This is a genomic window from Croceicoccus sp. Ery5, from assembly GCF_020985325.1.
Taxonomy (GTDB): domain Bacteria; phylum Pseudomonadota; class Alphaproteobacteria; order Sphingomonadales; family Sphingomonadaceae; genus Croceicoccus.
This window is the reverse complement of the sequence record NZ_CP087587.1, coordinates 3,103,304-3,217,520: the sequence shown is the minus strand read 5'-3', so window position 1 is coordinate 3,217,520 and position 114,217 is coordinate 3,103,304. Positions and strand designations below refer to the sequence as shown.

The window sequence follows — 114,217 nt, the reverse complement described above, 5'->3', positions numbered from 1 at the left end:
GGGTCCGCGCCGTGAGCGTCTTCCCCAGGCGCTCACGGCGAAAGAATGCAGCCGCCCGGCGCTCGCGCTCCTATCGAGCATATTCCTGCTGGTCGTCAGTTCAGGTTGCTCGCCCGATTCTGATGCTGAAAAGGCCGGCGGCGCGTCGCACTTGGTCGGCACGCACATCTTTACGTGCGAGGATGGGAAGAAAGTAAGCGTTGAGTTTGTCGGGGACGGCCTGACGATCAATCTCGCGACGTTGCCGGACGGCGAAGCCGAACGTCTGACTTCCCCGGCAGCCGGAGTCACGTATTTCAGTGACTATGTGAACCTCGCGGTTTCGGGTGATGCGATCGCGATCCTGCGCGCCGACGTCCCATCGCAAGTCTGCCGCCGGGATAACCGGAAGCGGGCCGGCCAACCGCCTCCCTAGCGGCCCGCCGCCGCACTTTCTGGCGCTGGCGCTACAACCCCCGAATTCATCAGAGGAAATTCCATGTCGCAAAAGCTTCAGCTCGATATACCGCTCATCCTTCCCGAGATCCCGGACGTTAACGACGCCTGTGTCGAGCGGCTGACAGCCAACCTTGCGGCGCGACCGGGAATAGAGAAAGCGCATATCGTGCCGGCCGAAGGAGACAAGCCGGCTCTACTGTGCATTCACTATGATCGCGAGACCCTTTCTCTGGGCCGCATCCGCGACATTGCCCAAGCGGCCGGCGCGGCCATCTCCGAGCGATATGGCCATGTGCTGTGGCCGGTTAAAGGGATCACTCACCAGCGAAAGGCGCGAACTGTAAGCACGCGGTTGCGAACCCTGCGGGGTGTAATCGAAGCCGATGCCAATGCCGCCGGCATGGTGCGCGTGGAATTTGATCGGGAACAGATTTCGGAACGGCAAATCTTCCGCGTGCTCGCACGGATGGGGGTCAGTCAGACAAGACGGACGCTGGTATATTCTCCCGAGGATGCGCGTTCAGGGGACGACCTTAGCACCGATGACGCAAAGGGCGCGCGCACGAAGACCGACGGTCACGACCATGATCATGGCGCTTTCCTTGGCCCCAACGCTGAACTCATTTTCGCGCTCGCCTGCGGCGCCTTGCTCGGCATTGGTTTCGCCATCGAAAAGTTCGTCTTGGCAGCACCGGGCTGGCTTCCGACTGCGCTCTATATCATCGCCTACTTCTTCGGTGGCTTCTTCACCCTGCGCGAGGCGATCGACAATCTCAGGCTACACAATTTCGAAATCGATACCCTGATGCTGGTCGCCGCCGCGGGAGCGGCTGCGGTGGGTGCCTTTGCCGAAGGGGCATTGCTGCTGTTCCTGTTCAGCCTTGGCCATGCGCTGGAGCATTACGCGATGGGGCGGGCCAAGCGCGCGATCGAGGCTCTGGCCGAGCTGGCACCGCAAACAGCACTGCTCCGGCTGGAAAGCGGCGGCAGCGAAGAGATCGCCGTTGAAAAGCTGGTGCCGGGCGATGTCATCGTCGTCAGGCCCGATGCCCGCATCCCGGCCGACGGCTTCATCGTCAAGGGCACGACCAGCATCAATCAGGCACCCGTGACCGGCGAAAGCATGCCGGTGGACAAACATGCCGTGCCGGACGAGACGCTTGCCCGGTCCAATCCGCAGCAGATCGACGCGGCCAGCAGGACATTCGCCGGGACCATCAACGGCAGCGGCCTGATTGAGGTCGAGGTCACGCGCCTTTCGAGCGAAAGCACGCTCGCAAAGGTCGTGGAGATGGTCAGCGAGGCCGAGACTCAGAAGTCGCCGACCCAACGCTTTACCGACCGCTTTGAGCGATTATTCGTACCGATCGTCCTGTTGCTCGCGTTCGTGATGCTTTTCGCATGGATCGTGGTGGACGAGCCGTTCAGTGCCAGTTTCTACCGGGCCATGGCCGTTCTGGTCGCGGCAAGCCCTTGCGCGCTGGCTATCGCCACGCCGAGCGCGGTCTTGTCCGGCGTGGCCCGAGCCGCACGAGGCGGGGTTCTCGTGAAGGGCGGCGCACCGTTGGAACTGCTGGGCTCGCTGAAAGCAGTGGCCTTCGACAAGACCGGTACGCTCACCCGCGGCGAACCTCAGATTCAGCGCATCGTTCCGGCGAAAGGTGTGACGGAAGCAGAACTGATGGCCGTGGCCGTCGCAGTGGAGAGCTTGTCGGACCATCCGCTTGCGAAAGCCATCGCCCGTGATGGTCGGAACTATGTGGGCGAATACCCGATTCCCAAGGCTAACGATCTCAAGAGCATGACCGGCATGGGAGTTCGCGCGGCGGTGGCCGGGCAGATGGTCCTGATCGGCAAGCCCGAAATGTTCGGTGCCGATGGCGTCCAAGAGCTTTCGGACGAGATGGCGGCAGCCATCGAGCAGCTGCGCGAAGGCGGTCACACCTCAATGGTCGTGCGGCGCGAAAATCTTGATTTGGGGGCGATCGGACTGATGGACACCCCACGCGAATCCGCGCGGAGCGCGCTCGAACAGTTGCGGGCAATCGGCATCGAACGGATGATCATGATCTCCGGAGACCACCAGCGCGCGGCGGAAGGGATCGCCGCGCAGGTGGGCATCGACGAAGCATGGGGGGACCTCATGCCTGAAGACAAGGTCGAGGCGATCAAGAAGATTCGCGCCGAAGCCAAGGTTGCGATGGTCGGTGATGGCGTCAACGACGCCCCTGCCATGGCGACCGCGACCGTGGGCATCGCGATGGGCGCGGCCGGATCCGACGTCGCGCTGGAAACCGCAGACGTTGCGCTGATGGCCGACGACCTGTCTCATCTGCCATTTGCCGTGGGGCTAAGCCGGACGACGCGATCGATCATCTTGCAGAATGTCTTTGTCAGCCTCGGCGTCGTCGTCTTCCTGGTGCCGGCGACCATTTTGGGGCTGGGCATCGGACCGGCCGTGGCGGTGCATGAAGGATCGACGCTTCTCGTCGTCTTTAACGCTCTGCGCCTGCTCGCATATCGCGACAAGAGCCACGCATGAAATTGCACCTTGGTTAAGCATGAGCGGAGCATTTCCGCTGGCTTCTGGCAGCTTCGATGATTTCAGAGGTTTGGTTAGTATTGTCATTTGAGAGAGTTAGTGATCGAATTACGCCAGCTTCGCTATCTGATCGCGGCCGCGGAGGCAGGAAGTTTCAGCCGCGCGGCGCGTCTTCTCAACATCAAGCAGGCCACGCTCAGTCGGCATGTACTGGAAGTCGAAAGGCGGCTCGGAATAGTTCTCTTCGACCGAAAGACACGTGGCGCGACCCTGACGCCGAACGGCAGAACCTATCTGGAGACGGCCCAGCGGATCGTGAACGAATTCGAGGAATTGAACGGCTGGGTTCGTGCAACGAAGACCGGCCACGCCGGCCGGCTCGCAATTGGCTTTTACACCTCATTTTCAGCCGGAAATCTTCGTGCGACAGTCAGCGAGTTCGGCGAGTGGTTTCCCGATGTGAAGGTACGCGGCTTCGAGCGGGGCCGCGATATGCTGCTCGCGGGAATCGAGAACAGGTTGCTCGACATCGCGATCATGATCGGCGAGGCTCCTTATCGGGGACTGATGAGCCGCCCATTCTGGAGCGAGCGTATCCTCGTGGCGATGCCGGAAGGTCATCCGCTTGCCGAGCGTGACCGGCTTCACTGGACCGACCTGACCGGCGAACGCTTCCTGCTGACGGCGCGCGATCCCGGTCCTGAAACGCGCAACCTGCTCTTGGGCAAGCTAGGAATGCCAGGCTACGCGCCCGAGATAGACATGGACGATGTGAGCCGCGACACAGTACTCAGCGTCATCGCACTTGGCGGACGGATCTCGGTCGTCGCAGAATCCGCACTCGGCATTCAGGTCCCGAATGTGGTGTTCCGCGAAGTCCATGAAACCAACGGCCATATACGGATTGGCTATTCGGGCTATTGGCGCGAGGATAATGAAAATCCCGTTCTACGCCGGTTCCTCGATTTCGTGGCCGTCCGCTATTCGCTGCCGCCCATCCCGGCGCGGACGCCATCGGCTCAACAATCGGGAGAGGAACAGTCATGACTCAAGGCAAGACACTCATCATCGCGCTCATCACCGTGGTCGTCGGATTTGGCGCCGGATTTGTATTGCGGCCTGTCATCGCACCCGCTCCGCAGACGGCAAGCATTGCAGCTTCGGCATCCAGAGCTTCGGCTACAGCCGGACCACGCGGCAAGCAGCATTTCGCCGCCCATCTCGACGAAGCGCGGCATGTCCAGGCACAATGCGCGGAAGGAACGGTTCGCGGCGACGAATGCTTCAATGCCGAAATGGCGGCCGTGGAAGCAGACGGCAGGGCGCGGTCAAAGCGGTTCTTTGGCAATTGAGGCGGGATATAAGTCGCCGTCAGTTCGCTTGGGAACGATGCCGGCGAAAAGCCCGATCGGTCGCCATGAACCGGGCCAGCATCGGCGCGATCAGTTTTTCCGGCGGGACGGCATCGCCACCGGTCTCGGCCGCCAGCGCGGCAGCATAGGCGACAAGGTCGCGATGGACGGTAGCCGGTAGTTCGACCGTGACCTTTACCGGCTTGTCGTCAACCAGCAGCCCAAGCTTCAGTTTCGTCATCGCGAGCCTCCCACCGGCTCCAATATGAGGTCGCGGGCCAGGATCACGCGCAAGGGATGCCCCGGCCGGACGGTCAGCGTGGGCTGCACGTTCAACTGCCGGTAGACGATCCGCTGGCCTGTCTGATTGATAGTGCTTTGTGATCCTCGACGCAGCGCGCGAGTCAGATCGTCATCACTGTCCGCGCCCAACTCGGCGCCTACGCCAAGCAACGTCGAAATAGCCGCAGCCCGGAGCAGATTACCCCAGTGGTGGTTCACGCGGTCCTGCAAGCCGGCATAGCCCGCAGTGTCCGCGCCGGGCTGGCGCTCAAGGTTGATCGAGCGGCCGTTCGGCAGGATGAGCCGATCCCAGGCCAGTAGGACACGGGTCTGCCCGGCGGCGATGTCGCTGTCATATTCGCCGATCAGTCGGGAGCCTTGCGGAATGAGCAGAATGCGCCCCGTTGGACTGTCATAGACATTCGCGGTCACCTGCGCGGTGATCTGGCCGGGGAGGTCGGAACGAATGCCGGTGATGAGCGCGGCCGGAATGATGCTGCCGGCCTGAAGGAGATTGGGCGATGGAAGCCCGGTCAGCCGTTCGGTGCTCACCGTTCGCCGGCCGGATGCCTGCTGCAGAAATCCACGCTTGGCTGCCTGGTCACCTTGCGGTGCGACTTCTCCCTGATCGGCCGGTGTCTGTGCCGTGAGATCAGGCAAGACCGGCAGCGACGAAGTCGCGGCGGCTCCTCCCACAGACCCACCACCAGGAAAGACAGTGCTGGTCCGGGCGGCATCACGCTCCTGTGCGGCGCGCTGGCGTGCGGCTTCTTCGGCCTGCGCGCGCGGATCGGGCTGCGCGCCGACCGGCGGCACAGGCACATTCTCGCCGCGCTCGCGCGCCGCGACGATGGGGCCGCCGAGATCGCCGGGCAGCGGTTCGCCGAGCCTGGGCACATCGCCATAGTCCTTCGGTCCTGACGTGATGGCCTCGCTTGTCGCACGGCTGTCGGTGCTGAAGAGTTCTTCGCTTGCCCGCTCGCTTGGCGGCTGCAGCGCATAGATCAGCGCGCCGCCGATGCCGAGGCCGGCCACCATGCCCAGCACCGCCAGCGCCTTCCTCGACAGGCGCATGACCCTCGGCGTGGACCCGCGAAGCTGGAACGGCCGCGAATCTGTGGCCGCAGGTTGAGCTGTTCGCTCCGACGCGACCTGTTCGCCAACGGGCGTTTCCAATTCAGACTGCTGATCGGGCTCGGCCATCACCGCCGCTCCCGTCCATCTGTGCGAAGGATCTGGACGCGGCGTTTGCTGCGCTTGTCGCCGAGGCGCAGTTCAGCCCCGGCGAACAGACGGTCCACCACCATGTAGCGGCCGCGCACGCGGTAATTGACCAGTTCGGCATCGCCGGCAGCGCCGGTCACGAACAGCGGTGGCATCTCGCCCTGCGCGATACCGGCGGGAAACTCGATGATCACCTGTCGGCCGTCATCGAACGCGCGCACGGGTGTCCACGGCACACGATCGCCTTCGATCCGATAACGGAAATTGAGCGCGGAGAGATCGACACCCGTTGCCGCAGGCGCGGCAGATGCCGCCATTGCGTTGCGATTCCGCAGAGCAATTAACTCGTCTTGCGGATAGATCCACGATACCGATGCCATATATGTCTCAGGCGTCGCGCGCAGTTCCAGATGATAGCTGCGCCGATCGGTATTGATGACGAGATTGGTGGCAATGTCGGGCCGGGTCGGCTTGACCAGGATATGCACGCGAGCGGACGCGCCATTGCCGCTGAGCGTATCGCCGATGATCCAGCGCACGGTATCGCCTGCCGCGACCGGTCCGGGGCCGACAAGCCGCTCGCCTTCCTGTAAGGCAATGTCCGTGACCTGTCCGGGCGCAGTGTAGACCTGATAGAGCGCGCCATCCGACCAGGGATATTGCTGGATGGCATTGAGAAAGCCGTCGCGCACAGGTTGCACACGCGCGGCGTCATTGGCCGCACCGATACGTTTCCTGGGATCGGCGGGCTCGGGCTTCGCCCTGGATTCCGCGACCGGCTTCAACTGACCCGGCAAGGGTAGCGGCTCGGGAATGGCAACCACCTCGACCGGCCGGGGAGTCGCCGGTGCAGGCATGGCCGCGATCTCGCGCGGCGGATCGTCGTACGCGATTTCCGGCAGCCTTGGCGATGTGGTGGCACAGGCGGACAGAGCCGAGGCAACGAGCGCGAGAGCAAGAGATTTGCGAGCGGGTAATCGGATCATTGGTCCAGTTCCTTCGACCAGTTGATGGCGTTGACGAACAGGCCGAGCGGATTCTTGCGCAAGGCATCGGGCGTGCGCGGGGTCTGTATGACGATGGATAGAATGGCCGACCAACGGCTGGTGTTTACCAGGCTGCCGTCCTGATAGCGGCGCTCGGTCCATGCGACGCGGAAGCTGTTGTCCGAGGCGCGAATGACGCTCGATATATCGACTGCGACCTGCACCTTGCCGACCTCGGCCAATGGATCATTGGCGCGGGCATAGTCATTGAGGGTCATCGCGCCTTTGTCGGTGGTGAAATCATAGGCGCGCAGCCAGTTCTGCCGAACGATCACCGGATCGGCCGGAATGCTGCGGACCTGTTCGATAAAGCGGGCAAGCTGGAATGCGATCTGCGGATCGTTCGGCCGGTAGTCCGCGGTAGCGGGTGCTACTGCCTGGGCCTGGCCCATCTTGTCGATCTCGACCACCCAGGGAACGATGTGACCGCGCGCGGTCTGCCAGACGAGACCGCCCGCAAGGCCCCCGGAAAGGACGAGACAACCGAAAAAGGCAAGGCGCCAGTTCCGCGCCTGGACGCGCGCGGAGCCGATACGGTCGTCCCATACCTGTGCAGCGCGCTGATAGGGTGTGACGGGCTCGGGCATCTGTCCGTAACGGATGGATGGGCGTCGGAACATCGTATCATTCCTTCTCGCGAATATCGGGACCGGAACCCCCGCCATGACTGTCTCCGGCTTTCAGCGTATGGGCCGCAACGGTCGCGCCATGAGCAGCGGACTGACGGCGTTTCATCGCGGCGGCCCATGCAGGCTGTGATGAAGAGGAGGCAGTGCCTCCCGCCGTATCGGCGGCTGCGCCAAGACCTGTGCGAGCGCCCGCGCGGTGACTTTCCTTGAGCGAACCGGCAGCCTTTCTGAGTGGTGAAATAACCGCGCCTGCGGCAACCTTACCGGCACTGGCTGCGCCGCCAGCGACGGCCGCGCTGCCGTTCTTTCCGAATGAGCCGGCGGCATAGGCCCCGCGCGCCGCGCCGGACGTGTAGGCAGCGCCTCTCGCCGTACCGCCGATCGCGCCTGCCGCCGCGCCCGCGCCAAGCCGGGCGGCGGCCGCACCGCCGACCAGCGCACCACCGGCGGCCAGCGCGGTTCCGGCCGCGGCTCCTGCGCCAAGCTGGGGACCGCCTGTGACGATGCCGTTGGCAATGCCCGGGCCGAAGATCGAAAGGCCCAGCAGCGAGAGCGCGGCCAGCGCAATCGCCATGACCTGCTCTGCATCGGGCTCCGGACCCATGGTCACGGTAAACTGGCTGAATAAGGTGGTGCCGATGCCAGTGATGACCGCAAGCACCAGCACCTTGATGCCGGTCGAGACGATATGGCCCAGCACGCGCTCGGCCATGAAGGCGGTGCGGCCGAAAAAGGCGAAGGGCAGGAGGACGAAGCCAGCGAGTGTCACCAGCTTGAACTCGATAAGGGTGATGAAGACCTGCACCGCGATGATGAAGAAGGCGAGCACCACGATCAGCCAGGCAATCAGCAGTACGAGAATGATGGCGAGATTGGCGAATACCGACCAGATGCTGCTGAACGCCTCGGTGGCGTCGATCAGGGGCTGGGCCGCGTCGAGCCCGGTCTCGGCGATGGAACCGGGTTGCATGAACTCCGCGAGGCTGAGCGCATCACCACTCGCCTTGAGCCCCAGCCCCGCGAAGCTTTCGAACAGGATTGTCGCCAGCGTCGATAAGTTGCCGATGATGAAGGCGAAGATGCCGATATAGAGGGTCTTCCTGACGAGCCGCTGCAACACGTCCTCGTCCGCGCCCCAGGCCCAGAATAGACCGGCAAGCGTGACGTCGATAGCAATCAGCGTGGTTGAGAGGAATGCGACCTCGCCGCCCAGCAAGCCGAAGCCGGAATCGATATAACCGGTAAAGACGCCCAGGAAATTGTCGATGACGCCGGTATCGTTCATCGCCGGTCACCTTTATCGCTGCCGAAGAAGCGTCGGCGCTTTTCCGTCCAGGCCTGTTCGCAAGCCGTATCGGGCATGGTGAGCGTGGCGCAGCGTTCGAGTTCGCGCACCAGCTTCTCCTGCTGCTCGCCTTCTTCGACGACAGGCGGGACCGCTTCACGCGGCGGGTCGCTCGGTTCGCGCAGGGCGACGATCGCCACGGTCAGCATGATACCGGCGATCGCCGCGACGCCCGCGATCCTGGAATTGCGCGACATTGGCCGGCTCCTCTCAGTCGCGCCCGAAGAAACGGCGGAAGCGCTCGCGCCCTTCGGCTTCCTCGGCGGCCTGCCGCGCGGAATCGAGTGCCTGTGCCCGGCCCTGTGCCGCGACCAACGCGGTCAGATCGGCAAGCTGCTGCGATTGCAGGGCGAGAAGCTGATTGCCGGCCTGGCTGGCCTGCAGCGCGCCGGTCGCCGACTGACTCGCCGAAACCAGATCTTCCATGGTGGTGCGGGCGCCGTCGATATTGCCGACGACACCGGCCTGCACCTTGAGCGAATCCTGAAAGGCGCCGACGCTGTCTTCCCAGCGCGCATTGGCATTGGCGATCATCTGCGCGTTGCTGCCGGTAAGCGCCGATCCCTTGTAACGATCGGTGAACGCCTGGTCGATCTGCTGCACATCATAGGCGATTCGCTGGGCTTCGCCGAGCAGCCGCTGCGTCTCGCGAACCTGATCTTGCAAGGTCTGAAGCGAGCTGAATGGCAGCGAAGCGAGATTGCGGGCCTCGTTGACGAGGCTGGCCGCCTGGTTCTGGATTTGCCGGATCTGATTGTTGATCTGTTCGAGCGACCGGGCGGCGGTCAGCAGGTTCTGCGCGTAATTGGTGGGATCATAGACGATCCCGCCGAACTGCGCGTGCGCCGGGCTTGCGACGGTAATGCCGAAGACGCTGGTGGTAGCAAGGACGCCGGCCATTAGGGCACGACGCACATGGGGCAGTTTCATGATTCAATCTCCATATCTGGTGTGAGGGAAAGCGGGTTCTCGAAGGCGGAAGCCTCGGACAACAATTCGACGGCCCAGGCACAGCCGCGATAGCGCAGCCATTCGGCTGCGAAAGCCGATGCCCCGTGGGTCTCGATCAGGTCTGCAATGGTGAGTTGGTCGGCTTTCGATGACGACGCGGCGAATGCCAGCGCCACTTCGCCCAGCCCCAGCTCGAACAGCCGGTTGCCGCGCCGTGACTGACAATAATAGTCGCGCTTGGGCGTTGCCCGGCTCAATATCTCGATCTGCCGGGCATTGAGCCCGAACCGCTCGTAGATGGCCGCGATCTGCGGTTCGGCCGCACGCTCGTTCGGCAGCAAGATGCGCGTCGGGCAGCTCTCGATAATGGCCGGCGCGATGCTGCTCGTCTCGATGTCGGCGAGACTCTGTGTGGCGAAGACGACGCTCGCGTTCTTCTTCCTGAGCGTCTTCAACCATTCGCGTAGCTGCGCGGCGAAATCCGGGCTGTCGAGGACAAGCCAGCCCTCGTCGATGATGATGAGCGTGGGCGAACCATCGAGCCGGCCCTCGATCCGGTGGAAGAGGTAGGAGAGCACAGCGGCGGCTGAGCCCGCGCCGACCAGGCCCTCGGTCTCAAAGGCCTGAACCGAGGCTTCTCCGAGCCGTTCGGCTTCGGCATCGAGCAACCGGCCCCACGGCCCACCGATGCAGTATGGAGCGAGCGCCTGCTTCAATTGCTGGCTCTGAAGCAGGACGGCCAGGCCGGTCAGCGTGCGCTCCGATAGTGGCGCGCTGGCGAGCGAGGTCAGCGCCGACCAGATATGCTCCTTGGCTTGCGGATCGACAGTGACGCCTTCGCTGCCAAGGATCGCGGCCAGCCATTCGGCCGCCCAGGCACGTTCCGCCGGATCATCGATCTTGCCAAGCGGCTGCAACTGCACACCACCGTCATCGTCGTCATCGGACAGACCGCCGCCGAGATCCTGCCAGTCGCCGCCCATGCCGAGGGCAGCGGCGCGGATCGAGCCGCCGAAGTCGAAAGCGAAGACCTGGGCATTCTCGTAGCGCCGGAACTGCATTGCCATCAGCGCGAGCAGCACCGATTTACCCGCGCCGGTCGGTCCGACGATCAGCGTATGGCCGACATCGCCGACATGAAGAGAAAACCGGAACGGGGTCGAGCCTTCGGTCCTGCCGTAAAGCAAGGGGGGTTGTCCGAAGTGCTCGTCCCGTTCCGGCCCCGCCCATACCGCTGACAGGGGGATTAGGTGGGCGAGATTGAGCGTGGAGATCGGCGGTTGCCGGACATTGGCGTAAGTGTGGCCGGGCAGGCTTCCCAGCCACGCCTCGATTGCGTTCATGCCTTCGGCAAGACAGGTAAAATCGCGGCCCTGGATGACCTTCTCGACCAGCCGCAGCTTCTCCGCCGCGATGGCGGGATCGCGGTCCCACACTGTCACGGTCGCCGTGACATAGGCCATGCCGGCATAATCAGCGCCCAGCTCCTGCAGGGCGGTGTCAGCGTCGGCGGCCTTGTTCGAGGCATCGCTGTCGAGCAGCGTCGACGCCTCGTTGGTCATCACCTCCTTCAGGATCGCGGCAACCGACTTGCGCTTGGCGAACCATTGCCGCCTGATCTTGGTCAGCAGCTTGGTCGCGTCGGTCTTGTCGAGCATGACCGCACGGGTGGACCAGCGATATTCGAAGGCGAGCCGGTTGAGTTCGTCGAGCAGGCCGGGAAAGGTCGCGCTCGGAAAGCCGGTGACGGTGAGCGTGCGCAGATGATGCTCGCCCAGCTTCGGTTCCAGCCCGCCGGTCAGCGGTTCGTCGGCCAGCAGCGCGTCGAGGTGCATCGGCGTCTCGGGAACGCGCACGCGCTGGCGGTGGGTTGAGATCGTGCTGTGCAGGTAGGTCAGCGTCTCACTATCGTCGAGCCAGCGCACCTCGGGCATGAAGCCTTCGACCAGATTGAGCACACGGTCGCTGCGGTCAGTGAAGCTCCCCAGCAGTTCCCTGGGATCGACACCCGAGTTCGAGCGGCCTTCGTAAAGCCAGCCCTCGGCGCGCGCGGCGTCCTCTGCGGGCGGCATCCACAATAGGGTTAGATAATAGCGGCTCTCGAAATGGCTGCCTTCTTCCCGGAACTGTTCGCGCCGCTCCCTGTCGACCAGCGCCGAGACCGGATCGGGAAAGGTAGCGTCAGGATAGTCGAGCGCGGGCACCCGCTGCGCCTCGACGAAGATCGCCCAGCCTGAACCGAGCCGCCGCAGCGCATTGTTGAGCCGCGCGGTGGTGGCGACCAGTTCTGCCGGTGTCGCTGAATCAAGGTCCGGCCCCCGGAACCGCGCCGTGCGCTGAAAGCTGCCGTCCTTGTTGAGCACCACACCTTCGCCGACCAATGCCGCCCAGGGGAGGAAGTCGGCGAGATGCGCGGCGGCGCTCCTGTATTCACGCAAGGACATCATGGCCGCATCCATGTCGGGTAGCGCAGATGCCGCCGGGCTACGTCCACGAATTGCGGATCACGCCGCGCGGCCCAGACCGAGAGCGCATGGCCGATGGCCCAGATAGCCAGCCCTGCAATCCACAGGCGCAGCCCGAGACCGATTGCGCCGGCCAGTGTCCCGTTCAGGATCGCCAGCGAGCGCGGCGCGCCGCCGAGCAGGATCGGCTCGGTCAGGGCGCGATGCACCGGCGCCATATATCCGGGAATGGGTTCGCCTGATTCCATCAGACCAGCGCTCCGCCGCCGAAGCTGAAGAACGACAGGAAGAAGGAACTTGCGGCGAAGGCGATGCTGATCCCGAACACGATCTGGATCAGCCGCCGGAAACCGCCCGACATATCGCCAAAGGCAAGGGTCAGACCGGTGATGATGATAATGATGACCGCGATGATCTTGGCGACCGGGCCTTCGATCGATTCGAGGATCGACTGCAGCGGCGCTTCCCACGGCATTGACGAGCCGCCTGCATAGGCAGGCGAGGATAGGGACAGCGCAATCACGCTGGCGGTGACGGCAAGCATGGCGCGGCGTGCGCCATGCCGAATGGCATGGATCATGGCAGGTCTCCTGTTTGGGGCTGGGAAAGCGAAGTGAGCCGGTAGTCGTCGGTCGTGGGATCGAGTCCTTCGACACGGGCCAGTTCGGCAAGACGGCGGCCGTGCCCATCGCGGACCAGCAAAGCGATCAGGTCGATGGTCTCGGCCAGCAGTGCGCGCGGGACCGTGACGACGGCCTCCTGGATGAGCTGCTCCATGCGCCGCAGCGCACCGAGCGCGGTTCCGGCGTGGATGGTGCCGATGCCGCCGGGGTGGCCGGTCCCCCAGGCCTTGAGCAGGTCGAGTGCTTCGGCACCGCGAACCTCGCCGATAGGGATGCGATCAGGGCGCAGCCGCAGCGAAGAGCGGACAAGATCGGAAAGCGAGACGACGCCATCCTTGGTGCGCATGGCGACGAGGTTGGGCGCGGCGCATTGCAACTCGCGCGTGTCTTCGATCAGGACAATGCGGTCGGAAGTCCGGGCAACCTCGGCCAGCAGTGCATTGACCAGCGTAGTCTTGCCGCTGCCCGTGCCACCAGCGACGAGGATATTGGCGCGGGTGGCAACGCCTTCACGCAGCGCTGTGGCCTCGACCGCCGACATGATTCCGGCCGCCGCATAATCGTCGAGCGTGAAGACAGCGACGGCGGGCTTGCGGATCGCGAACGCCGGCGCGGCAACCACGGGCGGCAGCAATCCCTCGAAACGTTCTCCGCCTTCGGGCAGTTCGGCTGAGACGCGCGGGCACAGCGCATGGACCTCGACGCCGACATGGTGTGCAACCAGACGGACGATGCGTTCGCCATCGGCAGCGGGCAGCGTCATGCCGGTGTGGGCGATGCCTTCTCCCAGCCGGTCGACCCAGAGCCTGCCGTCCGGATTAAGCATCACCTCGATCACTTGCCCGTCATCGAGCCAGGCTGCGATTGATGGCCCCAGCGCCGTGCGCAGCATGCGCGCGCCGCGTGAACTTGACTCGGAACGGATCGGATGGTCGGTCAAGGTAAGCCCCAGCTTGTCTGCCGGGCGAACCGCCGCCCGGCGTCAGGGGCTCATCAAGAAAGCCGCAAAGCGGAAGGACACAACAGGAAAATACGTGCTTCGCAGTCCGGCGAAGAAAGACAGGGAATGGCGTAGGAAAACCCCTGGCCGCCGGGTAGTGACAGGAGGGAAGCTTTCGGCACTTTCATGCAATGTGAAGGCCCTTAGAGAACTTGCTCGATCGCCCCTCCGATGATGGCAATCGCACGATCGATCTGCTGATCGTTCGAAAACCGCCCGAAGCTAAAGCGTATGCATTCTGAGGCAGCCTCACGATCGAGCCCCATGGCACTTAAGACATGTGAGGGTTCCATTGTTCCTGACGAGCAAGCGGATTGGGTTGAAGCCGCAATCTGCGGCTGCAAGCGAGCCAACAGGTCCGCCGCGTTTTGCCCGCGAAATTGCATGAACGCATTGCCTGGGTGACGCCCATCTCGCCCACCGACTAGCTTAGCTATTTGTTTTTCCTCTATAATGTGGACAAATTTATCTCTGAGTAATGCGACACGATCACGCTCCGCAGATCCTTCGGTTGAAATGATCCGGCAGGCTTCGCCAAACCCCATAATCAACTCCGTGGGCATTGTTCCGCCACGCCGTCCGCCTTGTTGGCCCGCGCCAACGATGACCGGCTTGATCAAGGCAGAAGATCCGGGGCCCGCTAGCAGTGCGCCGACCCCCTTGGGGCCATATAGCTTGTGCGCAGAGATCGTCGCGAAGGGGATGTCGAGGCCAATCAAATCAATGTCCATGGCGAGTGGCGCCTGCGCCAAGTCAGCGTGAAAGACCGCCCCATGGGATCGACAAAGGGCTGCTATCTCTCCTAGCTCCGCGATAGCTCCATTTTCGTTGTTCACGCCCACAACTGATACGAGCGCAACTTTCCCACTTAGCATTGCTTGCAATTGGCTAGGATCAGGTGCCCCACGGCTATCGAGGGGAATGTACTTTACCCTCAAATCGCGGCTCTCTGCCTCATTGCGGATGGATCCATGATCTGCCGCGCCAATTAGAACCTCTGTTCGACCCGTTTGGGACGCAATGGCTTGGGCTGCCTTAAGCGCCATGGCGTTCGCTTCGCTCGCGCCCGAGGTAAACGTCACGTCATCGGCTCCAAGCCCGAAAAGACTGCCGACTTGAGCTGAAGCAGTTTCGATGGCTGCGGCTGCTCGCCATCCTAGGACATGATCGGCCGAATGCGGATTGGCGAAATGCGTCGCGTACGCCGCCTCCATCGCCTGCAAGACTCGGCCGTCCAACGGCGTTGCCGCCTGATAGTCGAGGTAAATGCTGTCTCCAACTTCCACGGTGCCCTCAGTGCTGGACGATGTATCCAGTAGCTTCTATAGGGTTTCCTACTGGATGACAGCCCCAGGAGGCGAAGTGAGTGGCCAAGAACTAAAAAGTGATCAGTACCGTCCATGCTTTTCGGGGCATGAGACGTTTCCTCTGCGCTACGGATGGCTGCAAAAGGCTTACCAAGCCGTCAGCGTCGCCTCGTCGCCTAAGGACGCTGTGCATGTCTTTCGCGACCCGGAATCGATTGCGCGCTTCGGCGTCGGTCGAAATATGGTCGGCGCAATAAGATATTGGGCGACGGGCGCCGGGATACTCGATGAAACGGAGGAAGGCCTCGCAACCGGTTGGTTGGGCGACATGCTATTTGGGCCTGACGGGATCGATCCCTATCTCGAAGAAGACGCTTCACTTTGGCTTCTCCATTGGCATTTGGCAGCGCGCACCCGACTGACGTCAGCCTATTGGCTGTTCAACGAGTTCCGTGGAGGCAGCTTTGTTAGGCAAGATATCGTAACCGCTCTGCAGGCGCTCGCACAGGAATGCGGTTGGAGCAGGGTAGCCGCCACGACGGTGGATCGAGACCTCCAATGCCTGCTGAGAACCTATATCGGTGGCCGGGGCTCAGGCGATGCAGGAGACTCGATCCTAGCCGAACTCGGACTCATCCGCCCCATGGATAAGCAGCGATCGCGGCTTTCGCGTGGGCGTAAGCCAAGCTTACCTGATGCTGTGTTCCTGTTCTGCCTCAACGCATTCTGGGCGAATTTTGCTCCGTCGCAAAACACCATGTCGTTCGAGAACGCAGCCTATGCGCCGCGATCGCCGGGTAGAGTCTTCCTGTTGGATGAAGAGGACATCGTTGAACGGCTCGAACGCCTCGAGGACACGTCAGGCGGTGCGCTTGTCTGGTCTGAAACCGCCGGCTTGCGGCAGATCATTCGGAAGGACAATCGTCGGGCAGATCGCGAGCAAAGCAATTTGCGTGATGCGCTTGTTCGTGGACTGGTGCGGCAAGCAGCATGAGCGATCCCATAGCAATCACACCGCGATTTCGCCGCTCGGTGCGGATCGACGCTGATTTTGCTTCCGCTACTGCCATTGATGGTTTCTTTTGCCCCCCATCGTTTCAGGCTGCGATTGCCTTCATGGCCGCGCATATCGCCGATACCGAGCAAGGCGCATTCACCTGGACGGGGCCTTATGGAGGAGGCAAGTCCAGCTTGGCACTGGCACTTGCCTGCCTGTTCGGCGCACCAAAGCCTATCCGCGATCAAGCCGCGTCGCTGTTCGGGGCGGCGGCTACTAATGCCTTAAAGGCGGCACTGCCCCATTTCCCCGCGCGCTGGGACGTATTGCCATTGGTCGTGGAGCGTCGCTCCATTTCGGCACAAATCGCTGAACGTCTGGAGCTTTCGGCAGATGCAACACCGGCTGCTATCCTTGCAGAACTCCAAAGACGATCAAGCGACCGCGGCCTCCTTCTCATTTTGGATGAACTCGGACGGGGGCTTGAAGCTGCGGCCGACGGTGAAGGTGACATACATCTTCTCCAGGACATTGCGGAACTTGCGTCAAGAAGCCAAGGCAGGCTTATCATTCTCGGTGTCTTGCATCAGGCATTCGAAGAATATGCCGAACGCCTCAGCCGAAAAGTGCGGGATTCCTGGGCGAAAATCCAAGGCCGCTATGTTGATATTTCGATTTCCGTGTCGCTTGAAGAGTCCATCGAACTTGTGGGCGAGGCGCTAGGCCACCACCGCGCGGTCCGAAAGGCGCTCCCCCTCGCCGAGACATGCGTCGATCATCTCAGGCCTGCAAAGGGTAAGTCCGAGGCCAAACGGTTGGCCGGCAAGCTAGCGCGAACCGCGCCGCTTCATCCCTTCACTGCATGTCTTTTGGGTCCTTTGTCCCGAAGACGATTTGGTCAGAACCAGCGAAGCATCTTCTCCTTTCTCAGCTCCGCTGAACCCTTTGGTCTTCAGGATGCTTTGGCCGGCGAATCCCCTGATTGGGTGTACGGACCGCACCTTCTGTGGAGCTATCTGGAGGCCAATTTCGAAGCTGCCATTCTCTCGTCTCCCGATGGGCGGCGTTGGGCATTGGCGCACGACGTCATCGAGAGAGCAACGGCCCGAGGGGCAAATGACACCGAATTGAAGGCGTTGCAAACGATAGCAGTCCTCGATCTTTTCAAGGACAAGTCAGGTCTTGCCGCACAGCCTGAAACGATTGCGTTGGCGCTCTACGATGTCGATCGAGCGGAGGTGGACCGCGCGCTGACACTTCTGGAGCGCCAATCAGAAATCGTCTTCCGCAAGCACACCGGAATCTACGTACTTTATGCTGGATCCGACTTCGACGTCGAAGCAAGACTTCAGGAGGCAATCGCCGAGACTACCGAAGTCGATCTCAACTTGGTCCGCGTGCTTGCAGACCTGCAGCCACTCTTGGCAAAGCGTCATCACGAAAAGACTGGAGCAATGAGATGGTTCGAGATGTCGATCGAACCTGTTTCCAGACTGAATACCCTGGATGTTCCCAAGCGCTCGCAGGAGATCATCGGACGCATCATATTTCCGTTGCCAACACAGAGCGAGACGGCCGCCGAGGCAATCGGCGCCTATGAAAGTGCGATCCGAACCTATGACTCTCACCGCCTCCTGATCGGGCATCACCCAAACGCTGGCAGGCTACTTGAACTGGCGCGAGAGCTTACCGGACTAAGCCGCCTCGGGACCCGTTTCCCCGAATTGCGCGGAGATCCAATAGCGCGGCGTGAAATCGATTCACGCATCACAGAAGTGCGGCAAAAGCTCGAGGACAATTTGCACGGGCTGATCGGAGAATGCCTTTGGTATGACGGCACCGAACAGCCGCGCGCCCTATCCAAGCGCCTGCTGAATGAGCACTTGTCATGCCTTGCAGAAACGATCTTCAGCGACGCTCCTGAAATTCGCAACGAACTCCTAAACTGCTCTGAACCGTCTTCAAATGCGGTCAGCGCGCGAACCAAACTTATGAAGCGGATGGCGATGCGGGGCTCCGAACCAAGCCTTGGCTTCGAAGGCAAGAACTATCCAGCAGAACGCGGGCTCTACATTTCCCTCTTGCAGGAAACTGGTCTGCATATTGATGGGGAATTCCGAGCGCCGGAGCCCAGTGGCAAGTTGCATCCGCTTTGGCGGGAGGCAGATGCTTTGCTGGCTACCGCCGAACATGGCATAGTGACTGCGGACGAAATCATACAGACTTGGGGAAAGGATCCGATCGGACTGAAGACCGGACTGGGTCCTGTGTTTATTGCCGCCTACATATTGTCTAGGCGCGCGCGCGTAGCCGTGTATGGCGAAGGCGTCTTTCAAAGCAGTTTCAACGAGCTTTGTGTCGAATTCCTGGCAAGGAACGCCAAGGATATTGGGTTGCGCCGCGTTGAAATGGAAGGTTTCGTGGGGGAAACACTTGCCGAGCTAGGTGGTCTCTTGAAGCTTAAAGGCGCAGCCGAACCTCTGCTTGTTGCGCGAACCATTATTGGTGAATTCGACGAGCTTGTGCCCTGGACAGCGCGAACCCAATCACTTTCACCCCGCACGCTTCAAGTCCGCGAGATCCTCAAGCGGGCCAACGATCCCAACAAGCTCCTGTTTGATGATTTGCCTCGACTGACAGAGCCGTTACCTGACGGCCACTTTGATCCGAAGGGAACCGCCCTCCTTCTGAGAGATGCGCTGGCAGAAATGCGGGCAGCCTATCCCAAGGTCCTTGATGAACTCAAAGGTCTCATGCTGCGCGAACTCGATGTCCGAGGGCAGGATGAAGACGCACTCAAAAATCTGCGCGGACGGGCCGACAATATCCGCCAGATTGGGGGTGACTTGCGGCTTGAAGCGTTCGTCGGTCGTTTGACCCAATTTCACGGGACACGCGAGGATATGGAGGGCGTGGCAAGTATCGCCGCCAACAAATTGCCCCGAGATTGGAATGACGGCGATCGCGAGCGTGCAGCCGTCGGAATAGTGGAACTTGCGGCGTCCTTCCTGAAAACGGAGACAATGGCGCGGGTGAAAGGACGTAAAGACCGCCGTCACGCGCTCGCGGTGGTGGTCGGCAAGGATTCAGCACGGCAATCACTCTTCCGTGAATTCGAGGTGGCGGATATCGACCGACACGATGTCGAGAATTTGGCCAACATAGTCGACAAGGCGCTGAGCAAAGCGGACCAGCAGCGCCGAGACATAATCCTAGCCGCTCTTGTAGAGGTGACATCGAAGTACATCGACTCTGACAGGCAATTTCGCGTTGGCGAAAGGGCATGAGCAGAACCCGCCATGTCTTGGGCCTATCCGGTGGGAGAGACAGCGCTGCGTTGGCAGTTTTCATGCGTCAACGGCATCCCGAGATTGATGTCGAATATTTCTTCACCGATACCGGAAAGGAATTGCCCGAGGTCTACAGATACCTCACACGGCTGGAGGGCTATCTTGGCAAATCCATACTGCGCTTGAACCCTGATCGCGATTTCGATTTTTGGCTAAAGAGTTACAAGAGCTACCTTCCGTCACCGCAATCGCGGTGGTGTACCCGGCAGTTGAAGCTCCGTCCTTTCGAGCGGTGGGTTCGGCAGTTTTTGGATGCCGGTGAGACCGTCATCTCCTACGTCGCCATTCGCAGCGATGAAGAATATCGCGAAGGTTACCAGTCCAACAAAGACAAGCTGCTTATCAGCCTACCATTCAAGGACAGCGGTATTGACAAGACCGGCGTCATCGAAATTCTCGAAGGTTCGGGTCTTGGCCTGCCAGACTATTATGGCTGGCGGACCCGCAGTGGCTGCACATTTTGTTTTTTTCAGCAGAAGATTGAGTGGGTGCGCCTGCGTGAGCGACACCCAGAGGCGTTCGAAGAGGCCAAACAGTATGAGAAGAATGCGATCGAGCACGGCTCCCCCTTCACCTGGAGCCACGGAGAATCTCTCTCCGAGCTCGAGCAGCCGGAGCGGCAGGAACAGATAAGAGACGAACATCAAAAGCGTCTCGAGCGAGCGCAGTCTCGGCTTCAAGGCAACCCATTGCGACCAAACGCTTCGATCGATCTGGACGATGTCTATGGCGGAGCGGCCAAAGCATGCCTGACTTGCCATAAGTAACATTGTTAAATTTGAAGGTTTCCGGTTTATGGTCCCTGCATGTTCAAGGTGACGGCACGAACAATCTTGGAATTGGGATCGGAGCTCATCAGTTCCGATGCGATTGCGTTTTATGAGCTGATCAAGAACGGAATCGATGCCGGTTCAAAGAATGGCGTAGCAATAAAGTTTGATATTGTTCTCGGACGCCGGGATTATCAGGAATCCAAGTCGGAGATCCTTGGCGCGATCGAGGGCGAAATCGATGATGAGATCCCTGACCTGGAGGATCTGAAAGAGGACATCTCGCGCAAGCTCAACACCGAGGCCGAGGCCGCCTGGGATGATGCCAGTGATCTCATTGAGCAAGCCGACACATACCAAGCCTTGCTGGAAGCGCTCGAACAGATCAATGATCTGAACTCAATTACGATCTCGGATACTGGATCGGGCATGTCCTTGAAGGAGCTCGATACAGTCTTCCTCGTGATCGGAACATCATCCAGAAAGAGCGAAATCGATGCCGCCATTGCTGGTGGGAAATCGCGCGCGCCGTTTCTAGGGGAAAAGGGGATCGGCCGCTTATCGGCCATGCGTCTTGGCGATCGCCTTTCTGTTCGAACCACGAGGGCGAACGACGCCCACTTCAATCTCATCGATATCGACTGGGCTGAATTCGATGACGCGTCGAAAATGATCGAGGATATCGACGTCAAACCCAAGAAGGGTAGCAAGAAGGACGATCCCGATTTCAGTGGGACCGACATAAAGATCGGGAAGCTGAACGCCGACTGGAGTGAAAAGCGGGTCGATCGCTTGGCAATTGATGACTTTTCGCTCCTTGTGAATCCCTTAGGCAAGGTTTCCGGTCAGCGCATCGCGGTTTTCTGGAATGGCAAGAGGGTCAATATCCGGCGGCTGGAAAGAAGTTTCTTGTCGCACGCCAATGCTTTGGTCAGCGGCAAGTACCGCCTAGGCAAAGCCGGCCCGGAGCTTGAGCTCAGGATTGAACTTAACAACATCGGCTTCACGCATCCGAAGGAAGTGAGCGTTGAAATCGCCACGGCGGACGTTCTGCATGGCGCGCTTGTTGGTCCGAAGGCAAAACGTCGACGGATGAACAAGCGGGATATCGACTATTCCGCGCTGAATCGAGTGGGGCCGTTCGAATTCGAGCTCTATTGGTTTAACCGATCGATCCTGAGGAAGGGCAAATCGACGGGTGAATACCAGGCCCTACGCAACCTGCTCGATCAGTGGATGGGCGTGCGCCTCTATCGCGACGGCTTCCGGGTCTATCCCTACGGTTCCGAAGACGACGATTGGCTTGAGCTGGACAAGACCGCTCTTGCGTCAAAAGGCTATGCTCTCAACCGGATTCAACTCGTCGGCCAAGTAGAGATCGGTCGGCTGCAAAACCCGCAACTCGTCGATCAAACCAATCGTGAAGGTTTGCGGCAGACGCCTGAAGAGGCGATTTTGAGGGAGACGGTCCAATTTGCGGTGGAGCGTCTCCGCGACGAAATGAACCGCGTCACGAAGGAGCAGAAGGACGCGAAAGAACCCTTCATCGCCGACGAAACCAAAACGGCCGATCTCGAAAAGCGGATGAAAACCGCGATCCAGTCAATTCGTAAGGTCGTTCCCTCCGAACATCGCGAAGTCGTGCAAGAGTTGGAACTGATGCGCGAGGAATTCGCACGATATGCGGCGCAAGCGCGCGAACGCATCGCCGACATGGAAAAGGATGCGGATCAAATGCTCGCCATGGCGGGGATCGGCTTGATGGTGGAAGTTGTCGCGCACGAGCTTACACGATCCGCCGAAGACGCGCTTGACGTTCTCAATAGCCTGAAGCGCAAGTCCGTGCCTGATGAAATTCGCCGCCGGCTTGAAAGCCTCAGGGCGTCAATGACGAGCATCAGCAAACGGCTGCGGATTCTCGATCCTCTCAGCGTGACGGGCCGACAGCGCAAAGAGCGGTTTAACCTGGACGAGCTCGTGACCGAGATCCTAGACGCTCATGAAGCGCAGTTCGAGCGACATCAGATCAAATTGAACGTCTTGCTACCTGAGCGATCGGTGCAGGTGTCTGCAGTCAAAGGCATGGTCGTGCAGGTCTTGGAAAATCTGATCTCCAACTCTGTCTACTGGATGGATGTCGAAAGGCAGCGAAAGATGTCGTTTAGACCGGAGCTGACACTTTCAGTCGAAGACAACCCGCCACGGATCCGGTTCTCTGACAATGGTCCAGGAGTGTCCAAGCAGTACAAGGACCGCATCTTCGATCTCTTCTTCTCTCTCAAGGACAAGAGTCGGCGACGCGGCTTAGGCCTCTATATCGCCCGGGAGGCTGCCGAGCATAACGGCGGAGCACTTATCTTGGATCCAGACGAGTTCAACGACGAAGGTCGCTTCTCAACATTTGATTATCGCGTGGTCGGGGAAGGCACTTGAGCGACAGGCAGCAGGTGCGCGATGCTGGTATTCGCTCTGCAATCATCGTGGATGATGGCTATGACGAAGCTCCACAAGTCGCTGAATTGCGCGGCGAGGGTGCGTGGGACAGCTTGTTTGATGACGCCCAAGGGGCCGCAGCGGAGCGGATTGCGGCAATCTTTCCCGAATATGATCCGGAAAACCGGGAAGAGTTGCGGAACAATCAAGATTTTATCGATGCGCTTTGGCAGGCACGAGACGCCGTCGAAGACTTGCTCGGTGGCCTCTTTGACGACTATGCGCAAAAATTATCAGACAATCGCCCCTTTCTGGACGCGGCCGAAGCTGCCTTAGCTGCTCTTGAGATTCCCTATCGAACTTGCGGGCGGGATTTCGTCGACGCAGCCATTGAAGCCGACCTGATCGTCATCGACTTATTCCTAGGGATCCAACAAGGGGCGGAGGATCGCGAACTAACCGTCGAGCGCCTCAAGCAAGTGCTTGAGCGGCGCGGGGACCGTCCACTCCCATCGATTGTCCTCATGTCGCAGGTTCCAGGCATCAACGAACTGGCGAAGGATTTCCGCCAGGACGTTCAGCTCCATGCATCTGCCTTCCGACATATTAGAAAGAACGATCTGGCCAAGCCTGGGCGCATGGAGGGGCTGATCCTAACCCTCGCGTCCCAACGGTCCGACAGCCAGGCGCTGGCCACCTTCGTGGAGACCTGGGAAAGAAAGGCCATCGAGGCGGTCCGCGCAGCGGCTGGCACGCTCCGCAAAATTGACATTGATGACCTGCAACACATCCGGAGCATGCTGCTCCGCTTTGAGGGACTCAACACGTCCAGCTACATGCTCGACGTCTTTGATCGAGTGCTCCAATATGAGATCGAATCTCACAGTGCGGTGCTGGACGCGGCCATCCCGCTTGATGGGATGGCGGACGATCCTGCGCCGCTGATGATTTCGAACGATCGAGATACATACGCCGTTCTGGAGCAAACCCTCTTCGTCAATCCAAAGCGCCGCGCTCATGCGACCGGTGCCGAGTGGCCGATAGCATTTGGCGACATCCTGGGAACCAAGCCTGGAATTCCTGTGAAGCGTCGCGGCTTCTTTTCGGGCCGCCACGACCTTGTTTTCTTTGTTGCGTCGCCGGAATGTGATCTGATCCGAAAGGACGGATTGACAACGGCATTGCTTGTTACTGGGGCGCTCAAGGAAATTGACATGGCTAAACCCGGGCTTGCGGTGACCGCAAGCACCACTCCGGTACTGGTCTTGCAGGGAGGTCAAAGGTTTCAGATCGACTGGAACTTTGGCGACTTGCGTACGATCAACCTGAAGCAAGCCAAGCGACTGCTCCACCCGGTCAGAGGAGACATGTCGATCGTGGCTAGGCTACGCGAGGGAACAGCCCTAAGTCTACGACAGCAATTGCTATCCAATGTCGGACGCGTCGGAGAACTTGCCCCACTCCCGCGATCTTTGCGCTTTCGAGCCGATCTCCACCTCCCTTTGCAGCAGGGCGGAACCCAACGGATTGCCTTGCCTGAAGGTGTCGGAATCACGGGAAACGTGCTTATCCCGCGTCGAGGACAGTTTGTGGCCGCTATTTTCGATTCCAATTGCGAGGAAGAGGTAACTGCTGCCCTGCTCGCAGTTGATCTCGCGCCCGTGTCAGCGCGCAGCCGCCCAATGTTCGAAACGCTCAAAGAGCAGACCCGCAGCCGACAGATCTTTAGGTCGGGCTTTCAGGGTATCGAGTTGCCCATGAGCGGTCCCAAAGCGGCAGGCTTGCTCAAACTCAATGAAGAACAACCCGAATCGGATGATAAAAAACCGAAGATCGACAAGGTCGCCACGATTGTGAAAGGTGACGACATCGTGGAGCAGCTAGGGGAGAACCTCTCACGAGCGGGTCTCATTGTCCAAATTCAAGTTGATGATGAGGGGTAGACTGTGAATCCCAAGGCCCTATTCTAGAAGCTACATCGCCGTCCGATCGATGCCGAGTTTACGGCGTTCTGGAAGATACCGGCTGAGATGACCACATCATGCCACAGCTAAGCTGGTGCGGAGATCGTCCACCACATCACGTCAACCTTGCCTTTAGCTGTTCTCAAGTAGAGCTCCCACGACTGAGACTGGGGCGAGAAGCTGTCGCGCCGGATCTCATGAACAAACGTCGGCTTCAGTCAGTTTTCAATCTTGAAGCGGACTAACCGGACTGTCCGAACTAGCGGTCATTTCTCCTCGGATGGAATTCGATCCTCCACAACCTCTTGACCAACCCTCCGTCCGCTGGCGAGCCTTCTTCCCAACGCTTCAATGAAAGCATCGTAGCGATCTCCACCTAAGCTGCGTAGCACCGCGCGTTCGCTTTCCGGCGGTGGCGGAGTGGATGTCAGCCAGAAACGAACGAATAGCGCGATCATCTCGACGCTGATGCCAAGATCACGTTCAAGCCGCGCCACCTTACGGTCAAGTCGGTCAATACGCTTTGTCATCGCCGCCTCGCGGCGCTCGTCGCCATCGGGTGACAGAAAGGAAGCTATAGCTGCCTCGGCAATCAGCGAACGCGATTGCCCGCGCCGGTCGGCATAGGCAGCCAGCGCCTGCATAAGTTCCTGGTCGAGATAGACCGAAAGTCGCGCCTTGGTCGTCACAGTTCAATACCGTCATCGGGATCGAGTGACGCCTGCCGCGCTACGATCCGCACCTGACGGCGCACGGTGGCTTGCCGTGCGGTATCGCTATCCGGTTCGGGATCGTCCGGTTCGAACTCGTTGGCTGGCGCGGATTTGGGAGCCGGTGAGATATCGACATGACGTTCCAAATCGGGCTGTCGGCGCAACCCGGCATTTTCGGCCTCGCCATCCTCGCCCGATACGTCATCAAACTTGTCTACCGGTGCCGGTTCAGACACCGGCGGCGCAACGATTGGACTCAGGCCGCTCCAATCATCGAGACACATCTTGCGTGCTGCGCCTCCCATATCCGGCGGTGAAGCAACCCTTTCGGTGAATCGCCGGTCCTTGTAGTAGCGAACCTTCTTCGCCCGAATTGGCGGGATACCGGCGACCATGACGATCTCGTCGTCGGGTGGAAGCTGCATCACCTCGCCCGGCGTAAGGAGTTGTCGGGCGGTTTCCGAGCGCGATACCATCAGGTGCCCGAGCCAGGGCGACAGGCGATGGCCCGCATAGTTTTTCATCGCGCGCATCTCGGTAGCGGTGCCGAGCGCGTCCGAAATGCGCTTGGCGGTACGTTCGTCATTGGTGGCAAACGACACGCGCACATGACAGTTGTCGAGGATCGCGTTGTTCGGCCCATATGCTTTCTCGATCTGGTTGAGGCTCTGGGCGATCAGAAAGCTCTGGATGCCATAGCCCGCCATGAAGGCCAGCGCGCTCTCGAAGAAATCGAGCCGCCCGAGTGCGGGAAACTCGTCGAGCATCAGAAGCAGGCGGTGGCGTGACTGCCGGGCCTGCAAATCCTCGGTCAGCCGCCGTCCGATCTGGTTGAGGATCAGGCGGATGAGCGGCTTGGTGCGCGAGATGTCGCTGGGCGGCACGACCAGATAGAGTGTGATCGGCACATCGCTCTCGACCAGATCCGCTATGCGCCATTCGCAGCTACGCGTCACCTGTGCGACGACGGGATCGCGATAGAGACCCAGGAAAGACATGGCCGTGCTGAGCACACCCGATCGTTCGTTCGCCGACTTATTCAACAGCTCCCGCGCGGCGCTGGCGACGACGGGATGGACACCTGCCTTACCCAGATGCGGCGTGGTCATCATCGCGCGTAGCGTCGACTCGATAGGCTGTCGGGGGTCCGACAGGAACGCGGCGACGCCGGCGAGCGTCTTGTCTTCACCAGCATAGAGAACATGTAGGATTGCGCCGACCAGCAGTGCATGGCTGGTCTTCTCCCAATGGTTGCGCTTTTCAAGGCTGCCTTCCGGATCGACCAGGACGTCAGCGACATTCTGCACGTCGCGCACTTCCCAGGCGCCTTTGCGAATTTCGAGCAGCGGATTGTATGCTGCCGATGCAGCATTGGTCGGATCGAACAGCAATACGCGGCCGTGACGTGCGCGAAAGCCCGCCGTGAGCTGCCAGTTCTCTCCCTTGATATCGTGAACGATCGCGGAGCCAGGCCATGTAAGCAGCGACGGCACAACCAGACCGACGCCCTTGCCGCTGCGGGTCGGAGCGAAGCACAGCACATGCTCGGGTCCGTGATGGCGCAGATAGTCCGATCCGAGACGGCCGAGAACGACACCCTCGTCACGCAACAGCCCGGCGGTCCGAGCTTCTCCCATGGTCGCCCAGCGTGCGGACCCATAGGTCTCAGCGTTTCGCGTTTCCCGAGCGCGCCAGACCGACATACCAATGGCGACGATGACAGCTGTGAATCCGCCCGACACGGCGATGTAAGCTCCTGTCCTGAATATCTCCGGGGCATAAGCGTCGAATGCAAACCACCACCAGAAGAAGGCTGGCGGCGGATAGACGGGCCACTCACCCAAAAAGAACCAAGGCGGTCCCAGTTCCGGCTGAAAGGCCAGTGCTGCTGCCGTCCATTGGGTCGCGCTCCAGATCGCAATCAGCACGATCAGCAAGACGGCGATGACCTGGCCCCACAATATCTTGGTCGCAGACATTAGACCTCCTTCTCGTAAGGAGGAGGTCAGCAAGGCACGGATTCAAGGGATAATCGTGTCCAGCGCAGCGTGGCGAAGAAAGACAGGCAATGGCGGAGTCGGCTTATGCCGCAGGGACGCGAAATGCCGACTCCGCGCTGCACATTTGAACACTTCGAGGGATATCCAGCAATTCCGAATGCAGGACTCTGCGGCGCTTGGTTGCACTGGGGTCCCTAATCGCAGCCTGCTAAAGGCACCCGCTTCACAAGAAAGTCTCGTGCTATAGGAATGCCAAGACTACACTTCCCCCTCACACGAAAAAGCCGATGTCCCGATCCCTTTCCGCACTTATTATTGGCAACAGCAAGTACGCCAAAGCTAGCAAGCTCAAGAATCCGGTCCATGACGCCGAAGACATCGCCGAGCGGCTCGAACGCTGCGGCTTCGATGCCACGACGCTCATCGACGCGACTTACAAGCAGATGGACCGGGCTCTACGCGCATTCAAAGCCGATCTCGCCGACCAAGACGTCGGCCTCTTCTTCTTTGCTGGCCATGGATTCCAGATCGACGGCGACAACTATCTCGCAGCAATCGACACGGTGATTGATGATGAGGTGGAGGCTAAGCATTCTTCGCTGGCACTAAACCGCGTCATCGACCGGATGGAGAAGGCGGGCACCGCGACCAATATCATTATTCTCGATGCCTGCCGCGACAACCCTTTCGAGCGCAACTGGCATCGTGGTGGTGCTCGGGGGCTTGCGCCGGTCTATGCACCGCGCGGCACGATCATCGCGTATGCGACTTCCCCAGGGCAGTTCGCTTCCGATGGCAAGGGGCGCAATGGGGCCTATACCGCCGCTTTGTTGCAGCATATCGATGCTCAGGACTGCTCCATTGAAGCCATGTTCAAGCGCGTCCGCAATAGCTTAAACGTGACGACGGGAGGCAAACAGATTTCATGGGAACACACTTCGCTGGCTGGAGAATTCTATTTTAATCTCGGAATAGCCAAGCGGATCACCGAATACGGGCCAACCGCTTTGAGCGATGAGCTCTACATTCTCGACGAAGCGCGCGCTTCGCATCAAGTGATTAGGAAGCTCAAGTCTCTGACCTGGCCTAAGCAGAACCCGGCCATCTCCGGGCTCAAGGCCGCCCATATTTCGAAGTTCGGCCGCGACGCGCTATTCGTTCTGGGGCGCAACATTTACCAGTCCGCGTGCGGCAATTCGCATTCCGCAATGGAGTTCATTCATGACTTCGTCGCGCGGACTGCAGGTATGCCCGACGCCAAACGCAAGGCTTTGCTCGACGGTATGCTGTTCGAAGTTTTCTTCGACTGCACCGGAAAGGTCCGCGCCGATCCCAAAGCCGGCCGATTCAACGAGCTCTTCGCGCTGCAGAAGCATAAGGAACTTGCCGACAGCTTTGCTTTCATCGCCGGCTGCCTACTTCCCGAAATCCGCCGCTTTCGTGTTCTTCCTGGCAAGGATCAGCCGACGGCGGTCGATGTCACGCTCGATTCCATGGCGGACAATGCCGTTACCAAAATCTTTGTCGGCGGATTGAATGTACTTAGCCCGGAGGATGAGGAGTTCGAGATTGAGAAAGGCGCGAAGATTCCCCGCAGAACCCTTACGCGCGAAGATTTCGAGGATCGGATCGCCTGCCAGCTCCTGATTCCCCGACACCTGCTGACCTTTGCCTATGGTCGACCGGCCAAGGGGATTGCGACCGTGAAGTTTCCTTATGGCTGGAGCTGCTGTCCGCCAGACTAGAAACCCTGAGCTCCCATCACCCGGACAGGCTCAAACGCAGTCGAGCTCATCAGTCCAATCTCGCCTAAAGGGTCGCCACGCTTTCGATTATCGCGTTGAGATTAGGAAATGTACAATTCAAGAAGGTGGCAGAAGCCGAGCACCCTGACGGCCCAGTTCTTGAAGTTTTCACCCTACTCCCCGGCCTCGTCCGAACGACCAGTCCACACCGCCGTCGCTACGCGTGACGCCAGAGATGTGCTTGCCCATCTGCCGGTCAAACGAGGGGTACCAGGGCACGAGTTGGAATCCGAGCCCATTGTCGATCATGGCGAAGCGACCCGAGGCAAGGTTCAGACGCTGCCGCACCGTGCCCATGACGTAATCGCCGGTTTGTGACGGCGTATGCGGCAGGCCGATTTCCGTCGACAGTTTCTCGGCAGCGGCATCCAGTTCCCGCCTCCGGAGTGTATTGAGCAGATTGCGGGCGAAGATGATCCGTCGCCCCTGCCGCCGAGCCAGGCCCTCGTCGGCGAGATGCTCCGCCCGTGCTTCCATCGCGACCCGAACCTCCGCCCCGAAACCGCCCCCGAGATCACGTCCATCGCCCGACAGGTTTCGGCGATCGAGCCAGGTAGCACCGAGCGCGCGAACCTGTGCTTTCAGGTCGAAGTCCGAGCGCACGGCCAGTGCCATCCGCTGTCGGCCTTTGCAATCCTCGAAGTGCCTTAGCTCGACGATTGCGCCGGGCCTGCAATCGCCGGTTGCGGCGATGTCGGGAAGCTGGATATGGTGCGTGCGTCCGTCGATGCCGTCGACGATCGCATAGGCCCTGCCGGTCAGCTCGTCGTGCAACCCACGCTCGATCAGCCTGCCCATTAGAGGCTGCCCAGGTTCGGGTTCAAGCACAAAACTGGCGGCGCCCCGGTCGATGCCCCGCTCCGACATGGCATGGTGCATCCGCTTGATAATGTCGCCGCGCGCCTGCAATTCGCGCAGCGCGGTCTCGGCATTTCCAGACATTGTCCATTGGCCGGGCGCGACCTCGCTGGCGAGGCCGAGCCGTTCGAGTTTGCGCAAGCGGCCGATGCGCAGCGCATGATCGGGGCCAGGCTGTACTCCCCGTTCAGGCGCAGTGTCGATGATGCCGTTGCGGTCGCGCTCTCGCACCAATCGGTAATCCAGCTCGGTCCAGCGTTCGGCATTGACCTGTCGCTCCAGCGACTGGTGGATTTCGAGATCGCTGCGCAGGCCGAGTTCCTGCGTGACGATCTCGCGCGCCTGTGCCCGCATTCCCTCGCGGATGTAGTCGCGCGCAATCACGAGATCACGGCCGTCCTCGCCGACGCCGCGCACGATGACATGGACATGGGGGTTGTCGGTGTTCCAGTGCTCGACCCCGCGCCAGTCGAGACGGGTGCCGAGATCCCGTTCCATCTGCGTCATCAGTTCCCGCGTGAAAGTCTTGAGGTCGCGCATTTGCGCGGCGTCTTCGGGCGAGACGATAAAGCGGAAATGGTGCCGGTCATCCTCGCAGCGCGCGGCAAACTCGCTGCGGTCGAATTCCTCGCCCTCAGTCCCGAATAGCATGCCACGCTCGCCATCACGGGTGACGCCGTCGCGTTGCAGGTAATCGAGATGTGCGCCAAGCGACGAGCGGCCTCCGTGCCGGACCACGCGCGCCTTGATTACGACGTTGCGAGCGCGGCCACCGAGACGATGGGCGGCGCGAATGCTCGCCGCACGCCCGCGTCCGAAGGTCGAAAACCCCACACCTGAAGATCGCGCGCGTCCCGCGCCAAGGCCTCCAGCTCGTTGGGCGGCGGCAAGAGCCTGCGCGATGGCGGGCCGTGCGCGCTGCCCGCCCCGCGTGCGGATGCGGCCTGGCCGGACACGGAAATCGCTGTCGTCGGTCATGTTCGGGCCTGCGATGTGCGGCAAGCCCGCACAAACGGCGGAAAGCGGCACATGCTACACATCGCGCCATCGGGCGCGCACCTCGCGGCGGAACGCCGCAAAGCCTTGTAAAACAAGGCCACGACCGGCTGCAGATGGCTCGGCACATCGCGGCTTTTATCTTGCCATCGATTTTTCTTCGTCAATTCAATGGACTTGTCACTGCTCTGCCGCCCTCCAGCGGGGCGGAGAGCACGCCATTGGGCGCTGTGGGTGGCAACAGCCGTCATTACCCTGAAAGCGATACGAAAAGACCGTTTGCCGGCCGCTCGACAGCACCGGGTAGCGCGGTCGGCGAAGAATCCGAAGCTTCGTCAGTCGCTGCATCCTCCGTATTCGGGATGCCATCTGTCCGTGCGGGAAACAGGCCCGCGCGGCGCCAGGCAAATGGATCGGGCGGTGGCGCCGCAGCAAGCTTCGCGTAGCCGGAATTGCCCGTGACCGCTGTCAACTTCGCGAGATAGGCGCGCGTCTCGCGTGGCAGCGGACGGCCCCGCGAAAGATACTGTTCGTAGCGACCCGGCCCGGCATTGTAGGCGGCGAGCATGGCGGCCGCACTGCCGTAGCGGTCGTGCATCTCGCGCAGATAGGCCGCGCCCGCCATGATATTGTCTTGCGGATCGAACGGGTTCGATCCCAACTGATAGCGCACGCGCAGATTGGCCCAGGTCGCGGGCATGATCTGCATCAGGCCCATTGCGCCAGCGGTCGAAGCAGCGCGCCTGTCGCCATTGCTCTCGACGCGCATGACTGCCCATATCCAGTCTTGGGGAATGCCGAACCGCCGCGCTGCATCGGCCACATGCGCTGCATAAGGATGGGCCGTGGCAATGCCGGGCGCAGGTTCCGCAACGACCGGCGACGAACCGGCCATCTGCAAAGCGATTGCCAAAGTGGTGGCAAATGGCCTGCGTTTCATGGCGCGATTCCCCGCCAGATCAGCGGTCCGTCCGCCGTATCGCGGGTGAGCATCGGCGTCGCGCGGCCCAGCAGTGTCATGGCCGAAAGCGGTCCGAAATAGCGGCCGTCCAGGCTGTCGGACACGGACGGGTTCATGAACAGAAACTCGTCAGGTCGCAGTATTCGGCACCCCTGCCAGACGGGCAGCGGGCGATCTCGGCTGTCGCGATCGAGCGCAACGGCAACGGACTGGCGATCGACGCTCACCATGTTGCCGATGCGGCAAACACGCTGTCCGGCTTTTGCGGCGACATGTTTGAGAAGCGGCACGCCTTGCGGGAGATAGCCGCGCTTGGCCATCCAGCCTGCCCATTGTCGCGGCGGGGTAACGGCTACGAGCGTACCGATCGACGGATCGTCGTCGGCATGTATCCGGTAGAGACCGATCGGCGCGCTCGCGCTGGCGTTCCAGATGACGCGCGGGCGCGGATCGACAAGCGCCACCGCGACAAACAGGACGATTAAGACCGGCGCGGTAACGAGCGTGGCGATGACATAGCCGAAGCGGGTCATCCCTCGATCTCCCGCCGCTTGAGCCAGGCAAGGTGACGTTCCATCGTATAGGGCCGCGGGCTTTGCCCGGCGGCGATACGATTGTGAACGTGACGCCAATGATCTGGTGCGGCTTCGCAGGGATCGACCCCGGCAGCCTCCACACTGTCGATCGCGGACAACACTTCATTGACCTTCGACCAGCCCTCGATGTGAAGCAGAATCTCTCCTCCGGGCCGCACGAAAGGCAAGGTCGTGTAGGCTTCGCCGGGCGCGACCGCGCGCAGCACATCGATGCGCGAACTGATCGTTCCATAGTCGTTCGCCATCCAGCGCACGAACGCGAAGATCGCGCCGGGTTGGAAGCCGACGACGCGGGTCTTGCGCGTGACAATGCGGTCCTGCGCGATCCGACCGAAGCGTATCCAGTGCTCGAACTTCTTCTCGATCCAGGTCAGCTCGACTTCGGTCAGCTGCTTGCGTGTCGAGCCCGATGCGCAGCCTCCGCTCGCACCGCTGGGTGCGCCGTTATTCATTGCCTATCTCCTGTGAGCCCCCGTCGAGCAGACGCCTTGCCGGCGACGGATCTGTCCACAACGGCAAATTGCGTTAGCAAGAATCCGAAGGATTCGATTCTATTAGCACTGTTAGAAGGGGTACGATTCTGCGAGGATTTCTGCGGCCTCGCGGGCCACTCGTGTTCCCGATAGTCCGAGGATCGCGTTCCTGATCGTCCGAGTCCGGGCGTTCCCGATAGTCCGAACCTCATGACCGGTTATCCACAAGGTCAATGCCCATTCGGCGCATGGCGGCATCGAGCGGATCGACAGGGATCGGCGCGAAGTTCAGCCGATCGCGGCCAAGTGCCTTTTCAAGCTTGAGGACGTAACCGGGCAGTGGCTGGCGCGCGACGATCCCGCGCAGTTCGAAAGCGAAGCGACGGAGCGGCGAAAGCACGCCGGACTTTTTGTGGAGGTGCGGAACGTCAAAGCTCCACCCGCCTTCCTGCCTGCCGCCATGCTTGCGCACGATGCGATAGAGCCAACGCTCCAGTCCGCCAGTCAGATCGAAATAGGCCCGGTCGATCGTCAGCACGAGCGCACGGTCGAGCACGCCGGCATAGAACCAGTCCGGCAGGATCAGCTCGATACCGAGCGCACGACCTTGAACATCCGCAAGTTCACGCCATTCGTTGATCCACGAGAAGCGATGACGCCGGCGTTGATGCTCCTGCCGGATCGAGGTGGCGACAGTGGTGGATTGCAGCCGGTCGAGGGCTGCCTTGAGCCGCTCATAGCTTGCCTTGCCGGTGCCCCGCCGGGTGAACGCCAATATCTCGTGCGGCGTCGTCACCATGAGGCGCGAGGTCGGTCTTCCCGCATCACGCGCCTCGATGAGCTGGCTCGCCGCCCAGATCAGCACGTCAGCATCCCAGATGGTCGCCATGCCATGTTCCGGCACGGCCTCGACCGATATCCGGGTCTTACCCATATTGAAGTCGATCGGCGCAATTCGTCTGCTCTTGGCGAGGCTGAAGAACGGCCAGGCCATCAGATCCTGCGCATCGCGCGGTGCGAGATCGCCGGGAACCGAATGGAACAGTTCCAGCTGCGTCCGTTCGGCGCCGGAGCGGCCGGAAGAAGATTGTGCAGCGCGCATGAGTCTCAGCGGCGCACGCAGTCGGTGGGCAGGCGCTTGGCCGGATGGACGACGCCATTGCCCGGATCGGAGGTCGAACGGCGGGTGCCGAGCGCGGCCCAGGCGTCGAGGTCTTCTATGGCATAGACGATACGGCCGCCGAGCTTGCGGAACACCGGCCCGGTTCCATAGCAGCGATGCTTTTCCAGCGTCCGGGCCGAGAGGCCGAGATGGACCGCCGCGTCGGGCGTCTTGAGATAGCGTGGCGTGGTGGCGGCTGCCGGTTCGCTCATGATGATCCTCCAGATGATGGCCGGACCCGAAAAGCGGGACCGGCGGACAGGAGGCGATGATGGCGAGCCGGATGCGTATTGGAGAAGAGACAGAAGTACGGGGGCGGGAAATGTCCCCCTTTCAGCCCCCGCGCAGCAGACGAATATAGCCACCGTCGCGCAGTTCGACGGCGTCCTTTATCCAGCGAGAAATGCGCTTGCGCTCGCGGCTGTCGTTCCAGTCGGCAGCGCTGTAATCGCGCACATCGCAATCGATCAGCGCCGCCGCGAGTTCCCGGCGCGTGGCGCCGGCGCTGCGCCCGTCGAGCACTTGCAACAAGGTGAGCAGGTGGTGCCGTCGAAAATGTGTCGGCCGCAACGGTGGCGGCCCGGCCGCCATGCCAAGCAGGCGGCGGCAGAAGCGCTCGGCGGACGCGATCCGAACCAGAGGATCGGTCCCGAACGGCAGCATCATGGTCAGTGGATGGCCAAACGAACCTAAGACCCAGAGATGCTCGTCACCCTCCTTGTCGGCGAGAATGAAATGGCGGAAATCGCCGATGGTGATGCAGGCGCGAATGTCCCCCAGCGACTTCGGGTCGAGCCGCTCGGCGCCGATGCGGGAGAGCGCCGGAGCGAGAACTATATCGGTCGGCGAAAGATCGGGCCGCGCAACCGCTAGCTTCGGATCGAACGCGGCGGACGGGTCCGTCTGGAAGCTGATCCCCCATCGCAGCACCAAGGCGGCGGTGGCGTCGTCGGATTTGACCGCTCCACGCTTCACCCTGCCGATAGCGCGGCGATATTCGGTACGATAACGGGCGTTGCGACTGAGATAGCCCATCGCAATGTCCGAATATTGCAGCGTCTCGTCCCTGGCTTCGTCCGGGGGCGTGCGCCAGTCCCTCTCAGGCGGCATCGAACCTCTCCCAAGCGTGGCTCTCTTTTGGAGCGCAGCGGAAGATGTTCTCAGCCGAGCAGCTGAGCAGAAGCCCTGTCGATCGCGCGGGCGCATAGCCGTTTCAAGTCAGCGGTCTGGCTACGTTGGCTGCCAGTTTGGCTCCGCAGTCCCATCCCGGCCCTAGGATTCGGGAGGGCGCAGATAATGGCGATAGCCGGTTTCGGTCATCCAGCGCGCACGCGCGAGATGGGAGTCATGCACCAGGCGCGCGCGCTCGGGTTCGGCCTCAGGGTCGATCCCAAATATGATCGCGGCGGCCTCGCGCCAATCGGCATTTTCCGCTGCGGCATCGAGCAACCGCCAATAGGTGTGGTGATGGCGTTCGTCATAGTCGGTGACATGCGCCGCATCGGGCGCGCGGTCTTCGAAAGCGGGTATCGTCATAGCTTCGCTCCGCATTCAGCCATTGTTCTGGCGCGTGGCGTCTCGGGGCACTTACACCATTACGACGCGGAGCAATTGTCCCGCGCCTGCTATAGCGGTCGGAGAAAATGCGGATAAATGCTGGCGCCTTGCATGGCGCTATTCGTTCGGTTCGCTCTGGGCTTCGCTCACGAGAAGCACTCCTTGTCCCCTGTCCGAATCGAGGAAAACGATCCCTGCGCTTTCCAACGCCTTGACCACCTGATGGCGTGTATCGTCACGCACGGACAGGTTGTTTTCCGATTCCAGGCGCTTGAGCGCAGTGAGCGCAACAAGGGCCTTGTCTGCTAGCATCTCCTGTGTCCAACCCAGAAGCGCACGAGCGGCCCGCACTTGGCGGGAAGTGATCATGCACGATCACCTCCACAACCTGCGCGTTGTTCGCTACGCAAACGACTATTATAGTCGCTTTGGGTGAATGGAAATAGTCAAATCGCGAGCCGGGCTATGGCCCGGCGAGCACGCTTATTCGACCGGCCGCGCGGACCTGCCGGGACGCGCGGCCGGGTTGGGGTAGTCCCTGCGATGCGTGAAAACGTAGTTCCGTATCCGTGCAATTGCGGAAAAACGTGGAGCCGGTTGTCCGGCTCCACGGCATTGCGGTCAACCCGTCTTGAGGCGCTGCATGCCTTCGGCCAGCGTCCAGAGCGCCCGGTTGAGTGTTACATTCTGGTCGATGCCGTTGATCGCGCGGGTGGTGCTGCGGCGAATGCGGCCTTCGGCGTTGCGCTTGCGGCCAGACAATCCGCCCCGGATCACGTTTTCCTGAATGACGTTGAACGTGCCCCACAGGCTATTGCCCCGGTCCTCGCGGCGGCGCGGCTCGATGATCTGTTCGGGGGTGAGTGGGCTTTCGTCTTCGCCATAGCGGGCGACAAGGCTGGCTTCTGCGAGCACGCGCTGCTCCTCTTCGCCAAGCTGGATTTCCTTCATGCTTTCGCTGGCATCGATCAAGCGGGGGAAGTCCTCCGCAACGGTGTAAACACCCTTAATGATATCATGCTGGATATTGCCCTTGTGGGGCACGCGGACCTCCTCGAACCGCTCGCCCGCGATCATGGAATTGGTGCAGACGAAGCGCAGCATTCCGGCGAACATCTGGTAAGCGCTGGTCCCGTCATGGCTGTTCACGATGATGACCTCGGCGGCTTCGGGCTTGCCGATGCCTTCATCCCGGCGCAGACGCAGCATGTGCTTGGCGTGGCCGTGACGGCTGCCATCACGGGGGACCGACTGGACGGCGAAGAACGGGAACCAGCCTTCCCGGCGCAGTCCCTCCACAATGTCGATGGTCGGGACATAGACATAGCGCTGCGAACGGCTGTCATGCGCTTCATTGGCGAAGATCGACGGGACGTGGCGATAGAGGGCCTCGTTGTCGAGCGGCTCGCGTCCGCTGATCTGATGGGCATTGCGGCCGAACCGGGTGGCGAGATGGTGGATGCTCATGGGTCTTTCCTTCCACTTGGGTTTCCGCGCAGCGGGAAGCGCCGCGCTGAAACCCTGCCCGTCGGCGAGACCGGGGGTGCAACCGGAGCGGGCGGCTTCGCGGGGAACCGGCTGCACGGAACGCGGCACGCGTGGAGGAAGCTGGGCGGAAGCCGCTCCGAAGGGCGCCGGGGGCAGCGCCCCAAGCATTCGCGCCGCGCACGGCGGCTACGAGGCTAACGTCCCACTGGGCAGATCTGGGCTGGCTGGAACGCGCTAGTGGGCCTCAACAGTGACATGGGCCAATTCGGGGATTGAGCCAAGCCGACCCCGCACATCCTTGAAGCTGGCACTGCCGGTAAAGCTCACAATCGCAGCATGTGCGCCCGGCCCAACACGCCAGACGTGAAGGTCAGTGATCTTTACGTCTCCTCGGGTTTCTAATTCCTCGCGGATTTCGCTTTCCAAGTTAGGATCGGAGCTGTCGAGAAGGACGTTGGCAGTGTCGCGAAGGAGGTTCCACGACCAGATTGCGATAACGACGCCTCCAACGATGCCCATCACCGGATCAAGCCACACCCAACCAAAATAGGCTCCAGCAAGCAGCGCCACGATAGCCAACACCGAAGTCAGCGCATCGGCCAGTACATGCACGAAAGCCGAGCGTAGGTTGTTATCGTGATGTCGTGCCGAATGCTCGTCAGTATGGCCGTCGTGATGATGACCGTGACTATGCGCATGCCCGGAGCGATGCCCAGAATGATCGTGGCCGCCTGACAGCAGGAAAGCGCTGACGATGTTGACCACCAGGCCGCCTACGGCAACCACCGCTGCTTCGCCGAACGCGACGGAGCGTGGGTTAAGCAGGCGGTCGGTCGATTCCACGCCGATCCCGATCGCGAAGAGAGCGAGAACCAATGCAGAGGCGAAACCCGCAAGGTCGCCTACCTTGCCGGTGCCGAAGCTGAAACGCCGATTGTGCGCGTGGCGACGCGCAAAGGCATACGCCGCCGCGGCGACCGCCAGCGCGCCCGCATGTGTCGCCATATGGAAGCCGTCCGCAAGCAGCGCCATCGAATTGAATATGATACCGGCGAATATCTCGCCCACCATCATGATAAAGGTCAATGCCACGACCCAAAGCGTGCGGCGGGCATTTTCGTCGTGCCTGGCACCCAGAAATACATGGTCGTGCGTAAACGGGGCCCTCTCGTCGTGCCGATTCAATTGTAATCCCTCATTTCGAATAGCGACGCACGGCAGTGATCAGTTCTTCTGCACCTGCGGCCCTTTCATCTTCGCTGAGATCAGGCCGGGCGACATGCTCGCGCACATGATCTTCGATCAGTTCATCCATGAGGCCGCCCACCGCTCCCCGCACGCCGGCGACCTGATGAAGTACAACCGCACACCCAGCTTCTCCGGCAATGGCTTTCTCGATAGCGGCCACTTGGCCGGCGATCCTCCGGACTCGGGCGAGAAGCTGATCTTGATTCGAGATTGTGTGCGCCATAGCATACCCCCCTATACTATAATTGAATGAAAAAAAAGCGATCACCGTAAGGATCGGGTTGCGGCACGAATGGATGGAAAGACGCTCCGCCCGTTGGGGCGGAGTGTCGTCGCCCGTCAGCGAGACCAGATGAGGGCGTATTCTCCGGCGGTGTCGGTCTCGGACAGCGTGGCATAGACCGGAGCCGGGAAGCTCGGATCGTCCAGCTTGACCGAGATATAGTCGCGGCCTTCGCGACTGGTCTTCTTCCAGGCGGCGCCGATGTCGAGATCGCCGGTACTGACGCGAAAGTCGGGAGACTTCTCGCCGTCCTTGTCGACGGGGCAGAGAATTGCCTGGGTGTTGAGAGTGAGCGTCCTGATGGTGCCGCCCAGTTCGCCGCTGTCGTTGGCGGTGAAGGTGCCGATGGTAGCCATGTCGTAAGTCCTTTCGTGTTGCTCGGACCGCGCCCATCGCGGCCTCGATGGCGGTTCAAGGGACCGGAGCGATCGACGACGCATCCCAAAGGGACCGCAGCGAAGCGGAGGATGGCGGGAAGCCGCTTTTTTATTTCGCGATGCAAAGCCGACAGGCGGCGGAAAAAAGCTGCGCCCGTCATTGCGGCATAGCAGATCGGGCGAAGCCTTCTCCGGTCAGACCAGCCATGAGAGAGGCCGTGTGGGTGTGGTTCTGACGGCAGGGAACAGAGAATGCAGGTGTGCGATCGGAATCCCTAAGCCACAGATGCAGGTGTTTCGGCACCTGCCGAACAGAACGCTCTCCATACCACACAAGGGCAAATTGAGCGCCTCAGGTGGCCGCGCGTGCCCTACTTCCCGAAAGTCCCCGCAATTCAGACCGCGCCTGCCGGACGATCTGCCAGCCGCCGCTGACACCAAGACTGGCGAGGATCATGGCAACGGCGATATCGGGCCAGGCGGTACCCGTGCCGAACACGCCGAGCGCGGCGGCGACCACGGCCACATTGCCGATCGCGTCATTGCGCGAGCAGATCCATACCGACCTGCGGTTGGCGTCGCCCTCGCGGTGCCGCCACAGCATGATCGCGCAAGCAAGATTGGCGATGAACGCCAGCACGCCGATAATGCCCATCGTCTCAGCTCGGGGAAGTGTGCCTGCAATCGCCATCCATGCGGTGCTGCCGAGAATCCACAGACCGAGCAGGAGCAGCGAGGCGCCCTTGAGCCATGCGGCCCGCGCGCGCCATTGCAGTGCCATGCCGGCAACGCCGAGGCTGATCGCATAGTTGGCGGCATCCCCGAGAAAGTCGAGCGCGTCGGCCTTGAGCGATGCCGAATGCGCCGCAACCCCCGCCACCATCTCGACACCGAACATTCCGGCATTAATGGCAAGCACGATCCACAGCACCCGCCGCCATGCCTTGTCCTCGGTCGGTGCAGTCGTTTCACAACCGCCGCAGCATCCGCCTGCCATATCCGTTACCTCGATTCTTCCGATGCGACCGCCTATATGCACCCTGTAGCAACTACAGGGTCAAGGGCATGGCATTCACGATCGGCGAACTGGGCAAGGCGACGGGCACCAAGGTCGAAACGATCCGCTATTACGAGCGGATCGGATTGCTGGCGAAGCCTGAACGAACTTCGGGCAATTACCGCTCCTATGGGAAGGCGGAACTGGGCCGGCTCTCATTCATTCGCCGGGCACGCGATCTCGGCTTCCCGCTCGACCAGGTGCGGGCGTTGCTGTCACTGTCGGATGATCGGTCACGCGATTGCGCCACGGTCGATGCCTTGGCCCGCGATCACCTTGCCGAGGTCGAGCGCAAGATCGCCGATCTGACTGCGCTTCGTAGCGAGCTGTCGGCATTACTCGACTCCTGCAAGGGCGGCACGGTCGGGGATTGCCGGATCATCGAGGCGCTCGCACCGCCTGCCACTTCAGGAGAGACCCTGTGAACCTCACACCGTTCGCCTATCTCGGCGCAGCCTTGGCCGAGATCGCAGGATGCTTCTCCTTCTGGGCATGGCTGCGGCTCGGCAAGTCACCATTCTGGCTTGTCCCGGGCATGATCTCGCTCGCCTTGTTCGCGTGGTTGCTAACCCTGGTCGACAGCGATGCGGCGGGACGTACCTATGCTGCCTATGGCGGCGTCTATATTGCTGCCTCACTGGGCTGGCTGTGGGCGATTGAAGGGCTGCGCCCCGATCGATGGGATATTACCGGTGCCTCCGTCTGTCTTGTTGGAGCGGCCATTATCCTGCTTGGTCCCCGTTCGATTTGAACTGCCGAGCCGGGTAAATTCTCAGCGGCGTCGATCCGACGCATAACAATACGGCCGCGCCCGATGGGGCGCGGCCGCAATTTTCAGCAGGTGTCAAATGAAGGCCGGGACCGCTCAGGCGGCCCCGGCTTCATGCCGCTATTCGGCGGCGACGGCGTAGAAGTCTTCGCCGTCCTCGGCTTGCGCTTCGGGAGCCTCGGCCTCTGATGGCTGCTCCGCTTCCGTGTCCGGCGTCCGCAGGATCGCAGGCAACCATCCGGTCCCGGCCAGAAGCTGCTCGGCGGACTGCGCCATGTCGGCTTTCTTCATGTCCACGATCCGGCGCGCGGCATCCTCCGATACGCCTTCGGTCACGGCCTCGACGATATGCGCCTTGGTGACACGGCCAAGATAGCTGCCCACGGTGGGCGTCCAGTCCTTCGCCATGTCGAGCGCCAGCGCACTCGCCAGCCTGTCGGCGGTTTGCAGCGACCGGGGCTTGCGATCCCACGGCAGATGCAGCGCATTGACGGTGCAGGCCACACAATGCGCCAGCAGCGCCATCCGGTCCTCATCGTCCAGAGCGAATATGAAGGTCCACAGTTCCGCCACATCACGGGGCATCCGTTCGGCCCATGCCTCATGCGCCGCGTTTGCCTTGGCTGCCAGCGGCGTATCCTCGATCCCGTCCGCATGACTGCCCAGCGGCGTCACGGTCGGACGGACCTCAAGGCAACCGGCCTCGGCAAAGCTGTAGAACAGTTGCGAAGTCAGCGTATGGGTTATAGCGATCAACGCCATGTCGGGCCACTCGCCAAGCGCCACGCGAAGGGCAAGGGTCCGGTGCGCGGACAGGTCGCGGGTCAGAGCATCGGAAATCGGCTTGCCGACTTCGTCGTCTTCGATGTCCTGCTCACCTTCATCGCTATCGTCGGTCTGTTCATCCTCGACAGTATCAGGTGCAGCATCTTCGCTTTCACCTTCGGGCTGCGGATCGGCCAGCACCTCATCCTCGGCACGAACGAAACCGCGCTCGATCCTGACCGTGCCATCATGGTTGAGCACCACGAGCACACCGCCATGCGCGATCAGTTTAGCATCATAGGCATGACGCTTGTCGGAAATCGCATCGATCTCCGCATCCAGCGCCTCGACCTTGGCCGCCACGTCCTCCGGCATTTCGTCATAGGAGTCGAAATTCTCGACAAGCTGGTCATACTGGGCTGACGCCGCTTCCAACCGCTTTTCGTCCTCGTCGGACAGGGCAACGGCTTCGGGATAGAAACGCCGCATGCCGTGGGCATGGGGATAGTCGATATGCGCCTCGACCCATTTCCAGCCCTCGGCCTGCACTTCGGCAGCAACCTCGCGCAGCTTCTCGATAGCCAGCATATCGAGCAAACCCGCATCCTCGAAATAGCCGCCGCCTTCGTCGGCAAACAGGTCGCGGATGATGGTGCCGCCCGCTTCTTCATAAGCTGCCTCGCCCACGAAGATCGCGCGGCGATCATGGCCGGGAACATTGGCGGCGGTCAGATCGCGCCGAATGATCCATGGCTCGCGGTTATGATGCAGGCTCTCGAACACCTGCTCCTGTCGGTCGTGGTCCCCGGTAATGGCAAAGGCCATCAACTGATCCAGCGTCAGCCCATCCTCGCGGTAGACCTGCAACAGCTTCGGAGACACAGCACCAAGGCGCAGCCGCTGCTTCACGACATGGGCGGACACGCCGAACCGCGCGCCGATTTCCTGCGCGCCCCAACCCTTGGTTTCGGAAAGCTCGCGGAACCGCTCGAACTGGTCGGCGGGGTGCATGGGGGTGCGGGTGACATTCTCGTCCAGACTGATCTCGGACGGATCGTTCTCGGTGTCGAGCCAGCAGCGCACCGGGTCGGACTTCTTCATCTTCCTGCGCTTGGCGCACAGCAGCATCGCCTGCCTGCGACCTTCGCCAGCGGTGACGAAATAGAAGCCGGTCGGCGTTCCATCGTCCTTTACTGCGGGTTCCACGACAAGGTTCTGGATCAGCCCCTTGTGCGCGATGGATGCGGCCAGCGCCTCGATGGCGCTTTCCCCGTGCGGCACCTTGCGCGCATTGCGCGGGGACTTCTTGAGCTTGTTCAGGGGCACGAAAATCTCGACGCCAGACACAGGCTCGGCAGCGGTGGTTTCGGTAACAGCGTTCATCACACTTCTCCTTCAACACACACTCACCCCGGAATGGGGTGGGCGGCGAAGGAGCGACCGGCTGGTTCGCTGTCAGAGCCGGGGCGCACCCGGAGGGCTGAAACGAAGAGGAAGTAAGCGCAAAGCGCGTTGCGCCCCGGCGCGGCGAACCTAAAGGGAAGCGTCGCCCACCCCACCGACGGGGAGAGATACAAACAACGCGATCGGGTCGGCGCAGCCCTGGACCGATCTCCGCATCCAGAGGACGACGCGAATTCGCAGATGCGGATTTACGACATGACGTGAAACGTCGCTCGCGTCAGGGATTGAAGCCGCATGGCGGAGACAGGCAACGCTTGGCTCCGGTGCAAACCGAAAGCCCGGCCCAAAGGGCGACGCCGCCGCAATCTTCGCTATTCGACGCCAGAACCAACCTGATTTTGCCGATTTTCTGGAGACAATGTGGAGACAACAGCCCTCGCAACCGGCTTTGTCTCCAGCGAAAGGGAATGCGCCGTGGCGCTAATTCGCTGATTTGTCATGGAAAACTGGAGCGGGCGAAGGGATTCGAACCCTCGACCCCAACCTTGGCAAGGTTGTGCTCTACCCCTGAGCTACGCCCGCTCTGAACGCCTGCAATCGGTGGGTTGAAAGCCCTTCCGATCGGGGTGAGGCGCGCCGTTAGCATGGGGTATGGGGGGCGGCAACAGGAAAATTCACACAAAGCGCATTTCTTTGCAAAAACATGGGCGCGGCTTGGGCGGATGGCGGATTGGGGGTCGGTGAACCCTTGGAAAACGGCGCAAACCTCTCCACATTGACCCGATCACCGGACAATAAACCCGCCCGATGCCGAACAGGCGCACAGCGGCGGCAGGACACTTCAGGAGAATCCATTTTGGCGAGCATGGGCCTCAACCTCGACGAACAGAAAGCGGTCGAGCGTTTCCGTGAGCAAATCGTCGAGCCTTCGATGAAAAGCCTCGTCATCCTCGACTTCTGGGCCGAATGGTGCGGGCCGTGCAAGGCGCTGACCCCGACGCTGGAAAAGGTTGCCGCCGACTATGCCGACAAGGGCGTGGTGCTGGCCAAGGTGAATGTCGACGAAGAGAAATTCATTGCCGCGCAGTTCCAGGTGCGGTCGATCCCCACCGTCTATGCCATGTTTCAGGGCCAGCCCGTCGCCGATCTGACCAGCGCCCGCACCGAGGGGCAGTTGAAGCAGGCGCTGGACCAGATCCTGTCGCAGCTGCCTGTGCAGCCGCAGCCGGCAGACGGAGAAGAGCCGCAGCAGGACATCGCCCCGCTGATCGCGATGGGTGAGGACGTGCTGGCCAGCGGCGATGCCGAGCGGGCCATGGGTGTGTTCGCGCAGATCGTGCAGATGGCGCCCGACAATGCGGCGGCCAATGCGGGTCTTTTGACCGCGATGGTCAATGCGGGCCATGTGGCCGAGGCAGAGGCTGCGCTGGGCGAATTGCCGCCCGAACTGGCAGGCGATCCCGCCATCGAACGGGCGAAGGCCGCGATCGACCTGGCAAAGAACCGGCCCGACGACGGCGCGCTTGACGATCTGCGCAAGGCCGCCGCCGAACGCCCCGACGACATGGACACGCAATTCGAATTCGCGCAGGCGGCCTTTGCCGCCGGTTCGCGGGACGAGGCGGCAGAGGTGCTGCTGGCGATGGTCGGCAGCGATCCGGCATGGAACGATGGCGCGGCCAAGGCCAAGCTGTTGCAGATTTTCGAGGCGGTCGGTCTGGAAGATCCGTGGGTCGCCGCCACCCGTCGCCGCCTGTCGCTGCTGCTGTTCGGATGATCGGCAGAGAGGACATGGGTTCGGGCCTTGAAACGACGCGTATTTCGATTTTCCCGCTGTCGGGCGCGATCCTGTTTCCCGGGCTGCAATTGCCGCTGCATATTTTCGAGCCGCGTTATCGCGCATTGATCGAGGATTCGCTGGCGCGCGACCGGATGATCGGCATGATCCAGCCGCATCGCGCATCCGAAGGCGCGCCCTTGTTCGATGTCGGCTGCCTTGGCCGGATCGGAGAGGTCGAGGCGCTGGAGGACGGGCGTTTCAACATCGTGCTCGACGGGGTGAGCCGGTTCCGCGTAATCCGCGAACTGGAAGTGGACACGCCGTTCCGGCAGGTGCGCGCCGAATTGCTGACCGACGATGACGAGATCGCGCTGCTTCCCGTCGAGCGTGCGGCATTCGAGGAAGAGGCGAAAAGCTTTGCCGATGCGCAGGGCTATTCGGTCGACTGGGAACAGGTGTCGCGGCTGGACGATATGTCGCTGATCAACGGGGTGGCGCAGGTCGCCCCGTTCGATGCCGCCGCGAAACAGGCCTTGCTAGAGACTGGCACCTTGGGAGAGCGGTGCAATCTGCTGGTGCAGCTGATGCAGTTCTTCGGCCGCCACGGCGACGACGATTCGGTCACGCTTCAATAGGGGTTTGCCTATCGGCATCGGGCGGCAACCTCAGACGCCGAGGCTGCCTTCGATACCGTTGATCACGAATTGCGCCGCCAGTGCCGCCAGCAGCACGCCCAGCAGCCGCGTAATCACCGCTTCGAACTGCTGGCCCAGCAGCTTCATCAACGGGGCAGAGGCAAGCAGCGCCACCAGCGTCAGCACCATCACCGATCCCAGCGCGGCAAGGATCACGAAGGTCTGTTCGATGCCCTCTGCGCGGGCCATCAGCAGCATGATCGATGCAATTGCACCCGGCCCTGCCAGCATGGGCATGGCCATGGGAAAAACCGACACATCCTCGATCTCGGGCGTGGCCTTTACCATATCGGCGCGTTCCTGACGGCGTTCGGTGCGCTTTTCGAACACCATTTCCAGCGCGATCAGAAACAGCATGATGCCGCCCGCGATGCGGAACGAATCCAGCTCGATATGCAGCGCGTTCAGCAATTGCTCGCCGAACAGGGCAAAGACCAGCAGGATTGCGCTGGCGATGACGGTCGCGCGGATCGCCTGCGCGCGGCGGTCGCGCGCGGGCATGTCGCTGGTAAGGCCGTAATAGATCGGCGCGCAGCCCGGCGGATCGATCACCACGAACAATGTCGCAAAGGCAGAGGCAAAGAGTTCGAGCATATCAGGCCGCGCAGCTTGCGCCGCCGGGCGCCGCCACGTCGCGGGAAAAGACGGGGTCGCCCCATTCGTCGCCGTCCTTCATGCGGATGGCGATCGTGCGGGCGCAATCGTCCGCGACCGCGATATCCCAGCGCAATGTTCCGTCGCGGCTGATGCCATAGGGCGCGTCCGAATGGGCGGGCGGCTGCGGTGCAGGCGGCTGTGGTGCGGGCGGCTGGCCTGCGGGCGGTCCGCCGCGTGCGGCACAGGTCGCGGTATGGGTGGCGATGATATCGGGCGCGGCGATCGGCTGTGCCGCGGGTGCGCCCTGATCCATCGTCCAGCGGTACGAACCGTCATCCTGCCGCTGCCATGCGGTCGTGAACCAGCCGGTCGAACCGTCGGCCCCCTGCCATGCGCCAAAGCTGACAGAAAGCGATCCGTCGCAGCTCGACCAGATTTCGTGCGGCTGCCAGCGGAGCGATTCGGCAGGGTCGGTCCGCCCTTTCAGCCATTGCTGCGCATTAACGACCTGCGGCACGAATATGATCGCGTCCTTCGTCGCATATTCGCGAAAAGCGCTCCATTGCCCCTTTTCGCGGGCGCGCTGGCCAAAGGCGATTTCCGCCGCGACGATCTGCCCCGGCTGCGCAATCGGTTGCAGCATGCGGCCATAGCGGTCGCCACCGGGACGCCCGCCCTGACTGCCGCAGGCGGCCAATGCGACAAGCACCGACAGGGCCAGCCCGCCGCGCAGCACGACAAACACCTTACGCAATCTTTTCGCGCCTTTTCGCAGCCTGCAGCGTGTTGTGCAGCAGGCAGGCAATGGTCATCGGCCCGACACCGCCGGGGACGGGCGTGACGGCAGAGGCAACCTCCATCGCGCTGGCAAAATCGACATCGCCGACCAGCTTCGTCTTGCCTTCCCCGGCAGCTACGCGGTTGATGCCGACGTCGATCACGGTCGCGCCGGGTTTCAGCCAGTCGCCCTTGACCATTTCGGGTCGGCCCACGGCGGCCACGACGATATCCGCGCCGCGCACCACCGCGGGCAAGTCCTGCGTGCGGCTATGCGCGATGGTCACGGTGCAGCTTTCGCGCAGCAGCAGCATCGCCATCGGCTTGCCCACGATGTTCGAACGGCCGATGATCACCGCGCTCTTGCCCGACAGATCGCCCAGCCTGTCTTTCAGCAGCATCAGGCAGCCCAGCGGCGTGCAGGCGACGAAGCCATCCTGTCCCGTGGCCAGACGGCCCGCGCTGCCGATGGTAAAGCCATCGACATCCTTGTCGGGGTCAATCGCCTCGATCACTTTCAGCTCGTCGATATGTTTGGGCAGGGGCAATTGCACCAGAATGCCGTCGACGGCGGGATCGGCATTGAGCCGGTCGATCAACGCCAGCAATTCCGCCTCTGCCGTGTCGGCGGGCAGGCGGTGTTCAAAGCTTTCCATGCCCGCCGCGACACATGCCTTGTGTTTTGACCGCACATAGACCGCGCTGGCGGGATCCTCGCCCACCAGCACCACGGCAAGGCCGGGTGCGCGACCGGCAGTGGCGCGGAACGCGTCCACGCCCGTCGCCACATCGGCCCGCAGACTGGCGGCGAATGCCTTGCCGTCGATGATCTCGGCCATAATTAGTAAACCGCCACCGAACGGGCTACCGCGCTTAAAATCATGATCAGCACGTTCAGCCCGACGATCAGCACCAGCGGAGAAAAATCGATCGCGCCGGTATTGGGCATGATCTTGCGGATCGGTCTGAGCATCGGCTCCAGCAGTGCGTTCAGCGCGGTGTAGATCGCAGAGACGAACTGGTTGTGCATGTTCACCACGTTGAACGCGATCAGCAGCGACAGCACGAATTGCACGATCACCAGAACGACGATGATATCGACCAGATAGCTGAGGATCTGGATGAGCAGGGCCAGGAAAACGGGAATGGCTTATGGTCCTTGGGCCGGAAGGTTGAGGGAACGCCTCGTCTAGCCGAGGGGAGCGGGCAAGGGCAAGCGGTGTGGCGTCGTCACCCGTCCCAGTCGATGCTGGCGATCCGCCAGCTCAACTGGTCCGCATCGGCGCCGGGCACGTCGTTCGCGCGGCGCAGGGTCATGGTGCCGGTCAGTTCGACGGCCAGATTATCGATCGATGTGCCATATAGCGCGACCGGCACGGTGTAATAAAGCGAACCGGCAGCGCCTTCCTGCTCGCCGTCCTGAATGGCGACGGTGATGCCGGTCAGATTGGCCCAGCGCGGCGCGGTGCCGCCGGTGCGCACTTCCTTGCGCCACGCGCGTCGGGCCGCGTCGGTATCGCCGGCCTCTACCGCGCCTTTCCAATATTCCAGCAGAGCGGCGGGATCGGTGCTTTCGGGACCGGGCAGGACCAGCGTGAACGGGACCGGCCCGGCCTGTGCGGCCGTCGGCGTCTGCTCCACCGGCGCTGGGTCCGGCTCGCCCGCCTCGCCGCAGCCTGCCAGCAGCAGGGCCAGTGCGGGAAGGGCGGGCAGAATGCGCATCAACGGCTCCGCACGATGGTGCCGGCACCGCGTTCGGTGAAAATCTCGATCAGCATGGCGTGCGGCACACGGCCATCCAGCACGACCGCGGCTTCGCAGCCCGCGTCCACCGCCTGCACGCAGGTTTCCAGCTTGGGAATCATGCCGCCGGTGATCGTGCCGTCATCGACCAGTTTCTGCACATCGTCGGGGAACAGGTCGGTCAGCAGCCCGCCCTGCTTGTCCAGAACGCCCGGCACATCGGTCAGCAAGAGCAGTCGCGCCGCCCCCAGTGCCGCCGCGACCGCGCCCGCCATGGTATCGGCGTTGATGTTATAGGTATGCCCCTCGGCATCCGCGCCGATGGGCGCGATCACGGGGATCAGCCCCGATGCGACGGATGTTTCGATGATACGCGTGTCGACATGTTCGGGTTCGCCCACAAAGCCCAGATCGACGGCTTCCTCGATCGCGCTGCCCTCTACCTTGCGGCTGCGGGTGACCTTGCGGGCGGTGACCATGCCGCCGTCCTTGCCCGAAATGCCGATGGCGCGCCCGCCCGCCTTGGAAATCCAGCCGACCAGTTCCTTGTTGATCGCGCCCGACAGGACCATCTCGGCCACTTCGGCAGTCTGCTTGTCGGTGACGCGCAGGCCATCGATAAAGCTCGATTCAACGCCCAGCTTTTTCAGCATCGCCCCGATCTGCGGCCCGCCGCCGTGGACGACGACCACATTGATGCCCACCGCGCCCAGCAGCACGACATCCTCGGCAAATTCGCGCGCGGCTTCGGGATCGCCCATGGCATGGCCGCCATATTTGATCACGAAAGTGCGACCGGCATATCGCTTCATGAACGGCAGGGCCGTCACAAGCGTTTTTGCCTTGGCGAGAAGCGCCTTGTCGTCGGGGTTCAGCGGGTTGACCATAGTGCGCCCGCCCTTTGCATGGGCGGGCGCCAGTTTCAATTGATTCGCGAACCAATCGAACCCTGCATCAGGGTTGCGGCGACTTATCCGTGCGCGCCGAACTCGTTCGCGATGGCCGTCGATATGCGCAGAACCAGTGCATAGGCCTGTTCGATGGGTTCGATGTAATCGCGGCGGATCGCCTCGTACCCCTGGTCGCCGCCGTCTGGATAATCGCTCGGTTCGTCGATCGCGTAATCGCCGATGCTGGGGAAATTGGTCGGGAAGGCCCGACGCAATTGCGCCAGCGCATCGTCGATCCGCAGGGTGAAGACCATCTCCATCACATCCTCTCGGCTGATGTCGTTGGAGCGGGAAAAGACCGGCACCTGCACGATTTTCAGGAACATGTGCTGCAACAGCGCCAGCCGCAGCGATTGCAGCAGACCGATGGAGCGGCGCTTGTCCTCGCGGTCGGGGATCGGCGTGCCCCATCCGTCGCGGCTGCCGGGGGTGGCGTCCAGCAGGCGGTGCAGATGCATGGCATCGACGCGCAGGCGGCTGGCAAGGCGGCGGAATACGCCCGCGCGGTCGTCCTTGGTCAGATATTCGGCAAGGGTCAGGCAGGCATCGGTCAGATGCTCCTCCGTCCCGCGATAGGGGCGGCTGGCCCAATAGGCCGAATTGAACAATTCGCCATAGGCCGCCACCGTCTTGATCGAGGCCAGCGCATCGGCACTGCGCAGCAGGCGCAGCATCTGTTTACCGCGCTCGCTTTCGGTCAGCAGGTTGGCGATTTCCTCGCGGTTGGTGTCGGCCGCCGTGCCGAAACCGGCAATCACGTTCACCGGATAGCCCAGCTGCTGCAAGATCGCATTATGCGGGATCGCGCGGATTTGCCGCAGGCTCATCTTGCGGTCGGCGGTCAGGTCCGACTGGCGGCGCGAACGGCGGCTGCCGGTATCGTTCAGCAGGCCAAGGCCGAATGCCGTGATCGCGCGGCTATAGGTATCGGACACCAGATGCATGTTCTGCACCCGCCGGATCGCGCGATAGAAATCGAGGCTGAGGTCGGTGCGGCGATAGAACATGTCGGTGGGCGCATCGGGGTCCGCCTCACGCGGGGGGTTGCTGGCGATCGACGCCAGCGTCGCCAGCGCCAGTTCGGGGGTACCGAACCAGAGATAGCCGTCCCCGCCCTGAAAGCTGACTTCGGGTTCGAGGCGGATGTCGCGCCGCGCGAAACGGCGGCGCGCCCATGGCGACAGCGGCCATTCCAGCCGGTCCTTCATCGACACGGGATGCGCGCCGCGGCCCATGCTCTCGCCATGGGTGTTGAAGATCAGCGCGGCGACATCGGTCAGCCCGTTCGCTTCCATCGCCTCGGCCAGACGGCCCTGCAGCCGTTCGATGGCCAGCGCGGCGGGGATCTGTCCGACAAAGCGGCCCGCATCGGAAAATCCGGTCTGGATCGCCACGCGCCCGCGCTTTTTCGCATAGTCGCGATAGGCTTCCTCGGCCAGCAGCGCGTCGAGGAAGCGGCCGCCATGTTCCAGCGCGGTTTCGGTCTCGAACAGGGGCGAAACGTCGATCTTGTCCTCTACCCCGAACAGCTTTGCGAAATAGAGCGCGGCCAGAACGGTTTGCGGCTGTTCGCATTCGGCGATCAGCATGCGGATCGGCGCATCGGCGTCGATGTGGCGCAAAATCTGCTGCATGGCGAGGAACTGGCGGATCGCCGTGCTGCTTTCGATGGCGAGCGCGGCGAAATTCGCGTCGAGCGGCTGGATCGCCTCCAGCCCCGAACGGATCGCGTTCAGCGCGGCCTGGCTGGTGATGTCGAGCTTGGATTCGGGGTCGACACGGCGGCGGATCGCGTTCTGCAACTGGCTGGAATTGACGCGGAAATGCACCCAGCCCATGCCGAGGCCATCGGCGCGCATGGCAGCGGCGGCGGTCAGCAATTCGATGGCCGTATCGGCGTCGCCCTCTGCTCCGGCGCGTTTTTCCAGCTCGGCCACGATGGGGGCAAGGCTGGTCATCCTGTCGGGATTATTCGCCGTCAGCGAATTGGCGGCATGCGACAGGGCGGCGGGGTCCGACATGTCCTTGCCGAACAATGCGGCCATGCGGCTGGCCAGCTCGCCCGCATTGACCAGCTTTGCCGACAGGTCGGGCGCGATTCCCGCAAGGCTGGCGGCATAGCTGGCCAGACGCTCCGACTTTTCGGCAAGGCGATAGCGGATCGACGTGTTCCAGCCGATATCGGTGCGGCCGTCCATGTCGTAACCGACCCATGTGGCGAAACGCACGGGCGTGGGGCGCAGGCTTTTCCAGTCGGCAGGGAAGTTGTCCTTCGCCGATTGATAGATCGCGCGCACCGCACGGTCGCGCGCGGCCTGTGCGCGGCTGATCGCCTCCATCGCGGCGTCATGTTCCGAATCCAGCGTGATCTGCGTGCGTTCATGCGGCGCGACGCATGCCGAATCGCTGGTCACATCGCCGCTGCTGGCGGCGGCGGCCACGGCCTTGGACTGGACGGGCGTCAGCAAAAAGGTCGGGTGCGCGGTGAACACGACATGGATCATCGGATCGGCCCAGCGCCGGGCATAGGCGTCGAAATCCTCTCCCTCGCGCACGGCGAAGGGGGCAAGATTCCGGTCCGCCGCGATCGGCATCAGCATCCGGTCCAGCTTTTGCGCGCGGGCCTTCAACCCTTCGCATTCCAGCGCGCTGACCAGACCGTCGATGTCCTGCAGCGATTTTCGCCCCGCCTCCAGATCGCGCGAGAGTTCCAGCCCGAGCTGGAACACCGGATTGTAAATCGGCGTATCCCGCGTGTGGCGGTGAAGGACTTGCAGCCTTTCGTTGAGCTCTTCGATCTGGGGCGTCATGGCGTTCTCCGGAGCGAGGGTTGGGGAGGGTTTCTGGATTTCAGCGCGGAAGCGCTGCGGCTTCGCGGGCAAGCGCTTCGATCCGTGCCTTGTCGACCGGACCGCCTGCGGGCATCGCATCGCCCGGCGCGACCCAGCTGCCGCCGACGCACAGGATCGACGGATGGGCAAGGTAATCGGGCGCATTCTTCACCGACACGCCGCCGGTGGGGCAAAAGCGTGCTTCGTGGAACGGGGCAGCCAAGGCTTTCAGCGCTGGCAGGCCGCCATTGGCTTCGGCAGGGAAGAATTTGAAATGCGACAGGCCAAGATCCATGCCGCGCATGATATCGGCGCTGGTCGCGATGCCCGGCAGAAAGGCGATGTCACTGGCAATCGCCGCCTTGCCCAGATTTTCGGTCAGACCCGGCGAGACGACGAATTTCGCGCCGGCCTTGGCCACCGCATCCAGCTGTTCGGGGTTCAGAACCGTTCCCGCACCGACGATAGCGCCCGGAACCTTGGCCATTTCACGGATCGCGTCCAGCGCGCACGGGGTGCGCAGCGTGACTTCGAGGCAGGGCAGGCCGCCCGCGACCAACGCCTCGGCCAAAGGGACGGCCTGTTCGATTTCCTGCACCACCAGCACGGGTATAACGGGGGCAGCTTCCATGAACTCGCGGATATTCGCCATGTATGGTCCTACTCTAGAAAACGGGAATGCGTGTGTGCCGGGATATCGCGCCGACTGAAATTACGGGCCGGCCAATAACAGTATAATACCAAAGTTACAGGCCAAAATTGCAGTCCAGTTACAGGCCGGCCAGCGCCAGCATGGCCGATCCGCCTTTTTCCGCCTCGTCCGCGCCAAGCCGCATCATCGCGAACAATTCGCGTCCGACGCCAAGGGTAGGCGGCGGCGGGGTGGCCGGTTCGCGCGCGGACAGATCGGCACTGGTCGAAAGCGTGCCGTTCACCGCGTCGACGCGCACGATGTCGCCATCGCGCAGAAAAGCGATCGGTCCGGGCTGCTCGCTGCCATGGGTCAGCGCCTCGGGTGTGCAATGGATCGCGGCGGGAACCTTGCCCGATGCGCCCGACATGCGGCCGTCGGTGACCAGCGCCACCTTGAACCCGCGATCCTGCAACACGCCCAGCGGCGGCGTCAGCTTGTGCAATTCGGGCATGCCATTGGCGCGCGGTCCCTGAAACCGGACGACAACGACGACATCCTTGTCCAGCTCGCCCGCCTTGAACGCCTCGGCCACTTCGCTTTGGGTTGTAAAAACGCGGCATGGGGCTTCGACGACCCAGCGCTCTTCGTCCACAGCACTTGTCTTGATCGTGGCGCGGCCCAGATTGCCGGTCAGCAGGCGCAGGCCGCCATCGGCCTTGAACGGGGTGGCAGGCGGCCGCAGCATGGTGTCGTCACCGCTCTCGGGCGGCAGTTCGCGCCACGCCAGCCTGTCGTCCACCAGCACGGGCTCTTCGGCATAGGCGCGCAGCGATTGACCACCGACGGTAGTGATATCTTCGTGCGCAAGGCCCGCATCCAGCAATTCGCGGATGACATAGCCCATGCCGCCTGCCGCGTGGAACGCGTTCACATCGCCCGCGCCATTGGGATAGACCCGCGCGATCAGCGGGACGACTTGCGATAATTCGTCGATGTCCTGCCAGTCGATGATAATGCCCGCGCAGCGCGCGATGGCAGGCAGGTGGATGACATGATTGGTCGACCCGCCGGTCGCCAGCAGTCCCGCCACCGCGTTCACGATGGCTTTTTCGTCGACGCATCTGGCCAGCGGGCGCGGGTCTTCGCCTTTCAGCGAAATCTTGGCCAGCTGGTGCGTGGCCGCGCGGGTCAGCTGCGTGCGCAGCGGTGTGTTGGGCGGGATGAAGGCGGCGCCGGGCATGTGCAGGCCCATCATCTCCATCATCATCTGGTTGGAATTGGCCGTGCCGTAAAAGGTGCAGGTTCCCGGCGCGTGATAGCTGGCGCTTTCGCTGGCCAGCAATTCCTCGCGCCCGACCTTGCCTTCGGCGTAAAGCTGGCGGGTCTGCTGCTTCTGCTTGTTCGAAATGCCGGTGGGCATCGGGCCCGACGGGATCAGAATGCACGGCAGATGGCCGAACCGCAGCGCGCCCATCAGCAGGCCCGGCACGATCTTGTCGCAAATGCCCAGCAGCGCCATGCCGTCATAGGTTTCGTGCGACAGCGCAACGGCCGTCGCGAGGGCGATGGAATCGCGGCTGAACAGCGACAATTCCATGCCATCCTGCCCTTGCGTGACCCCGTCGCACATCGCCGGCGTGCCGCCCGCGACCTGCGCGGTCGCGCCGACTTCGCGGGCGTACAGCTTCATCGCCTCGGGGTATCGGCCATAGGGCTGATGCGCCGAAAGCATGTCGTTATAGGCGGTGACGATCGCCAGATTGGGCGAGACCCCGCTGCCGATCGCGCCCTTGTCGTTCCCGCTGGCCGCGAATGCGTGGGCAAGGTTCGAACAGGCCAGCTGCGTGCGGTTGGGCTGTCGCTGCGCCTCGCGCTCCATCAGTTCAAGATAACGGCCGCGCGTGTCGCGGCTGTTGTCGATGATGCGCTGCGTTACGCGGGCGAACTGGTCGTTAAGTTTGGGCATGGCGCCTTCCCCGGGATTTCAATCGTTTCGCGAACGCCGAAATCGCAAAGGACTCGGCTGTCCGCCTATATTGCATTGCAGCATATCAGGTCTGTGACCTTCATGCAGATTTTCGCGTCCGGGCGGGAAGGGCGCAACTTCCAGCCGTCTTGATTTCGGGCGTTAGCCCATCTGCCTCTGATCCGTCTGCCGGTCACCCTTCATGCCAGGTTACTCCGTCGCGTTCTGTCAGGCCGATGGCCGCGGTCGGGCCCCAGCTTCCGGCGGTATAGGCCTTGGGCCTGGTATCGTTCGCGGTCCAGCTGGCGCGGATGCCGTCGATCCATTCCCATTGCGCCTCCACCTCGTCGCGGCGGACGAACAGGGTCTGGTCGCCTTCCACCAGATCGAGGAGCAACCGTTCATAGGCGATCCGGCGTTGCGGACCCGAAAAAGCCTCGGGCATCGCAATGTCGAGCGGGGTCGCGCGCAGGCGGATACCCTCGCGGTCCAGACCGGGGACCTTGCTCATCAGCGACAGGCGGATATTTTCGCGCGGCTGGATGCCGATGACCAGCTGGTTGGGGACCGTTTTCGCCCCGCGGCTTTCGAATATCGAATAAGGGATGCAGCGGAACTGGACCACGATCTCGGTCATGCGGACCGGCAGGCGCTTGCCGGTGCGCAGATAGAACGGCACGCCTTTCCAGCGCCAGTTGTCGACATGCGCCTTGATGGCGACGAATGTCTCGGTATCCGAATCCCTGCCCAGCTCGTCATCGTAACCCGGCACGGCCTCGCCCTTGATCGCGCCGGCGCGGTACTGGCCGGTGACCGTCTCGCCCGCGACGGCGGGGCGCAGCGCGCGCAGCACCTTGACCTTTTCATCGCGGATCGCCGTGGCGTCGAAACTGGTCGGCGGTTCCATCGCCACCAGAGCCAGCAATTGCAGCATATGGTTCTGCACCATATCGCGCAGCGCGCCGCTGGTGTCGTAATAGCCGACCCGCGATTCCAGCCCGACCGTTTCGGCGACACTGATCTGCACATGGTCGATATGCGCCGCGTTCCACAGCGGTTCGAACATGATATTGGCAAAACGCAGCGCCATCAGGTTCTGGACCGTTTCCTTGCCCAGATAATGGTCGATGCGGAAAATCCGGTCTTCGGGAAAGGCCGATGCAACCGCGTCATTGATCTCGCAGCTGCTGCCCAGATCGGTGCCGAGCGGCTTTTCAAGGCCGATGCGTACATTGCCCGTCGCCATGCCATTGGCGGCCAGCCCCTTGATCGTCGGTTCGAACAGGAAGGGCGCGGTCGACAGAAAGATCGACAAACCCTCGTTCTCGCCGCTGCCGATCGGCCCCACCTTTTTCGCCAGCGCATCGAACCCCTCCGGCGTAGAGGCGTCGAGGTCCTGATAGCTCAGGCAGGCCAGAAACGGCTCGATATCCAGCTCGCGCCCCTCGGGCAGGAATTTTTCCAGCGCGGCGCGGGCAAAGGCGCGGAATTCCTCGTCCGAATGCTCGCTGCGCGCGGTGCAGATGATCTGCATGTTTTCGGGCAGCAGCTTTTCCGAATGCAGCGCGCATAAAGACGGCAGCAACATGCGCTGCGACAGATCGCCGGTCGCGCCGAACAGAAGAAGCTTGTTCGCGGTGAATTGCATGGCGGACAGGCTCCTGCGGGGCGGCGGCGGGATCGGATGGCGGTGCGGAGGCACTTTTCGCGGGAATAGTCGCGGGGCGGATAGTGTCAACTCTCGATCATCGCTTGCGAATGCGGATTCGGGAAATGATCTTGCGTCAAATGCACGTCACGCTGATCTCTTTGGCCAATAGCGCGGCCATGCCATAGGAAGTGAGGAAGCTGACATCGGCGGCATCGCGGCCAAGGCCGATCTTCACGATGTCGGCAGGCCCTGCCATGCCGGTCGCATCGACCAGATGCCAGCTGCCGATACCTTCGTCCTCGCCATCGGGATCGGCCAGAAACACCTCGGCCACGGCGTGGAAATCCTGTGGCTGAACGTCGGGCGCATAGCACGAGACAAAGCGCGCCGGGATGGCCGATGCGCGGGCAAGCGATACCACGACATGCGCGAAATCGCGGCATACGCCGCGCCGTTCGACAAAGCTGACGATGGCAGTGGTGGTCGCATCGCTGGTGCCCGGCGCATAGGCGAAATGCCCCGCGACCCATTGGCGGATCGCCTCTATTCGTGCGCCGCCCGCGGTTCCGGCAAATTCCGCCTCGACAAAGGGCTGGAACCGGTCGGCGGGGCAAAAGCGGGAATCGAACAGATAGGGCACCGTTTCGCCCGGCAGGCGATGCGGCGGCAGCGCGTTCAGCGTTTCGATCTGCGCCAGATGCCGGTCGATCTGCGCGGTGATCGCATAGTCGGCAGTGAAATCGCCCTGACAGCGCAGCCAGATGCGTTCCCCCACCATATCCTCACCCGGAACGCGCGCCATATGCTCGCTCGCTCCGATGGTCAGGCCGGGGCCCGACAGGATCTGTTCGGGGATGGCGGCAGCCTCCATCTGCAGCAGGAAATCGGTCGGCTGGTCGAAGCGAAAGGCGATATGGGCTTCGATGGCGATGTTCATGGGGGCGCGGGTCTTTCGCTTGCGTTGATCCTGCCGCCCCAACGCGCCACCGCCCCGCCGTTTCCGGTTTTTCGAAGAATCGGGCAAAAAGATCGGGGCGGAGCGACCGTGGCCTATTCTCCCAGCAGATGCAGCACCACCTCGCGCCGGTGCGGGCGGGCGCGGTGTTCGGCCAGATAGATCCCCTGCCATGTCCCCAGTGCCAGCGCGCCGTTCACCACGGGGACCGACAGGCTGACGCCGGTCAGCAATGATTTCAGATGGGCAGGCATGTCGTCGGGCCCTTCGTCATCATGCAGCCAGCCGCCATCTTCGGGCGCGATCTGGTCGAGCCAGTCCAGAATATCGCCCCGCACCTCGCGCGCGGCATTTTCCTGAATCAGCAGAGAGGCCGAAGTATGGCGACAGAACAGCGTCAGCAAACCCGTGCCGATGCCCTGATCGCCAACCCAGTTTTCCACGTCGCGCGTGAATTCGATCAATGCGCGGCCGGGTGTCGATATTGCAAGCGTGCTTGCGGATTGTTTCACGAATGTTTCTCCAACGTTCATCGCCATCTGCTATCTGTCATGATGTCCGGCACGGGGCACCACAGGAAATCTTGAAATTTCAGAGCTTGGCGAGTGTTGCTGAAATGTGCATTACAGTGGCAATTCGGGAAATTTCGTCACTGAAACTTCATTTTAGCTGTCGCCACACTAGCTTATCGCGGTAAAGGCAAAACGATGGATGGCACGATTTACGATAGCAGGAGCCTTGCACGGCTCGCCTTCGACGGGAGTGCAGAGGATCTGCGCGGTCCCGTGAACGCGCCTGCCTATGTCGATCGTGTAGGTCGTGCGCCGGTCGATGCATCGCGCATCGCGGTGATCTGCAATCCGCGCAGCCACGGGGTCAAGACCAAGGGTCTGGACGTTCCGCCGGGCGTCGATGTGCTGTCGCCCCGCACCCGCGCCGATCTGCGCAAGACGCTGAACGAATTCAAAACGCGCGGCGTCGAACTGATCATCGTCGCGGGCGGCGATGGCACCGTGCGCGATGTGCTGACCTGTGGCGGACCCTTGTGGCAGGAACAGGCTCCCGCCATTGCGGTGTTGCCCAAGGGCAAGACCAATGCGCTGGCCATCGATCTTGGCGTGGACCCCGAAGCGAGTGTCGCCGATGTGATCGACGCCTGGCATGCGGGCCGTTTCACCATGCGCCCTGCGATAGAGATCAGCCGTCCCGACGAAACGGGCGCCCCCGTGCGCGGTTTCCTGTTCGGCGCGGGCATTTTCGTCAGCGCCACCGATCTGGCGCAGACCACGCATCGTTTTGGCGCGTTCAACAATGTCGCCGTGGCGCTGTCGATGCTGGGTTCGATTGCCAATGTCGCTTTCGGTTTCGGCGGCTCCGGCTGGCGCGAGGGGAAGCGGATCGGCATTTCCGCGCCCGGCACGCCCGATTCCAAGCCCGGCATGGATGTCGTCGGCACGCGCAACCGGCTGATCATGCTGGTATCGACGATGCACCGCCTGCCCTTGGGTGTGCGCCCCTTCGGGCGTGAACGCGGCGGCATGAAGCTGCTGGCGACCGAAACGCCGATCCCGCATTTCCTTGTCAATTTCTGGCGCACGATCCGCGGCGGCGACGATGCGAAACTGGCCAGGGCGGGTATTCACCGGCTCGACGCCAGGGAACTGGATATTGATGTCGAGGACGGCTTCGTTCTGGATGGCGAAGTGTTCCCCGGTGGCCGATATATCCTGCGCGAGGGTGCGCCGATCGCCTTCGTCACGCCGTGACGACCGCCCCTGACGGCGCGGCGCTGCACGACCGCGTCACACATGCGCTGGCCGCGCCGGTCCGCGACGAAATCCGCGATTTCGCAAGAGCATTGGGCGAGGCGCATGATGCGCGCGCGGTGATCTTCTACGGCTCCAACCTGCGCAGCGGATCGCTGGACGGTGTGCTCGATTTCTATGTACTGACCGACGGGCCGCGCGAAAAAGGCCTGTGGCCGCGCGTCGCCTATCACGAGCGGTCCGATAACGGCACCATCCTGCGCGCCAAGGTGGCGGTGATGCGCCTGTCGACGTTCCGTCATGCGGCGGAAGGGCGCCATGCCGACACCACCATCTGGGCCCGTTTCGTGCAGCCCTGCGCGCTTGCATGGACCGGCGACCCGCAGGCCGCGCCCGAAGTGACTGCCGCCATCGAAGCCGCCAGCATGACCGCCGCGCGCTTCGCCGCCGCGCTGGGCGGTCCGCAGGGGACCGAGCGGGAGTTCTGGCAGGCCTTGTTCCGCGCTACCTATCGCGCCGAGCTGCGGGTGGAAAAAGCGGGTCGCGAACAGCAGATTCTGGATTTCGGCGCAGACCATTTCGGCGGGTTGCTGACCGCCGCGTGGCAGGCCGCCGGTATCGCGTTCGACGCCGACGGCGATGTGCTTCGCCCGCATCTCTTGCCGCAAGAGCGCAAGGCCCTGCTCGACCGCTGGGAACGGCGGCGGCGGATGGGCAAGCCGTTGAACGTGGTGCGCCTGCTGCGCGCGGGCACCACGTTCGAGGGCGGCGCCCGCTATCTGGCGTGGAAGATCGAACGGCACAGCGGCGTCGTCGTGCCGCTGACACCGTTTCGGGAACGGCATCCGATCCTGATGTCGCCCGTGCTGGTGGCGGGATACTGGCAGGCACGGCGCAGGAAACGCGCCGCGCTGTCATCCGGCGATTAATCTTCCTTGTCGTCGGGCTTCGTATATGGGACGAATTCGCCCAGGAAGATGATCCCGCTCATGAAACCGGTCTGGTCGCGCATCTGCACCGTATCGATGTCGCAAAGCTGGCCGATGCTGGTGCGGGTGACCAGAATATCGTTGCTGCGCAGATTATTGGCGCCGTTTTCGGGCCGGTTCACGTAAAGCGTGCTGCCGATCTTATAGACGATGGCCGTCTTGTCATAGATCGTCGTGCTGGTGATCCGGCTCATCTGGATGCATTTCTCGGGCGTTCCGGCAACGCGCCCTTCCAGTGCCTTGGCAAGGCGCTGTTCGCCCTTGCTGAGTTCGGCGGGTTTTTCGTCATCCTGCGCGGCCTGCGCGACAATCGGGGCGAGGGCGACCAAGGGCGCCAGCGCGCCCAGTGCAAGTGCGGATAAAGCAGTCTTCGTCTTCATATCCATTCTCCTCACCGACGGGTTAAGTCGTTTCGTCTGAACTTCTACTGACTAGACGGAGTCGATGCTACCAGGCATTACCCGCATCGACTGCCGCTTTTTCCTGAGGGGTGGAGCGGCGGCCCAGGACCGCGTTGCGATGGGGGAACCGGCCAAAGCGCGCGACCATGCGATGGTGCGATCGGGCAAAGGACAGCAGAAAGCTGCTGCCCATCGCGGCGAATTCCCGCAACGAGCGGCGTTGATCGGCAATCCGTTCGCTATGCATCAGCGGCATGGCGAGAAACTGACGAGCGGCCAGCGGCAAGCCTTTGTCCCACCCGCGATCCAGCGCGCCCCTCGCAATGGCCAGCGCCAGCCGATCGCTGGCAAAGCTGCGCGGATCGTCGCGGAACAGATTGCGGGGCAACTGGTCGAACAGCAGCACGGCGGCGCGCGCGGTTTGCGGATCGGTCAGGAATTCCTGCGCGGGGCGGCGGTGCAATGCCCGCCATTCGCGCGCGAAGCGGTGTTTCAGCAGGCGGTCGATGTGCGGCCCGCCGCGAAACCAGTCCTCCGGCCCCAGTACATGGAACCAGACATGCAGGATTTCCGCCGCCCACGGGCGCGCGGCAAGCATCAACCCGTGCCGCCTACCGTCAGTCCCTCGATCAACAGGCTGGGCTGCCCCACGCCCGCGGGCACGCTTTGCCCTGCCTTGCCGCAGGTGCCGATGCCCTCGTCCAAGGCCATGTCATTGCCGATGCCGACCACCTTGGTCAGCGCGGTCGGCCCGTCGCCGATCAGGGTTGCGCCCTTGATCGGGGCGGTGACCTTGCCGTTCTCGACCTTATAGGCCTCTGTGCAACTGAACACGAATTTGCCCGACACGATGTCGACCTGTCCGCCGCCAAAGCTGGTGGCATAGATGCCGTCCTTCATCCGGCTCATCAGTTCGGCCGGATCGTCATTGCCGCTGCGCATGAAAGTGTTGGTCATGCGCGGCATCGGCGCATGGGCATAGGACTGGCGGCGGCCATTGCCGGTCGGTTCCACCCCCATCAGCCGTGCGTTCAGCCGGTCGTGGATATAGCCCTTCAGGATGCCATCCTCGATCAGCACGTTTTCGCGTGTGGGCGTACCCTCGTCGTCGATGCTGAGCGATCCGCGCCGGTTCAGCAGCGTGCCGTCGTCCACCACGGTGACGCCGGGGGCGGCGACACGCTGACCGATGCGGCCCGAAAAGGCACTGGTACCCTTGCGGTTGAAATCGCCTTCCAGCCCGTGGCCGACCGCTTCGTGCAGCAGCACGCCGCACCAGCCAGGGCCCAGCAGCACGGGGCACACGCCGGCAGGGGCGGGCACGCTTTCCAGATTGGTCAGCGCCTGCCGCAAAGCCTCGTCAATCGCGCGGTTCCAGCTCGCCTCGTCCATGACGTCATCATACAGCTGGCGTCCGCCCATGCCGAACGAGCCGCTTTCGCGCCGTCCGTTCGCTTCTGCCACGATGGCGACGTTCAGGCGGACCAGCGGGCGCACATCGGTGGCGACAAAGCCGTCGGGGCGCACGATTTCGACCACCGACCACGATCCAGCGAGCGAGGCGGTAACCTGCTTGACGCGCGGATCGCGGGCGCGGGCCGCCGCGTCGATCTTTTCAAGCAATGCGACCTTCCTGGCGAAATCTACGCCGTCGAGCGGGCTGGCATCGGTGTAGAGATGGCGATTGGTCGCCAACGGCGGCGCAGCCAGCGGGCTCTTCGTGGTGTCGAGCAGCGACAGAGTTTGGCCCGCGCGCCGGATCGCGGCGGCCGAAATCTCGTTCGCATGGGCAAAGCCGGTCGTCTCACCCGAAACGCCGCGCAGGCCAAACCCCGCTTCGCGCGAGTAATCGGCCGTGCGCAGGCGACCGTCGTCGAAGGAAAAGCTCTCGCTCGCCGTGAATTGCAGGAACAATTCGCCATCGTCGCAGCGCGACAGCGTCTCTCGCGCCAAGGCCTGCGCGGTATCGGGATCAAGCTGTTCGGGGCGATAGAGAAGCGAGCGGGGATCGGCGGGAATGGTCATCCGGCCAATATAGGCAGCGCTTGCCCGTTTGGACAGCGCCGCGTTATCGCACGATCAGATCCGCTGTTCCTGTGCCGCACCGACCGAGGGATCGACGCCCGTCACGTCGTGCGCGGGGCCGCCCGCCAGCACGAAGCGGCGGTCGCAATAGCCGCAGTCGACATAGCCCTTTTCGTCGATTTCCAGAAACACGCGCGGATGGCCCAGCGCCGAGGGGCGATAGCCGCTGCCGGCGCGAATATCGCTGGCGCCGTCGCATTGGACACGAGTGGTTTCGGTAAGGACGATTTCGGGCGTGTCGGTCATGGCATTGCCGATTATCAGCGGGCTTCGCGGATTTCCAGATCAAAACGTGCGCTCTTTGTGCCGCTTCGCCCTTTACGCGCGCACATGCGTGCCCCACATGACCGGGCATGAACCCGCTTGCCCAATCCGCCATCTCGATCCGCAACCTGTCCAAGACCTATGCCCCCACGGGCAAGGGAACGGCGCCCAAGCAGGCGTTGAGCGATGTCAGCTTCGATGTTCCGCGCGGGATGATCTATGGCCTTCTGGGTCCCAATGGCGCGGGCAAATCGACGCTGATCAATATTCTTGCCGGTCTCGTCTCCAAGACCGAGGGCGAGGTTTCGATCTGGGGCTTCGACATCGACAAGGACCGGCGCAACGCCAAGGCCAGCATCGGCATCGTGCCACAGGAAATCGTGTTCGATCCGTTCTTTTCGCCGATCGAGGTGCTGGACGTGATGGCAGGCTATTACGGCGTGCCCAAGACCAGGCGCCGCAGCGAGGAATTGCTGAAGGCCGTGCGGCTTGAGGACAAGGCCCATGCCTATGCGCGTTCGCTGTCGGGGGGCATGAAGCGCCGCCTGCTGGTGGCCAAGGCGATGGTCCATTCGCCGCCGATCCTGGTGCTGGACGAGCCGACGGCGGGCGTCGATGTCGATCTGCGCCGCCAGCTGTGGGAACTGGTCGTCGATCTGAACAAGCAAGGCGTGACAGTGGTGCTGACCACGCACTATCTGGAAGAAGCCGAAGAGCTGTGCGACCGCATCGCCATCATCAATCATGGCAGGCTGATCGCGGACAAGCCGACGCGCGAACTGGTCGGCATGGCGCGCGAAAAGGTCGTGGAAGTGACGCTGGACCGCGCCATTGGCGCGCCGCTGACGCATCCGGCGTTTCTGAAATCCGAATTGACGGACGAAAACACCATGGCGATCACATTCGACAAGGATCGCCTGACTGCGGGCGAGGTGCTGTCGCTGGTTCAGCAACAGGGCTGCGCCATCGTGGACGTGACGACGCGCGAACCCGATCTGGAAGATGTTTTCGTTCAGCTGACCCGCGACCAGCTGGCCGATCAGCCCGCCTGATTTTTCAGAACATTGGCGTTGAACATCTGCTCCAGCTGCTCTGAAATGCGGGCAGGGCGCAGGCTTTGCGCGTCGACGCAGCACCAGCTGCTCTCGATCTCGGCCAGGATTTCGGCACCCTTGTCGATCGTGCGCTCGATGATCGTGCGGTAATAGGCGCGCGCGCCGCGAACCTTTTCCAGCACCGTATGGGCAACGACATCGTCCCCCAGAAAGGCGGGTCTGCGATAGGTAATCTCGTGCTTCAGCGCGACCCACAGGCGGCTGCTGACCGCTTCCTCTGGCGCATGGGCGCGCCAGTGCGACAGCACCACATCCTGCACCCAGCCCAGATAGCGCGAATTGTTCACATGCCCCATAAAGTCGATGTCCGATGGATCGACGGTGATCGGCATGGAGAATGGGTTTGCTGACATGAGTGTAAATTACAGCCTTTTCCCGATTCGCGAAAGGCGGGATTGCCCCGATTTCGGCACGGGATGCCCCCGATGAACCCCTATTCGTGCCGCAGCGCGTCGATCGGGTTCAGATTTGCCGCCCGGCGAGCCGGAAAATAGCCGAACACGATACCGATCGCGCCCGAAATCAGGAAAGCGGCGATATTGATGCCAAGGTCGAAGACCCATGGCAGTTCCATCAGCGGGATCAGGAAGAATACCAGCAGCTGCGCCAGCGCCAGCCCCAATATGCCGCCGATGCACGACAGCACCACCGCCTCTACCAGAAACTGCATCAGAACCTCGCTCGCCACCGCGCCGATGGCGAGGCGGATGCCGATTTCGCGCGTGCGTTCGGTAACCGATACCAGCATGATGTTCATGATGCCGATGCCCCCCACCACAAGGCTGATCGCGGCGATGGCGGCGACGATGGCCGTCAGCATGCCGGTGGTTTCCTGCAGGGTGTCGGAAATCTGCTTGGTATCGAAGATATTGAAATCGTCGTCCTCACCGTCCTCCAGATAGCGCCTGTCGCGCAATATGCGGGTAAGCGAGGCCTTGACCTGTTCGTTGTCGTAATTGTCGTCGATGCCGATGACGATGGTGCGGATGTCGGTCGTGCCAAGGAAGCGGCGCTGCACCGTCTTGACCGGCATGATCACCACATCGTCCTGATCCGAACCGAAGCCGCCGCCCTGTCCGCGCGCCGACAACAGGCCGATCACATCGCAGCTGACATCGCCCACGCGGAACCGCTTGCCCAGCGGGTCGACGCCGCGGAACAGCTTCTCGCTCAGGGTCGAACCGACAAGGCACACGGCCTTGCCCGCGGCCTGTTCCTCTTCGCTGAACAGGCGGCCTGCATCCAGCGGCCATGGCTGGATCTGGAAATAATCATTGGTCGTGCCGCTGATCGTGGTGGACCAGTTCGCCCCTTCGTAAATGGCCGTGGCGCTGGACGATGCCTGCGGGGCGACCGCCTTGACCCCGCCCAGTTGCTGGCGGATCGCGATAATGTCGCCATTGTCGAACTGGCGCGGCGTGGCCCCGCCGCCGCCGCGCCCGAAACCGCTGCCCGGCGTTACCTGCAATACGTTGGAGCCCAGCGCCGAAATCTGTTCGGCCACGCCTACCGATGTCGCGCGGCCCAAAGTGACCATGGTGACAACGGCAGCGACGCCGATCACGATGCCCAGCATGGTCAGCAGCGACCGCATCGCGTGGCGCCGTATCGACCGCAGCGACAGATAGACGGTGGTCCCCAGCATCAGGCAGCCCCTCCGGCATGCGCCTGCCCCGGGCCGCCCGCCCCGCTGGCGGCCCCGTTTCCGGCCAGATCGCGGTCGATCAGCCCGTCGCGGAAATGCACGATGCGCTTGGCGAAATCGGCCATCTCCGGCTCGTGCGTGACCATCATCACGGTGATGCCGTCGCGGTTCAGCTCGGCCAGAAGCTCCATGATCTCGACCGATCTCTGGCTGTCGAGATTGCCGGTCGGCTCGTCCGCCAACAGCACTTGCGGATTGGTCACGATGGCGCGGGCGATGGCAACGCGCTGCTGCTGACCGCCTGACAATTCGCCCGGCGTATGGCCCGCCCACGGGCCCAGCCCCACCTTGTCCAGCGCAGCCATCGCACTCTCGCGCCGCTCGCGCCGGTTGTCGCCGCGATAGAGCAGGGGCAGTTCGACATTTTCCAGCGCGGTAGTGCGGGGCAGCAGGTTAAAGCCCTGAAACACGAACCCCAGATAGCGCCGCCGGAGCAAGGCGCGCTGGTCGCGGTCAAGCTCTTCCACATGATGCCCGCGGAACAGATATTGCCCCGCTGTCGGCACGTCGAGGCAGCCCAGAATATTCATCATGGTCGACTTGCCCGAACCCGACGGGCCCATGATGGCCACGAAGTCCCCCTCGGCCACGTCGAAATCCACGCCCTTCAACGCGCGGAACGCGGTTTCCCCCGTGCCGAACACCTTGGTTATCCCGCGCAGGGATATCAGCATGGAAGGGGCGGACGCGTTCATGCCAGCGGCCTATTCGGCGCCTTCGCCCGCGCTGTCGGATTGCTTGCCGGTGATGATTTTCATCCCTTCCTTCAGCTCTCCCGACACGACCGAAGTCATCAATCCGTTGCTGTCGCCCAGCACCACCTGCACCGGCTGCGGCTGCCCGTCATCGCCCAGTACATAGATCAGCTGGCGTGCGCCGCGCCCGATGGTGGCCGTCTTGTCGGCATTGTCGCGGCGGGGCGGGCCGATCTGGATGCCGCCCGCGTCCTCGCCGCCCGCATCGGGCCGGAACGACAGGGCCGCATTGGGGATCATCAACACATCGGTCAGATCCGAGGTGACGATATCCGCCGTCGCGGTCATGCCGGGGCGCAGTTTCAGATCGGGATTGGCGACCGACAGATCGGCGGCATAGGATACCACCTGCCCCGTCGTGCTGGTCGATGCGCTGCTGGTGCCCGACGAGCTGGCGGCCGATGCAGTCAGGTTCGATCCGATTTCCACCCGCGTGATCGTGGCGGGAAACGCCTCTCCCGGAAAGGCATCGACGGTGAAGCTGGCCTTCTGGCCGCGCTGCACCGTGCCGACATCGGCTTCGTCGATGGCGACTTCCAGCTTCATTTCGGACAGGTCCTCGGCAATCACGAATAGGGTCGGCGTGCTGAACGATGCGGCGACCGTCTGGCCGGGGTCCACCTGCCGCGCCAGCACCACGCCCGCGACGGGGGACCGGATGATCGCGCGTTCACGCTGCGTGCGGCTTTGCGCCAGCGTCGCTTCGGATGCGACGACATTGGCCTGCGCCACGCCCAGCGCGGCCTCTGCCCGTTCCAGATCGGCCTTGCCGGTCTGCAATTCGGTCAGCGACGGCACCTTGCCGCCCGACAGCTTGCGCACCTCTTCCAGCCTTGCATATTGCGCCTTGGCCTGTGCCAGCGTTGCCCGGGCCTGTTCGACCTGCGCGCGATTGGCCGACAGCTGCGCCTCGCCCTGACGGATCTGGTCCTCGATCTGCTCGGGATCGATCTCGGCCAGCGCCTGTCCCACCGTCACGCGGTCGTTCACATCGACGAGCACGCGGGTGACAAGGCCCGATAATTGCGAACCCACCGTGACCTGATTGGTCGGCGCGAGCTTGCCCGTGGCCGACACGCTGGTGACCAGCTGACCGCGCTTTGCCTCGCTCGTCACATAGCCGGTTGCTTCCTCTCCGCCGAAACAGCGCGAAAGCAAAAGCAGCAGCAGAACGACGCCTGCCGCGATCAGCCAGAATTTGGGGCGGCGATACCAGACGGGCTTTGCCTTTTCGCCAAGGAAGTCTTCGACGGATTCATCGGCCATGGTCAATCCTGCCCTTCGTCGGCTGCGCCATAGAGCGGCGGCATATTGTCGGGGTCGCTGTAATCGCCGGCGGGGTCCCATCCGCCGCCCAGCGCATCGAACAGGGCGATCAGCGCATTGGCACGGTCGGCATGGGCCTGCACCAACCCGTTGCGGGAATTGAGCAAGGCGATTTCCTGCGTGTTCAAAGTGGTGAAGTCGGTAAGGCCGGTGCGATATTGCGCGCGGGCATAGATGGCCGAATTATGGGCCGCATCCAGCGCGGTGGTGAAATATCCCGCCCGCTCGTCCGCGCTTTGTTTGGACACGACGGCATTCTCCACATCCTCCAGCGCGGTCAGCACCGTGCCGCGATAGCTGGCAAATGCGCCATCAGCGGCAGCCTCGGCCGAACGGGCCTGCGCGGCCAGCTGACCGCCCGCGAAGATCGATTGCGCGATACCGGCGAACAGGCCGCCGGTGATCGTGTCGAACAGGTCCGAAAAGCTGGTGGCATTGGTGTCGAGACTGCCGTTGATCGACAGGCTGGGCAGCAATTGCGCCTCTGCCACGCCGATCCGCGCGGTGGCGGCAGCCAGCTGGCGTTCGGCAGAGCGGACATCGGGGCGGCGGCGCAGGATATCGGCGGGAATGCCCGCGCCTGCCTGTTCGGGGCCCAGCGGGATCGGGGCCGGTTCGTCCAGCAGCGGCTTTACCGCGCCCGGCGCCTGCCCCGTCAACACGCCGATGCGCGAGACGGCGGCATTATATTGCTGGCGGATCTGCGGGATCGTGGCAGCGGCCTGCGCACGGCTGGACCGCGCCTGTTCCTGATCGACCGCGGACACCAGCCCCGCCATCACGCGCCAGCCCGCGATCTCCAGATTCTCGTCCTGAATGGCAAGGCTCGCCTCTGCATTGGCAAGCTGCGCCTGATAGGCGCGGGCCGCGATGTAATTGCGCGCGACCTCGCTCTCTACCGCGCGCATGGTCGAGGCATAGTCGAAACCCGCCGCTTCCAGATCGGCACGGCTGGCCTGAACCCCGCGCCGGATGCCGCCGAACAGGTCGATCTGATAGCTGGCGTCGAGGCCGAGCGAAAAACTGTCCGCCCCGCCGCCGCCCGCGACGACCACCGTGCCGTCGGGCTGGGTCAGCGTGGTGCCGCCGCCGCGCAATGGCTCTGTCCGGTTATAGCCGCCCGAAACGGAGAGCGAGGGATAGAGCGAGGACTGGCTGACGACCAAAGCCTCGCGCGCCTGGCGCAAGCGTGACAGGGCGAGGTCGAGGTCGGTATTGCCCTGTACCGCCTGTTCGATCAGGCCGGTCAGCACCGGATCGTCGAACATGCGCCACCAGTCGACCAGCGCGGCGGTTTGCGCGTCATCAGGGGCGGAAGTGGGCACCGACCAGTCGGCGGGCACCCCCAGCGCCCCGGCCTCTGCCGGTTCGTAATCCGGTCCGGACATGCAGCCCGCCAGCAAAAGGGCCAAGGCAGGCGCAGCCATGATATGGCGCGGCGTGAACAATTATCTGACTTCCCTGAGCATATTATTGGCGCATGCTTGTTATTAGCTGCGATGTGGGCCCTGTTTTCTTGTCGAGGTCAAGCCCGCAAGCCCCTGATCAGGGGCAATTGTGCGTAACTTCCTCTTGCCGATAGCGTGCATTGTCGTTCCACTTGAATTTCGCCCTTGCATCAGGGTCGTTCGTGCAGTCCGGCGCGGTTTCGTCACGGTATTATCGGGGTCAAACCGGATGCGAAACTTCAACCGACATGGTAATTTCCAGCTTAAATTCGGACATTTCGCACCATTTTGGATGTAAAATTTTGTATCAGCGGTGCGCGGTGAGGGCTTGGGAGGAAAAGGTGTGACGATTATTTCGCTAGTGCAGAGCTTGAGGCGATCGCGGGGCGTAAAGCTTGTTGCCATTACTGCGTCCGTATTTTGCATGTTGACGGCGGGGCAGGCCGGTGCGGTGCAGGGCGCCAAGATGTCCTCGCACATCGAACTGGCCGAAGGAGCCGCCGGTTTGCAGCCGGGCGAATGGGTCTGGGCTCCGCAGATCGCGGCAGACGGCCCGGTGACCGTGCTGGTCGACCTGACCTCGCAACTGGCGACCGTCTATCGCAATGGCGTGGCCATCGGCATCTCGTCCGTGTCGACAGGCAAGCCGGGTCATGAAACCCCGACCGGCGTGTTCCAGATCCTGCAAAAGGACGCCGATCACCGGTCGAGCACCTATAATAATGCGCCCATGCCCTATCAGGAGCGGCTGACGTGGGACGGGGTGGCGCTGCACGCGGGCGGACTGCCGGGCTATCCCGAAAGCCACGGCTGCGTCCATCTGCCCTATGCTTTCGCGAAAGAGCTGTTCCAGATCACCAGCATGGGGGGCACCGTGGTGGTGACGGGGCGGGCGGGCGATCCGGTCACCCATCCGGTGGGGGGTGTGCTGGCGCCGATAGACGATCTGGGCAATGCGGCGCAGCACCATGCGCTGTCCGCCGAAGAGCAATGGGAATGGAACCATCAGGTCCCGGACGCGGGCCCCCTGTCGATCATCATTTCGACCACCGACCAGCGCGTGGTGGTGATGCGCAGCGGGCAGGAAGTGGGTCGCGCCCGTGCCGAGATCGACGGTTTCATGGGCGCGCATGTCGCCACGCTGCACGTATCAGCCGACGGCGCGCGCCACTGGATGCTGATCGGCGTGCCGGGGCACGAGGACGAGGCGGGGCGCGAACTGGATGCCGCCGCGCTCAACCGGTTGCGCCTGCCCGAAGGGTTCCGCACCATGCTGAACGACCGGATCGGCGAGGGGACGACCGTGCTGGTCACATCGGCCAGCGTGGGCGCGCATAATAGCGGGAAGCAAATGACCCTGATGGCGGCGAACGACTAAAACGCGTTGGTGGCGCGGGTGCTTACCGGTCCACCAGCGCGCTGATGCGGTGCAGGAACGGGTGATGTGGCGCGGGACCGCGCTGTATCTGGCTGAAAATGCCGCCTGCCATGCCCGCCAGCTTCGATTCGACGCACAGGATTTCCTCGCCCTTGCGGATGTCGATATGGGCGCGCAAATGGCCGTCGAAGCTTAGCGTCACCCCCTCGGCATCCGGAAATTCGCTTTGCAGCATATGGCGAAGCTGGCCCAGTTGCTCGCTTAACCCGCGATCGGCAGCGGCCTTGGGAAAGGGCTCTACCTGCCCCGATGTCTGAACGGACGTTTGTACGGCACCAGTGGACATGATTACCCCCCTTTTGACGACCCGACCTTGCCCGTATTTCTACCAAACCGTCAGCGATTCGGCGAGCGCGATAAGGGGCTAGCCCGCGCTTTGCCATGATCGATACGGCTTGCAGCCCGATCGTTTCACGGCCAGAACCGCATCCATGTCGAACGCGCCGCAAAATTGCCGAAACCGCGATCTGGCGGCTGATTTTCGGGCCGTTTTGGTCATGGCGCTCGCCGTTTTGCTGGTCGCTGCGATGGTTGTTGCCGCAGCGGCCCGTGCCGCACCGGCCCGCGCCGCGCCGCCCGCAGCCGGCACCGCCCTTGTCACAAAGGACGAAACGCAAAAGGCCCTCGCCGCGGCAGAGGCGATGTTCGCAGGCTTTGACGACAATGCCGCCAGGGCGCGCGCCCTGTTGCTGACGCCCGCCGATGATTTTTCGAGCGACGAGACGGCGAAGCTGAACGAATTGCGCCGCCAGCTTGCCGCGGACCGCGACAAGGCGAACGGCTTTGCCGAAAAGGGGACGACCGCCTCGCGCGTGCTGAAGGCACAGATTGCGGCGCTGGGCCCCGAACCCGCCGATGGCGAGAGCGAGCCCGAGGCGGTGACGGAACGGCGCAAGCAACTGGAAACCGAACTGGGCAAGGTGCTAGCCCCCACCTTCCGCCTGAGCGAAGCGGGCGCCCGCGCCAGCGTTCTGGTGACCGAACTGGACGAGCGGGCAAGCTCGCTCAGGAAACAGCGGCTGACCCAGCGGGGGTTTTCGCCCCTCGACCCGCGTCTCTGGGTGCGCAGCGTTCGCGAACTGGGCAATGCGGTCGGCATCGCCCGCGCGCATATGGCGTCCAGTTTCGCCAAATATGACGCGGGCGAAGTAATGGGCGCCTTCGCGCTGGCCGTGGGATTGCTGCTGTTCGGGCCGGTCGCGGGCTATATCATCTGGCGCAGGCTGGGCAGGCGGCTGACGGCCTGGCACTTGAAGGAAAATTCGATCGCGCGCCGCCTGCTGGTTGCGGTCGCGGCGGATGCCACCATCGGGCTGATCTTTGCCATCGCCCTGCTGGCAGGCGTTTTCGCGCTGATGATCTTCCTGCTTCCCGTGGTGCCAGTCGAAACGCTGGTGGGCGTGGTCGCGGCCGTGGTGTCGGCCAGCCTGTTCGTGGCCGTGGCGCACTGGATCGGGCGCGGCATATTGAATTCGCCGTTCCCCGAATTGCGCCTTGTCACCCTGCCACCCGCCCGCGCGAAAAAGGCATTGCGCGCGATCAAGCTGATGGCGGGGGTGCTGGGGGTCGAACAGGTCATCGGATCGTTGGAAGAGGCCGGGCAGATCGGCCCCAATTTCGCACGGCTCGCTTCGGCCATCATGGTCGGATTCGGCGCATGGCTGTTGTGGCGACTGGCCAATTATCTGCGCGAGGGGCGGCGCTTTTACGAAGAACAGCAGCGCGCAGAACCGCACGGCCCGTCGCCCGATCACGGGATCGATTTCTCGACGCCGATGGCCCGCTTGCTAAAGCTGTTCGCCATGGTGTCGATCGCCGCCGTTCTGGTGGGATACGAACTGCTGTCGCGCTTTTTCTTTTCGGCCAGCCTGCTCTCGCTCTCCATCATCGGTATCGCGGTCTATCTGCACCGGTCCTTCGTGCTGGTGATCAGCGCCTTTGCCACCGGTTCGCTGTCCCGCTATCGCCGCGGGCTGCACCTGTTGCCGCTGCTGACCGGCCTGATCGAGACGATTATCGTCATCATGCTGCTGGCCGTCGTCTGGGGCTATGACGCGAACGAGATCGGCGACGGGCTGATCATGCTGCGCGAGGGCGTGTCATTCGGCGATGTGCGGCTGTCGCTGGGTGATGTGGCAACCTTTGCCGCCGTGTTTTTCATCGGCTATTTCGTGACCCGCTGGCTGCAGCGTTTCCTCAAGGTCTCGATCATGCCCGAATTCGCGATGGAGGCAGGGGCCGAGGCTGCGATCCTGACCTTTATCGGCTATATCGGCATATTCCTTGCCGCACTGATCGCGGTGGCGACGACCGGCCTCGACCTGTCCAGCCTTGCCTTTGTCGCCGGTGCCCTGTCGGTCGGGCTGGGGTTCGGCTTGCAATCGGTGGTTGAGAATTTCACCAGCGGCATCCTGCTGCTGATTGAAAGGCCGATCAAACAGGGCGACTGGATCGAGGTGGGCGAATATTCGGGCATCGTGCGCAAGATCGCGGTGCGCTCCACCCATATCGAGACATTCGACCGCCACCAGATCATCGTGCCCAATTCGCAGCTGATTTCAGGCGTGGTGGTCAATCGCAGCTTTAGCACGGGCCCGGCGCGCATCGTGGTGCCGGTCGGTGTTGCCTATGGCACCGATCTGGAACGCGTGCGCAAAATCCTGCTGGAAATCGCCAATGCGAATGACGATGTGCTGTCCGATCCCGAACCGGCGGTCGCCATGGTCGGATTTGGCGAGAGTTCGATCGATGTGAAGATCCTCGCCTTTGTGCATCAGGCGACCGATGGCGCGCCCACGGCTTCGGCGATCAATTTCGAAATCGCGCGGCGCTTTGCGGAAGAGGGGATCGAGATCCCGTTCCCGCAGCGCGACCTGCATATCCGCACCGCGCCTCCGGCCCTGGACGGTAGCGCGAAACCCGCCTGACCGGCGCGCCGGAAGTCGCACGGAGCACGCAAACAACCAAAAGAAAACGGCCCGCTTCCCATGGGGAGGCGGGCCGCTTCTTTGCCGGAAAACCGGCGGTCCGATTACTCGGCCGGAGCAGCTTCGACAGCGGCGTCAGCAGCGGGAGCTTCTTCAGCAACCGGAGCTTCTTCAGCCACAACGTCGGTTTCTTCGACGACGGGCTCTTCGACGACGGGCTCGACAACTTCTTCAACGGGAGCTGCTTCTTCGGTGGTCGCTTCTTCAGCGGGTTCCGAGCAAGCGGTCATCGCGAAAGCAGCGGTGCTGGCAGCGAGAACGAGAGCAATCTTCTTCATGTGCAAATTCCTCGAATGCCCGACTCACAATGAGCAGGCAGCTTCTTAATATGCGATATCATGGCAGGCTGTCCATATTCTTGCCACATTCTCGCCAAAATTTATTTTGCGCCATTTACGGATGAACGATGGGCGGCTGCGGGGCTTCCTCGTCCTGCTCGTGCACTTCGATCAGGCCGCGCCCGACATGGCTGTGGCGATGGCCATACAGGAAATAGACCGCCAGCCCGATGGCGCCCCAGACGGGCAGGACCAACATCGCCTCTACCGGCAGGTTCACGTAAAGCGCGATACAACCCGCCACCGCCAGCGGGGCGACGATCCACACCGCAGGCGTCTTGAACGGGCGTTTGCGCGCAGGATCGCGGCGGCGCAGGATCATCACGGCCATCGCCACCATGAAAAAGGCGAACAAGGTGCCCGAATTGGAAATATCGGCCAGTTGCCCCACCGGCAGCAGCGCGGCGGCAATGGCGACACACACGCCGGTAATCATCGTCACGATATGCGGCGTTTTCCAGCGCGGGTGGATGGTCGCCAGCCTTTCGGGCAGCAATCCGTCGCGCGCCATCACAAAGAAGATGCGCGTCTGGCCATAGAGCATCATCAATATGACCGAGGGCAGTGCCAGATTGGCGGCGATGCCGACCAGATTGCCGGCCCATCCCTGGTTCACCGCGCGCAGCACATGGGCCAGCGCTTCGTCCGAACAGACCAGCGGCTGCGCCCCTTGTGCGGCCAGCGCGGCACATTCGCGCGCGAATTCGGCCGATCCGGGCGCAACGCCCAGCGATGTCGGCTGCGCCCCGATGGTCCCGATCGCGCCCACGGTGACCAGCAGGTAGAACAGGGTGCACACGACGAGACTGCCGATCAGGCCGATGGGAACATTGCGCTGCGGATCGCGCGTTTCCTCTGCCGCGGTCGATACCGCGTCGAACCCGACATAGGCGAAAAAGATCGACGCCGCCGCGCCCACGATGCCCAGACCGCTGGTGCCTGCGGGGCCGAACCAGCCATTGGGGGCAAAGGGGGTGAAATTGCTGCTTTCCATGCCCGGCACGGTCAGCGCGATGAACAGGGTCAGCGCGGCAACCTTGATCGCGACAAGGAAGGCATTGAAATTGGCGCTTTCCTTGGTGCCGACAACCAGCAATGCCGTGACCGCCAGTGCGACGCCGATGGCGGGCAGGTTGATGATGCCATGGGTGAAATCGACGCCCTGCAGCGACCATGCGGGCCCCGCCGATAAATAGGATGGCAAGGCAAAGCCCGTCGAACTTTCGATCAGCCCCATGAAATAGCCAGACCAGCCGACACAGACTGCCGCTGCCGCGACCGCATATTCAAGGATCAGCGCCCAGCCGACCATCCATGCCAGCAATTCGCCCATGACGGCATAGGAATAGGTATAGGCAGACCCCGAAACCGGCACCATCGACGCCAGTTCGGAATAGCAAAGCGCCGCGACCGCGCACACGCCGCCCGCGATCACAAAGCTCCAGATCATGCCCGGCCCTGCCTTTTGCGCGGCGGCGGCGGTCAGTACGAAAATACCGGTTCCGATAATCGCGCCAATGCCCAGCAGCATCAGCTGTATCGGGCCAAGCGAGCGGGGAAGGGCGTGTTTTTCCGCCGTGGCCAGAATGGCGTCGAGCGGTTTGATCCTGCTGGGCATCAGATGCAATCTTTCGGCAGGCGTGACTTTACGCAACCATGCGCAGGGCAGGAACATGGCCGCCCGACGGATCGATCACGCATATTCATCGCGGAACAGGGGGATGGGCACGTCTACTTCGCCTCAATCGGGAAAGGCATTGAAGCCGCCGCCTGATTCAGATCGGGCACGTGCCGGGTGGCGATTTACGACAGATTCGCGGCATCAGCCATCGAAATTTTGCGCATGGCTGCAAATTCCGTGCGGAAGTCGTTTTACTCCGAGCCCGTCGCTTCGTCCTGCGGATCGAGTGGTGGTTGGCTGCGCGGCGAAGGGTTGGTCGGCAGTGCGAAACCCTTGCCCACGTGCAGGCGGTGCTTGACGATGACATATTCGCCCTTGTCGGTATCGAAGAACGCATATTGCACCTCGGGCCGCTCGCTCTCGGCGCGGCGCGACATGTCCTCGCCCAGATCGGGATGGCAGGCGCGTCGCTGGTCGCTGGCATACCACGCATCGAGCAGGGCCTGTTCCTTGGCGCGAACCTCCTCTTCGAAGAAATTCTTCTGCGGTTCGGACCCATTGGCATAGCTGGCCGCCGCGCTGGCCGCGTAATCGCCGATGTCGAGGCCCGAGGCATATTGCGCCACATGCGCCAGCTCGTGAAAGAACAGCCGCTCGTTGAGCTGGTTGAGCTGCGCCGGATCCTTGGGCACGGCGATATAGATGTCGTTCTGCCGCGTGATGCCCAGCACGCCGCGGCCGAATGCGACTTCGTTGATGATGTCGTCGTTGCGGAATTCGGGATGAAAGCGCACGCTTTGCCAGTCCGCCTTGCCGATCAACGCCTCCTGCTCGTTCAGGAACGAGATGACGCAGGGGTTCAGCGGCGTTCCATTGCGGCGAAGACCGGCGATGTCGACGGGCCGCATGCCGGCTTCGGGCATATCGTCATAGGCCAGCACCGCATTGCGCGCGGCGGGGGTGATCTTGGGCGTGCCGACGGTTTCCAGCACCCAGAACGCGCCCGCCGCACCGCCCAGCGCGCCAGCCAGCAGGCCGGTGATGCCCGCGCCCGCGATCGCGAATGCGAGCATGCGGCGGGGACGCCGGCGCTGCGGTGCGGCGTTCTGTGCGCCGGTATCGGGCACGGTGTTTTCCAAGGTGTCGCGCCTCCTTCATCAAGGGGCGAAACGGACGATCGCGGGCCTGTGCCAAGGGGCACGGGTTCCCGCGCCCATCCGGCTTCGCGGTCTACCCGTCCATCATGGCTGACACCATACACCGGCATGCCTTGCGACACGCTTAATCTTGCCGCCTTAATGGCGCGCGGTTTCGGCCCTTGTTCCGCCGCAATCGGGCGGAATTCCGCCGTTTTCCTATATGATTGCGCTGGCGTCGAAACGCCCCGCCGCCATGCGTTCCGCGACCGCCTGCGCGCCGTTCCCTGCCAGCATTTCACGCAATTCGTCGCCCAGCGGGTCGTTGACCAGAGAGCCATCGGCAAGATGCGCCAGCCATGCGCGGAATGCCGCACGGATCGCGGGGCAATCGCCGCCGCGCGCGGCATGCCATGCCACCGTATCCAGCCAGCGCTGCGGGATCTTTTGCGACCCGTCCATGGCGATCTGCGCAAGCCGGTGACGAACCGCCGGTTCGGCAAAGCGTTCGATCAGGCTGCCGGCATAGGCCGCCAGATCCTGATCGGGCGCGGCGTCGATGGTGGGAGCGGCTTCCTCGATCATCAGGCGGTGCGCCAGAGCCCGCAATTCGGGATCGGCCACAGCCTCGTGCACAAAGGTAAGGCCGCGTTCCAGCCCGCAATAGGCCAGCATGGAGTGCGCGCCGTTCAGCATGCGCAGCTTGGCCGTTTCATAGGGGGCGACATCGGCCACAAGCTGCGCGCCGTGATCCTGCCAGCGGGGGCGGGGGCCGGCAAAGCGGTCCTCGATCACCCATTGGCTGAACGCTTCGGTCAGCACCGCGCCTTCGTCGCGCATGCCAAGCGTCGCCTCCAGCGCGGCGCGGTCCTCTTCGGTGGTGGCAGGGACGATGCGGTCGATCATCGTTTGCGGGCAGGTGCAATGCTCTGCAAACCAGCCCGTCAGCGCGGGGTTTTTCGCCGCCAGCCAGTCGCGCATCAGGCGGTTCAGCTGCGTGCCGTTATCCGCCAGATTGTCGCAGGACAGCAGCGTCAGGCCTGGCAGGCCCGCGTCCTTGCGCCGCGCGAGCGCGTCGGCCAACAGCGGGTAAAAGCTCTTTTCGGCAAGCGCGATATCCAGCGAGCCATCGGCGGCGCGGGCATAGCCCTTTTCGGTGACGGTAAAGCTGACGATCCGGCAATCGGGCGATGCGATGCGCGCGACCACTGCTTCGGGGTCTTGCGGCGCGACGATCACTTCACGGACCGCGCCGACCACGCGGGTGGAGGATGTACCGCCCCCGCGCGCCGTTACCGAATAGAGCCCGTCCTGCGGGTTCAGCTGATCGGCCACGCCTGCCGAGCGCAGCGATACGCCGCAGATCGCCCAGCCCTGATCGCCGGCATTCATCGCAAGGTCGGTGTACCATGCCTGATGCGCGCGGTGGAACGCGCCAATGCCGAAATGGACGATGCCGATGCCTTGGCGCTGGCGGTCATAGGACGGGACCGCGACGTCGGCAGGCAGCGCGCCGAGTGTTTCCGACGACAGTCTCACAGGTGATAGGCCTTTTTGACGAGATTATACGACAGGTCCTGCGCCAGTTCGGCCGCTTCCCAATCCTCGATCCGGTGCTCTGCGACCAGCTGTGCCAGAAAGCCGCAATCGATCCGGCGGGCTACGTCGTGGCGCGCGGGGATCGACAGGAAGGCGCGGGTGTCGTCGTTAAAGCCGACCGTGTTGTAAAAACCGGCGGTCTCGGTGGTGTTGTGGCGGAACCGGCGCATGCCTTCGGGGCTGTCGTGGAACCACCACGACGGGCCCAGTTTCAGCACCGGATAATGCCCTGCCAGCGGCGCGAGTTCGCGCGCATAAACGCTTTCGTCCAGCGTGAAGAGAATGATGGAGAGGTCGCGGCTGTTGCCGAACCGGTCGAGCAGCGGTTTCAGCGCGTGGACGTAATCGGTTCGCGTCGGGATGTCGGCCCCCTTGTCGCGGCCGAAATTCTCGAACAGCCAGCCGTTATGGTTGCGGAACGATCCGGGGTGGATTTGCATGACAAGGCCGTCGTCAATGCTCATCGCTGCCATTTCGGTCAGCATCTGGGCGCGGAACAGCTCGGCATCCTCGGCGCTGGCCCTGCCACCCTTGACCCGGTCGAACAGCAGCGCGGCTTCGGCCGCCGACAGGTTCGCGGTGGCGGCTGTCGGGTGGCCATGGTCGGTGCTGGTCGCGCCCATCGTCTTGAAGAATTCGCGCCGCTGGCGGTGGGCATTCAGATAGCCCTGCCATGTACGGCAATCTTCGCCCGTCAGTTCCGAAAAACGGTCGAGATTGGCGCTGAACCCTTCGAATTCGGGGTCGACCACCGGATCGGGGCGATAGGCGGTGACGACGCGGCCGGTCCACCCGCTGTCACGGATCGCGGCATGATGTTCCAGCGTGTCCAGCGGGCTTTCGGTGGTGGCGATCACTTCGATGCCATAGCGTTCGAACAAGGCGCGCGGGCGGAATGCGTCGGTCGACAGCGCCTCGGTAATCGTGTCGAAATACATGTCCGCCGTTTCGGGAGACAGCTGCTCCTTCATGCCGAAAGCCTCGGCGAAGACCCAGTCGAGCCACATGCGCGAAGGGGTGCCGCGGAACAGGTAATAGTTGTCCGCCAGAATGCGCCAGGCCTTGCGCGGGTCGGCGGGATGGCCCGAAATGCCAAGATCTTCGAGCCGGACACCTTGCGAATAGAGCATGCGGAACAAATAATGGTCCGGAACAAGCAGAAGTTCGGTCGCATTGCCAAAGCTTTCGTTCTTGGCGAACCAGCTGGGGTCGGTGTGGCCGTGCGGGCTGACGATCGGCAGGTCCTTTACGCTGGCGTAAAGTTCGCGGGCGACCGCGCGGACGGCCGGATCGCTGGGCAGCAGGCGATCGGGGTGCAGGTTGAGCGGGCGGGGCATAAATCTCTCCGTTGCGTCGCTGAAGGCCGGACGCGCAAGCCATTGGGCGCGTTGCCGGAATCGCGGTCTTGTGGTAACCGGTGTCAAAAGCGGTCATGCAACCACTTTTTGATGGAATCAACCGGCCAGACAGGCAAAAAGGGCCGGTGGAGAAAGATAATATGAATTACGAATCAATCGATCAAGTCCGCATGCCCGCGGTCATGCGTTGCCATGCCGGCGATACGGTGCTGGTCGCGCTGCGCGATATTGCCGCGGGGGAGACGGTGGAAGCGGCGGGCGAAACGGTTACCGTCGGCGCCGTGATCCGTTCGGGGCACAAGATCGCCCTGCAGGATCATGCGGCGGGCGATCCGGTGATCCGCTATGGGGAGCAGATCGGTCTGGCCAGCGCGCCCATCGCGCGCGGCGATCATGTTCATTCGCATAATCTGAAAACCGCATTGTCGGGCGAAGTTGCCTATGGCGATTTCGCGGGGCCGCAAGCCGATACCGGCGCGGCAAAGCTGGGCAGCTGGCGCGGGTACAGGCGGGCGGACGGGCGGTTCGCCACGCGCAACGAAATCTGGCTGATCCCCACGGTCGGCTGCGTCGCCCCGATGTGCGAAATGCTTGCGCGCGAGGCGGAGCAGCGCCACGCGCACGCGATTGCGACGGGGCAGATCGACGGCATCGTCGGCTTTGGCCATCCGCATGGCTGTTCGCAGCTGGGCGATGATCTGTCGGGCACGCGCGATGCGCTGGCGGCGCTGTGCGACAATCCCAATGCGGGCGGCGTGGTGCTGATCGGGCTGGGCTGCGAAAGCAACCAGCTGGATGCGATGATCGAACATGTGCCCGAACGCAGCCGGTCGAAATTGCGCGTAATGCGCGCGCAGGACCCGGGCGACGAATATGACCGCGCCAATGCGCTGATCGATGGGCTGGTCGAGGAATTGTCGGGGCTGGAGCGCGAGGAAGCCCCCGCCTCGGCGCTGGCGGTCGGGCTGAAATGCGGCGGTTCGGACGCGCTTTCGGGCGTAACCGCCAATCCGCTGCTGGGCCGTTTCAGCGACCGCGTGGCGGCCAGCGGCGGGCGGCTGGTGCTGACCGAAATTCCCGAGATTTTCGGGGCCGAAAGCTCTTTGTTCGCGCGCAGCGTTTCGGGCGAGGTGCATGACAAGGCAACCGGCCTGCTCAACCGTTTCAAGCGCTATTTCCTTGAACAGGGACAGCCCGTTTCGGAAAACCCCTCTCCCGGTAATATCGAGGGCGGGATTACCACGCTGGAAGAAAAATCGCTGGGCGCGGTGCAAAAGGGCGGCAAGGCGCCGCTGGTCGATGTGATCGATTACGGCGGCACGGCGGACAAGACGGGCATGACCTTGCTGGAAGCGCCGGGCAACGATGCCGTATCGTCGACCGCGCTGGCGGCGGCGGGGGCGACGATGATCCTGTTCACCACCGGACGCGGCACGCCGCTGGGCTTTCCCGTGCCGACGGTGAAGGTCGCGTCCAATTCAAGGCTGGCCGCGAACAAGTCCGGCTGGATCGATTTCGACGCGGGCCGCATGTTGAGCGAGCCGGCGGACGATGTGGACGAGGATTTCGCCCGCACCCTGCTTTCCATCGCCAGCGGAGAGAAGACCGCCAGTGAAAGGAACGGCCAGCGCGTCATCTCGATCTGGAAGCGCGGGGTTACGCTTTAGGGCAGGCTAAATTCGCAGATGCAGCAATTTCCGGTTTGCATGCCGCGCCCGATCACGCCCATATTCAAAGCGGTACAAGTGACGGGGTGGTCTTTATGAAATTCGGAATCGCGGCATGTTTTCTGGGGATGGCTTCGCTGGCGGGAACGCCTGCCCATGCGCAAAGCGGGCAAGGCGTCGAAGCCCCTGCTACGCCCGCGCTGGTTCCTGCCGATTTCGACGTGCCGGTACTTGTCGAGGCGGACGGGTTTACGCTTGTTCCGCTGGGGCCCGATCTCGTGCAGGTGGATTACGACGCCTATATGTCGTCGATCGAGCATCTGCAGCAGACATTCACGCGCAGCACGGCATGGCCGCACGAGAATATCTCTGACGAAGACGCGATGCGCGACATGGAAACCGAGCAGGCGCGGTTCGACGCGCGCGAATCCTTTGCCTATGGCGTGCTGACCCCCGATGGCAGCCGCGAACGGGGCAGCGTCTATGTCCGGCCCAGCAAGGTCGCGGGTTATGACGCGGTGGTCATGTTGTGGGTGACGCAGGCGGAGTACGACGCAGGCTTCGACGGTGCGCTTTACGAATGGGTGAAGGGCTGGGTCGCGTCGGAATGGCCGTTCGAAAACGTGGCCTATCCGGGCCGCGCCATCGCGTGGGACCAATGGGACGCGATGGTCGCGGCGGCGGAATAGGCGGCTAGTTCCAAAGCCCCAGCAGCCCCAGCGACAGCCACGGGATATAGGTGATCAGCACAAGCGCCAATATCAGCGTGCCATAGAACGGCCAGATCGTTTTCACCAATGTCGTCACCGGTATCTTGCCCACGGCAGAGCCGACGAACAGCACCGATCCCACCGGCGGCGTCACCAGGCCGATGCCAAGGTTCAGCATCATGATGATGCCGAAATGCACCGGATCGACGCCCATGTTCATGGCAACCGGCAGAAAGATCGGCGTGGTGATCACGATCAGCGGGGCCATGTCCATGAATGTGCCCAGCACCAGCAGCATGATATTGATGATCAGCAGGGTCAGGATCGGGTTGTCCGTGATCACCGCGATCAATCCGGCGAGGGCGGCGGGCACTTCCAGCAGGGCCAGCGCAAAGCCGAATGCCGTTGCCGCCGCGATGATGAACAGCACCATGGCGGCCGTGCGCACCGACTTGCCCGCGGCCTCCCAGAACTCTGTCCAGCCGAGGCTGCGATAGACGAAAATGCCGATCACGATCGTATAGATCACCGCAATGGCCGAGCTTTCGGTGGGGGTGAAATATCCCGACAGAATGCCGCCCATGATGATGATCGCGGTCATCAGCCCCGGGATCGCATAGATCGCGGCGGTCACGAATTTGCGCCATCCGGGGAAGCTTCCCTTGGGCAAGCCGCGTTTCTTGGCGACGATATAGGCCGTGGTCATCAGCATCAGACCGGTCAATATGCCCGGCACGATGCCCGCGACGAACAGATCGCCGATGGAAACGCCGATGCCCGATGCGGCCGAATAGATGATCATATTATGCGACGGCGGAATCAGCAGGCCAACGATGGCGGCGGTCACGGTCACGTTCACCGCGTAATCGCCGGGATAGCCCTTGTCCCGCATCAGCGGCACAAGGCTGGACCCGATGGCCGACGCGCTGGCGATGGCGCTGCCCGAAACGGCGCCGAACATCATCGACGCGCCCACATCGACCAGCCCCAGCCCGCCGCGCACACGGCCCAGCGCGGCATCGGCCACCCTGACCAGACGGTCGGCAATGCCCGCGCGATACATCAGATCGCCGGCAAAGATGAAGAAGGGGATCGCCATCAGCGTAAAGACGCTGATGCCCGAAGCCATGCGCTGCACGGCGACGACCAGCGGGATATCGATCACCGCGAAACAGGCGAGCGCCGCGCCGAACAGCGCGAATGCGACCGGCACGCCAATGGCGAGCAGCACGAACAAGACGCCGAAAAGTACCAGCAATTCCATCAGTCGGCGCTCCCCGGCAAAACGTCGTCTTCCAGCCCGTCGTCATGGCGGGGCCTGAACATGTTTTCGATGGCGAACACTGCCATCAGCAAGCCGGAAACCGGCAATGGCGCATAGGCCAGCGCGCGGCTGAGCCCCAGCGACGGGATCACGTGCTCGCGCACCGCCCACAGCAATTGCGTGCCGTAAATCGCGATGCACAGTCCCATCAGCGCGACCAGAATATTTATCACCCGGTGCAGCGTTGCGACGCCCTTTTCCCCGATCAGATCGTCGAGCAGGGCGATGCGGATATGGAACCCTTCGCGCACGCCTGCCGCCGCGGCGAACAGCACGTACCAGATCATCAGCAACAGGGCCGATTGTTCGGTCCACGAAGGGCTGGAATCGAGGATGAAGCGCCCGAACACCTGCCAGCCGACCACGGCGGTCATGATGACAAGGCCGAGCGAGCCGAGGCGGGCCAGCCAGTCGGAGATCGTTTTCATTCGGCCATCTCCTTATTCGTGGTGCCCGCGGCGGCCATTTCCTTGCCCAGCGTCACGATCCGCTGCGCGATATCCTGTTGCTGCGGCGTGATCAGGAACTGGTCCCAGACCGTTTCCATCTTTTCTGCAAAGGGCGCGGTGTCGACGTCGTTCACTTCCACGCCCGATGCGATGATGCGGCTGCGGCTGTCGGTGACGCGCTGGTCCCAAAGCTTGCGCATATAGGGCACGGAATCGCGCGCGGCCTGCCGGATCATCTGCTGGTCGTCGCCCGACAGCTTGTCCCAGCTGACTTTCGACATCAGCAGGATTTCCGGCGTGAAGAGGTGCTGGGTCAGGCTCATATAGCGGGCCACCTCGTAATGGCGGGCGCTTTCGAAACTGGGCCAGTTGTTTTCCGCCCCGTCGATCACCCCTTGGGCCAGCGACTGGTACACCTCGTCGAACGGCATCGGCACGGCATTGGCACCCAGCGCGTTCAGCATGGCGAGATAGAGGTCGGAGGAAGGCACGCGCAGTTTCAGCCCGCGCATATCGTCGGGCGTGCGGATGGCGCGGCGGGTGTTGTAAATGCTGCGCGCGCCGGAATCGTAAAAGCACAGGCCGATATAGCCCTGGTTCTCCATCGCGGTCAGGATCTCGTCACCGATCGGCCCGTCCAGCGCGCTGCGCATATGGGTGACCGACTGGAAGATGAACGGCAGCGACGGCGGGATCGTCATCGGCTCTACCGAGTTCAGCGGGGCGAGATTGACGCGGTTGAAATCGATGCCGCCGAACGCGGTGATTTCCAGCGTATCCCGCTCGTTACCCAGCTGCGAACCGGCGAAAACCTTGATCCCCATGCGCCCGCCGCTGCGGTCGGACAGCAGGCGGCCCATATGCTCCACCGCCTGCACGGTCGGGTAATCGCCGGGGTGCGTATCGGCGCCGGTGAACAGGCCCGACAGGCGCGGCTGGCAGCCCGCCAGCGCAAGCCCCACACTCGCGGCCCCGCCCGCGATCAGCCTGCGGCGGGAAATGGAAAAGTTCTGTTTCATACGGCGTCCGGATCGAAAGCGCGAAAGGTGAAATTGCGGAACCTGGCCGTGCCTGCCCGCGCGGCATACAGCCCCGGACGCAGCATCAGGAAACCGTTGCGCACATTGTGGTGATAGCCCGACACTTCCATCCCCCGGTCGAAACGCAGCCATGTCTGCCCGCCGTCGCCGCTGGTGTCGAAAGTAACGATGTGGCGATCGTTGGTGACCCGCATCCTCAACCGTCGGCCATGCGGGTTCAAGGGGCGCGCGCGCTCTATCCCGTATTGATGGGTGACAAAGCGGTCCTCGTCGAATCCGACGCCGGCATAGAGCTTGTCGTCATAGAACAGCACCAGACCGGCACGGCCGCCAGCCTCGATCTCTATATCGCATTCGAACATATAGGCCGGATCGCCCGCCGTGATCAGCAGCGGAGAGCCGGAGGAGGGCGCGTCGCCCTTGCCCTTCAGATGCAGCGTGCCATCGGCAACCCTGATCCGCTCCGCCTCTGTCGGGGAAGGGCGGAAGAACGACCATTTGCTGCCCAGCGCCAAAGGCTGCGAGAAATCGTCGGACAGCGCCATGCCGTGCGGCACGGCTTCACCGCCCTTGGGTGCGGCGATGGGCTGCGACAAATCGCCGCCGGTCATTTCGAACCAGCCGTCATCGGTAAAGCGCACCGGATCCATCAGGCACTGGCGGCCCAGCGTCCAGAAGCCGTTTTCATAGCCGTGATAGAGCGACCACCAGCTGTCGTCGGGCGCCTGGACCAGGGATGCGTGTCCGCGCGACCACCATGCTTCTGACGCGCTGGTCGTGCGCACCAGCGGATTCGCCGGATGGTCTTCCCACGGGCCGTGCAGCGATTTCGAGCGGGCAGCGATCACCATATGGCCGGTGGGCGGCCCCGCCGTGCCGCCGACCGCGGTGATCATATAGAACCAGTCCCCGACCTTGTGGATTTTGGGTCCCTCGGGCGCGAAACCCTCGACAATCCAGTCTGACGGATAGCGCCACGGGTCATAGACATGCTCCACCTTTCCGGCGAGCGAGAGATTGTCGTCCGACAGGCGCACGCGGTCTCCGCCGGAGAGGAACAGCCAGCGCGAACCATCCTCTGCCACGGCGTGGCACGGATCGATATGATCGTGCAGCCCCAGCGGGACGGGATCGCTCCACGGACCTTCGATATCGTCGGCCCAGGTGACATAGATGTCGTTCTGCGGCTGCGCCTTTACAGGAATATAGAGGAGGTATTTTCCGCGATCCTTGTGCAGGCTGGGGGCCCAGACCGAACCGATATATTTGTGCAGCGCGGGCTTCAGCGGCTGCCAGTTCACCAGATCGCGCGAATGCCAGATCAGCAGGCCGGGATAGGCGTCGAAGGTGGAGAAGGTGACATAATAATCGTCGCCATCCTTCAGGATCGCCGGATCGGGCCGGTCGCCCGACAGCACGGGGTTCAGAAACCGCCCGTCACCCAGATCGGCAATGCGCTTGCCTTCACCATCGCGCCGCCAGTTCATGGCACGCGGTAAAGGCGCGGTGCTGGTCTGCGCCAGTGCAGAGGCCGCGCTGGTGCCGCCCGCCAGTCCGGCCAGCGAGAGCATTGCGGCTCCGCGAAACAGATCCCTGCGATGCGATTTCAAATAGGCCTTTGTCATGCTGCGATATCCAATCCGGCCCGTTTTCCGCGGGCCTCTCCCGTTAATGCGGGTCCGGTCCGGCCCGTTCGTGTATGTATCGCCCGTTTTCGGGCCGGCAGGTTCAGGCCTGCTGCGATCAGCCGAGGCCCTGCGTGCGGGCCCAGTCGCGCCAAAGTTCGGGCCAGTGTCCGACGGGTTTGCCCGCCGCCTTGCGCAGGCCAAAGCCATGGCCGCCGTGCTGGAACAGATGGGTTTCCACCGCGATGCCGCGCGCCTTTAATGCTGCGCGCAGCAAAAGCGCATTTTCGACCGGCACGACATCGTCATCCTCGGCATGCAGGATGAAATGGGGCGGGGCGTCGGCGGGGACGTTGCGGTCGGGCGAATGGGCAGCCTCCAACGCCTTTGACGGGTTGGGGCCCAGCAGCAACTCGCGCGATCCGGCATGGGCGAATTGCGGGTCCATCGAGATGACCGGATATACCGGCGCGGCGCAGAAGGGCTTGGCCGAAAGCGCATCGGCATCGTCCTTGGGTGCATAGGTCTGCGCAGCGAAACGCGCGGCCAGATCGGCGCAGAGATGCCCGCCTGCGGAAAAGCCCATGGCGGCGACGCGTTCGGGGTCGATGCCGAAATCGCGATGGCGGTAGCGGATGATGCGCATGGCGCGCTGGGCATCGGCCAGCGGCACGTCGGCACGGTTCGCCCAGCCGTCATAGGGCAGGCGATAGAACAGGACGAAACAGGTGAATCCGCGCGCCGTGGCCCAGCGCGCGAACTCGTACCCTTCCTTGTCCACGACGACATGTTTGTAACCGCCGCCGGGCGTAAGGAGGAGGGCAGCCCCGTTGGGGACATCGGGGCGAAATACGGCCATGCGGGGCACGGAAATTCCGAGCACGGCGCGGTCGGTGACAAGCGGATCGGTCGACCGCTCTGTCGTCACCTCGACGGGGAGGGTGCCGGGTGAACCGGGCGCGCCGTCGGGCCACATCTGGCCGGGCCACAAATCGATCGTTTCACGAGGTTGCGGGAGACCCGGAGAGCTTGGGCCTCCCGCGCTCGGCGGTGCTGTTTGCGCCTCACCGCGAGTAGAAATCAGGGAGCAAAGGACAAGGCCTGCGGTTAAAACCGATCTTCGATCAGAAATCATCGCGTTGCAACCCTGTCCTTTCGCTTCACCTATACATCATACATATCACATTTCAAACCGTGCACCGAACATGATGATGCGGCCGAAGTGATTGTTTTCGTAGTTGCGCTTCGTATCGAGGTCGGTCCAGCGATAACGATAGTCGTCGGTCAGGTTGGTGCCGTCGAGCATCAGCTCGATGCTGTCGGTCAGCTGATAGCGGATCGCCGCATCGAGATTGAACGACGAGCTGTACCCTTCGAGGAAGTTGCCGTTGCCGCTCGACCCGGTGTTGTAACCGTCGCGATAGGCGCCCGACACACGGACCGAGAAGGTTCCATTGTCGTAATAGACTGTACCGTTGGCCGAATATTCCGAAACGCCGGCAAAGGTGACGGTACGAATGTCGCCATTATCCAGCGTCACATCCTGCGAACTGTCGACATAGGTCACGTTGCCGAGGATGCCGAAGTCCGAAACGAACCCGTCGGCAAAGGCCGAGAACGGCAGGTTCAGACCGACTTCCACGCCCTGGATCACGGCGCCTTCGCCGTTCACCGTGGTGCGCGCAACGAACAGGCGATCGGGATCGGTGCCGTTGACGACGGCGTCATAGGCGGGCGTGCCATTGTTCAGCAGCGAAAGCGGCAGGCCGCTTTGTGCATAGGTCACGTCCTGAACGTCGCTGATCGGGAAGCTTTCGACATCCTTGCGGAACAGCGCGACCGAGGCGATGGCGCCCGGAGCGAAGTAATATTCGAAGGAGATATCGTAGTTCCACGCCCGATACGGGTCGATGAACGGATTGCCCGACGAAATGCCGAAGTTGAACTGGTCGACCGAACCGCCCGGCGTCAGCGAGCCGAGGCTGGGGCGGGTGATGACCTTGGCGACCGCGCCGCGAACGATGAAGTTATCGGCGGGGAAGATGTTCAGGTTGATGGCAGGCAGCAGATCGTCATAGCTGCGCTTCACGGTCACATACTGGCCGCTATTGAAGCCGCTCGACGACTGGTTGGTCTTGGCATAGCGCATGCCGAAATTGCCCGAGATGCGGACGCCCGGATCAAATTCGAAGCCGGTTTCGAAATAGCCGCCGTACACTTCCTCGGTCACGCCGCGTTCGTCGCCCTGCTGGGTGACGGCCGGACGGCCATAGAGGTCGAGGAAATCGGTGGTCGCATCCAGATCGGGCACGACCCAGCTGTTGGTGTTGCCCGACGGCTGGCCGGCGTTGCCCAGCTCGAACAGCTCCGCCATATCGGCAGTGACCGCCGCGCCATAGGCACCCGGGTCGCAAGTGAAGGCCGAGCAATAGGTGCTGTCACGACGTGCGCCGGTGGTGAAGAAGTCGAATTCGCGCCAGAACGGACCGGCCTTGAACGACAGCCCGTCGACCGGCTGGAATTCGAAGTCCAGCGCCACGGTCTTGAACTTGTTGGTCACTTCCGACGGACGGTCGCGGAATTCCGCCAGCTGGAAATTGGTCGGGTTGGTGACATCCGTGCCAAAGACCAGCAGCGGGCTCTTCATATCGGTGTAGTCATAGGAATAGACGCCGTCGCGATCGTCGAAGATGATCGTGGTTTCGACCGGGATCGTCGCATCCGACTGCGAGAATCCGCCCGACAGGCGCGCCATGAAAGTGTTTGTGAAGAACTGCTCCAACTTGCCCGAGATCTGGTAGAACTCGGTCTCGCTTTCGCGGTGATAGCGTTCGTTACGGATCCACGCATTGGTCAGATCCGCGCTGATCATGTTGTTGTCGCCGTCGATGGCATAGTTCGAGACATCGATGGTGCGCTCGTTCGAACGCAGCAGCACTTCGCCCCAATATTCGTCGCGGTCTTCCTTGAAGTTGGAATAGAGGCCGTCGATCTCGATATTGGTGTTTTCGCTCGGCTGGAACTGGATCGCTCCGGTCGCGCCCAGACGCTCACGCTCGTGATTCACAAGGCCATAGCGCGGGATACGCGGGTGGAAGGCGGCGGTCACTTCGGCGCAGCCCGCATCGGCGGGGTTCGCGGTGCAGTTGACGCCATCGACCGAATTGAACTGCGCATTATTCGCCCAGCGGACCGAATTGTTGCCAAGCTCGGCGGTTTCATATTTCGACCAAGCGACCGATGCCGACACGCCAAAGGTTTCGTCGTCGTTCACCCAGGCGGCAAGGCCTGCAAGGCGAGGCGAAAGATCGTCGTTGAGGTCGTTGTAACGGCCCTGTGCCGAGGCAACGATCTTGCTGCCAGCACCATAGGAAAGCGGGCTGCCGGTCGACAGGTCGATTACGGCGCCCAGCGAACCCTCGTCCAGCGAAGCCGACGCGGTCTTGTGCACGACGATCGAGTTGAACAGCTCCGAGGCGAAGACGTTGAAGTCGAACGCGCGGTCGCGGTTCGACGATGCGCCGTCGGTAGAGGTGGCGATGGTTTCCATGCCGTTCACGCGAACGCGGGTGAACTGCGCACCCAGACCGCGCACGGTGATCGCGCGCCCTTCGCCCGCGTCGCGTTCGATGGCGACGCCGGGAATGCGCTGCAGCGATTCGGCAAGGTTGGTATCGGGGAATTTGGCGATATCTTCGGCGACGATCACGTCGACCTGGCCGACGGATTCGCGCTTGGCCGCGATGGCCGCGTTCAGCGAGGCGCGGAAGCCGGTTACGATGATTTCATCGGTCGGCGCGACCTGCTCTTCGATCTGCTCGACCGCTTCGCCTGCCTCGACATCGGCGCCTGCGCTGGCGTCCTGTGCGTGCGCCATTTGCGGCATCAGCAGCGCGCTGCCGATCAGCAGCGAACTCTTGAAATTCAGAATGCTACGGTTGGTCCTCATGGTATCCTCCCCATCATGCTCCGGACGGGATGACACCGGTTACCTTACAGGGACGAACAAAATGTCCCAAGCAATCCGAATCTCCCACCCGGTTTTTGGTAACCGGTGTCATTATCTATTGCCGCTGCCGCCCCAGTCTGTCAAGAAACAACCAACTGGGAGAATGACAGATGTTGAAAACCACGTATTTCCGCGGACTTACTGCTGCTGCATTGCTGCTGGCGGGCGCTGCGGGTCCTGCATTCGCGCAGCCCGGCGACCCGACCGAGGGGGGCAAAGGCGGCAAAATCATACGGGTCACCACGCTGGCAAAGGACGGCCCCGGCAGCCTGGCCGAAGCGCTGGCCGCAAAGGGGCCGCGCATCATCGTCTTCGAAGTCGGGGGCGCGATCGATCTGGAAAAATCGAGCCTGCTGATCGAGGAGCCCTTCGTCACCATCGCGGGCCAGACCGCGCCTTCGCCGGGCATCACCATCCTGCGCGGCGGCATCGACGTGAAGGCCCATGACGTCAAGATCAGCCATTTGCGCGTGATGACCGGCGATGCCGGCATGCCCAAGCGCAGCGGTTGGGAAGCGGATGCCTTTTCCACCGTGGCGGCGCATAATGTGGTCGTGGAAAACAACACTTTCATGTGGGCGGTCGACGAAAACATGTCTGCCAGCGGCCCGCGCTTTACCGGCAATACGGTCGAGGAATGGCGCAAAGGCACCAGCCACGACATCACTTTCCGTCTGAATTTCGCTGCCGAGGGTCTGGCCGATTCCAGTCATCCCAAGGGCGAACATTCCAAAGGATCGCTGATCCACGACAACGCCACCAATATCGTGTTCGACCGCAATATCTGGGCGCACAGCGTGGAACGCTCGCCGTTGGTGAAGGGCGGGGCGCAAGTGTTGATGGTCAATAATTTCATCTATGACCCCGGCCTGCGCGCGGTGCATTACAATCTGATGGATCTGGAATGGACCGACCACCCGCATGTCGCGGGCGAGATTACGGCGGTTGGCAATGTGATGCGCGGCGGGAATTCCACCTCGGAAGATCTGCCGTTCCTGATGCTGGGCGGCGTGGGCGACCTGAAATATTACGGCAAGGACAATATCGCTGTGGACCGCCATGGCGAGGCGCTGCCGATGTTCGGCACCTATGGCCAGACCGCGGCAAAGCTGATCGAGGCAAAGGCACCGCTGGCCGACCTGTCCAAATATGATGTGATGCCTGCTGGCGAGGTCGAGACCGCCTTGCTGCGCAGCGCGGGCGCGCGCCCGTGGGACCGCAGCGACGAGGAAATCCGTGTGCTGTTCTATATCGCCGAAGGACGCGGCGAAGTCATCGATTCGCAGGAAGAGGTCGGCGGCTATCCCAGCTTTCCCGAGACCCGCGCAGCATTCGACCCTGCGTATTGGGATCTGGCCACGATGACGCCCCGAAACGGCATCTATCCCGGCCAGACAGTCGCGCCGCAGGAAGCGTTGAGCACGCGCGACCGCGAAATGCGCGAGCAGGCGAAATGATCGCCCGTGCCGTATTGGCCGTGGCACTGCTGGGCTGTTCGGCCTGTGTCACGGCGCAGGAACCCGCAGGAAAGGCCGCGCCGATGGTTGTTGTCAGCGAAAGCGACGTGATGGTGCGCGAGGCGCCGCCCCATGGCGCGATCGGCATGTCCACCGCCTATCGCATCAGCGACGCCGCGCCGCAGCCGCGCACGATGGAATTCCGCCGCCGCGTGCTGGATGTGGGCGCGGCCATCGGCGAACACCCGATCGCGCATGACGAGGTCTATTACGTGACCGCGGGTGAAGGCGTAGTCATTTCCGACGGGGTCGAGGCCGCGCTCAAGCCCGGCATGGCAGCCTATCTCTATGACGGTGCGGTGGTCGGTATGCGGCAGACGGGGGAAGAGCCGCTGTCGCTGATCATTGCCTATCCGGTGGCCGCGAAATAGGCAGAAATGCTGCGCCCCCTTACGGGCGCAGCAATTTGCGCATCTCGGGAACTTCGCTTGCCAGTTCGTCGGCCAGGACGGCGGCGAACAGCTTGCCGCCGAATTCGCCCAGATGGGTGTAGTCGTAAACCCATGTCATTCTGGCCACCCGCAGATCATCGGGCACCGGCGCGGGCGTCGGCCTGCCGGTGGCGGAGGGCAGTGTTTCGCCATCGATGGCGGCTGCGGCGGCCACCTCGGCAGGTGCGGGAATCTCGGCGGTCAAATTCTGGACCGACGGGCCCAGCGCCTGCACGATTTCGGTGCTGCGGGCATTCAGGTCGATCAGCGGCGTATCGGTTTCGGCTGCGACCTTGCGGATCGCCTCGGCCCACGGGTCAAGGTCCCGTTCGACCTTGCCGTCATTGAACAGGCGGCGGGTGAGCGGAGTGAACAGGACCGGCACCGCACCCGCCGCGCGCGCCTCTTGCACATAGCGTTTCATATTGGCGGGGAATTCACTTTCGAGATCGGTGGAGCGTCCGGGCTTCCCCGGCTGGTCGTTGTGACCGAATCCGATCAGCGCGAACACCGTGCCATAGCCGCCTACTTTCATCTCGCGCAGGGCGATGTCCCACAGTCCCTCGGCGCGATAGGAACCGCTGCTGCGTCCGTTGCGTGCAAGGTTGAAGGCAGGCCGTGGGGTGCGTGGTGTGATGCGCGCAGAACATCGGGCCCCATCCATTGCCCGTGGCCGTGGTCGAATCGCCGATCAGGATGATCTTGTTCACTCCCTCGACAATGCTTGTCTCGGTCGCCATTTCGGCGGCGGGCGGTGCGCTTTGCGCCATGGCGACGGCAGGTGCCATGCAGGCGATGGCGGCAAACAGGGCGAGCTTCATGATCGGCTATTCTCCCGTCAGATTCCGGGCTGGATATAGGGCGCGGTCGACCACATCTCGCGCTGCCAGCCGCGCGGGTCGTTTTCCATGGCGATGCGGTCCTGTGCCACCATCAATGTCGCGCGGTCGGGCAGCGTATAGGGAGCCCAATCGGCCAGCCCCGGCGTGCCATTGCGCGCAAGGCCGGTGAAGGCGCGCATCATCTCGGCGCTGATCTGGCGCGCACGCCTGTCCGTGCCGGAAAAGCTGCCTGCCGCATCCAGAGTGCCGAAAACATAGGGCAGATCGTCGGTATGCGCCGCGCCGCGCCGCGGATCGATCGGGGATTCGCGGTCGAGTTGATAGACCCACGTCCGGCTCGCGCCTGCCTTGGCGCGCTCGTCCGACTCGATCCATTGGCCGGGCCAGCTGCGCCCGTCTGTCGTCGCGGCATAAAATACGCGCTCTGCCGACCAGTCGGGGAAATGTTCGCGATATTGCTGCACCACGTAATCAGGGCGCAGATCGATGCGGATATTGGGGCGGATGCGTTCGGCGATGTTCGACCAGTCCAGCCCTTGCACATAGGGACCATCGGCGCTGATGAATGCGCGCGTCTCGTCCGTCGTGTTGCCAAGGATCATCGGGATCGACAGCGACTGCGGCGCAGCATCGGGCCAGAACGGATGGCGCGGCAGGTTCGCCATATCGAGCACCGGCCCAAAATAGAGGCTGCCGCCAAGCACCGGATCGGTCGCATCCAGCCCGTCGACCAGACGCCGCGTGGGCAGGGCCTTGAGCGCGGCGACATCGCCCACGGCAATACCAAGGTGATCGAAGAAGGCCGTAATGCGTTTCAGTGCATTGGTCGGCCCGCTGGCGGTAACCTGCTGCCCGCTCATCGTGGCGGCGGAATGGAACAGCCCCTTGGCGGCAGGCATGGCCATCAGCGTCGCGATCTTGGCTCCGCCGCCCGACTGGCCGAACACCATCACGCGCGACGGATCGCCGCCGAATTTCGCCACATGATCGCGCACCCATTCCAACGCGCAGATCAGGTCGAGTTGTCCCAGATTGCCGCTATCGGCATAGGCGCTGCCGAACGGGGCGAGCCACGGATAGCCGAAGACGTTGAGGCGCTGGTTGACTGTGACGACGACCACATCGCCATCGCCCGCCAGATGCTGGCCGCGGGTAACCGGATCGGTGACCGTGCCGCCATTATACGCGCCGCCGTGGAAATAGACCATGACGGGCCGCTTTGCCGCAGGGTTCAGTTCTGGCGACCAGATGTTGAGGAAGAGGCAATCCTCGCTCGCCGGTTCGTCGGACAGGCCGCGTTGCGGGCAGATCGGTCCAAATGACTTTGCGGGCGTAGGATCGGACGCGAACGGCTGGCGCACGGGGCGGGCAAAGCGCTGCGCCGTGGCATAGCGGATGCCAAGAAAGGCATGGACGCCCGCCTGTTTTATGCCTTCATACCCGCCCACGTGCGGGGATGAGGACTGGCCGAAGGCGGGGGCGGCTGCCAGCAATCCCGTGCCGATCAGCCCGCCCTTTAAAACGGAGCGACGGGTAGGGCGATCAGCGGCGGACATCGCCGCCTGCCGGATCGAACGCCTCCAGATCGGCTTCTGTCACCAACACCATATCGCCGGGAATGCCATGTTTCAGCGCGGCGAGGGCAAGGCCCGATTTGGCCATGTCCTGCGCATTGCCGCCCTTCAGCCAGCTGCGCAGCATGCCCGCGGCATAGGCATCGCCGGTGCCGATGCGGTCGACGATATTCTCGATCCGCACTTCGTCGGTCTGCCAATGGCTTTCGCGCAAGTCGATCCGCGCGGCGAGGCGATGGGTGCCGGCCGTTTCAACATGGCGCGCCGTGCTGGCGATCAGCTGCAGATTGGGGAAATGCGCAAAGGCAGCCTCCGCCGCCTCGCGACGTCGGTCGGGGCCATCGCCCGAAAATGTCTGGCCCAGCAGCAAGGAGATATCGCGGTGGTTGCCGATCATCAGCGTGGCTTCGCTGACCAGTTCGGTCAAGATCGCGCGCGGATCGCTGTCCCATGCGTCCCACAGATTGGCGCGGTAATTGCCGTCGAAACAGATCGGCACGCCCGCGTCTTTGGCCGCGGCGACGGCGGCACGCGCCAGCGCCACGCCATCGGGGCCGAGCGCGGGCGTAATGCCCGACATATGCAACAGGCTGGCCCCGTCCAGCGCCTGCGCAAAGGGCAGGGTGGCTGGATCGGCCAGCGCAAAGCTGCTGCCCGCGCGATCATAGGTGACGCGGCCTGCAATCGGACCTGCGGGCGGTTCGAAGAAATACAGACCGATGCGGCCCGGCGCGGTTGCGATGAAACGCGCATCGCTGCCCGATGCGCCGATGGCCGCGATGGCTTTGCGGCCCAGCGGATTGTCGGGCACGACCGACAGCATGCGCGTCGGCAGGCCGAGGCTGGCAAGGGCGGTGGCGACATTCGCCTCTGCCCCTCCAACATCGATGGCCACGCTGCCGGCCTGTGCCAGCGGGATCTGCCCCTGAGGGCTGAGCCGCAGCAGCATTTCCCCGAAACATACGACTGGTTTGGTGTCGCCGCCGGTGCGTCCCTGCGTCATCATGCAGCGCTCATCGGGCGAGCCATCCGCCATCGACGGCCAGCACATGACCCTGCACATAATCCGCCGCGCTGCTGGCAAGGAAGACCGCCGCGCCGCCGATGTCCTTGGGATCGCCCCAGCGCCCTTCGGGAATGCGTTCCACGATCTGGCGCGCGCGGGTTTCATCGGCCTGCAATGCTGCCGTGTTATTGGTCGCGATATAGCCGGGAGCGATGGCATTGACGTTGATGCCCTTGGTCGCCCATTCATTCGCCATCAGCTTGGTCAGGCCCGCGACGCCCGACTTGCTGGCGGTATAGCTGGGCACGCGGATGCCGCCCTGAAACGACAGCAGCGAGGCGATATTGACGATCTTGCCACGCTTGCCCGACTGGCTGGACCAGCCGGTCATGTGGCGCGCCGCAGCCTGACACAGGAAAAACAACGACTTCAGATTGGTGTCCATCACAGCATCCCAGTCCTCTTCCGAGAAATCCAGCGCGTCCTCGCGCCGGATGATGCCTGCGTTATTGACCAGAATATCGAGCGAACCAAGTGTTGATACCACTTTGTCGACCACTTTGCCTACCGGCTCGATCGAAGAGAGGTCGGCGGACACCAGTTCGCACTTACGGCCAAGGGCGCGCACCTTGTCTGCGGTTTCGGTCGCTTCGCTGCGGCCTACGGCGGCGATATCGGCCCCCGCTTCGGCCAGCGCGAGGGCAATGCCCTGACCGATGCCGGTGTTGGCGCCGGTGACAACCGCAACGCGGCCGGTAAGATCGAAGGGGCTGTTCATCGGGTCGTCCTCTCGGTTGCGCCGCCGCGAATCGGTTCTACGCGTGGTCGGCGCCGGCCATCGAAATGGCGGCAGTCAGATAGGGGGCGGGGGCAGCGCGTGCCGCCCCCGCAAATGTCCGTCGGGCCCTTACAGGCTCTTCAGATAGGCGCTGATTTCGTCGTTCTTGGAATTCGCATAGAAATATTCCGCGAATTTCTCGCCCGCGATCGCGCTTTTCAGCAGGTCCTGATCGACGTTCTTCAGCACGGTCAGCATGTCATGGGTGGCAGCGGCCTTGAAATCCTTCAGGATAACGCGGTTCTTTGCCATGATCTCCGCGCGTTCCTTGGGATAGCCGGCGCCGGGTTCGTTTTCAAAGATCTTGCGATAGCAATCCTGCAGGTTCAGCTCGGCAGCCCAGCCGAAACCCTTGGCATAGGGCATCGACATGCAGTTGCCCGCGTTGATCTGGCTGAACAGGAAGGCATCGGTCGGATCGATCACCAGACCGCAGAACACGCCGGGCATCGAATTGCAGGCCAGCATCGAACCCATGCCGGTGCCGCAACCGGTGACGACGAAATCCGCCGCGCCCGAATTGAGCAGGATGCCGGCGAGCAGGCCGTTCATCACATAGGTCAGCTGTGCGTCATCCTCGGGCGTATACATGCCATAGTGGAAGACTTCGTGGCCAAGCGGTTCGGCAACGGACTTGAGCGCATCGTGCACGATGCTGCTTTTGGCCGCCTGGCTGTTCTCGATAATCAGTGCAACTTTCATAACATCCTCGCTCGCTGGCTTGGGGGGCATTGTGTGTAAAACCAGCCCATAATACGGAACACGGTCCCACATGCAAAGAGCCTGCTATTAGGTAACCGGTGTCAATCCCCTAGATAGACGAGATGACAGGGTGATTTCAACCATCATCGCCCCGATCAGGCGGGTTTCGGCGGGGCGACCGACGACCGCCTGATCAGTTCCGACGACAGCCGTGACGGCAGCTTGTCCGCATCGGCGGAATCGATCAGCTTGTGCGCGGCGGTGCTGGCCATCTCGCGGACCGGCCAGCGTACCGTGGTCAATGGCGGCCATATATGTGCGGCGATGGGGCTGTCGTCGAAACCGATGATCGACAGATCCTCGGGTACGAACATGCCGCGCTGGCGCGCCACATGGAGCGTAGCGGCGGCCATTTCGTCGTTCGATGCAAAGATCGCGGTGGGCGCACCATCCGCGTCGAGAATATGTTCGGCAGCATCGATCCCCGAATCGAATGTATAGAGACCCGGCGCATGCCATTCGGGCCGGTATTCCAGCCCGTGTCGCCTGATTGCCGCCAGAAACCCCTCGCGCCGTTCATAGGCAGAGCGGAAGCCCTGTGGCCCTTCGATCAAACCGATGCGGCGATGGCCCATTTCGACCAGATGGTCGATGGCATTGCCCACGATCTCGCGGTCGTTCGATTCGACCAGATATTGCGGCTGGTCCAGCTGCGTCGAACCCATGCGGACATAGGCGCAGTCCAGTTCGCGGCACAGCGCGGCCAGCTCCTCGTTCTCGGAAATCGGGGGCAGGATGAACACGCCATAGGGGCGCTGCTTTTCCAGAAAATCGCGGATATCGTCGAGCATTTCTGGCGAATGACGATCGACAGGCCGCACGACCAGCGCGAAATTGGTGTCGCGGATGGCGTCCAGCACGCCGATCTGGAAATTCAGCACCGTTTGCGCGTTCGGGTTGTCGTGCAGCAGGCCCAGCAGGAAATTGCGCCTGAGCGCCAGAGCACGGGCCTGAGGATTCGGTACATAACCCAGTTCGGCAATGACACTCTCGACCTTTTTGCGCGTATCGTCCTTTAACAGCGTAGAGCGGTTGATCACGCGGCTGACGGTTTTCTTGGAAACGCCGGCAAGGCGCGCGACATCGTTGATTGTCGGCTGCCGGTCGTTCTTGCGCACGCTACCCATCCCGTTCTCCGCGGACCCCAGTTTCGATGGCTTTAGCGCGAAGTCGTCGCACCGGTAAACCGGGACACTTCCCCCTCCGGTTACGGTCATGACGCGCGGTCAGCCAGCTACATCCTCTCACCGGGAAGCACTTGCTTTCCCGCTGCGGTTCATTATGACACCGGTTTCCTAATTGTGAAAGACAATCGTTGAGGGGATCATGGACAGGCAGGCCGTAGAGCGCATTGCGCAGGCATTCGTTACCGCGCGCACCCAGGGGAAGGCCCTGCCGGAATACCCCGGCGACCGCCCGCTGACCCTTGCCGATGCGTATCAGGTTCAGGATCATGCGCTGCAATTGTGGGACCGTTATGTCGGCGGCTGGAAAGTCGGCAAGATCCCTCCGCCGCGCGATGCAGAGCTGGGCGCAAACCGGCTGATCGGCCCGATTTTCGAGGATGTGATCTATCATCAGGCGGGCAGCCCGCTGGCCATGCCCGTGTTCGCCGACGGCTTTGCCGCGGCCGAGGCGGAGTTCGCCGTCCGCATCCGCGTACCCGAAAATGCCGCGCTGCCGACAAATGATGCCGAAACCTATGACTGGGTCGAGGAAATCCGCATCGGGATCGAGATCGCCTCTTCTCCCTATGCCGGTATTAACGAGGATGGGCCCTGCGTTACCGTATCGGACCACGGCAATAATGCCGGTCTGGTGCTGGGCGCCGTCGTCCCGCGCGAGATGTGGGACGGGATCAACGACATCGCCGTTGAAACGATCATTGATGGCGAGACGGTGGGTATGGCGACGACCGCGAGCATGCTCGACGGGCCGTTTGGCGCGGTGCGGTTCCTGCTCAACAATCTGGCGGAACGCGGCCTGATGGCGCAGGCGCCGGGCTGGGTTTCTTCGGGTGCAATCACCGGTGTGCATGACGTAAAGGTGGGGCAGTCGGTCGACGCGCGTTTCGCCGGTATCGGTTCGGTTTCGGCGCTGATCACCGCATGATCTAACGCATCGGGCGGGGCCGGTTGCGCCCCGTCCATGCTGCGCACAATGGCCTATTGCCCCAAAGCGTCCAGCGCACCCTCTACCCCGCTGCGATAGCTGTCGCCGAACAGGCGGTAATGGACCAATAACGGCCACAGGCGATAGGCGGGCAGACGCTCGCGCCATCCGCTGTCCAGTGCCAGCGTATCGAAAAACCGCGCGGGCGGGTGATCGAACAGGGTCAGCATGGCGACATCGACTTCGCGGTCGCCATAATAGCACGCCGGATCGATCAAGCCCGCGATCCGTCCGCCGCGCGCCAACACATTTCCGCCCCACAGATCGCCATGCAGCAAGGCGGGCGCAGGCGAATGCGGCAGATATTCGGGCATGGCGATGGCCAAGGCCTCTACCCGCCGCGCAAGCGATGGCGGCAGATGCGGGACAAAGGGAAGAAGGCGACGCTTGGCCCAGAATACCGGCCAGTCGCTGCATGTGGCATTGTCGATGCGGACGGGGCCGAATGCATAATCCTCGTGCCAGCCATATTGGCTTGCGCGATTGCCATGCAGCCTCGCCAGCATAGCGGCAAGATCGTCCCACGCGTGCGATAGCCCACCGTCGCTCTCGATCCACTCCATGATCAGCAGATCACCGTCGCAGGCGATGACCGCAGGGGCAGGGGTGCCTGTGGCAGCGATAGCACGCAGCATGGCGGCTTCGCGCGCGACCAGCGGGCCTTGCTTGGCCACAGCCATGCGACCGTCCGCCAGCTCCAGCCGCCACACGCCTGCCAGATCGCCGCCATGCAGACGCCGGACGCCGGAGACCTCGCAGCCAAGCACCCCGCTGGCGAGTTCGGCGATGGTCACCCCTTCAACCGCTCCATCCCCTGCAAATAGTCGACAAGTGCTGTCGCGGCGCGGTCGACCTGCGACCATGTCGTGTGGAAACCCGCCTCACCGCCGAAATAGGGGTCGGCCACAGGCTGCCCCTCCAGCCCCTCGACCAGATCGAGCAGCAGAGCCAGTCGCGCGGTTGCATCCGCAGGGGCGCGGCGTTGCAGCTCGGCCAGATTCTCGTGGTCGAGCGCATAGATATGGGTGAAGCGATAAAAGTCCTCTGCCGCCACCTGCCGCCCGCGATAATGCGCGATATCGTGTCCGTTATGCAGCGCCACCGCCTGCGCGCGGGGATCGGGCGGTTCGCCCACATGCCACGATCCGGTCCCCGCCGAATCGACAGCCACCTCCACCGCCGCCTCTGCAAGGCGCGCTCGAAGCGCAGCCTCAGCCAGCGGGGAACGGCAAATATTGCCCAGGCAGACGAACAGGACGGCGGGCGTGGATCGGCGATCGGTCATACCGCGATCCTAGGCAGCGTTCCGGCTGGCCGCCAGCCCTATGGAAGCCGGCCTTGCGATGAACGCCGGTCAGGCCGCGTGTTTGCGCCGTGCGTTATAGGCACGGCGGATATGCGCCGTCATCAGCGCTTCGGCCCATTCGGTGTCGCCGCGTTCCAGCGCCTCGGTAATCTCGACATGTTCGGACAGAGACCGGTTCACCTGCTCCCGCTCATAGGCGAGCGCGGTCAGGTGTACGACGGGTTGCAGGACCAGTCGCCCCAACAGGCCCGCCAGCCGTTCCGATGCGGAGGCATGCAGGATCAGCGAATGGAACCTCTCGTTCAGTGCCAGAAATGCCTCGTCATCGAGGATTTCGGCCGTCACGACGGCGCGCATCTCTTCATTCACCTGTTTCAGCGCGGCGATCGTGTCGGAATCGATCCGGCTGGCCGCCAGCCGCGCTGCATGCGATTCGAGCATGCCTCGCAGGGTGAAAACCTCGGCCACATCGGCTTCGGTCCATTCGGCGACATAGCTGCGCTGGCTGTCCGACCGGCGCACGAACAGCTCTGTCTCAAGCTGGCGGATCGCCTCGCGCACAGGTGTGCGCGATACGCGGCACAGATCGGCCAGCTCTTCCTCTTTCAACTGGTGGCCGGGGGGCAATTCGCCCGAGAGGATCTTTTCGCGCAGAATGCGATAGGCCTGGTCCGAGGCTTTCTTCATGATGTCCTTCAATTGGCCGATGCGGCCTTTCGCTGTCGGTCATTCGCGTCTAGAGGGCCGCGAACGACGCGCGATGACGGTTCGCCCGCTTGGCGACGGTTTCAGCGGAAATCAAGCCTGATTGTATACATCAGAGGCAATAAACCCTGTTTTTATTCGCATTTTTCGCGAGAATGCCGAACTTAAGTATACTTTTGTTAACTGGTCTCACCCACTCAGGCCCGCTCCGCGCAGAAAGAATTCCGTGCGTTCGCGCAGTTCCTGGGCGGTGGGCGGCTCCATCGATCCATGGCTGATCGCCTGCACCTGAAAATCGAACACGATCAATCCGGTAAACAGGTCGGCCAGCTTGACCGGATCGCCGATCATTTCCGGATAGGTTCCGGACCATTCGGTGAACAGGCGGCGTAGGCTTTGTTTGGCTTTCATCTGCGAATGGTCGAAAAAGCTGCGGGCGAACCCCGGGTCGCAAATGCTCCGCGCGATGACGATGCGGGTGACGGCAAGGTTTGAAGGGTCGAGAAATATGCCTGATAACTCGGCGGCAATCCGGTGCAGCGCCTGATCGGGCGGAAGATCCATCGCGACAATTGTCTCGACGATCTGGTGGCCCAGATCGCGCGATTGCGACAATACCGCGTCCAGCAGCCCTTCCTTATTGCCGAACAGCTTGTAGAGTGTCGCCAGTGAACCGCCGGCGCGCTCGACCACTTCGGCCAGAGTCGTCTGCTCGTAACCCTGTTCGATAAAAAGGTCCCTTGCGGCCTGTTGAAAGGCCTGTCGGCGCCGGTCGAGCCTTTCTTGCTGGGGGCTTTCCAAAAATTTCACTCCCGTCGGGTTTTTCCGTCTTGAACTCTCTTGTGTAATAACTATTACGCCTTCGCAACTGCAAAATCGGAAGCGCGCATGCGAATCAAAATCATTTCTCTGGCGGCTACGGCCCTTGCCCTGGCGACTCTTGGTCCGGCCGGATGCGGCATGGGTGACGAACAGGCTGCCCCGCAGGCCGTGCCTGTGCGCACCTATACGGTGACCGCGATGGATGTGTCCAACATCATCGAATTGCCGGGGCGAGTGGCTGCGATCCGCACGGCGGAGGTGCGCGCGCGGGTAACCGGCATCGTCCAGCGGCGACTGTTCACCGAAGGGACCGATGTAGGCGAGGGGCAGCCGCTGTTCCGGATCGACCCGTCGGAAATGCAGGCCAGCTATGCGCAGAGCGAGGCGAGCCTTGCCCGTGCCAAGGCCACGGCAGACAATGCGCGCGCCGTGGTCGAACGCTATCGCCCGCTGGTCGATGAAAACGCCATCAGCCGCCAGGAATATGACGCCGCGGTCGCCGCCATGCGCGAAGCGGACGCCAATGTGGCGCAGCTTCGCGCCGAATTGCGCGCTGCGGGGCTGCAACTGGGCTATACCACGGTGCGTTCGCCGATTTCGGGCCGCGCGGGCCGCGCGCAAGTGACCGAGGGCGCGCTCGTCAGTCAGACCGAAGGCACGCTGCTGACCACGGTGGAGCAGATCGACCGCGTTTACGTTACCTTCAACCAGTCGGCCACCGAGCTGCTGCGCCTGCAACGCGCGATGGCCGAAGGGGAGATCGACCTGCCCAGCCGGGATGCGATCGACGTACAGATCATGTTCCCCGATGGCACCACCTATCCCATTGCGGGCAAGATCGATTTCCTTGCCGTTTCGGTGCAGGAAACGACCGGCACGGTCGAGGTTCGTGCCGAAGTACCCAATCCGCAAAGCCTGTTGCTGCCCGGCGAATTCGTGCGCGGGCGCATCGCGGTGGGGACGCGCAAGAATGCCGTCACCGTGCCGCAGTCCGCCGTGCTGCTGTCGAACGACGGTGGCAGCGTCTATGTTATCGGCGCCGACAACACGGTCGAACCGCGCAAGGTGACGCTGGGCCAGATGGTCGAGGGGAACTGGATCATCGAAAGCGGCCTGAAACCCGGCGACAAGGTGATCACAAGCCGCTTGCAGGTGCTGCAACCCGGCATGCCGGTGACCGAACAGAACGCGCCGACAGGACAAAAGGCTGCGGGCCAAAAGGCTGAGGTTCAAAAGGCCGGGGGCCAAAAGCAGCCCGCGACCAGGCAGCCCGGTGGCGCAACCGCACGCGGGGCCGAGTAATTCCATGGCACGCTATTTTATCGACAGGCCGATCTTTGCCTGGGTGATCTCGCTCGGCATCCTGCTGGCGGGCTTCATCGCGTTGCGCGGTCTTCCTATCGAGCAATATCCGGAAGTTGCCCCGCCCTCGCTCAGCATCGAAGTCGCCTATCCGGGCGCCGATGCCGAGACGCTGGAAGAAAACGTCACCCAGGTGATCGAGCAATCGCTGAACGGGGTGGAGGGCTTCCTCTATATGAACTCGTCCAGCACCTCGTCGGGTACGGCGTCGATCACGCTGACTTTCGAGGCGGGGACCGATATCGATATCGCCCAGACCGAGGTGCAGAACCGCCTGTCGACGGTGGAAGCGCGCCTGCCCGAACAGGTCCGCCAGCAAGGGATTCAGGTCCGTCAGGCGAATGCCGGCTTTCTGATGATCCTGAGCCTGACGTCGAAATCGGGCGAAACCGATGCGGTTGCGCTGGGCAATATCGCGACCAATCAGGTGCTCGACGAATTGCGCCGCGTGCAGGGCGTGGGCGATGTCACCCTGTTCGGTTCGGCCTATGCAATGCGCATCTGGCTCGATCCCGACAAGCTGGCGTCGTATAATCTGTCGCCCACCGCCGTGCTGGCCGCCATTCAGGAACAGAACAGCCAGACCGCGGGCGGCGCGCTGGGCGCGCAGCCCTTCGTGGACGACCAGCAGCTGACCGCGACGATCACCACGCAGGGCCGTTTCAGTTCGGCCGAGGAATTCCGCCAGATCATCCTGCGCGCCGATACCGGCGGTGCCACCGTGCGGCTGGCCGATGTGGCACGCGTCGAACTGGGGGCGGAAAGCTATAGCTTCGCCGCCAGCCGCAACGGCAGCCCGATGGCGGGCATGGCCGTGCAGCTGGCCACCGGCGCCAATGCGCTGGCCACTGCCGAGGGCGTGCGCGAGCGAATGGAAGAGCTGGCAGGAACGCTGCCCGCGGATGTCGAATGGGCCGTTCCCTATGACACCACGCCCTTTGTCGAGATTTCGGTCGAGGAAGTGATCAAGACCCTGGTCGAGGCGATGGCGCTGGTCTTCCTTGTCATGTTCCTGTTCCTGCAAAGCTGGCGCGCGACGATCATCCCCACGCTGGTCGTGCCCATCGCGCTGATGGGTGCCTGCCTTGGCCTCTGGATGTTCGGCTTTTCGATCAATGTGCTGTCGTTGTTCGCCATGGTGCTGGCGATCGGCATTCTGGTCGACGACGCCATCGTGGTGATCGAAAATGTCGAACGCATCATGCGCGAGGAGGGGCTGCCCCCGCTGGAAGCGACGCGCAAGGCGATGGACCAGATCACGGGTGCCATCATCGGCATCACGCTGGTGCTGATCGCGGTGTTCGTGCCGATGGCCTTCTTCCCCGGTTCGACCGGCGGCATTTACCGCCAGTTCTCTGTCACCCTGTCGGTGTCGATCTTCTTCTCGGCCTTGCTGGCCCTGACGTTGACGCCTGCGCTCTGCGCCAATTTCCTGAAGCCCATCGAACAGGGCGACGGGGACGAACATGGACATGGCGAGCCGGTTCCGCCCGCCGCCATGGAAGAGCCGGGCTGGCGCGGCATGCTGGCAAAGCTGCAATATCGGGCGGCACGCCTTTTCGCGGGCTTCAACCGCTGGTTCGCGCGGATGACCGAAAAATATGCGCGCGGGAACGAGCGTATCCTGTCGCGCCCGATGCGCGGGCTGGCCGTATTCCTGATGCTGGGCGTGCTGACGGCGTTCCTGTTCACGCGTCTGCCCACGGCCTTTCTGCCCGACGAGGATCAGGGCTTTCTGATCACCGTGGTGCAAACGCCCGCAGGCGCGACCATGGCCCGCACCGACGAGGCGCTGGCCCCGATCGAGGAATTCTGGAAATCGCAGCCCGAACTCGACAATCTGGTCGTGTTGCGCGGGTTCAGCTTCTTCGGGCGCGGGCAGAACGCGGCCATGATGTTTTCGACATTCAAGACCTGGGATGAACGCACCGCAGCCGAAAGCGGGGCGGGGGCCATTCTGGGCCGCGCGGCGCAGGCTTTCGCGGGCATCGACAATGCGATGGCCTTTCCAATCCAGCCGCCCGCGATCCAGTCGCTGGGACAAGCCAGCGGTTTCACCATGAAGCTGCAGGATCGCGGCGGGTTGGGGCGCGAGGCGCTGACCAATGCGCGCAACCAGCTGATGGGCATGGCCAGCCAGAGCGACCTCATCGCCAATCTGCGGCCCGAGGACCAGCCGCCGTCGCCCGCGCTGGAACTGACGGTCGACCGCGTGCAGGCGCGTGCGCTGGGCCTGTCGATTACCGATGTGAACAATGCGCTGTCGATCAATAACGGCTCGGCCTATGTCAATGATTTCACCTATCAGGGCCGCGTTCTGCGGGTGATGGTGCAGGCCGATGCGCCCTATCGCATGACACCCGAGGATGTGATGTCGCTGCGCATTCCCAACGACAGCGGCGAGCTGGTGCCTTTCAGCTCTTTCGCCACGGCCGAATGGTCTGCCGCGCCGCCCAGCCTTGGCCGATACAACGGCTATCCGGCGATGACCCTGTCGGGCACGGCGGCACCGGGCGCTTCGTCGGGCGACGCGCTGGCCGAAATGGAACAGCTGGCATCGCAGCTGCCTGCGGGTATCGGTTATGAATGGACCGGCATCAGCTATGAGGAAAAGCAGGCGGGCGGGCAGATCGGCCTGTTGCTGGGCCTGTCGGTGATCGTCGTCTTCCTTGTGCTGGCGGCATTGTACGAAAGCTGGGCAGTGCCGCTGTCGGTATTGCTGGTCGTGCCGATGGGCGTGCTGGGCGCGGTGCTGTTTTCGATGCTGCGCGGGCTGTCGGCGGACGTCTATTTCAACGTCGGGCTGATCACCATCATCGGCCTTGCTGCGAAGAACGCGATCCTGATCGTCGAATTCGCGATCGAGGAAGAGGAGCGCGGATTGTCTCCCCTGGAAGCGGTGAAGACGGCGGCGCGACTGCGCCTGCGTCCGATCATCATGACCTCGCTTGCCTTTATCCTTGGCATGGTGCCGCTGGTGCTGGCGAGCGGTGCGGGCGCGGCCAGCCGGATCGCTGTGGGCACGGGCGTGATGGGCGGCATGATCGCCGCGACCGTGCTGGGCATTTTCGTGATCCCGCTGCTCTATCTGATGACGCGCACCTATCTCAGCCGCAGGCAGCCATCGGCGGCGGGCCACATGGACGAACCGGCCGAAGCGCCCGACGGGGAGGCAGCACGATGAGCATCCGTCACACCGCTCCGCTGGCGGCGATCGCCCTGGTGCTGGCCTTGCCGGGCTGCATCAATATGGCGCCCGATCATGTCACGCCCGAATTGTCGACCGCGCCCGCGTTCGATCCCGAATACGGGCCCGACGGCACGGTGGTCGCGACCAGCCTGTCCTATCGCGACTGGTTCGCCGACCCGCGCCTTGATGCGCTGATCGGTGCGGCGCTGCGCAACAACCGCGATCTTGTCGCCGCCACCGCGCGGATCGAACAGGCGCGCGCGCAATATCGCATCCAGGACAGCCGCCGCCTGCCCAGCGTGGTCGCCAGCGCCGATGCCACGCGTACCCGCACGCCTTTGACCGGCGCCATCGCCGGTGCCAGCGGCGATGCGAGTGCGATCACGGTCGATAATTTTCAGGTCGGCGTGGGCGTCAGCGCGTTCGAACTGGACTTCTGGGGGCGGGTCAGGAACCTCAGCGATGCGTCGCGCGCACAATATTTGTCGAGCGTCGCGGCGCAGCGGGCTTTTTATCTCTCGCTGATCGCCGATGTCGCCACCACCTATTACGAACTGCTGGAAACGCAGGATCAGGTGGAACTGGCCATCGCCACTGTCAGCAGCCGCAGCGATTCGCTGATCATTGCCAAGCGCCGCCTCGACATCGGGGTGACTTCGGCGCTGCCGATGCGGCAGGCCGAAACGCTGTTGACTGCGGCGCAGCAACAACTGGCCAGCGAACGTCTGGCCGAGGCGCAATTGCGCAACCAGCTGGCGGTACTGGTCGGCGGGCGCATCCCCGACGATCTGCCCGAAGGGCTGCCGCTGGAAGAGCAGGGCAATGGCATGCGGCTCGATCCCGGCCTGCCGTCCGACATGTTGCTGGCGCGCCCCGATGTCGTCGCGGCAGAGGAAAACCTGCGCGCGGCGCGGGCCAATATCGGCGCGGCGCGCGCGGCGTTCTTCCCGACGATCTCTTTGACGGGCAATGCCGGTTTCGCATCGGAATCGCTGGGCGGCCTGTTCGACGAGGGGATCTTCGCCTGGAGCGCGGGTCCGTCGATCAGCCTGCCGATCTTTGACTGGGGCGCACGCGAAGGCGATCTGGATTACGCCAAGGCGCTGGAAGTCGAGGAAGTCGCCAATTACGACATGGCGGTGCAGACGGCATTCCGCGAAGTATCCGACGCACTGGCCGGTCGCCGCTGGCTGACCGAACAGGTCGCGGTGCTGGAACGTACCGTCGCCGCGCAGGAAGAGATCGACCGCATTTCGACGCTGCGTTACCGCGAAGGCGTGACCGATTATCTGGAAGTGCTGGACGCCGAGCGGTCCCTGTTCAGCGCGCAGCAGGATCTGATCACCACCCGCCGCGCCCTGTTGCAGAACGGGGCCACGCTTTACGTCGCGCTGGGCGGCGGGTTCGAGGTGGACGGAAGCGAGATCGAAGGCGCGGGGGGCATGCCGGTCGACGACTGACCGGCATGCATCCTGTTCGAGCTTAGTCCGACAGGCCTTGAAACACGAAACGCTGTACGCGGCGGCCGCTGCCGACTTCGGTGGTATATACATTGCCGTGGCTGTCGACATCGACGCTGTGCAGCCAGATGAACTGCCCCGGATAGCGACCGTTGCGGCCAAAGCTGCCGACCACTTCATGCGTGTCGCGCAGCAACACCCAGACGCGGCCGTTCATCATGTCGGCGACATAGACATAGGTTCCATCGGGGCTGAATGCGACATCGCTGGCCGAGCGTGTGCCGCCGGTGCCGGGTGCGATCACGATATCCCTTAAGAATTCGGCCCCGTCCGCGGTTTCGCGGAACAGTTGCAGCCGGTTGTTGCGCCGGTCGCAGACATAGATCGTGCTGTCGGGCCCGCGCACGACGCAGTGCACGATATCGCCGAAGATTTTCGCTTCCGGATTGGCGCCGCCGTCGGCGGTGCTGCTGGCCTGGCTCTGGTCGAAGGGTTCGTCGCGTGTGCCGCCGCCGGGCACGTCGCCATAGGCGCCGAACAGATGGGTCATCGCCAGATCGGCGCCCATGGCCTTATCGATGGCGGCCAATTCCACGATACGTTTGTTGATATAGCCGTCGGCGACCAGCACCGATTCCGCATTGGCGGCGATATCAGCGGGATTGCCAAGGGTTGTGCGCGATCCGTTGCCGCCGGTTTGCCCGCGCGTGCCGAAATGGCGGATATATTTCCCATCGGCGGTAAAGTTCATCACCACGTGATCGCCGTCGCCATTGCCGCCGATCCATACCGTGCCCTTGTCGTCGACATACAGGCCGTGGACATTGGCGGGCCATTGCTCCCCCTCTCCGTCACCGGGGGCGAGATCGGGGCCGCCCCAGCCCGACAGCAGGTTCCCGTCCTGATCGAAGCGCAGCACATGCGGCGGCAGATCGCAGCAGGCGACCGCGATGGGCGGGTCCTGCGCAAGGCCCGATTCGGTCGGGTCGAGCGAATTGGGGCGCGTCAGCACCCAGATATGATCCTGCGCATCGACCGACAGGCCGGGCGACTGGCCCAGGATCATGTCATCGGGCAGGCGCGGCCACGAAGCATCGGCCTTGAACAGTGGCATGGGCACGCTGTCGTCCACCCGTTCGCTGACCACATCGACCAGCGTGTCGGCCATGGCAGGCGGCGGGGCGACCAGCGTTCCGGCAAGGCCCGTGGCGGCGGCAAGCAAAGGCAACAGCGATCGGCGCATCGGTATTCTCCCGTTACAAATCATGCTTTCATGATCATGGTGACGCCCACGACCGCCAGATAGATCCCGAATACCCGCCGCAACAAGGCGGGGCTGAGCCTGTGCGCGGCGGCAACGCCCAGCGGCGCGCTGGTCATGGCAGTGGCGATGATGGCGATGGCGGCGGGCAGGCTGACATGGCCGATCGACAGCGGGGGCAGCCCGGCCTCTCCGAAACCGGTGATGGCATAGCCGATGGCTGCGGGGATAGCGATGATCGCGCCAATGCCCGATGCCGTGCCGATGGCGCGGTGGATGGGCGCGCCGCAGCTTGTCATCGTCAGTGTCGTGATCGTTCCCCCGCCGATACCCAGCAGCGCAGAGATCAGGCCAAGGAATCCCGCCAGCCCCGCGCGGGTCGCGCCGGTGGGCATGGCGCGCGCCAGTTGCTGGCGTTCGGGCCGGACGGGCAACAGGAAATAGGCGGCAAAGGCCAGAACGCCCCCGCCGAAGATCAGCGCCAGCGTTGCGCTGGATGCGAAATCGGCGATCAACGTGCCCAGCACCGTTCCCGCCACGATCCACGGCGCCCAGCCCCTGATAAAGGGCACGTCGACTGCCCCGCGCTTGCCATGCGATTGCACCGATCGCAGCGATGTAAAGATGATCGTCGCCAGCGACGTGCCGATGGCGACATGCATCACCTGATCGGAAGATGTGCCAAGCATCGGCAAGATCAGCGTCAGCGCGGGTACAACGACGAAGCCGCCGCCGATGCCGAACAGCCCCCCTGCAAAACCGGCACCAAGCCCCGCCGCAAGCAGCGCGATATAGGGGAGGAGAGAGAGCACGGTATCGGCCAAGACGGGGCGGATCATAACCGCGTCACGCCCCTCGTCGAGGGGGTAATGTTGCGTCGCAATAAAAACATGTCGCCATCCGATGACAGCGGTGACAGCAGATCGCGGCGGTTACACGATTTCCAGCCGTCCGTTCATGCAGATCGGCTGGCTCAGGATCGAGAAATTGGGAGAGCTGCGCATCACATCCTCGTGAATGGCGCGAAACTGGTCGGGCGTGCCGTCGCCCCCGATGCGGACGGTAAAGTCCAGCTGGCGGTAGCCGGGCGGGATGGCCCGGTCCAGCCGCAGATAGCCGCGCAGGTCGAGCGAGCCGCTGGTATCGATTTCCAGCAGCGACAGCGCGATACCCTGCCGCGAGGCCAGCGCGACATAGCTGACCGCCATGCAGGCGTTCAGCGCGCTGATCAGCAATTCCTGAGGATTGGGCGCACTGTCGCCGCCCAGCAGATCGGTCGGTTCGTCAGAGGCGATTTTGAAACGGCGACTGATCCTTTGTCCGCCCAGTTCGCAGCTTTCCACCATGCTCTCGCTGCGCGTCTGCCCCGTCCAGCGGGTGGCGACGCGAAAGCGCAACTCCGCCATGGCGGGATCGCTTTGCACACCCTCGACAATGCGGCCGAGGCCGGCAAGGTCGAATCCGTTGCGACGCCCGCCGTCATCGTCGCCCCGCCGGAAAGTCGGGATGCCCGATGCGGAAGTTTCGCGGGCGGGTCGGTCCGGATGCGGTGGCGTCATGCTGGTCCTGACATGGATAAGGGGGCCGGAAGGGCGGGGATCGTTTCTAGTTCGGGCGGGAAAGGCTGCCGCTCTTGCGGCGGCTGGCCTGTGCCCCAAGCTCCCTGAATTACGCTTCCCTGAAGTGCGCGATCAGCCGCGCGGATCGGCGGCGCGTGCCAACAGGGGCGCCACATTCGCCCGGCCTTCGGCACAAGGCGGTCCCTTTGGCGCGCTGTGATGCACGGGACCGCGCTGGTTGCTGCCTGTGGTGCAGACAGCGATGCGCGCCGCCTTGTCGTGATTTTGCACCTTTGCGTGCTCGATCTTCACCGGATGATGCTGCGGCCGTGCATGCGCGCTATCGGTGGCCGCGACCAGCGTCAGCATCGCCAGTGCGGCGGAAATACTGGCCGCCAGCAGGCGGGTCTTCATCTGTTCTGCATATGTCATTCTTACTGCTCCGCAATATTCGCTATATGGTTCCCTGACGGTTCTGCCGTCGGGATTGAGGGGATGACGGCGGCGCGGCGCTTTGCGTCAGCACGGGCCGGTTGCCGTCGATGCCATTGTTCTGGCACGCCATTGTGGAACGGGACGTGGGGCGAAGCGTGGTATTTGCCGTTTGAGCGTGGAAATTGTACTTTCCACGCGCTTGTCGCGGCGTGAAAGGGCAGTGGGGCGCGCCATGGAACAGGGTCTCGAACTCACACTGATCGGCCCCATGCGTTTTGCCGCGCATGGGGAGGATATGCCGCTTCCCGCGTCGAAAAAGACGCGCGCGCTGTTGGGCTATCTTGCCGTGGCGGACCGTCCGGTGCGGCGCGACCATCTGATTTCGCTATTGTGGGAAGTGCCCGACGATCCGCGCGGCGCACTGCGCTGGAGCCTGTCGAAACTGCGCCCCTTTACCGATACGGCCGGCGATTGCCGCCTGATCGCCGATCGCGATACGGTGCGCATCGATTGCAGCACGCTGCGGGTGGACTGGCGCATGATGCGCGAGGCGGCGACCGGCGACATCCGCCAGCTTCCGGCAGACAGGCTGGAGCAGATGGCCACGCTGCATGGCGTCTTTATGGAAGGGCTGGAATTGCCCGCATGCGACGGGTTCCAGGCATGGCTGACGGCCATGCGCGAGGAAGTGCGCCGCTGGCAAATCATCCTGCTGCGCGCCGCCACGCAGCGGCAGGACGATCCTGAACAGGCGCTGGACCATGCGCGGCGCTGGTGCACGCTGGACCCGTTCGATGCCATCGCGCGCACCAGCCTGATCGAACTGCTGGACCGCACGGGCCGCCGAGACGAGGCGGCGATGCAGCGCGACAGCGGCATCCGCAAGCTGACCGAGGCGGAGCTGCCGGTCCCGTCCGCGCTGTTTTCCGCGCCGCGCGCGCCGGACAAGGCGGGTGCCGCAGCGCCAGCCCCGCCCGCGCATGTGGCGCCCGCGCCAACCGCCGGCCCGCCGCAACAGGTGCGCTTTTGCTTTGCCGCCGACGGGACCGGCCTGGCATGGTCATCGGTGGGGAACGGGGCACCGCTGGTCAAAACGGCGAACTGGCTGAACCATCTGGAATACGACTGGGACAGCCCCGTCTGGCGGCACTGGATATCGCATTTCGCGGGATACCGCCGCGTCGTGCGTTATGACGAGCGCGGGAATGGCCTTTCGGACTGGGACACGCCCGAAATCAGCTTCGACAGCTTTGTCGACGATCTGGCCAGCGTGGTCGATGCGGCCGGATTGGACCGGTTCGACCTGTTCGGCCTGTCGCAGGGCTGCGCGGTATCGATCGCCTATGCCGTGCGCCATCCCGAACGCGTGCGTTCGCTGGTGCTCTATGGCGGCTATGCGGCGGGTTGGCGCACGCGGGCCAGCGCCGCCGAAATCGCCATGCGCGAGGCAATGGTGACGCTGACGCGCGAGGGGTGGGGGCGCGACAACCCCGCGTTCCGCCAGATGTTTTCCACCCTGTTCTTTCCCAAGGGGGACGGGTCAGAGGTCGAATGGTTCAACGAATTGCAGCGCATCTGCGCCTCGCCCGACAATGCGATCCGGCTGCAGGAGGCGTTCTCGACCATCGATGTGCGCGATCTGCTGACGCAGGTTTCAGTGCCGACACTGGTGCTGCACACCACGCGCGATGCGGTGGTGCCGTTTTCGGCGGGCAAGGAACTGGCCGCGCGCATTCCCGATGCGCAATTCGTGCCGCTCGATTCGGATAACCATCTGCTGTTGGAGAGCGAGCCAGCATGGCATCGCGCGGGCGATGCGCTGCGCGGCTTTCTGGGCACGGAATAGGGGCGCGGCGCGCGCACAGCAAAAAGCGGCGCATTAACGAAAAGATTACCAAGCCGCGCATAGGCTGATGGCCATGTTCGCGCTTGCTCGGAAAAATGCCCGCAACGGGCCGCCCGTGGCCGATGACCGGCCTGTTCCCGCCCAACCGGCGCATGGTCAGGGTGC

The 114,217-nt window shown here is 62.9% G+C and carries 105 protein-coding genes and 1 tRNA gene (2 of these 106 cut by a window edge); 29 read left to right on the top strand and 77 right to left on the bottom strand.

Annotated elements, in window-relative coordinates; all coding sequences use genetic code 11:
- From LOZ74_RS15370 to LOZ74_RS15355, 4 genes are all read left to right on the top strand, one after another.
- A protein-coding gene (locus tag LOZ74_RS15370; protein ID WP_230291896.1) for a hypothetical protein crosses the window boundary here: on the top strand, positions 1–415 show its 3' portion. The gene continues 134 nt to the left of window position 1, outside the view; only the last 415 of its 549 coding nucleotides appear in the window; its start codon lies off the left edge, out of view; its stop codon occupies positions 413–415.
- 63 nt (positions 416–478) lie between these two features.
- The gene (locus LOZ74_RS15365; RefSeq protein WP_230291895.1) at positions 479–2,980 is read left to right on the top strand and encodes a heavy metal translocating P-type ATPase; all 2,502 of its coding nucleotides are present in this window, start codon (positions 479–481) and stop codon (positions 2,978–2,980) included.
- Positions 2,981–3,079: 99 nt separating this feature from the next.
- Entirely contained in the window at positions 3,080–4,027 is a 948-nt protein-coding gene (locus LOZ74_RS15360) for a LysR family transcriptional regulator (RefSeq protein ID WP_230291894.1), read from the top strand.
- Positions 4,024–4,332: a hypothetical protein gene (locus tag LOZ74_RS15355; RefSeq protein WP_230291893.1), complete on the top strand. Its 309-nt coding sequence runs from the start codon at positions 4,024–4,026 to the stop codon at positions 4,330–4,332. The genes LOZ74_RS15360 and LOZ74_RS15355 overlap by 4 nt, the downstream gene beginning before the upstream one ends.
- A gap of 19 nt (positions 4,333–4,351) precedes the next feature.
- Here LOZ74_RS15355 and LOZ74_RS15350 read toward each other — a convergent pair whose 3' ends face one another.
- The 12 genes from LOZ74_RS15350 to LOZ74_RS15295 form a co-directional block, all read right to left on the bottom strand.
- Positions 4,352–4,573, bottom strand: coding sequence for a DUF2274 domain-containing protein (locus tag LOZ74_RS15350; RefSeq protein WP_119592765.1), 222 nt, complete (start codon positions 4,571–4,573; stop codon positions 4,352–4,354).
- Positions 4,570–5,817, bottom strand: a complete 1,248-nt coding sequence (locus tag LOZ74_RS15345) for a TrbI/VirB10 family protein (protein WP_230291892.1) — start codon at positions 5,815–5,817, stop codon at positions 4,570–4,572. Before LOZ74_RS15345 ends, LOZ74_RS15350 begins: the two co-directional genes overlap by 4 nt.
- Positions 5,817–6,824, bottom strand: a complete 1,008-nt coding sequence (gene trbG / locus LOZ74_RS15340; protein ID WP_230291891.1) for a P-type conjugative transfer protein TrbG — start codon at positions 6,822–6,824, stop codon at positions 5,817–5,819. Before trbG ends, LOZ74_RS15345 begins: the two co-directional genes overlap by 1 nt.
- Positions 6,821–7,504: a conjugal transfer protein TrbF gene (gene trbF, locus LOZ74_RS15335; RefSeq protein WP_046903665.1), complete on the bottom strand. Its 684-nt coding sequence runs from the start codon at positions 7,502–7,504 to the stop codon at positions 6,821–6,823. The genes trbG and trbF overlap by 4 nt, the downstream gene beginning before the upstream one ends.
- A gap of 4 nt (positions 7,505–7,508) precedes the next feature.
- Positions 7,509–8,798 carry a P-type conjugative transfer protein TrbL gene (trbL, locus tag LOZ74_RS15330; RefSeq protein ID WP_230291890.1) on the bottom strand — a complete coding sequence of 430 codons (1,290 nt, stop codon included), beginning with the start codon at positions 8,796–8,798 and terminating at the stop codon, positions 7,509–7,511.
- Positions 8,795–9,055 carry a putative entry exclusion protein TrbK-alt gene (gene trbK-alt, locus LOZ74_RS15325; protein WP_230291889.1) on the bottom strand — a complete coding sequence of 87 codons (261 nt, stop codon included), beginning with the start codon at positions 9,053–9,055 and terminating at the stop codon, positions 8,795–8,797. Before trbK-alt ends, trbL begins: the two co-directional genes overlap by 4 nt.
- A gap of 13 nt (positions 9,056–9,068) precedes the next feature.
- Complete coding sequence (gene trbJ / locus LOZ74_RS15320; protein WP_230291888.1) at positions 9,069–9,788, bottom strand: P-type conjugative transfer protein TrbJ; 720 nt, start codon at positions 9,786–9,788, stop codon at positions 9,069–9,071.
- Positions 9,785–12,256: a conjugal transfer protein TrbE gene (gene trbE / locus LOZ74_RS15315; RefSeq protein WP_230293919.1), complete on the bottom strand. Its 2,472-nt coding sequence runs from the start codon at positions 12,254–12,256 to the stop codon at positions 9,785–9,787. Before trbE ends, trbJ begins: the two co-directional genes overlap by 4 nt.
- Positions 12,253–12,522, bottom strand: a complete 270-nt coding sequence (locus LOZ74_RS15310; RefSeq protein WP_230291887.1) for a VirB3 family type IV secretion system protein — start codon at positions 12,520–12,522, stop codon at positions 12,253–12,255. Before LOZ74_RS15310 ends, trbE begins: the two co-directional genes overlap by 4 nt.
- On the bottom strand, positions 12,522–12,818 hold the full coding sequence (locus tag LOZ74_RS15305; RefSeq protein WP_370638913.1) for a TrbC/VirB2 family protein: 297 nt from the start codon (positions 12,816–12,818) through the stop codon (positions 12,522–12,524). Before LOZ74_RS15305 ends, LOZ74_RS15310 begins: the two co-directional genes overlap by 1 nt.
- Before the next feature lie 32 nt (positions 12,819–12,850).
- Positions 12,851–13,837 (bottom strand): P-type conjugative transfer ATPase TrbB, encoded by a 987-nt coding sequence (trbB, locus tag LOZ74_RS15300; protein ID WP_230291885.1) that lies wholly within the window; start codon positions 13,835–13,837, stop codon positions 12,851–12,853.
- Between the two features lie 203 nt (positions 13,838–14,040).
- On the bottom strand, positions 14,041–15,183 hold the full coding sequence (locus LOZ74_RS15295; protein WP_230291884.1) for a cysteine desulfurase family protein: 1,143 nt from the start codon (positions 15,181–15,183) through the stop codon (positions 14,041–14,043).
- A 76-nt stretch (positions 15,184–15,259) separates the two neighbouring features.
- Here LOZ74_RS15295 and LOZ74_RS15290 point away from each other — a divergent pair, with 76 nt between their 5' ends.
- From LOZ74_RS15290 to LOZ74_RS15270, 5 genes are read left to right on the top strand one after another with little or no spacing between them, the layout of a single operon-like run.
- A complete protein-coding gene (locus LOZ74_RS15290; protein WP_230291883.1) occupies positions 15,260–16,198 on the top strand; it encodes a DUF4007 family protein in 939 nt (312 codons plus the stop codon).
- Complete coding sequence (locus tag LOZ74_RS15285) at positions 16,195–19,488, top strand: hypothetical protein (protein WP_230291882.1); 3,294 nt, start codon at positions 16,195–16,197, stop codon at positions 19,486–19,488. The genes LOZ74_RS15290 and LOZ74_RS15285 overlap by 4 nt, the downstream gene beginning before the upstream one ends.
- Positions 19,485–20,318 carry a phosphoadenosine phosphosulfate reductase family protein gene (locus tag LOZ74_RS15280; RefSeq protein WP_230291881.1) on the top strand — a complete coding sequence of 278 codons (834 nt, stop codon included), beginning with the start codon at positions 19,485–19,487 and terminating at the stop codon, positions 20,316–20,318. Before LOZ74_RS15285 ends, LOZ74_RS15280 begins: the two co-directional genes overlap by 4 nt.
- Positions 20,319–20,357: 39 nt before the next feature.
- Entirely contained in the window at positions 20,358–22,754 is a 2,397-nt protein-coding gene (locus LOZ74_RS15275; protein WP_230291880.1) for a sensor histidine kinase, read from the top strand.
- The gene (locus LOZ74_RS15270; protein WP_230291879.1) at positions 22,751–24,697 is read left to right on the top strand and encodes a hypothetical protein; all 1,947 of its coding nucleotides are present in this window, start codon (positions 22,751–22,753) and stop codon (positions 24,695–24,697) included. Before LOZ74_RS15275 ends, LOZ74_RS15270 begins: the two co-directional genes overlap by 4 nt.
- Before the next feature lie 287 nt (positions 24,698–24,984).
- Here the strand turns inward: LOZ74_RS15270 and LOZ74_RS15265 are convergent, their stop codons facing one another.
- Together LOZ74_RS15265 and LOZ74_RS15260 are read right to left on the bottom strand one after the other, a co-directional pair.
- The gene (locus LOZ74_RS15265) at positions 24,985–25,407 is read right to left on the bottom strand and encodes a ribbon-helix-helix protein, CopG family (RefSeq protein ID WP_230291878.1); all 423 of its coding nucleotides are present in this window, start codon (positions 25,405–25,407) and stop codon (positions 24,985–24,987) included.
- Positions 25,404–27,410: a conjugal transfer protein TraG gene (locus tag LOZ74_RS15260; RefSeq protein ID WP_230291877.1), complete on the bottom strand. Its 2,007-nt coding sequence runs from the start codon at positions 27,408–27,410 to the stop codon at positions 25,404–25,406. The genes LOZ74_RS15265 and LOZ74_RS15260 overlap by 4 nt, the downstream gene beginning before the upstream one ends.
- A 308-nt stretch (positions 27,411–27,718) precedes the next feature.
- Here LOZ74_RS15260 and LOZ74_RS15255 point away from each other — a divergent pair, with 308 nt between their 5' ends.
- A complete protein-coding gene (locus LOZ74_RS15255; RefSeq protein ID WP_230291876.1) occupies positions 27,719–29,176 on the top strand; it encodes a caspase family protein in 1,458 nt (485 codons plus the stop codon).
- Positions 29,177–29,344: 168 nt separating this feature from the next.
- Here the strand turns inward: LOZ74_RS15255 and LOZ74_RS15250 are convergent, their stop codons facing one another.
- From LOZ74_RS15250 to LOZ74_RS15185, 14 genes are all read right to left on the bottom strand, one after another.
- The gene (locus LOZ74_RS15250; protein WP_230291875.1) at positions 29,345–31,072 is read right to left on the bottom strand and encodes a VirD2 family relaxase/mobilization nuclease; all 1,728 of its coding nucleotides are present in this window, start codon (positions 31,070–31,072) and stop codon (positions 29,345–29,347) included.
- Between the two features lie 268 nt (positions 31,073–31,340).
- Positions 31,341–31,913, bottom strand: coding sequence for a lytic transglycosylase domain-containing protein (locus LOZ74_RS15245; protein ID WP_370638843.1), 573 nt, complete (start codon positions 31,911–31,913; stop codon positions 31,341–31,343).
- Positions 31,914–32,026: 113 nt separating this feature from the next.
- Positions 32,027–32,584, bottom strand: coding sequence for a S26 family signal peptidase (locus LOZ74_RS15240; RefSeq protein WP_230291874.1), 558 nt, complete (start codon positions 32,582–32,584; stop codon positions 32,027–32,029).
- The gene (locus LOZ74_RS15235) at positions 32,581–33,099 is read right to left on the bottom strand and encodes a DUF2840 domain-containing protein (RefSeq protein ID WP_230291873.1); all 519 of its coding nucleotides are present in this window, start codon (positions 33,097–33,099) and stop codon (positions 32,581–32,583) included. The genes LOZ74_RS15240 and LOZ74_RS15235 overlap by 4 nt, the downstream gene beginning before the upstream one ends.
- 229 nt (positions 33,100–33,328) lie before the next feature.
- Positions 33,329–34,222 (bottom strand): replication initiator protein A, encoded by an 894-nt coding sequence (locus tag LOZ74_RS15230; RefSeq protein ID WP_230291872.1) that lies wholly within the window; start codon positions 34,220–34,222, stop codon positions 33,329–33,331.
- Positions 34,223–34,227: 5 nt separating this feature from the next.
- Entirely contained in the window at positions 34,228–34,494 is a 267-nt protein-coding gene (locus LOZ74_RS15225) for an AlpA family transcriptional regulator (RefSeq protein WP_230291871.1), read from the bottom strand.
- Between the two features lie 121 nt (positions 34,495–34,615).
- The gene (locus tag LOZ74_RS15220) at positions 34,616–35,392 is read right to left on the bottom strand and encodes a DUF2285 domain-containing protein (RefSeq protein WP_230291870.1); all 777 of its coding nucleotides are present in this window, start codon (positions 35,390–35,392) and stop codon (positions 34,616–34,618) included.
- 162 nt (positions 35,393–35,554) lie between these two features.
- A complete protein-coding gene (locus tag LOZ74_RS15215) occupies positions 35,555–35,818 on the bottom strand; it encodes a DNA -binding domain-containing protein (RefSeq protein WP_046905036.1) in 264 nt (87 codons plus the stop codon).
- 138 nt (positions 35,819–35,956) lie between these two features.
- Positions 35,957–36,208 (bottom strand): helix-turn-helix domain-containing protein, encoded by a 252-nt coding sequence (locus LOZ74_RS15210; RefSeq protein ID WP_119593161.1) that lies wholly within the window; start codon positions 36,206–36,208, stop codon positions 35,957–35,959.
- A gap of 252 nt (positions 36,209–36,460) precedes the next feature.
- The gene (locus LOZ74_RS15205) at positions 36,461–37,306 is read right to left on the bottom strand and encodes a DUF932 domain-containing protein (protein ID WP_230293917.1); all 846 of its coding nucleotides are present in this window, start codon (positions 37,304–37,306) and stop codon (positions 36,461–36,463) included.
- Between the two features lie 255 nt (positions 37,307–37,561).
- Positions 37,562–38,512 carry a CDF family Co(II)/Ni(II) efflux transporter DmeF gene (gene dmeF, locus LOZ74_RS15200; RefSeq protein ID WP_230291869.1) on the bottom strand — a complete coding sequence of 317 codons (951 nt, stop codon included), beginning with the start codon at positions 38,510–38,512 and terminating at the stop codon, positions 37,562–37,564.
- Between the two features lie 10 nt (positions 38,513–38,522).
- The gene (locus tag LOZ74_RS15195) at positions 38,523–38,798 is read right to left on the bottom strand and encodes a metal/formaldehyde-sensitive transcriptional repressor (protein WP_230291868.1); all 276 of its coding nucleotides are present in this window, start codon (positions 38,796–38,798) and stop codon (positions 38,523–38,525) included.
- Between the two features lie 116 nt (positions 38,799–38,914).
- The gene (locus LOZ74_RS15190) at positions 38,915–39,214 is read right to left on the bottom strand and encodes a DUF736 domain-containing protein (RefSeq protein WP_230291867.1); all 300 of its coding nucleotides are present in this window, start codon (positions 39,212–39,214) and stop codon (positions 38,915–38,917) included.
- A gap of 373 nt (positions 39,215–39,587) precedes the next feature.
- Positions 39,588–40,232, bottom strand: a complete 645-nt coding sequence (locus tag LOZ74_RS15185; protein ID WP_046903699.1) for a cation transporter — start codon at positions 40,230–40,232, stop codon at positions 39,588–39,590.
- 68 nt (positions 40,233–40,300) lie between these two features.
- Here LOZ74_RS15185 and LOZ74_RS15180 point away from each other — a divergent pair, with 68 nt between their 5' ends.
- On the top strand, positions 40,301–40,717 hold the full coding sequence (locus tag LOZ74_RS15180) for a helix-turn-helix domain-containing protein (protein ID WP_046903700.1): 417 nt from the start codon (positions 40,301–40,303) through the stop codon (positions 40,715–40,717).
- Positions 40,714–41,043, top strand: coding sequence for a YnfA family protein (locus LOZ74_RS15175; RefSeq protein WP_046903701.1), 330 nt, complete (start codon positions 40,714–40,716; stop codon positions 41,041–41,043). The genes LOZ74_RS15180 and LOZ74_RS15175 overlap by 4 nt, the downstream gene beginning before the upstream one ends.
- 138 nt (positions 41,044–41,181) lie before the next feature.
- Here the strand turns inward: LOZ74_RS15175 and LOZ74_RS15170 are convergent, their stop codons facing one another.
- Both LOZ74_RS15170 and LOZ74_RS15165 read right to left on the bottom strand, forming a co-directional pair.
- Positions 41,182–43,209 (bottom strand): ParB/RepB/Spo0J family partition protein, encoded by a 2,028-nt coding sequence (locus tag LOZ74_RS15170; RefSeq protein WP_046903702.1) that lies wholly within the window; start codon positions 43,207–43,209, stop codon positions 41,182–41,184.
- A gap of 528 nt (positions 43,210–43,737) precedes the next feature.
- A tRNA-Gly gene (locus LOZ74_RS15165) sits at positions 43,738–43,812 on the bottom strand.
- A gap of 283 nt (positions 43,813–44,095) precedes the next feature.
- Between LOZ74_RS15165 and LOZ74_RS15160 the strand changes: the two genes are divergently transcribed.
- Positions 44,096–45,007: a tetratricopeptide repeat protein gene (locus LOZ74_RS15160; protein WP_230293916.1), complete on the top strand. Its 912-nt coding sequence runs from the start codon at positions 44,096–44,098 to the stop codon at positions 45,005–45,007.
- Positions 45,004–45,645 (top strand): LON peptidase substrate-binding domain-containing protein, encoded by a 642-nt coding sequence (locus LOZ74_RS15155; RefSeq protein ID WP_230280035.1) that lies wholly within the window; start codon positions 45,004–45,006, stop codon positions 45,643–45,645. Before LOZ74_RS15160 ends, LOZ74_RS15155 begins: the two co-directional genes overlap by 4 nt.
- Positions 45,646–45,675: 30 nt before the next feature.
- Here LOZ74_RS15155 and LOZ74_RS15150 read toward each other — a convergent pair whose 3' ends face one another.
- The 12 genes from LOZ74_RS15150 to LOZ74_RS15095 form a co-directional block, all read right to left on the bottom strand.
- Positions 45,676–46,299, bottom strand: coding sequence for a MarC family protein (locus LOZ74_RS15150; protein WP_230291866.1), 624 nt, complete (start codon positions 46,297–46,299; stop codon positions 45,676–45,678).
- 1 nt (position 46,300) lies between these two features.
- Positions 46,301–47,056 carry a hypothetical protein gene (locus tag LOZ74_RS15145; RefSeq protein WP_230291865.1) on the bottom strand — a complete coding sequence of 252 codons (756 nt, stop codon included), beginning with the start codon at positions 47,054–47,056 and terminating at the stop codon, positions 46,301–46,303.
- On the bottom strand, positions 47,049–47,918 hold the full coding sequence (gene folD / locus LOZ74_RS15140) for a bifunctional methylenetetrahydrofolate dehydrogenase/methenyltetrahydrofolate cyclohydrolase FolD (protein ID WP_230291864.1): 870 nt from the start codon (positions 47,916–47,918) through the stop codon (positions 47,049–47,051). Before folD ends, LOZ74_RS15145 begins: the two co-directional genes overlap by 8 nt.
- Positions 47,919–47,920: 2 nt before the next feature.
- Positions 47,921–48,160: a YggT family protein gene (locus tag LOZ74_RS15135; RefSeq protein ID WP_230291863.1), complete on the bottom strand. Its 240-nt coding sequence runs from the start codon at positions 48,158–48,160 to the stop codon at positions 47,921–47,923.
- 149 nt (positions 48,161–48,309) lie between these two features.
- Positions 48,310–48,801, bottom strand: coding sequence for a hypothetical protein (locus LOZ74_RS15130; RefSeq protein ID WP_230291862.1), 492 nt, complete (start codon positions 48,799–48,801; stop codon positions 48,310–48,312).
- A complete protein-coding gene (gene argB, locus LOZ74_RS15125; RefSeq protein WP_230291861.1) occupies positions 48,801–49,709 on the bottom strand; it encodes an acetylglutamate kinase in 909 nt (302 codons plus the stop codon). Before argB ends, LOZ74_RS15130 begins: the two co-directional genes overlap by 1 nt.
- Positions 49,710–49,792: 83 nt before the next feature.
- Complete coding sequence (locus LOZ74_RS15120; RefSeq protein ID WP_230291860.1) at positions 49,793–52,582, bottom strand: phosphoenolpyruvate carboxylase; 2,790 nt, start codon at positions 52,580–52,582, stop codon at positions 49,793–49,795.
- A 40-nt stretch (positions 52,583–52,622) separates the two neighbouring features.
- Positions 52,623–53,255, bottom strand: coding sequence for a bifunctional 4-hydroxy-2-oxoglutarate aldolase/2-dehydro-3-deoxy-phosphogluconate aldolase (locus LOZ74_RS15115; RefSeq protein WP_230291859.1), 633 nt, complete (start codon positions 53,253–53,255; stop codon positions 52,623–52,625).
- Positions 53,256–53,373: 118 nt separating this feature from the next.
- A complete protein-coding gene (gene edd, locus LOZ74_RS15110) occupies positions 53,374–55,203 on the bottom strand; it encodes a phosphogluconate dehydratase (protein ID WP_230291858.1) in 1,830 nt (609 codons plus the stop codon).
- A gap of 193 nt (positions 55,204–55,396) precedes the next feature.
- Entirely contained in the window at positions 55,397–56,851 is a 1,455-nt protein-coding gene (gene zwf, locus LOZ74_RS15105; RefSeq protein WP_230291857.1) for a glucose-6-phosphate dehydrogenase, read from the bottom strand.
- A 136-nt stretch (positions 56,852–56,987) separates the two neighbouring features.
- The gene (locus tag LOZ74_RS15100; RefSeq protein ID WP_230291856.1) at positions 56,988–57,791 is read right to left on the bottom strand and encodes a transglutaminase family protein; all 804 of its coding nucleotides are present in this window, start codon (positions 57,789–57,791) and stop codon (positions 56,988–56,990) included.
- 113 nt (positions 57,792–57,904) lie between these two features.
- Positions 57,905–58,321, bottom strand: a complete 417-nt coding sequence (locus LOZ74_RS15095) for a secondary thiamine-phosphate synthase enzyme YjbQ (RefSeq protein ID WP_230291855.1) — start codon at positions 58,319–58,321, stop codon at positions 57,905–57,907.
- A 195-nt stretch (positions 58,322–58,516) separates the two neighbouring features.
- Here LOZ74_RS15095 and LOZ74_RS15090 point away from each other — a divergent pair, with 195 nt between their 5' ends.
- Together LOZ74_RS15090 and LOZ74_RS15085 are read left to right on the top strand one after the other, a co-directional pair.
- A complete protein-coding gene (locus LOZ74_RS15090; RefSeq protein WP_230291854.1) occupies positions 58,517–59,575 on the top strand; it encodes a diacylglycerol kinase family protein in 1,059 nt (352 codons plus the stop codon).
- Positions 59,572–60,504: a hypothetical protein gene (locus LOZ74_RS15085; RefSeq protein ID WP_230291853.1), complete on the top strand. Its 933-nt coding sequence runs from the start codon at positions 59,572–59,574 to the stop codon at positions 60,502–60,504. Before LOZ74_RS15090 ends, LOZ74_RS15085 begins: the two co-directional genes overlap by 4 nt.
- Here LOZ74_RS15085 and LOZ74_RS15080 read toward each other — a convergent pair.
- The 4 genes from LOZ74_RS15080 to LOZ74_RS15065 all read right to left on the bottom strand — a co-directional run bounded on the left by LOZ74_RS15080 (position 60,501) and on the right by LOZ74_RS15065 (position 63,296).
- Complete coding sequence (locus LOZ74_RS15080) at positions 60,501–60,944, bottom strand: hypothetical protein (RefSeq protein ID WP_230291852.1); 444 nt, start codon at positions 60,942–60,944, stop codon at positions 60,501–60,503. The two genes, LOZ74_RS15085 and LOZ74_RS15080, sit on opposite strands and share 4 nt — an antisense overlap.
- A gap of 67 nt (positions 60,945–61,011) precedes the next feature.
- Positions 61,012–61,563, bottom strand: a complete 552-nt coding sequence (locus LOZ74_RS15075; RefSeq protein WP_230291851.1) for a DUF924 family protein — start codon at positions 61,561–61,563, stop codon at positions 61,012–61,014.
- Positions 61,563–62,990 carry a metalloprotease TldD gene (gene tldD / locus LOZ74_RS15070; RefSeq protein WP_230291850.1) on the bottom strand — a complete coding sequence of 476 codons (1,428 nt, stop codon included), beginning with the start codon at positions 62,988–62,990 and terminating at the stop codon, positions 61,563–61,565. The genes LOZ74_RS15075 and tldD overlap by 1 nt, the downstream gene beginning before the upstream one ends.
- Positions 62,991–63,044: 54 nt before the next feature.
- The gene (locus LOZ74_RS15065; protein WP_230291849.1) at positions 63,045–63,296 is read right to left on the bottom strand and encodes a zinc-finger domain-containing protein; all 252 of its coding nucleotides are present in this window, start codon (positions 63,294–63,296) and stop codon (positions 63,045–63,047) included.
- 107 nt (positions 63,297–63,403) lie between these two features.
- On the opposite strand from LOZ74_RS15065, the gene LOZ74_RS15060 reads away from it, so the two are divergent.
- The gene (locus LOZ74_RS15060; protein WP_230291848.1) at positions 63,404–64,366 is read left to right on the top strand and encodes an ABC transporter ATP-binding protein; all 963 of its coding nucleotides are present in this window, start codon (positions 63,404–63,406) and stop codon (positions 64,364–64,366) included.
- Here LOZ74_RS15060 and LOZ74_RS15055 read toward each other — a convergent pair.
- The 5 genes from LOZ74_RS15055 to LOZ74_RS15035 form a co-directional block, all read right to left on the bottom strand.
- Positions 64,354–64,782: a thioesterase family protein gene (locus LOZ74_RS15055; protein WP_230291847.1), complete on the bottom strand. Its 429-nt coding sequence runs from the start codon at positions 64,780–64,782 to the stop codon at positions 64,354–64,356. The genes LOZ74_RS15060 and LOZ74_RS15055 overlap by 13 nt on opposite strands.
- Positions 64,783–64,862: 80 nt before the next feature.
- Positions 64,863–66,074, bottom strand: coding sequence for an ABC transporter permease (locus tag LOZ74_RS15050; RefSeq protein ID WP_230291846.1), 1,212 nt, complete (start codon positions 66,072–66,074; stop codon positions 64,863–64,865).
- Positions 66,074–66,829, bottom strand: a complete 756-nt coding sequence (locus tag LOZ74_RS15045) for an ABC transporter ATP-binding protein (RefSeq protein WP_230291845.1) — start codon at positions 66,827–66,829, stop codon at positions 66,074–66,076. The genes LOZ74_RS15050 and LOZ74_RS15045 overlap by 1 nt, the downstream gene beginning before the upstream one ends.
- 9 nt (positions 66,830–66,838) lie before the next feature.
- Positions 66,839–68,155 (bottom strand): efflux RND transporter periplasmic adaptor subunit, encoded by a 1,317-nt coding sequence (locus LOZ74_RS15040; protein ID WP_230291844.1) that lies wholly within the window; start codon positions 68,153–68,155, stop codon positions 66,839–66,841.
- A gap of 2 nt (positions 68,156–68,157) precedes the next feature.
- Positions 68,158–69,642: an efflux transporter outer membrane subunit gene (locus LOZ74_RS15035; RefSeq protein ID WP_230291843.1), complete on the bottom strand. Its 1,485-nt coding sequence runs from the start codon at positions 69,640–69,642 to the stop codon at positions 68,158–68,160.
- 487 nt (positions 69,643–70,129) lie between these two features.
- Here LOZ74_RS15035 and LOZ74_RS15030 point away from each other — a divergent pair, with 487 nt between their 5' ends.
- Positions 70,130–71,041, top strand: coding sequence for a L,D-transpeptidase (locus LOZ74_RS15030; protein WP_230291842.1), 912 nt, complete (start codon positions 70,130–70,132; stop codon positions 71,039–71,041).
- A 22-nt stretch (positions 71,042–71,063) separates the two neighbouring features.
- Here the strand turns inward: LOZ74_RS15030 and LOZ74_RS15025 are convergent, their stop codons facing one another.
- Positions 71,064–71,387: a hypothetical protein gene (locus tag LOZ74_RS15025; protein WP_230291841.1), complete on the bottom strand. Its 324-nt coding sequence runs from the start codon at positions 71,385–71,387 to the stop codon at positions 71,064–71,066.
- Positions 71,388–71,598: 211 nt separating this feature from the next.
- On the opposite strand from LOZ74_RS15025, the gene LOZ74_RS15020 reads away from it, so the two are divergent.
- Positions 71,599–74,028 (top strand): mechanosensitive ion channel family protein, encoded by a 2,430-nt coding sequence (locus LOZ74_RS15020; RefSeq protein WP_230291840.1) that lies wholly within the window; start codon positions 71,599–71,601, stop codon positions 74,026–74,028.
- A gap of 104 nt (positions 74,029–74,132) precedes the next feature.
- Here the strand turns inward: LOZ74_RS15020 and LOZ74_RS15015 are convergent, their stop codons facing one another.
- The 5 genes from LOZ74_RS15015 to uxaC all read right to left on the bottom strand — a co-directional run bounded on the left by LOZ74_RS15015 (position 74,133) and on the right by uxaC (position 80,119).
- Complete coding sequence (locus tag LOZ74_RS15015; RefSeq protein WP_230291839.1) at positions 74,133–74,366, bottom strand: hypothetical protein; 234 nt, start codon at positions 74,364–74,366, stop codon at positions 74,133–74,135.
- A 115-nt stretch (positions 74,367–74,481) separates the two neighbouring features.
- Positions 74,482–76,044 (bottom strand): amino acid permease, encoded by a 1,563-nt coding sequence (locus tag LOZ74_RS15010; RefSeq protein WP_370638842.1) that lies wholly within the window; start codon positions 76,042–76,044, stop codon positions 74,482–74,484.
- Positions 76,045–76,298: 254 nt separating this feature from the next.
- Positions 76,299–77,186: a DUF4157 domain-containing protein gene (locus tag LOZ74_RS15005; protein WP_230291838.1), complete on the bottom strand. Its 888-nt coding sequence runs from the start codon at positions 77,184–77,186 to the stop codon at positions 76,299–76,301.
- 216 nt (positions 77,187–77,402) lie between these two features.
- A complete protein-coding gene (locus LOZ74_RS15000) occupies positions 77,403–78,722 on the bottom strand; it encodes a mannitol dehydrogenase family protein (RefSeq protein ID WP_230291837.1) in 1,320 nt (439 codons plus the stop codon).
- Complete coding sequence (uxaC, locus tag LOZ74_RS14995) at positions 78,719–80,119, bottom strand: glucuronate isomerase (protein WP_230291836.1); 1,401 nt, start codon at positions 80,117–80,119, stop codon at positions 78,719–78,721. Before uxaC ends, LOZ74_RS15000 begins: the two co-directional genes overlap by 4 nt.
- Before the next feature lie 161 nt (positions 80,120–80,280).
- On the opposite strand from uxaC, the gene LOZ74_RS14990 reads away from it, so the two are divergent.
- Positions 80,281–81,807, top strand: a complete 1,527-nt coding sequence (locus LOZ74_RS14990) for a UxaA family hydrolase (RefSeq protein WP_230291835.1) — start codon at positions 80,281–80,283, stop codon at positions 81,805–81,807.
- 95 nt (positions 81,808–81,902) lie between these two features.
- Positions 81,903–82,496, top strand: coding sequence for a twin-arginine translocation pathway signal protein (locus tag LOZ74_RS14985; protein WP_230291834.1), 594 nt, complete (start codon positions 81,903–81,905; stop codon positions 82,494–82,496).
- Positions 82,497–82,500: 4 nt separating this feature from the next.
- Here LOZ74_RS14985 and LOZ74_RS14980 read toward each other — a convergent pair whose 3' ends face one another.
- The 6 genes from LOZ74_RS14980 to LOZ74_RS14955 form a co-directional block, all read right to left on the bottom strand.
- The gene (locus LOZ74_RS14980) at positions 82,501–83,781 is read right to left on the bottom strand and encodes a TRAP transporter large permease (RefSeq protein WP_230291833.1); all 1,281 of its coding nucleotides are present in this window, start codon (positions 83,779–83,781) and stop codon (positions 82,501–82,503) included.
- Positions 83,781–84,269: a TRAP transporter small permease gene (locus LOZ74_RS14975; RefSeq protein WP_230280069.1), complete on the bottom strand. Its 489-nt coding sequence runs from the start codon at positions 84,267–84,269 to the stop codon at positions 83,781–83,783. The genes LOZ74_RS14980 and LOZ74_RS14975 overlap by 1 nt, the downstream gene beginning before the upstream one ends.
- Positions 84,266–85,309, bottom strand: a complete 1,044-nt coding sequence (locus tag LOZ74_RS14970; RefSeq protein WP_230291832.1) for a TRAP transporter substrate-binding protein — start codon at positions 85,307–85,309, stop codon at positions 84,266–84,268. Before LOZ74_RS14970 ends, LOZ74_RS14975 begins: the two co-directional genes overlap by 4 nt.
- Positions 85,306–86,955 carry a family 43 glycosylhydrolase gene (locus LOZ74_RS14965; protein ID WP_370638841.1) on the bottom strand — a complete coding sequence of 550 codons (1,650 nt, stop codon included), beginning with the start codon at positions 86,953–86,955 and terminating at the stop codon, positions 85,306–85,308. The genes LOZ74_RS14970 and LOZ74_RS14965 overlap by 4 nt, the downstream gene beginning before the upstream one ends.
- Positions 86,956–87,073: 118 nt before the next feature.
- Entirely contained in the window at positions 87,074–88,090 is a 1,017-nt protein-coding gene (locus LOZ74_RS14960; protein ID WP_230291831.1) for an alpha/beta hydrolase, read from the bottom strand.
- 45 nt (positions 88,091–88,135) lie between these two features.
- Complete coding sequence (locus LOZ74_RS14955; protein WP_230291830.1) at positions 88,136–90,904, bottom strand: TonB-dependent receptor; 2,769 nt, start codon at positions 90,902–90,904, stop codon at positions 88,136–88,138.
- Between the two features lie 170 nt (positions 90,905–91,074).
- Between LOZ74_RS14955 and LOZ74_RS14950 the strand changes: the two genes are divergently transcribed.
- Positions 91,075–92,421: a polysaccharide lyase family 1 protein gene (locus LOZ74_RS14950; RefSeq protein WP_230291829.1), complete on the top strand. Its 1,347-nt coding sequence runs from the start codon at positions 91,075–91,077 to the stop codon at positions 92,419–92,421.
- 83 nt (positions 92,422–92,504) lie between these two features.
- Entirely contained in the window at positions 92,505–92,852 is a 348-nt protein-coding gene (locus tag LOZ74_RS14945; protein WP_230293913.1) for a cupin domain-containing protein, read from the top strand.
- Between the two features lie 19 nt (positions 92,853–92,871).
- On the opposite strand, the gene LOZ74_RS14940 is transcribed toward LOZ74_RS14945, so the two are convergent.
- From LOZ74_RS14940 to LOZ74_RS14915, 6 genes are all read right to left on the bottom strand, one after another.
- Positions 92,872–93,576: a GDSL-type esterase/lipase family protein gene (locus tag LOZ74_RS14940; RefSeq protein ID WP_230291828.1), complete on the bottom strand. Its 705-nt coding sequence runs from the start codon at positions 93,574–93,576 to the stop codon at positions 92,872–92,874.
- A 174-nt stretch (positions 93,577–93,750) separates the two neighbouring features.
- A complete protein-coding gene (locus tag LOZ74_RS14935; protein ID WP_230291827.1) occupies positions 93,751–95,310 on the bottom strand; it encodes a carboxylesterase/lipase family protein in 1,560 nt (519 codons plus the stop codon).
- Positions 95,297–96,334 carry a sugar kinase gene (locus tag LOZ74_RS14930; RefSeq protein ID WP_230291826.1) on the bottom strand — a complete coding sequence of 346 codons (1,038 nt, stop codon included), beginning with the start codon at positions 96,332–96,334 and terminating at the stop codon, positions 95,297–95,299. Before LOZ74_RS14930 ends, LOZ74_RS14935 begins: the two co-directional genes overlap by 14 nt.
- A gap of 7 nt (positions 96,335–96,341) precedes the next feature.
- The gene (gene kduD, locus LOZ74_RS14925; RefSeq protein WP_230291825.1) at positions 96,342–97,112 is read right to left on the bottom strand and encodes a 2-dehydro-3-deoxy-D-gluconate 5-dehydrogenase KduD; all 771 of its coding nucleotides are present in this window, start codon (positions 97,110–97,112) and stop codon (positions 96,342–96,344) included.
- Positions 97,113–97,241: 129 nt separating this feature from the next.
- Positions 97,242–97,874 (bottom strand): RpiB/LacA/LacB family sugar-phosphate isomerase, encoded by a 633-nt coding sequence (locus LOZ74_RS14920; protein WP_230291824.1) that lies wholly within the window; start codon positions 97,872–97,874, stop codon positions 97,242–97,244.
- A gap of 155 nt (positions 97,875–98,029) precedes the next feature.
- Positions 98,030–99,061: a LacI family DNA-binding transcriptional regulator gene (locus tag LOZ74_RS14915; protein WP_230291823.1), complete on the bottom strand. Its 1,032-nt coding sequence runs from the start codon at positions 99,059–99,061 to the stop codon at positions 98,030–98,032.
- A 199-nt stretch (positions 99,062–99,260) separates the two neighbouring features.
- On the opposite strand from LOZ74_RS14915, the gene LOZ74_RS14910 reads away from it, so the two are divergent.
- The gene (locus LOZ74_RS14910; protein ID WP_230291822.1) at positions 99,261–100,046 is read left to right on the top strand and encodes a 2-keto-4-pentenoate hydratase; all 786 of its coding nucleotides are present in this window, start codon (positions 99,261–99,263) and stop codon (positions 100,044–100,046) included.
- 53 nt (positions 100,047–100,099) lie between these two features.
- Here the strand turns inward: LOZ74_RS14910 and LOZ74_RS14905 are convergent, their stop codons facing one another.
- The 4 genes from LOZ74_RS14905 to LOZ74_RS14890 form a co-directional block, all read right to left on the bottom strand.
- Positions 100,100–100,900: a fructosamine kinase family protein gene (locus tag LOZ74_RS14905; RefSeq protein ID WP_230291821.1), complete on the bottom strand. Its 801-nt coding sequence runs from the start codon at positions 100,898–100,900 to the stop codon at positions 100,100–100,102.
- A complete protein-coding gene (locus LOZ74_RS14900; protein ID WP_230291820.1) occupies positions 100,897–101,391 on the bottom strand; it encodes a low molecular weight protein-tyrosine-phosphatase in 495 nt (164 codons plus the stop codon). Before LOZ74_RS14900 ends, LOZ74_RS14905 begins: the two co-directional genes overlap by 4 nt.
- 69 nt (positions 101,392–101,460) lie before the next feature.
- Entirely contained in the window at positions 101,461–102,099 is a 639-nt protein-coding gene (locus tag LOZ74_RS14895; RefSeq protein WP_230291819.1) for a GntR family transcriptional regulator, read from the bottom strand.
- Between the two features lie 207 nt (positions 102,100–102,306).
- The gene (locus LOZ74_RS14890) at positions 102,307–102,918 is read right to left on the bottom strand and encodes a TetR/AcrR family transcriptional regulator (RefSeq protein WP_230291818.1); all 612 of its coding nucleotides are present in this window, start codon (positions 102,916–102,918) and stop codon (positions 102,307–102,309) included.
- An 87-nt stretch (positions 102,919–103,005) separates the two neighbouring features.
- Between LOZ74_RS14890 and LOZ74_RS14885 the strand changes: the two genes are divergently transcribed.
- From LOZ74_RS14885 to LOZ74_RS14875, 3 genes are read left to right on the top strand one after another with little or no spacing between them, the layout of a single operon-like run.
- Positions 103,006–104,241 (top strand): efflux RND transporter periplasmic adaptor subunit, encoded by a 1,236-nt coding sequence (locus LOZ74_RS14885; RefSeq protein ID WP_230291817.1) that lies wholly within the window; start codon positions 103,006–103,008, stop codon positions 104,239–104,241.
- A 4-nt stretch (positions 104,242–104,245) separates the two neighbouring features.
- Entirely contained in the window at positions 104,246–107,485 is a 3,240-nt protein-coding gene (locus LOZ74_RS14880) for an efflux RND transporter permease subunit (protein WP_230291816.1), read from the top strand.
- The gene (locus LOZ74_RS14875) at positions 107,482–108,951 is read left to right on the top strand and encodes an efflux transporter outer membrane subunit (RefSeq protein ID WP_230291815.1); all 1,470 of its coding nucleotides are present in this window, start codon (positions 107,482–107,484) and stop codon (positions 108,949–108,951) included. Before LOZ74_RS14880 ends, LOZ74_RS14875 begins: the two co-directional genes overlap by 4 nt.
- A 22-nt stretch (positions 108,952–108,973) precedes the next feature.
- Here LOZ74_RS14875 and LOZ74_RS14870 read toward each other — a convergent pair whose 3' ends face one another.
- From LOZ74_RS14870 to LOZ74_RS14855, 4 genes are all read right to left on the bottom strand, one after another.
- On the bottom strand, positions 108,974–110,194 hold the full coding sequence (locus LOZ74_RS14870) for a hypothetical protein (protein ID WP_230291814.1): 1,221 nt from the start codon (positions 110,192–110,194) through the stop codon (positions 108,974–108,976).
- Between the two features lie 20 nt (positions 110,195–110,214).
- Positions 110,215–111,051 carry a sulfite exporter TauE/SafE family protein gene (locus tag LOZ74_RS14865; protein WP_230291813.1) on the bottom strand — a complete coding sequence of 279 codons (837 nt, stop codon included), beginning with the start codon at positions 111,049–111,051 and terminating at the stop codon, positions 110,215–110,217.
- A gap of 93 nt (positions 111,052–111,144) precedes the next feature.
- On the bottom strand, positions 111,145–111,771 hold the full coding sequence (locus tag LOZ74_RS14860) for an OsmC family protein (RefSeq protein ID WP_230291812.1): 627 nt from the start codon (positions 111,769–111,771) through the stop codon (positions 111,145–111,147).
- Positions 111,772–111,903: 132 nt separating this feature from the next.
- Positions 111,904–112,203, bottom strand: a complete 300-nt coding sequence (locus tag LOZ74_RS14855; protein ID WP_230291811.1) for a hypothetical protein — start codon at positions 112,201–112,203, stop codon at positions 111,904–111,906.
- A 235-nt stretch (positions 112,204–112,438) separates the two neighbouring features.
- Between LOZ74_RS14855 and LOZ74_RS14850 the strand changes: the two genes are divergently transcribed.
- Together LOZ74_RS14850 and LOZ74_RS14845 are read left to right on the top strand one after the other, a co-directional pair.
- A complete protein-coding gene (locus LOZ74_RS14850; protein WP_230291810.1) occupies positions 112,439–114,052 on the top strand; it encodes an alpha/beta hydrolase in 1,614 nt (537 codons plus the stop codon).
- Positions 114,053–114,119: 67 nt separating this feature from the next.
- Positions 114,120–114,217 carry the 5' portion of a bifunctional diguanylate cyclase/phosphodiesterase gene (locus tag LOZ74_RS14845; RefSeq protein ID WP_230291809.1) on the top strand. The gene runs 2,332 nt beyond the window's last position, so the window shows 98 of its 2,430 coding nt (coding positions 1–98); its start codon is at positions 114,120–114,122; the stop codon falls past the right edge of the window.

Bases quoted from the DNA above. Each gene is read 5' to 3' on its own strand.
- LOZ74_RS15365 (WP_230291895.1), top strand. From the start codon at position 479: ATGTCGCAAAAGCTTCAGCTCGATATACCGCTCATCCTTCCCGAGATC.
- LOZ74_RS15355 (WP_230291893.1), top strand. From the start codon at position 4,024: ATGACTCAAGGCAAGACACTCATCATCGCGCTCATCACCGTGGTCGTC.
- LOZ74_RS15350 (WP_119592765.1), bottom strand. From the start codon at position 4,573: ATGACGAAACTGAAGCTTGGGCTGCTGGTTGACGACAAGCCGGTAAAG.
- LOZ74_RS15345 (WP_230291892.1), bottom strand. From the start codon at position 5,817: ATGGCCGAGCCCGATCAGCAGTCTGAATTGGAAACGCCCGTTGGCGAA.
- trbG (WP_230291891.1), bottom strand. From the start codon at position 6,824: ATGATCCGATTACCCGCTCGCAAATCTCTTGCTCTCGCGCTCGTTGCC.
- trbF (WP_046903665.1), bottom strand. From the start codon at position 7,504: ATGTTCCGACGCCCATCCATCCGTTACGGACAGATGCCCGAGCCCGTC.
- trbL (WP_230291890.1), bottom strand. From the start codon at position 8,798: ATGAACGATACCGGCGTCATCGACAATTTCCTGGGCGTCTTTACCGGT.
- trbK-alt (WP_230291889.1), bottom strand. From the start codon at position 9,055: ATGTCGCGCAATTCCAGGATCGCGGGCGTCGCGGCGATCGCCGGTATC.
- trbJ (WP_230291888.1), bottom strand. From the start codon at position 9,788: ATGAAACTGCCCCATGTGCGTCGTGCCCTAATGGCCGGCGTCCTTGCT.
- trbE (WP_230293919.1), bottom strand. From the start codon at position 12,256: ATGATGTCCTTGCGTGAATACAGGAGCGCCGCCGCGCATCTCGCCGAC.
- LOZ74_RS15310 (WP_230291887.1), bottom strand. From the start codon at position 12,522: ATGGAATCAGGCGAACCCATTCCCGGATATATGGCGCCGGTGCATCGC.
- LOZ74_RS15305 (WP_370638913.1), bottom strand. From the start codon at position 12,818: ATGCTTGCCGTCACCGCCAGCGTGATTGCGCTGTCCCTATCCTCGCCT.
- LOZ74_RS15285 (WP_230291882.1), top strand. From the start codon at position 16,195: ATGAGCGATCCCATAGCAATCACACCGCGATTTCGCCGCTCGGTGCGG.
- LOZ74_RS15280 (WP_230291881.1), top strand. From the start codon at position 19,485: ATGAGCAGAACCCGCCATGTCTTGGGCCTATCCGGTGGGAGAGACAGC.
- LOZ74_RS15275 (WP_230291880.1), top strand. From the start codon at position 20,358: ATGTTCAAGGTGACGGCACGAACAATCTTGGAATTGGGATCGGAGCTC.
- LOZ74_RS15260 (WP_230291877.1), bottom strand. From the start codon at position 27,410: ATGTCTGCGACCAAGATATTGTGGGGCCAGGTCATCGCCGTCTTGCTG.
- LOZ74_RS15255 (WP_230291876.1), top strand. From the start codon at position 27,719: ATGTCCCGATCCCTTTCCGCACTTATTATTGGCAACAGCAAGTACGCC.
- LOZ74_RS15250 (WP_230291875.1), bottom strand. From the start codon at position 31,072: ATGACCGACGACAGCGATTTCCGTGTCCGGCCAGGCCGCATCCGCACG.
- LOZ74_RS15240 (WP_230291874.1), bottom strand. From the start codon at position 32,584: ATGACCCGCTTCGGCTATGTCATCGCCACGCTCGTTACCGCGCCGGTC.
- LOZ74_RS15235 (WP_230291873.1), bottom strand. From the start codon at position 33,099: ATGAATAACGGCGCACCCAGCGGTGCGAGCGGAGGCTGCGCATCGGGC.
- LOZ74_RS15230 (WP_230291872.1), bottom strand. From the start codon at position 34,222: ATGCGCGCTGCACAATCTTCTTCCGGCCGCTCCGGCGCCGAACGGACG.
- LOZ74_RS15225 (WP_230291871.1), bottom strand. From the start codon at position 34,494: ATGAGCGAACCGGCAGCCGCCACCACGCCACGCTATCTCAAGACGCCC.
- LOZ74_RS15220 (WP_230291870.1), bottom strand. From the start codon at position 35,392: ATGCCGCCTGAGAGGGACTGGCGCACGCCCCCGGACGAAGCCAGGGAC.
- LOZ74_RS15215 (WP_046905036.1), bottom strand. From the start codon at position 35,818: ATGACGATACCCGCTTTCGAAGACCGCGCGCCCGATGCGGCGCATGTC.
- LOZ74_RS15210 (WP_119593161.1), bottom strand. From the start codon at position 36,208: ATGATCACTTCCCGCCAAGTGCGGGCCGCTCGTGCGCTTCTGGGTTGG.
- LOZ74_RS15205 (WP_230293917.1), bottom strand. From the start codon at position 37,306: ATGAGCATCCACCATCTCGCCACCCGGTTCGGCCGCAATGCCCATCAG.
- LOZ74_RS15195 (WP_230291868.1), bottom strand. From the start codon at position 38,798: ATGGCGCACACAATCTCGAATCAAGATCAGCTTCTCGCCCGAGTCCGG.
- LOZ74_RS15190 (WP_230291867.1), bottom strand. From the start codon at position 39,214: ATGGCTACCATCGGCACCTTCACCGCCAACGACAGCGGCGAACTGGGC.
- LOZ74_RS15185 (WP_046903699.1), bottom strand. From the start codon at position 40,232: ATGGCAGGCGGATGCTGCGGCGGTTGTGAAACGACTGCACCGACCGAG.
- LOZ74_RS15180 (WP_046903700.1), top strand. From the start codon at position 40,301: ATGGCATTCACGATCGGCGAACTGGGCAAGGCGACGGGCACCAAGGTC.
- LOZ74_RS15170 (WP_046903702.1), bottom strand. From the start codon at position 43,209: ATGAACGCTGTTACCGAAACCACCGCTGCCGAGCCTGTGTCTGGCGTC.
- LOZ74_RS15160 (WP_230293916.1), top strand. From the start codon at position 44,096: ATGGGCCTCAACCTCGACGAACAGAAAGCGGTCGAGCGTTTCCGTGAG.
- LOZ74_RS15155 (WP_230280035.1), top strand. From the start codon at position 45,004: ATGATCGGCAGAGAGGACATGGGTTCGGGCCTTGAAACGACGCGTATT.
- LOZ74_RS15150 (WP_230291866.1), bottom strand. From the start codon at position 46,299: ATGCTCGAACTCTTTGCCTCTGCCTTTGCGACATTGTTCGTGGTGATC.
- folD (WP_230291864.1), bottom strand. From the start codon at position 47,918: ATGGCCGAGATCATCGACGGCAAGGCATTCGCCGCCAGTCTGCGGGCC.
- LOZ74_RS15130 (WP_230291862.1), bottom strand. From the start codon at position 48,801: ATGCGCATTCTGCCCGCCCTTCCCGCACTGGCCCTGCTGCTGGCAGGC.
- argB (WP_230291861.1), bottom strand. From the start codon at position 49,709: ATGGTCAACCCGCTGAACCCCGACGACAAGGCGCTTCTCGCCAAGGCA.
- LOZ74_RS15120 (WP_230291860.1), bottom strand. From the start codon at position 52,582: ATGACGCCCCAGATCGAAGAGCTCAACGAAAGGCTGCAAGTCCTTCAC.
- LOZ74_RS15115 (WP_230291859.1), bottom strand. From the start codon at position 53,255: ATGGCGAATATCCGCGAGTTCATGGAAGCTGCCCCCGTTATACCCGTG.
- edd (WP_230291858.1), bottom strand. From the start codon at position 55,203: ATGCCCAAACTTAACGACCAGTTCGCCCGCGTAACGCAGCGCATCATC.
- zwf (WP_230291857.1), bottom strand. From the start codon at position 56,851: ATGCAATTCACCGCGAACAAGCTTCTTCTGTTCGGCGCGACCGGCGAT.
- LOZ74_RS15100 (WP_230291856.1), bottom strand. From the start codon at position 57,791: ATGAACATCGCCATCGAAGCCCATATCGCCTTTCGCTTCGACCAGCCG.
- LOZ74_RS15090 (WP_230291854.1), top strand. From the start codon at position 58,517: ATGGATGGCACGATTTACGATAGCAGGAGCCTTGCACGGCTCGCCTTC.
- LOZ74_RS15080 (WP_230291852.1), bottom strand. From the start codon at position 60,944: ATGAAGACGAAGACTGCTTTATCCGCACTTGCACTGGGCGCGCTGGCG.
- LOZ74_RS15075 (WP_230291851.1), bottom strand. From the start codon at position 61,563: ATGCTTGCCGCGCGCCCGTGGGCGGCGGAAATCCTGCATGTCTGGTTC.
- tldD (WP_230291850.1), bottom strand. From the start codon at position 62,990: ATGACCATTCCCGCCGATCCCCGCTCGCTTCTCTATCGCCCCGAACAG.
- LOZ74_RS15065 (WP_230291849.1), bottom strand. From the start codon at position 63,296: ATGACCGACACGCCCGAAATCGTCCTTACCGAAACCACTCGTGTCCAA.
- LOZ74_RS15060 (WP_230291848.1), top strand. From the start codon at position 63,404: ATGAACCCGCTTGCCCAATCCGCCATCTCGATCCGCAACCTGTCCAAG.
- LOZ74_RS15055 (WP_230291847.1), bottom strand. From the start codon at position 64,782: ATGTCAGCAAACCCATTCTCCATGCCGATCACCGTCGATCCATCGGAC.
- LOZ74_RS15050 (WP_230291846.1), bottom strand. From the start codon at position 66,074: ATGCTGGGGACCACCGTCTATCTGTCGCTGCGGTCGATACGGCGCCAC.
- LOZ74_RS15045 (WP_230291845.1), bottom strand. From the start codon at position 66,829: ATGAACGCGTCCGCCCCTTCCATGCTGATATCCCTGCGCGGGATAACC.
- LOZ74_RS15040 (WP_230291844.1), bottom strand. From the start codon at position 68,155: ATGGCCGATGAATCCGTCGAAGACTTCCTTGGCGAAAAGGCAAAGCCC.
- LOZ74_RS15035 (WP_230291843.1), bottom strand. From the start codon at position 69,642: ATGGCTGCGCCTGCCTTGGCCCTTTTGCTGGCGGGCTGCATGTCCGGA.
- LOZ74_RS15030 (WP_230291842.1), top strand. From the start codon at position 70,130: ATGTCCTCGCACATCGAACTGGCCGAAGGAGCCGCCGGTTTGCAGCCG.
- LOZ74_RS15025 (WP_230291841.1), bottom strand. From the start codon at position 71,387: ATGTCCACTGGTGCCGTACAAACGTCCGTTCAGACATCGGGGCAGGTA.
- LOZ74_RS15020 (WP_230291840.1), top strand. From the start codon at position 71,599: ATGGCGCTCGCCGTTTTGCTGGTCGCTGCGATGGTTGTTGCCGCAGCG.
- LOZ74_RS15015 (WP_230291839.1), bottom strand. From the start codon at position 74,366: ATGAAGAAGATTGCTCTCGTTCTCGCTGCCAGCACCGCTGCTTTCGCG.
- LOZ74_RS15010 (WP_370638842.1), bottom strand. From the start codon at position 76,044: ATGCCCAGCAGGATCAAACCGCTCGACGCCATTCTGGCCACGGCGGAA.
- uxaC (WP_230291836.1), bottom strand. From the start codon at position 80,119: ATGCCCCGCCCGCTCAACCTGCACCCCGATCGCCTGCTGCCCAGCGAT.
- LOZ74_RS14990 (WP_230291835.1), top strand. From the start codon at position 80,281: ATGAATTACGAATCAATCGATCAAGTCCGCATGCCCGCGGTCATGCGT.
- LOZ74_RS14985 (WP_230291834.1), top strand. From the start codon at position 81,903: ATGAAATTCGGAATCGCGGCATGTTTTCTGGGGATGGCTTCGCTGGCG.
- LOZ74_RS14980 (WP_230291833.1), bottom strand. From the start codon at position 83,781: ATGGAATTGCTGGTACTTTTCGGCGTCTTGTTCGTGCTGCTCGCCATT.
- LOZ74_RS14975 (WP_230280069.1), bottom strand. From the start codon at position 84,269: ATGAAAACGATCTCCGACTGGCTGGCCCGCCTCGGCTCGCTCGGCCTT.
- LOZ74_RS14970 (WP_230291832.1), bottom strand. From the start codon at position 85,309: ATGAAACAGAACTTTTCCATTTCCCGCCGCAGGCTGATCGCGGGCGGG.
- LOZ74_RS14965 (WP_370638841.1), bottom strand. From the start codon at position 86,955: ATGACAAAGGCCTATTTGAAATCGCATCGCAGGGATCTGTTTCGCGGA.
- LOZ74_RS14960 (WP_230291831.1), bottom strand. From the start codon at position 88,090: ATGATTTCTGATCGAAGATCGGTTTTAACCGCAGGCCTTGTCCTTTGC.
- LOZ74_RS14955 (WP_230291830.1), bottom strand. From the start codon at position 90,904: ATGAGGACCAACCGTAGCATTCTGAATTTCAAGAGTTCGCTGCTGATC.
- LOZ74_RS14950 (WP_230291829.1), top strand. From the start codon at position 91,075: ATGTTGAAAACCACGTATTTCCGCGGACTTACTGCTGCTGCATTGCTG.
- LOZ74_RS14945 (WP_230293913.1), top strand. From the start codon at position 92,505: ATGGTTGTTGTCAGCGAAAGCGACGTGATGGTGCGCGAGGCGCCGCCC.
- LOZ74_RS14940 (WP_230291828.1), bottom strand. From the start codon at position 93,576: ATGGATGGGGCCCGATGTTCTGCGCGCATCACACCACGCACCCCACGG.
- LOZ74_RS14935 (WP_230291827.1), bottom strand. From the start codon at position 95,310: ATGTCCGCCGCTGATCGCCCTACCCGTCGCTCCGTTTTAAAGGGCGGG.
- LOZ74_RS14930 (WP_230291826.1), bottom strand. From the start codon at position 96,334: ATGATGACGCAGGGACGCACCGGCGGCGACACCAAACCAGTCGTATGT.
- kduD (WP_230291825.1), bottom strand. From the start codon at position 97,112: ATGAACAGCCCCTTCGATCTTACCGGCCGCGTTGCGGTTGTCACCGGC.
- LOZ74_RS14920 (WP_230291824.1), bottom strand. From the start codon at position 97,874: ATGAAAGTTGCACTGATTATCGAGAACAGCCAGGCGGCCAAAAGCAGC.
- LOZ74_RS14915 (WP_230291823.1), bottom strand. From the start codon at position 99,061: ATGGGTAGCGTGCGCAAGAACGACCGGCAGCCGACAATCAACGATGTC.
- LOZ74_RS14910 (WP_230291822.1), top strand. From the start codon at position 99,261: ATGGACAGGCAGGCCGTAGAGCGCATTGCGCAGGCATTCGTTACCGCG.
- LOZ74_RS14900 (WP_230291820.1), bottom strand. From the start codon at position 101,391: ATGACCGATCGCCGATCCACGCCCGCCGTCCTGTTCGTCTGCCTGGGC.
- LOZ74_RS14895 (WP_230291819.1), bottom strand. From the start codon at position 102,099: ATGAAGAAAGCCTCGGACCAGGCCTATCGCATTCTGCGCGAAAAGATC.
- LOZ74_RS14885 (WP_230291817.1), top strand. From the start codon at position 103,006: ATGCGAATCAAAATCATTTCTCTGGCGGCTACGGCCCTTGCCCTGGCG.
- LOZ74_RS14880 (WP_230291816.1), top strand. From the start codon at position 104,246: ATGGCACGCTATTTTATCGACAGGCCGATCTTTGCCTGGGTGATCTCG.
- LOZ74_RS14875 (WP_230291815.1), top strand. From the start codon at position 107,482: ATGAGCATCCGTCACACCGCTCCGCTGGCGGCGATCGCCCTGGTGCTG.
- LOZ74_RS14870 (WP_230291814.1), bottom strand. From the start codon at position 110,194: ATGCGCCGATCGCTGTTGCCTTTGCTTGCCGCCGCCACGGGCCTTGCC.
- LOZ74_RS14865 (WP_230291813.1), bottom strand. From the start codon at position 111,051: ATGATCCGCCCCGTCTTGGCCGATACCGTGCTCTCTCTCCTCCCCTAT.
- LOZ74_RS14860 (WP_230291812.1), bottom strand. From the start codon at position 111,771: ATGACGCCACCGCATCCGGACCGACCCGCCCGCGAAACTTCCGCATCG.
- LOZ74_RS14855 (WP_230291811.1), bottom strand. From the start codon at position 112,203: ATGACATATGCAGAACAGATGAAGACCCGCCTGCTGGCGGCCAGTATT.
- LOZ74_RS14850 (WP_230291810.1), top strand. From the start codon at position 112,439: ATGGAACAGGGTCTCGAACTCACACTGATCGGCCCCATGCGTTTTGCC.